Below are 115,343 nucleotides of genomic sequence, written 5' to 3' on the forward strand. Positions count from 1 at the left end.
CTTTGATGCGCTTCACCACCATATTGGCCCGGCTCAACAACAGCACCTGCATTTCTTTAAGTCGCTCGGTAATGAAGGTCGACGCTCCATAATGGCGACATGCAGGAATGAATCTCTGATCAAGAATGACACTGCCGTCTTCACGGCATTCCAGCACGCGGGCAATCGGTAACACCGTCATGCCGGTCATGTCATCGCCTTCGATCAGCAGTTCGATATTGATTTTCGAAACCTTGGTATCGATGGCACGGCTGGTGGCATCGCACGCGTCGTAGAGGCTGACCGAATCCAACGTATAACGATGACGATCCCCTTTGTCTCCATATTCAGGCTCACCCTGAACGGAAATCGGTAGCGCCAGATAAATACGTTTGTCTACCGTGGTTGAAGGCACATCCAACAACACTTCTCTTGAACACTGAAAATAGCCACCGTCCGGAAACAAACCACTGCAGCTCTTCACAGCAATCTTGCCTATTTTTAACCGCTCCAAATCAATTTGTAGCTCAGTCAAACCAACACTGCGGCCTGCACCAGCCGCAGACGTGTACTTACTGATGTAATCGTGAAAATAACGGTCTTGTTGTTGGAAATGTTGAGGGGCGATAAACATCCCCTCACTCCAAACGATTTTATGCTCAAGTTCCAAAGGCTTCCTCTCTTGTCTCTTCCCGACGTTGTCCTGATTAATCGTCCGTTGCTTCGGTAATCGAAACCGATAAGCCACTTACCCGAATAACCAATTGCGCCTCATTGTCTTGAGGTAACTTAATGACATCTTTTGATTTGGCGTTGTCGTAATTCGCAAACTCTGCAAACACCGCGAGATATTGCGACTGGCGATGAATGTCTAGCGTCAGCGTATGCTGTTCTCCCGGTACCAAAGGCTGGACGTTATGGAGGTCCACCAACGACCCGCCCAACACCTCAATGTCGTTTCGGTACAAATCGATGAATCCGGACTTTTGGAAGGTTCCCGATTCCGATAGTTGGTACACCCGCAATACAATCGGATGCGATTTATTGCCACCGTAAGGATTCACTTCATCCCCCACGGAAATAATCACCTGATGAGAAACAATCAACGGAATCGGCTCATTCGAAGAGCACCCCAACAGAGCCATCATTACCGCGACCAACGCCACCTGAAACGCAGACTTAACGGCGTTTTTGGTGGTTTGCAAGTTCAATGACGCCTTCACGATTGCTGATCCTTCTCCCGCAACTCTTCCACAAACATGGCCAGGAACTGCCTGCGGAAATCCCCCTGCTTCAACTTGCGGTTAAATTGCTTGCGATATAAATCCCAGTACTTTTTATCTTTGGAACCCCAACCCGATAGATAATCATCAAACTCTTCTTCCAGCGTTTGTGGCGTCAGCGTTTCTAAAAAACGATCCAGGGTAACTTGCAGGCACGCCATCAGCTTTTCACGCCCCAGATGCTCTCGTCTGGCAGGCTTTTGTTGTTCCACCAGTTTGGTCAGTAACTTGAGGTTTTCCTGAAACATTTGATGTTCTCTCGAACGAAGCGATGGTGAAGTTTCACGCGCCAGTGACTGGGCTTCCAACACAGGAATGTCCAAGTCGTCATCCTCTGTTTGTGGCCGTTTGGCAGTAGGTTCTCTTAACGTTATTTCCTCTTCGGAAAACGGGTCGTCCCCGAACGGATCATCGGACTGAACGTGCTCCACCGAAAATTCACTGATCGGAGCTTCATCCATGTGCCCAGTTTCGCTGACAATGGTTTCTTCTTGGCCGAACGGCGACATAAAATCATCCTGATCTACAAGGTTATGCTTAAACGGCGACTCTAATGGCCCCCCTGATAGAGCTGCGGGTTTGGCTTCAACCGGGGCTTTCGCAGATGCAGGTTTCGATAGCGCCGAATTCAGGTCACTCACCAACAACACGTAGCCCCCCAGTTTAATCACGTCGCCATCAAAGAGAGCGATACGCTTGCCTTTGGTCAAAGGCTGTACATTGACGGTCAAGCCATTGGCACTACGGTTAATCAGTTCATAACCGCCAGAGCCATCGGCGCAGGGCACGATTTCAGCGTGAACCCGCGACAGAAAGCGATTAAAGTCTGGCAACACCAAGGTACAATCAAACGCGCGTCCGATGGTGCCCCCTGCACTGGGAAACGCCACCTGACGGGTCAGCACTTGTTCGTTTTCAGGCACTTCAACAAGTTGAATGCTTATGGTCATAATGAACTCTTTTTACAGCGTTCCAGTGCGCTATTAAACGTATTCAGAAACGCTGGATTTTGTTTTAAAAACTGTCTCGAAAAATGGACGCCCAGATCTTTTCTACTGTGGTGAGCACGTCGGAAGTAATCCATCGGAATTCCCAATTTTTTAATGGAGTGCTCAAATACGCCTGTGTACTCAAGTGCCACATCCAGATCGCCTTGCCATAACATCTGCAGCAAGACATCTGCATCACGTGGTTTCTTCACCACGTTGTAGCCATTTTTCTTAAGGTATAGCCATTTCGTACTGTTAAATTTGGCCCCGTAACGCGCCTGATATTTCGCCGACTCGTCTTCAGGGTCGAGATTCACATCCGGTGCAATAAACCAGGTTAGCTCTTCATTAATCACCGGCGTCGACATCACTGCGTACTTGTTACGGGACGCGTTATTCGATCCGGTAAAGAAGGCGTCCATACGATTACTTTCAACCAATAACTGAGCCTTATCCCAACGCGTCATAGTGAACCGATACGGTTGCTGCATACGTTGCAATGCACACTGCACCCGCTCCACCGCAATGCCGCCCATCACACCTTGATTATAGGTTTGATAAGGCGGCCAAAGTTGAGTGGCCAACAACAATCGTTCAGCCCCGAGAACCGTATTGCTGAAAAGAAACAGCAGGCCGGAGAGCACGATCATTATTAGGTTGTTTTCAGCTTTTCTGGTCATGAATACTAAGTTCCCGGAATGACAGATCATTCAATCTCTAACTCACACGCTCCGTTTTGAATGGACGCCGTCACCTTAGTAATCGGCAAACCTTCACTGAGTCGGACGATGCATTGCTCAGCAAGTCTTGGCATTAAGGTGCGATTGATGATTTGCTCAATGGCCCGGCCACCGGTGGTCGGATCGGTATTACAAGCAACGACGTAATCAATCAGCGCCTGATCGTACACAAACCCGGCCTGATACTGCTCTGCCAGTTTTTTACGAATTCGGTTCAAGGATATTTCTGAAATTTTTGCTAATTCTTCGTCGTTCAGCGGGTAATACGGCACGATTGTCGCGCGCCCCAGGAAGGCCGGTTTAAAGAAGGTCTGGAGGTCCGGACGAATGTGCTCCACCAGTTCGCTGTGCTCCGGACGGCTATCGTGTTGATCACCGTGTTGTTCACAATAATCACAAATGGCCTGATCAGCGGCATTGGAGGTCATGATAATAATGGTATTTCTGAAGTCGACGGAGCGGCCTTCACTGTCTTTGATGCTGCCTTTATCAAAAATCTGATAGAACAGATCGTGTACACCTGGATGCGCTTTTTCCATTTCATCCAGCAACAGCACAGAGTAAGGGTTACGGCGGATGGCTTCAGTCAACACGCCCCCTTCACCAAACCCGACATAACCGGCAGGCGAACCGAGCAACATCGAAATTTTGTGCTCTTCTTTAAACTCGGTCATATTGATGACGGTCAGGTTATCACCGCCACCATAGACCAAATCCGCCAAGGCCATCGCGGTTTCGGTTTTACCCACACCACTTGGACCACACATCAAAAAGACACCGACCGGCTTACGGTTATCCGTCAGACCAGCGCGGGAAATCCGGATGCTTTTCGCCAACTCGGAAATAGCAACACTCTGACCAATCACGCGTTCCTGAAGTTTTTGTTCAAGGCTCAACAGCTTGGATACTTCATCACTGACCATGTTGCCTGCCGGAATACCCGTCCAATTCGCAATCACTTCAGCGATGGCTTGCTTATCCACCATCGCCTGCACAAGTGGCGTATCGCCTTGTATGTCTTCAAGCTGCTTCAATAAGTTTTGCAGGGTTTGTTGATCTTCGGCGCTGACATTGCCGGTGCCGTAATCTGCTGAAATCTTACTCTGGGTTTCTTTGATTTGATCCACCAGCTTGATTTCCTCTTCCCAGCGCGCATCCAGTTCTGCTTTTCGCTCAGTTTCCTGCGCTAACAGTTCTTTCAGTTCGGCAATGTCCGGGTCCGCATGGCTGAACTGGGCGTTTTCCTGTTCCAGCGTCGCCAGTTCGTTTTCCAAATAACGGATTTTCTGGCCCAATGCCTCAATGACTTCCGGTTTCGCTCCTTGCGTCAAGGCGATACGGGCACAGGATGTATCCAACAAGCTGATTGCTTTGTCCGGTAATTGACGGCTTGGGAGATAACGAATCGACAACTGAATGGCTGCATCAATGGCATCATCACGAATGTAAACGCCGTGGTGTTCACGTAGAGAAGCCGCGATGCCACGCAACATCTGTGTTGCATCTTCCGGTGTCGGCTCTTCCACTTTGATCACCTGGAAGCGACGAGTCATCGCCGGGTCTTTTTCAAAATACTTTTTGTATTCCGCCCAGGTCGTCGCAGCGATGGAACGAAACTCACCGCGCGCCAACGCCGGTTTAAGCAAGTTTGCAGCATCGTTCTGACCCGCCGTGCCACCGGCACCAATCAGCGTATGCGCCTCATCAATGAACACGATGATCGGGGTCGGTGAGTTTTTAACTTCGTTGATGACGTCTTTTAAGCGGTTTTCAAATTCACCTTTGATGCTCGCGCCCGCTTGCAGTAAGCCAAGATCCAGCGAGTGAATTTCAACGCCCTGCAACACAGAAGGCACTTCATTGGCCACCACGCGTAAGGCCAAACCTTCCACCACGGCGGTTTTACCAACCCCCGGTTCACCCACCAGAATCGGGTTGTTTTGACGTTTACGACACAAGATATCAATGGCTTTACGGATCTCGCCATTACGACCGGAAATAGGGTCGATCTCACCCTGACGGGCTTGTTCGGTAAGGTTAACGGTATATTTCGCCAATGCCTGCCCTGAAGCTGGGCCTCCGGCACTGTCGGTCATCACAGGTGCAGCGCCCGACTGAGTCGCGCCCACTGACCCCAGTTGTTCGATTTGAGCTTTGAGAGATTCAAGAGACACCTCACTCAGAGATTCAAGACTCAACGCTCGCATGCCAAATGCATCCGGCTGAAGCAAGGATAACAACAAGTGCAAACTGACTACCTGACCATGGCCGAAATCCACTGACGCCAGTAACCAACTGTTTTTCATCGCATCCGCTAACGGCCCACTTAACATTGGCTGACCGTTCGCGCCTTTCGGGAGCTTATCCAATACCGTCGTTAATTCAGCTAAGAGTCGCTCTGAATCAATGTGTTGTTGCTCCATGAATCGACTCAAGTGCTTGTCTTGAGAAGCTAAAACCTGAACCAACCAGTGCTCCACCTCAATAGCAGCCACGTTCTGATTCATTGCGGCAGCGGCGGCTTGTTCCAGGGCCTCTTTCAAGCCCATTTCCAATTTACCAACCAAGTTCCCTAACTTCACATTTGCCATGACAGCCTTATCCTATTTCAAAAGAATTTTCTGGTACTCGTCCGGTTTTGCCTGAGGGTCCAAGCAGTTGCTCTCCCCCAAATGCACCGCACTTGCGGCATTGGCAGATAAAACCGGTAAAGAAAGAAATGCCCTTTTTACGTACAAGTAAAACAAGACATCCGCTGACTCGCGTAAATACGCGCGCACCAATGTGTATATTGTTTGAGAGAAATTCTGATCGTTCTTCAACTGAACAAACTCTTCCCGAGAAGAAGGTTCAATCAAAATTTGCAGTTGCTGAAAATTCAAACTGCATTCTTTGCCCAGCAAAAATCCCAAACCTAACTGATTATTTTGTGCCTGCGACACGCCAATACGGGTGAATGAGGAAGCCGTTAAGCGCTGCTTCCGCTCCGGTGTCACTTCAATATGAATCTTGTACGGGAAGTACTCACTCAACAGCTGGCGAAGACTGCTGATACTCCGGACTTTAAGCCCCATCAGCACACTGAAACGTAACAGCCCGGTACGATCTCCAGCCATGGATGGCAACGCAGACAATTGCGTCAGGCAGTGATTGCTTGTGACATTGTTCTGAGCGCGGGCACCTTTTTGGGCCTGTCGGGTTTGTTGCTCCTCTCGTATCAACAAGGATTCGTTCACTCGGGATCGATGCACTATCTGGTAATAGCGATGATTAAAGATATCCAGAAAATCATGCAGACCGGATTCTTCATCGTGCAAACTGGTCAGCAGCTCTTCGTAGAGATAATCCGGTAAGACACCTCTGGCTCCGGAGAGCGCTTCCATACATAGGGTGATTTTATTGACCGTGCCCAAGGCTTCGAAAGCCATGACCTGGTCATCACCACCATGAGGCATGGCATCCGCAGTCCACTGAATGTCACCGGTGCGTCCCATGGCTTGCAGCAAGCGAACCACTTGTTGAAATTCGAACCGTTCAGGTTGTTGAATAAGTTGCTTAACAACGGTCTGTTTGCGTTGCTTTTGAAGCGCTAGGGACATAACTGACTCCCATGCACTCTAGGAAAAACAATCTTCGAATCATCACTGCCAAAACAGTGAATGCTGACCTGGATGAAACGATCAAAACTGCAAAATTGCTGATATAAACAATTCAGAACCTGAGCAAATATGGCTATCTGGCCATTCAGTAAATTCGCATCCAGGGTAATCACCACTTCCGTTCCGGAAGCAAAGATATTGTGGCCACACACCTGCATGGCCGCGACCTGAGGTAAATAAGCAACACTGCGAATGGCGTCCGCTTGTCGACAGCTTTCGCTCGGGCAACACAGGGTCAATACCTCTTTCAATGCTTGAGTTGGGTTATCTGTATGCAACAGTGAATGGAAGTTGGTGTTCAATAATGAAATAAACCGCCAACCCAAAGTCTCATCCAAGACCGGATAAACCGGTGCCGACGGTGTGGTTAACAAGGTAACCGAACCTGGCAGATCAACCCTCGCCAAACATTCGGCTTCCGTACCTGTAGTCAACAAACAAGGCGCCGTCCCGTTACAGCACAGCAGGTCTAATGCCAGTACTAACGCTTCTTCTGTGAGGTTATTGGCCTGAATCCCACCAATGGACAAGTCCATGCACAGCTTGCCCAGCTCATTCCAATGCTGGTTCGCCTGCCAGTTCAAAGGACTTGAGGATTGCCCTGCGGTTAAGTATCGCTCACCGTAAAGCGGCTGAATAAAACGGCTGCCATCCGATCGAACTTCCTGCACCTTTTTAACGGACACCACGTCAACGTCTGTGTCGCTGGAAGAATCCGCCACCACAGGCACTGACAACTTAGTGAAGTCGTAGCTCATCGGTTCGCCTACTTGCTCGAACAGATTCACAGCGGGGACGGTATATAAGCGGAAAACATGGGTATCAAATAAGCGAAGAAATTCAATCGGAAGCTGCTTCACGAACAGACTGATCACCACACTGTTGGTGCGGTACTTACCAATTTCTTTACCGAGTTCTTTAATTCGAAAATAGGCACCCTTATCCGAATACGTGAAGTAGTCACGAAGCGCATCAAAGCCTTCAAATTGATTACCGTAACGCGGTAACCACTGAAATTCAGGGTCACTGACACGAGACTGTAAGCGATCGGTATCAATGACGGTGAAGTTGGTAAAATCACTGTTAGAGACAGTGATCGACGCCGTATCCTGCAATAACAACTCGATCAAGGTAGAGGCATTTTGCTCAAAGCCATTTACATAAAAGTCGAAATCATTAAATGAAATCTGATCAAAGCGGGCATCCGGGTCACAACAGCTCAGTGTCAAATGAATCACCGCATCGGTAATTTCAACGCCTTCCGGCAAAATAAAAGTAAATGGTGCGACATCGCAGTCCACTGCTGATAGCACGAAAGGATGGATTTCCAAATCCGCAACAGTAGTAAAAACGCATTCCTGTTGATCCCCCGAAGACACAAGGAATTGATTGCCTTTCGGCAAGGTGAGGCTTTTTTGAAGCTGCTCAGGATCGGGGGCCAAGGTTAAGCTGGTGTGACTGGGCAAAATCTGGGTATAGCCTGGGTACAAAATGGTTAACAGGCTTTCGACAATTTCAGGAAACTGTTCATCCAGACGTAGCTCGGTTTTAGCGGTTAACAACGCCATGCCATCCAGCAAACGGGTTATGTTCGGATCTTCCGCGTTATTGTGTTTGCCCTGAAGTTTCGCTGCCTGCTCCGGATGCCTCTGGGCAAACCCGGTTAATGCCTTTCGAATGTACGCCAATTCACGCTCGTAATAGCGCATTAATGTCTCAGCCAAAGTCTTGCTCCTCCATACTGATTTGCTGATGAGCAAGGCTTAATCTCGATTCAAAAGACAACTCCCTCTCTTTCTCGTTTTCTATTCGCTCGTCGTTCAATCGCACAGACAGCGAAAAATCAATGGCATTACTTTCGTCATCTCGTTCAAACACTTCGGTAACCACTTCTGACAATCGGGGTTCGAAGGTTTTAATCCAGTTTTCCACTTGATTGGCAAACTGATCCTTATCCATTTGGCTGCTGATGGTTTGTATATTTTCAATGCCAAATCGAAAGCTCGATGTGCCGCATTCCACCAATTTAGGCGACAACGCCACCAGCGGAGCTTCGGTTTCAAGTAAACGGGTTAGGTGATAACGGACTGACTCAATCAACTCTTGTCGAGGATCGTCATAGGTCTTTTTTGCCAGGAAGGCGCGCCAGAAAATCATATCAACTCGCCTTCCCTAAATCGGTGCTCAATACAATTTCTCCCGCAAAATGGTCGAACTGATATTGAGGCTGCAAAACCACTTCACTGGTAAACACACCCAGCTCACCAACCACCTCTTTCACTTCAACAGAGGCTTTACGCAATGGAAACTTCGACAAGATTTGATCATCGTCGCCGACGACATTACCGGCATAATTATCGAGCCATTGATTCAGGAACAGCTCACACTCACTGGCGGTACTGAAGTTGCCAATCATGCTGCGGATTTGCACTTTCAAATAGTGCGCGATACGACACGCCAATAAGGTGGTCTGCAATTGCGCGATCACTTTATCGTCGTCACTCTGACCGGAACGCCATATCGAATTGTTATTGGTAAAGTAATACTTATCCGTCAATGCACTCTTCGACAAAGGAATGAACCCTTGCTTGGCATAAAAGGTGGATAAGTTGCCGAATAACCGAACTTCCGAATCCGGTGACACCAAATGCAGATGACCTGATCTGGCTCGCGCCAAACTGGTGGGTGGTAAATTAATCACCGCACCCTGATACAAGTCCTGCCAACGGGATTTTAAAAAGCCGAACCAACATAAGCGGTTGAATTCACGAATCACAATGGAGGCAAAGGCAAACGCCGCATTGCCCCACAGACCGTCGGGCGCCTGAGACGGAGTCACATTCTCTTCATTAAATAAGAAGCCAATCCGGCAATCCTGATACGGCGCTCTTAATTTCACTCTTGGCATAGCCAAGCCAATGTAGCGCGCTTCAGGATGCTTTCTTAAACGTTGCCAACCCTGGTAGTCCGGCCCGTCCAAAATCTTTTCAACACGTTTGATGTCCGATAGCCAATCTGCACCGGGTTCGCCAAAAAATTCAGCCGCCGGAGCCATCACAAACGGACACAAACACAACTTCCCTAAACTGCCCACCAACTCCAAAGTAAACAGATCATCAAATTCATCGTCATAGCCCATATCGACCGAAACATAATGGTCGATCACGATTAACCCGAACGGTAAGCCACCCTGAGTATTCAATTCTTTATTGCCGATGAAGTTATAGAGTGTGCTGCGATTAATGGTGTTGGCATTATTCAAATCCCTGGAAATCTCAGCCCAGGAAACATCCAACAGCTTCACCAATATCCGTCGGTAATTGACCGGCAAGCTGACCAGCGAGTGCAAGTTCCGCCAACGGGCTTCCAACCGACCGAATTCTTCGTTCTGAATAATTGCAGAAAGCTGTTTGGATAATTGTCGATCAAGCTGTGCAATGCTTCGAATAACAAAGCTTCGAAACGCATCGACGCTTTCTAAAGCGCTTGGGTCCAACTGACGCAATAATTCAAGCGCTTGACGTAAGGTCGTTTCACCGCCTTGCTCCAGCGTTAGATCATTGAATTCTTGCTGCCAGTTTTCACCAAACATAGTTCACCAAATGACCGGCTGAGACCGGTCAATCTCCCTTTAGACCTTACATTAACCAGGTATCTTCGCGACCATTCGGACCGATGTGGTTAACTCTTCCATTTGCAACCAAGGACGTAAGTGCGCAATGGCAGAATAAGCACCCGGTTTACCTGGCTGCTCGACCACACTGATTACGGATTCCGCCAACGGGGTTTTAGAACGTTCTTCGTTACCAATCGCCCCTGAGTTGGTGTATTGATCAATCCAGGCTTGCAGTTCGCGCTGAATGTCTGGCGCTTCCAGGTTAGAACCCAGTTTGTCGCGGCCCATCACTTTCAGATAATGTGCGATTCGGCTACTGGCCATGATGTACGGTAAACGCGCTGAAATGGCGGCATTACTGGTGGCATCCGGGTCAGTAAAGGTTTTTGGTTTTTGAGTGGTTTGACTGCCAATAAACACCGCATAGTTGGTGTTTTTGTAATGCACCAGAGGTAAGAAGCCGAGATCGCTCAGTTCTTTTTCTCGTTCATCAGTCAGGTTCACTTCGGTCGGACATTGCTGTTGAATGTCACCCGCATCCGACAGATAGGTCAGGTTAGGTAGCGCTTCCACCTTACCGCCGTTGTCCATGCCTCGAATGGCGGTACACCAGCCAAACTGGGTGTACGCCTGGGTCATTTTCAGACCCAATTCGTAAGCGGCATTGGAGAACACCAACTCACTGTTGTCTTTTGGTTTCGGATTACCCGCGCTGTCGACCGAAAGCTCTTCGAAATCAAACGCATTGGTGCCCAGACCATTTGCCCCATACGGAAGACGCGCTAAGGTTTTTGGCAGCGTCAGCGTAACGTAACGGGCTTCATCACTTTCACGGAATGCATTCCAGGCCGCATAGCTTGGCGAGTCAAAACCAGCCGCCACGGGCTTGCCTTCATCAAAGGTTTCGAACGAGTCAAACTCAAACATTTCAGGACCGGCTGCCGCAATAAATGGCGCATGGCTGGCCGCAGCGGTTTCACCCATATAGCGCAAGAGCGCAACGTCTTCGTCTCTCTGGGTGAAATTATAATCACCCAACAGTAGGCCATACGGTTCACCACCGGCAGTGCCGTATTCTTTTTGATACAAGGCATCAAACAATGGGCTGCGATCTACCGCTGGAGCGTCTTCAAATTGTTCAAGTAACTCTTCTTTATTGAAGTCCACCAACTTAATTTTCAGGCTCGGACCGATTTCACTCTCTTTTACCAGCTTTTGCAGGCCACGCCATGACCCTTCAAGGGTTTTAAAATCATCTTTCTGGATAATCGCCGAGAGCTGTTTAGACATCTGCTTATCAATCTCAGCAATGGCGTTTTCGATGGTCTTGGTCAGGTTTTTGTCCCAAACTACGGTGCCTTTCAGCGCCTGCTCTGCCAACACTGAAAACAGTTCTTTGGTGGTGTCTGCCGGGGTTTGAGTCGTGGCTTCAATGGCTCGATCCAGAAAGCTTAACGTGCCTTCTTCCGTTGCTACCGCCGCTTCTTGATTCTCTTCAGTACTCATTACTCACCCCCCTCCGTGTTCAGACCTAACTCACCCGACAATGCATTAATGGTGTCCGCACTTTGCAGCACTTCTTTCAATAGTTTCTCCAAATCCCTGGAGCGATCCGCCTTGGATAACAAGGTCTTTAACTGAGAGCGGGTATCCGCCAGTTTTTGCAACGCATCCACTTTGCTGACGATGGCATCCGGCTCGAAATCTTTCATCGATTTAAAATCCAGATTTACTTCAATTTCGCTGTTGTCATCACTCAGAGTGTTTTCAACTTTCAGTTTGAGTTCAGGCCCAACTCGCTTCATGACCGTATCAAAGTTATCTTTATCCACCGAGTAGAACTGGCGATCTTCCAGCTCTTCTCGGTCTTCTTTATGAGCCGAATAGTCACCCATAACGCCAACAACAAACGGCAGTTCTTTGGTTTCTACGGCGCCATTAGTTTCAACGTCATACGTGATACTAACGCGGTTTTTACTTACCCTTTTATGCTGTGCATTAAGAGCCATATTCCCTTCTCCTTATTAACCTTCAGAAACTCACTGAGCCTGGTGATTACTTAGCTTTAGACTCTAGTTTGGCTGCGAGCGTGTCATATTTAATGGTGTCGCCCTTCTCAATCTTGCCGCCATCGCCTTCATAGTAGTAAGTGATGCTCAGATTGGTGTAAGTCAAACTGAAGTCTTCTTGTGGGGTATCACCGCCAGAACAACTCACGTCGTAAGTCGACATACGTGCCTTCTCAAGTGTCAGAATCATGTATGGGTCAACGCCGTTACCTTCACGTGAAGGCTTGGTTAATAGCACTTCAATTTTTTGACCGTCTGTTCCCGGTGAAAATAAGAAGGTTGTTAAATGCGGGCTGGCACCGTCTGACGAGCGAGAGATGCTTACTTCCCCTAATGCCACCATGCCTTTGTCAGCATTGTTTGCATTACCTACATCGACACTCACACCACGGACTGCCCCCCAGGAAACCGTATCGATTGCAAAAAAGCCTTTCTTGCCGCCAATGTCACCAATCGTGGCAGCGCCTTTGATTGAGTCCTTTCCGTCAATGCGCATAAAAATAGAAGCCATGTTTTTCTCCAAATATTTATAAGAATTTCTACTGCTGTGTTAAAAGACACTTACTCACTTACACTCAAAGCCCTATTGCTTCGATGTAAGAAACTACCATTCGAAATTCGAAATATTGCCTTCGGATTCCGAAGAACTGCTTGAATCATTCGTTGTTGTATTCGTTGTTATATTTGTTGCTGTATTCGCTTCGGACGCAGTATTTTGAGGCTCTGCGCTAGCAACCGGTGTAGCGTTAGGAGCCGAGTAATCTGCTGTCTGAGCGCTGACCATTACTTTAGGAATGTCGGTCTTATCGGTACTTTCCAGCCCTGCCAGATTGGTGATTCGTCCCATCACCGCATCGTTATCACCGACCAACTCTTGCAACAGCGCAGGTAACGGCATGTATCCCCAACGAATCGCTCGCTCAATGAGCATGTACACCGGGCTGTGCGGTTCGGTTTTTAGGAAATAGTCTGCGACTTTACGTAATTCATTGAAGGCATGATCCCGGCTGATGATTTCGCCGTTCGTGACAACGCTAACCACCTTGTTGGAGGACGCAGGTTGAGCAGAATCCTGGGTTACCACATCACCGGACGGGATTTCATCATGTTGTGGTTCTTCCGAAGCAGGCTGTGCCTTATCCAGTGGCCAAGGGTTGAGTTGATCGCCCACCAGGTATTTGATGGCATTGATTAGGCTCTCGACGTTTTTCTTGGCAAAGCGGAAACTTAGCCCTTGGGAACCAATCTTCTGGCATTCTTCGGCAATAAAGCGCTCGATGCTTTCGAGGTGCTGAAGTATGTCACCCAAGGCAACCACTGTTTCAGTAACGGTCTGACGGTCTGATGCTAATGCTTTAGCGGCTTCGACCTTTAACTCGGCTAGCTGACCGCTTCGTTCAGCATGGGCGTAACGGGCAAAATCAATGTCCCCGATCAGGCTCTGCAGTTGCAGAGGCATATACAGTAAGCCGCTGTTTTCAGTCTCACCGACCAACTGAAGCAGAGGCTTGATACGAAATTCTGCAATTTCCTTTGCCCGACCGGCCTCGTCTTCCGATTTAAGTTTCTTCTCCGGAAGGATTGGCTGAAGATCAGACCAGTAGCTTTGAACAACCTGGGCAAATACGTCCAACGCTTTTGCAGTATTCACCATCGGTACGTTGGTGAACATTTGAGCGGTAATAAACCAACAAAACACTTCAACGTCTTTTGACGTAGCACTGAGAATTTGATCGCACTGGGAAGCCAATTCGCGCCAGTTATCCGAGTTCTGCGTTAATAACTCTTCATCGGCGGTAGCATCCGGTGTTTCAAGTAATTGGCGAAATGACGATTGCGCCATATTGAAGTGATTTCTCAGACCCCGGTACACCGTCCGGTTGTCTTTCAAATACTCACCACAAGTACTCTCATCAGAAATAGGAGATATCAAATGTTCCAATTAACTCGTCCTAATTATTTATTGTTGTTTCCCTAAAGCCGAGCCGTAATCTGCCCAACTTAAAATGAATCAATTGAGTAATTCAGCTTAGACCAGATTCCTACATCGGCAACAAAGTAATTTGAGACAATGCATACACTTTTAAGCTTGTGTTTTTACGGCTTTGTACTACGTCGATTCATTTAGATTAGAAGTGAAATGTGCAAGAAATAGGTAAGGAATGTGGTAACAATAGAGAAGCGTATGAAAATGGGGAGTTACAACCCTGTTTTTGGAAAATCGGAAGAAAATTATTGGGTTAGATAAGCTAAGAAGGGGGGAAAGTGGCTTAAAGACAGGCTATCCGTAGAATGTTTCAGTTCTTGGAAACCAATAACTGTTTAGTCTTCTTTCAAAAAATAAATTAACCAATTGATGCCCAAATTGTGTCAAATACCTCCGAGTTTTTTTCGACCAAAAACCTTAGTTGATCATTAAAATACTTATGAGCAAAAGCAGCATCATCACATTCATGAAAATAGTGATCCACAAGGTAGCCGAATTTCACTTCTGGAATATTGATATCAAGTCCCATACATTCGGTAGAAACCCAAAGAATGAAGTTTAATCGATCCTCTTCTACATCCAGATTCAAGTTAGTGGCTCGAAGGGCAAATTCTTCAATAAAGGTAAACTTACGAGCTGCAGGAAAGTCATAACTAGGCAATCGACAACAATACCCCGGCCCATATAGTGATAAGAGTGAAATGTAATCGAATGATTCTGTCCCGTTTAATAATTGTTCATCACCCCATGAATTAACTTCATTTTCAGTCATAAGCCCTAACTTATATAGAGCCATAACGGTTGGAATTTTCGACATATTATTTTTCACTAAATAGCGTCTATGAACATATAGATTGAGTACATACAGAAAAGCGCCTGTTTAGGCGCTTCAATCAAAACTCAAGAGAAATTAAAAAACAAAACTGCGTTTTTCCGGTGACAAGGCATCGTAACCGCGATTCCACTGTTTCTTACCGGCGTCACTTTGGCTGTAGAAGCCATCCAATAAACGTTGCTTATCTTCGTGAGTAAGATTAGTACTGACACGGGACGTTAAGCTCTCCAAGGCACTGGAACGCGCTTTCCCCGTCAACCCGGTGAGTAACTTAAACACCTGATCACGATTTAAATTTCGCGGCAAATAGAAGGACAACATCTGAATCGCTTCGGCTTTGCGATCCTGAGCGTAATCGGTTTGATCGTAGTAACCTGAAACCAATGACAAAGCGCCTTCAAAGGCCATCGGGTATTCGGCTCCCGCCAACAGATGCTGTAAGATTTTGTTCCGTTTCTCGTTCACCGATGATACCAATAGCGCCTTGATATCCGCCGTAGACAGATCACGAGGACGGAAACGTACCAAATGACCGGCCGCTTCTGCACGAACATCCCAGTTCCATTTGTCGTCAGAGAAACCTTCGCCCACCAGCTTCATATAGGTCGGCTTATCCAAAGGCATGGGCAAAAATTTACGAACGGCAAGAATAGCGTCGGCACGCTTATCATTATCAAGGCGATATACGCCATCCAGTTTCAGGAAGCTGTGAGCTTGAATCCCGACCGGTTGATTACCTTCTTGATAAAGTGCTGTTGTGCCAGGGCAGTCCTGACTCACTACAGGAGTTACCACAGGAGTTACTACAGGGGCTGGGGATGGCGCCGGACAATCACTCTGATTAGAAGACCCCTGCTGCAATTGAGCAATGCGCTGATCTTTCAGTTTCAGGTTATCTTTGAGGGTGTTATTCAGTTCGGTGGTTTTATCTAACTGATTTTTGAAATCATTACAGACCAACAGATATTGATCCGTCTTATTACGAAGCTCGGTTAACTCATCACTCAGTTGTTGATTCTCCTGCGCTAATTGCGCTTGAGCACGAGACACGCCTTTAGCTTGTTTGTCTTGTTTACGCAGCTCAGAGAGCTTACCTTGGAGGTTAGCCAACTGATTTTCCAGCAACTCGCTACGTTGTTGCAGTTGTTGGTTCTGTTCCGTCAGAGCCTGTTGTTTTTGAATACTGCAACTGACCGAGTTATCCAGTTCAGAAAAATTGTTGTCATAACGATTGGTGTCGAACTTATCGCTGGCAATTAGCGTCTGAGAAGCAAACGCCAAAGAGATAGCAGCAGCTATCGAAGAAAGCTTAAACATTGCTGGTTCCTTTGCATGATCAGTTGATCAACATTTCCGTGATGGAACCATAGCATAGCGAATGGTGGCTTCCTATCGTTGAACCAGCTCACAGACTCAAGTGTTCCAAAATAGGTCATTTATTAATAGATAACACCTATAGCTTTAGTTAATTATTGTTATTTCTAACTATCTCCGTTTCTCGTTAGGCTACTCAATAAATTAACAACGTAGGCCCAATCAGATTCAAGGAGAACAAAATATGGACATTCAAACGATCACAGAAGACTACATCAGCACCTTGGAGCTACCTACTCCGGAACAGAGTCTGGATTACTTAAATCAGCTACAGAATCAGCACATTGCCAAGTTTGGCTTCAACAGCCTTGCAGTAGTGTTAGGCAATGACATAGGTATAGAGAGCAACGACGTTTTCGACAAGATTGTTACTCAAGGCCTAGGCGGTTACTGCTTTGAACACAATAAACTGGTCTACGACGTTTTAACTCACCTTGGCTTTGAAACACGTATCTTGATGGGCCGGGTAATCTACAACAATCTCGATGCCGAGCCACCTAGAACACACCGCATTACCCTAGTGACCTTGAATGGTGAGGATTACATCGTCGACTGCGGTTTTGGACACTATGGCGCTTGGTTTCCGGTAAAAGTCAGTGCAGAACCGCAACAACAATTGGGCGACACCTACCGCATCATTCAACACCAGGATGGCCGTTACTTATATCAACTGATTAAAGACGGTGAATTCTTCACCCTGTACACCTTTGATTTTAACCAGTACAACGAAGCCGACTGCTTAACCGGTAACTTTTATTCTTACAAACACCCTAACGCCGGGTTTGTAAATAATCTGGTGGCCTGCCGAAAAGAAAACGGCACCATTTGGTCATTAAGAAACGATCAGCTGTTTGTGATCGAACAAGGACAAACCCGGATCACCAAGATTGATACACCGGAGTTATTGCAGACGTTATTAAAAGAACTGTTCACCTTAACCATTGATGAACAACAAGCGGAATACTTGTTTGAGCGGTTTCTATCCAACAAGTAATTGACTCAAGAGGTCCATCACACAAACTCGGAAAGTCGCAACGCAAGCTATAAAAAAGCCGTTCAGACACACCTTTATCGATATCTGAACGGCTTCTTTAAATGTGTGCCATTGGCAGCATTACATCGACAGTTACTGCACTAATTACAGAACCATCTACAGCACTAGTTACAGCACCATTTACAACACTATCTATAAGCTACAAGACCATTGCCGCTACCCAACCAGCCACTAACAACGGCAAGTTGAAGTGAAGGAAGGTAGGAATCACGGTATCACGCATGTGGTTGTGTTGACCGTCTGCGTTCAAACCAGCGGTTGGCCCCAATGTCGAATCGGATGCAGGCGAACCGGCATCTCCCAACGCACCAGCCGTACCGATCAAGGCCACAATCGCCATCGGGCTGAAGCCCATCTGAATGCACAAAGGCACGTAGATGGCGGCAATGATCGGAATGGTCGAGAAGGAAGAACCGATACCCATGGTTAACAGCAAGCCGACCAGCAAAAGTAAAAACGCCGTTAACGCCTGATTATTATCCAACCAACCTGTGGCGCCGGTCACCATGGCATCGATATGACCGGTCGCTTTAAGCACTTCAGAGAAGCCCGAGGCCGCGATCATGATAAAGCCAATAGACGCCATCATCTTGATGCCATCCACCAACACACCTTCGGATTCATTCCAGCGAACCACGCCCGTCACCGAAAACACAATGAAACCAGCCATCGCCCCCAGCACCATTGAGTCCAGCCACAACTGAACCACAAACGCCGCTACAATCGCCAACGACGCCACCAACAAGGATTTAGTATCGTATTGGCGGTCGGTGTGTTCGGTCTTCTCGATCACCTCTAAATCATACACACGCTTACCACGATAGCTGATGAAGATTGCCAGCAACAAACCAAACAACATGCCTAATGCAGGAATCGCCATCGCCTTCACAACAGACACACCCTCAACATTCAAACCACCATCGGCCACTTTAGCCAACAAAATGTCATTCAGATAAATGCTGCCGAAACCAACCGGTAAGAACATATAAGTCGTCACTAAACCAAAGGTCAGCACACAGGCCACTAAACGACGGTCCAACTGAAGCTTCGACATCACTAACAACAAAGGTGGAATCAGAATCGGAATAAACGCGATGTGAATCGGAATCAGGTTTTGTGAACACACCGCCGCAATCAACAGCATGGCCAGTAAACCATTTTTCAGCCAGATCACTTGTGTTCCTGAAACGTCCTTATTCATACGTTTAAGAATCGCATCTGCTAACAAGTGCGGCAGTCCGGACAGGGAAATGGCCACCGCAAAGCCGCCCAGCAAGGCATAGCTCAAAGCAATATTAGCACCGCCACCTATGCCGGTATTAAATGCTTCCAGAGTGGTATTGATATCCAAACCACCGACCCAGCCACCGACAAAGGCAGCAATGATCATCGACAACATCACGTGCATACGAGCCAGGCTTAACACCAGCATCAATAGCACAGCAACTACGACTGCATTCATTTGTTCATCCCGAAATTTTGTTGAGGTTTTCGTTGAGACTGAAGATCCGAATCAATTACTGACCGGATGGAAAGCGCGGCACAATAGCACAGAAGACTTCGAATTTCTTGACCATTGATCAATTAAAGTCCAAACAGATTGATCCATTGGTCAGGGTTTACCAAACGACATACAAATCTCATTGATCTGTTACTCAGTAAGCCATAGGATGCCCGTTTTCAACCTGGATCAGTACTTAAATGAATCGAGCTGTTTTATCCTCATCCAAAACACCTTTGATCGCCTTGGTGTTAGCCATGTTTATCTGGGCCAGCTCCTTCATTGCATTGAAGATCAGTTTTGAAGTCTTACACCCATCTCAGGTGTTATTTGGCCGAATGTTGGTAGCCAGCCTGTTCTTTCTGGCATTGCTGCGCTGGATGAAGTCTATTCAATATCAGGCCGGTGACTGGAAGTTCATCTTAGCCATGGTGGTGATGGAACCGTGCCTGTATTTCATCTTTGAATCCATCGCCCTGCAAAACACCACTGCTTCTCAAGCCGGCGTGGTGACTTCGCTATTACCTCTGTTAACGGCCATTGGAGCCGTATTGGCACTGAAAGAACAAATGAATCGCACCATGTGGTTTGGTTTCCTGATGGCAATGATCGGCGCGATTATCTTGAGTCTGGGCAGTGAAAGTACCGAGTCGGCACCGAACCCGATTCTGGGTAACTTCTTCGAGTTTCTTGCGATGGTTTGTGCAGCGGGCTATACCCTGATCGTCAAGCACCTGATCACCCGTTACTCCGCCCTCTTCCTAACCGCTTTACAAGCCTGGAGTGGCGTCCTGTTCTTCGTCGGCCCGGCCTTCTACTTCCCTATGCCTGAAGAGGTTGGTTTAGTTGCTATCGGCTCCATCCTCTACTTAGGTGTGTTTGTATCCCTCGGCGCTTATGGCCTGTATAACTACGCGATGGCTCACGTACCGGCAACCCAAGCCTCCGCCTTTGTAAACCTGATTCCAGTGTTTACCGTGTTAATTGCCTTTGTGGTACTGGATGAGCGCTTTAATCTGTATCAACTGATGGCGTGCGGGTTGGTGATTGTCGGGTTGGTGATTAATCGGCGAGCTGGGTAGATTCAGTATTTATCCAGATATAAAAAAAGAGAGCCGATAGGCTCTCTTTTCCGTAGAAGAGAGGGTGTTGTTAAAACCTTAAAGCTCTACTCAACGGTCACTGACTTAGCCAAGTTACGAGGCTGATCCACATCCGTACCTTTCAGAACCGCCACATGATACGACAGTAGCTGCAATGGAATTGTGAATACAATCGGCTCAAGGATCGAATGCATTTCATTCAAGGTAATGGTGTGGTCATCCGAATAGTGACCGACAGTTTTATCGTCTGCTACAACAAATAACTGACCGCCACGGGCACGTACTTCTTCAAGGTTAGAACGTAGCTTATCTAACAGCTCATTGTTTGGCGCTACGGTAACTACCGGCATATCTGCATCCACAAGCGCCAATGGGCCGTGTTTCAGTTCACCCGCAGGATAGGCTTCGGCATGAATGTAAGAGATTTCTTTCAGCTTTAACGCACCCTCCAAAGCCACCGGGTACATGATGCCACGACCTAGGAACAACGCATTGTGCTTATCAGCAAACTGCTCTGACACCTTCTGAATCGCTTCATCTAATTCTAAGGAGTCCGCTAATAATTGAGGCAACTTGTGCAACTGACGAATCAATTCTGCTTCGGCTGTTTCCGCCAAGCCGTTACGACGAGCTAAAGCAATGGTGATAAGAAGCAACGAGACCAACTGGGTAGTGAACGCTTTGGTTGACGCCACGCCAATCTCAGGGCCTGCATTGGTTAGAATACACAGGTCAGATTCTCGAACCAACGAGCTGCCAGGTACGTTACAAACCACCAAGCTGCCCATCAGGTTACGCTTCTTCGCTTCTTTCAGAGCAGCGAGAGTATCAGCGGTTTCACCCGACTGGGAAATGGTGATGAAGAGTGTGCCATCCACCAATACCGTTTTACGATAGCGATATTCGCTCGCTACTTCGATATTACACGGAATTCCGGCAAGTTCTTCGATCCAGTATTTGGCCACCAATCCAGAATGGTAACTGGTGCCACACGCGACAATTTGAACCGCTTTGGTTTGATCAAAGAGCTCGGCAGCTTTTGGTCCAAACGCTTGTTCTAAGAGCTTATCCTGGCTGATACGGCCTTCAAGGGTGTGCTTAACAACCTCAGGTTGCTCGTAAATTTCTTTGAGCATGTAATGGCGGTATTCACCTTTACTGGCCGAGTCGACACCGTGCTCAAATTTAGTCACAGGGTATTCAACGGCTTCACCTTCACTGTTGAATACAGACACGCCGTCTAGAGTCAGTTCAGCAACATCACCATCTTCTAGGTAAATAAAGCGATCAGTGACTTGAAGCAGTGCCAGAGCGTCGGAAGCGATAAAGTTTTCACCCGAACCAATACCAATAACGAGCGGACTTCCCAGACGGGCACAAATCAAACGTTCAGGGTTCGAAAGCTCAATCACTCCAAGAGCATAAGCGCCTTCAAACTGAGCCACCGCCGCTTGTACTGCGTTCATCAGGCTTAAACCAGAGGTAACCAGGCTATTTAACAAGTGAGCAACTACTTCGGTATCCGTGTCCGAGGTAAACTCATAGCCTTTGGCTTTCAATTCTTCCCGGATGATTTCATAGTTCTCGATGATGCCGTTATGGACAATCGCCAATTTAGGACCATCATTCTCAGAAAAGGAAATGTGCGGATGAGCGTTACGCTCTGTCGGCTTACCGTGTGTGGCCCAGCGAGTATGAGCAATGCCAAGCTTACCATCGAGTTTTCCGGCCTGAACAAGCTCTTGAGCTGCCGCTTCTAAATCAGCCACCTTACCTGCGGCACGTACACGTGTAATTTGGTCACCTTGATGAAGTGCGATACCCGCACTGTCATAGCCTCGATACTCCAGGCGCTTCAAACCTTCGATTAAAATGTCCTTTACCGGACGCTGAGCAATTGCCCCAACAATACCACACATAACCTATTCCACTTTGATCCTTACAAGCGATGTATCAAACAACCAACCTTAGGATTGTTTGGTTGGACGCTTCCATGTCGATATATTCTTCTGACGTCCACGAGCGATGGCTAACTCACCCTCACCCACTTCTTTGGTGATCACAGATCCAGCCCCTGTTGTACCCAGTTTGCCCACCTTTACAGGGGCAACTAAACAGGTATTTGAACCAATGAACACACCGTCTTCAATTTCAGTCTTAAACTTATTCACACCATCGTAGTTACAGGTAATAGTGCCTGCACCAATATTCACACCTGAGCCAATTTCGGCATCCCCTACATACGACAGGTGATTCACCTTACTGCCTTCACCGATATTGGCTTTTTTGGTCTCAACAAAGTTGCCAATCTTCGCTTTAGCAGCAAGCTTAGTGCCTGGTCTTAATCGCGCAAACGGACCAATATCACAAGATTCTCCAACCTCAGATTCATCGATCATCGAGTTCGCTTTGATGTGCGTTCCTTTACGGATAATCGAGTCTTTAATGATGCAATTGGATTCAATAATGACATCGTTTTCAATGACGACGTTCCCTTCCAAAATCACATTCACATCAATGGTGACATCGGTACCACACTGAACATTGCCACGAATATCGATACGGGCAGGATCCATCAGGGTCACACCATTAATGAGTAACTCTTCGGCCTGCACTTGTTGATAAATACGTTCCAATGCCGCTAATTGAACCCGACTGTTTACCCCTTCCACTTCCCAAGCATAATCAGGTTGAGTCGCAGAAACGCGTTTCCCATCAGAAACGGCCATCTCTACCAGATCAGTTAAATAATACTCTTGTTGAGCATTATCATTCGAAAGCTTGGGTAACCATTCAGCTAACAGTTCGGTCTTAACCGCCATGATCCCGGTATTGATCTCAGTGATGGTATGTTGCTCCGGCGTTGCATCCTTGTGCTCAACAATCGCCTGAACCAAACCGTCATCTGAGCGAACTATACGGCCATAACCAGTTGGATCATCCATATCTAATGTCAGGAGCACCAGATCTTTGTCCTGCACTTCCTGCATCAGTTTCGCCAGCGTTTCTTTACGTGTCAGCGGAACATCCCCATAAAGGATCAAAGTAACGCCTGATTGACCTTCCAGCCCCGGCAACGCTTGTTGTACTGCATGGCCTGTACCTAACTGTTCTTCCTGAAGATACCAACGCAGATCATCGCCTTTGAGCGACGTTTGCACTTTCTCTGCACCGTGACCAATAACCACGTGCACAGCACCTTGATTAGAAGCGGCCTGATCCAGAGATTGAGCGGTATTGATGACACGCTGAGCCATAGGCAGGCCCGCAATAGGATGAAGAACTTTCGGCAAGGAGGATTTCATCCGGCTTCCCTGACCGGCTGCCAAAACAACGACATTTAGACTCATGTGAATAGATCCAATCTATAGCTGAGGGTTATCTCAATTTTGTAATCGCATCATTATACATAGTTGTGACTGAAGCGCACGATCACAAACCACAAGCCGATAAAATCCAGGCATAAAAAAAGGCGACCGAAGTCACCTTTTTATGCGTCTGCCCGGTACTAGTGACCGCCACCAACCTTCTTACGAAGTTCGGAGATGGTACGAAGCATAGCCGTAGCTTCAGCAAGTTTTGTCGCAGCAACTGAGTATTCGAAGTCATCACCTCGATTCTCAAGTTCACCTTGAGCCTGTGCGCGAGCTTCTTCTGCAGCTTGAGCATCCAATTCTTCACCACGTACCGCTGTGTCAGCCAATACGTTGATCAGATTAGGTTGTACTTCCATAAAGCCGCCAGAAACGAAGAATACTTCTTCTTCACCGTTCTGTTTAATAACACGAACAGGACCAGGCTTTAACTCAGTCAGCAAAGGGGCGTGACCTGGGGCAATACCCAAGTCACCCATTTTACCGGCTGCAACCACTAACTCCACCAAGCCGGAGAACATAGTCTCTTCGGCGCTGACGATATCGCAGTGTACGGTGATAGCCATGTTAGTTGCCTCTCTTACCGGTTACTTAGATAGTCTTTGCTTTTTCAACTGCTTCTTCGATTGCGCCTACCATGTAGAATGCCTGCTCAGGCATTGAATCGTAGTCACCAGCCAAGATGCCTTTGAAGCCACTGATAGTGTCTTTCAAAGAAACGTATTTACCAGGAGCACCGGTGAATACCTCAGCAACGAAGAACGGTTGAGATAGGAAACGCTGGATCTTACGAGCACGAGATACAGTTTGCTTATCTTCTTCAGACAGCTCATCCATACCAAGGATCGCAATGATGTCTTTCAATTCTTTATAACGCTGAAGAACTGTCTGAACACCACGAGCAATTTCATAATGCTCTTGACCAACAACTAGCGGGTCCAACTGACGAGAAGTTGAATCTAGAGGGTCAATCGCAGGGTAAATACCAAGCTCAGCAATTTGACGAGAAAGTACAACTGTCGCGTCCAAGTGAGCAAAGGTGGTAGCAGGTGACGGGTCAGTCAAGTCATCCGCAGGTACGTATACTGCCTGGATAGAAGTAATAGAACCTTCTTTCGTAGACGTAATACGCTCCTGAAGTACACCCATCTCTTCTGCAAGAGTTGGCTGATAACCTACCGCTGATGGCATACGACCTAGAAGTGCAGATACCTCAGTACCAGCAAGAGTGTAACGATAGATGTTGTCAACGAACAATAGTACGTCACGACCTTCGTCACGGAACTTCTCAGCCATAGTTAGACCAGTCAAAGCAACACGTAGACGGTTACCTGGTGGCTCATTCATCTGACCGTATACAAGCGCTACCTTATCGATAACGTTTGAGTCAGTCATTTCGTGGTAGAAGTCGTTACCCTCACGAGTACGCTCACCAACACCAGCAAATACTGAGTAACCTGAGTGCTCGATCGCGATGTTACGGATCAGCTCCATCATGTTTACAGTTTTACCTACACCAGCACCACCGAACAGACCAACTTTACCACCCTTAGCGAATGGGCAAACCAAGTCAATTACTTTAATACCAGTTTCAAGTAGCTCGTTAGAAGCTGCTTGCTCTTCATAAGAAGGCGCTTTACGGTGAATAGCTGAACGCTCTTTCTCACCGATTGGACCTTTCTCATCGATTGGGTCACCTAGAACGTCCATGATACGACCAAGGGTTTCAACACCCACAGGTACTTCAATTGGAGCTCCAGTGTTTTCAACTTCTAGACCACGAGATAGACCTTCGGTTGAACCCATTGCAATGGTACGAACGATGCCGTCGCCCAATTGCTGCTGAACTTCAAGCGTAGTTTCTTTGCCTACAACTTTCAGCGCGTCGTACACTCTAGGTACATTGTCGCGTGGAAATTCCACGTCGATGACGGCGCCGATAATCTGTACGATACGTCCGCTCATATTGGTTCCTCATTAACCAAATATATTCGTTTACAATCGCCAAGCGTATGAATGATCACCTCGATCATTATACCGCTGCAGCACCACCCACAATTTCTGAAAGCTCTTGGGTAATAGCCGCTTGACGTGCTTTGTTATAAAGAAGCTCAAGCTCCTTAATAAACTGACCTGCGTTGTCGGTTGCGTTTTTCATTGACATCATACGAGCAGCTTGCTCACTCGCATTGTTCTCAACAACAGCCTGGTACACCTGAGACTCAACAAAGCGCTGAAGTAACTTCTCTAGAAGTTCTTTTGCTTCAGGCTCATAAATATAATCCCAGTTGTGAGCACGTTCAGTTGTTTCTTCTGCCTTAGGCAAAGGAAGCAACTGAGAAACCGTTGGCTTCTGAGTCATACTGTTCACAAAGGTGTTGAATGACACATAAAGACGGTCAATTTCGCCAGCTGCATACGCATCCAGCATAACCTTAACGGCACCAACCAATTGATCAATGGATGGAGTATCACCCAATTGATTAACAGAGCCGTCAATCTTTACGCCCAAACCACGGAAAAAACTTTGTGCTTTTGTACCAATAGTACAAAGGCTCACTTCCGCGCCTTGGTCAACCCACTGTTTCATATCGTTGGTCACTTTACGAAACAGGTTAGAGTTTAAGCCACCACACAAACCACGATCAGAACTGACAATAATATAGCCAACTCGCTTGACCTCACGCTCTTGCATAAAAGCGTGCTTGTACTCTGGACTGGATTCCGCAACGTGACCAATCACTGAACGCATACGGTCAGCGAAAGGACGACTGGAAGCCATTCTGTCCTGAGCTTTACGCATTTTACTAGTCGCAACCATCTGCATTGCGTTAGTAATTTTCTGCGTGCTCTTAACACTACCTATTTGCGTGCGAATCTCTTTTCCGATTGCCATGATGTCACTGCCTTTTAACGTTGATCCAGGCTACTTCTGGATAACTTTTAGCTCACCGCTGCTTCTTTAATCAGAGCCCGGTGAGCTCAAAAATTACCAAGTTTGAGTAGCTTTGAACTTCTCGATAGCTTCTTTCAGACCAGCAGCGATGTCATTGTTGTAATCGCCTTTCTCATTGATCTGAGCCATCAAAGTTGCGTGTTCTGCATTTACGTAGCTCAATAGAGCCGCTTCAAATGCTACAACTTTAGGAACTTCAACGTCTTCGAGGTAACCCTCGTTAGCAGCGAATAGGCTCACAGCCATTTCCGCAACGCTTAGTGGAGCGTATTGTTTCTGCTTCATAAGCTCTGTAACACGCTGACCGTGCTCAAGCTGCTTACGAGTCGCTTCGTCAAGGTCAGATGCGAACTGAGCAAACGCTGCCAATTCACGATACTGAGCCAATGCTAGACGAACACCACCACCTAGTTTCTTAATTACTTTAGTCTGAGCCGCACCACCTACACGTGATACAGAAAGACCGGCGTTGATCGCTGGACGGATACCTGAGTTGAACAGGTTAGTTTCCAGGAAGATCTGACCGTCAGTAATAGAAATTACGTTAGTAGGTACGAACGCAGATACGTCACCACCTTGGGTTTCAATGATCGGCAATGCCGTCAATGAACCAGTTTGACCTTTTACTTCACCGTTAGTGAATTTTTCTACGTAGTCCGCGTTTACACGAGACGCACGCTCAAGTAGACGAGAGTGAAGGTAGAAAACGTCACCTGGGTATGCTTCACGACCTGGTGGACGACGAAGAAGTAGAGAGATCTGACGATATGCCCAAGCTTGCTTGGTCAAGTCATCATAAACGATCAAACCGTCTTCACCACGGTCACGGAAGTATTCACCCATTGCACAACCAGCGTATGGAGCAAGGAACTGCATAGATGCTGGATCAGATGCAGAAGCTACAACGATGATGGTGTGATCCATCGCACCGTGCTCTTCCAGCTTACGTACAACGTTAGCGATAGAAGATTGCTTCTGACCTACGGCAACGTAGATACACTTAACGCCAGTACCTTTCTGGTTGATGATAGCGTCAATTGCGATCGCAGTTTTACCAGTCTGACGGTCACCAATGATCAACTCACGCTGACCACGACCAACTGGAACCATTGCGTCGATTGACTTAAGACCTGTTTGAACAGGCTCATCAACAGACTGACGAGCAATAACACCAGGAGCTACTTTCTCTACTGGAGCCATTACTGCATTTTCGATAGGACCTTTACCGTCCAATGGGTTACCAAGTGCGTCAACAACGCGACCTAGTAGACCTTCACCTGTTGGTACTTCAAGAATACGGCCAGTACATTTTGCTTTCTGACCTTCTTGTAGACCTAGGTAGTCACCCAATACGATAGCACCTACAGAATCACGCTCTAAGTTAAGAGCCATACCGTAGACACCACCGTCAAACTCAATCATTTCACCGTACATCACGTCCGCTAGACCGTGAATACGTACGATACCGTCAGATACGCTGACGATTGTGCCCTCATTACGGGCTTCAGAAGAAACATCCAAACTTTCGATGCGCTTCTTGATAATATCGCTGATCTCTGATGGATTCAGTTGCTGCATGCTTTTATCCTCAATGCTCAAAGGCAACTTAGGAATTGATCGCTTCGGCCAACTTCTTGAGTCGTCCAGCCACTGAGCCGTCAATCACCATATCGCCGGAACGAACGACAACACCGCCAATTAATGACTTATCTGTTTGACCAGATACATTAACTTCACGATTGAACTTCTGGCTCAATGCTTGTGCCAGTTTCTGTTGTTCGTCGTCCGCCAGATCAAATGCAGACGTAATGTCTACATCAATGGACTGTTCTTGATCGGCTTTCAATTTATCAAACAAAGCTGAAATGTCTGGCAATAGCGCCAAACGCTGATTCGATGACAATACAGACAGGAAGTTCTTCAACCCGTCTGTCATTTTGTCACCGCAAATATCAATAATCAGATTTGCTTTCTCGTCGGCAGTCAGTTGTGGCGCCGTTAAAACGCGTACTGCGTCTTCGTCTGCTACAACCTGAGCACTCATGCCCAGGCCTGCTGACCACTGATCCAGTTGGCTGTTCTCAAGAGCAAACTTAAAAGCTGCTTTTGCGTACGGCCGCGCTAGTGTGGTTAATTCAGCCATTGACCAACCTCTGCTTATAGCTCCGACGCAAGTTTGTCGAGCAGCTCTTTATGTGCACTTTCATCAACAGTGCGCTCAAGAATCTGTGCTGCACCGGCTACTGCCAACGCGGCTACTTGTGAACGTAGTGCTTCTTTCGCACGGTTCACTTCCTGCTCAATCTCAGCTTGTGCACCCGCTTTAATACGGTCGCCTTCTGCGTGAGCAGCTTCTTTTGCTTCGTCGATGATTTGATTTGCACGCTTGTTGGCTTGCTCGATTAGTTGCGCAGCTTCTTCTTTGCTTTCACGTAACTGTTGCCCTGCTTTTTCTTGAGCAAGCTCCAGATCACGTTCAGCACGATTTGCTGCATCCAAACCATCGGCAATTTTTTTCTGACGCTCTTGAAGGGCAGCCATCAAAGGTGGCCACACATACTTCATGCAGAACCAGACAAAAACCGCAAACGCGATAGTTTGGCCAATCAGTGTCAAGTTAATGTTCACGCCAACACCCCTAATACAGTGAATTTATTTTCGGTAACCAAAAATTTCGGGTAAACCAAAAATTAATTAAGCTACTGCGAAGATTAGGTACATTGCGATACCAACACCGATCATAGGAACCGCGTCCAATAGACCAGCCATTAGGAACATCTTACCTTGAAGCATTGGAGCCAACTCAGGTTGACGCGCAGTACCTTCTAGTAGACGACCGCCTAGCAAACCAAAACCGATAGCAGTACCTAGTGCACCTAGACCGATCAACAATGCGCTTGCGATATAGATCAAACCTGCATCCATTTTCTTCTCCTAAATTTAAAGGTTAGTTAAGTTAAAGTTTAAGGTTTTTAATTAATGGTCTTCATGCGCCTGGCTTAGATACACCACGGTTAGAACCATGAAGATGTAAGCCTGAAGCGTGATAACCAGAATATGGAAAATTGCCCATCCCAATTGCAATACACCACCAAGTGCACCCAGAGCCCAGCCAGCGCTGTACAGAAGTGCAATCAAGATGAAGATCATTTCACCAGCGTACATGTTTCCGAACAAACGTAGGCCAAGTGAAATAGGTTTTGCAATTAGGTTTACAAGCTCAAGCACCAAGTTGAATGGAATCATAGCTGGGTGATTGAATGGGTGTAGGCCAAGCTCTTTAGAGAAGCCACTAATCCCTTTAATTTTGATGCTGTAGTAGATGATCAGTGCGAAGATACCCAGTGCCATGCCCAATGTAATGTTCGGGTCAGTGGTCGGTACAACCTTCATGAAGTGGATACCCAACATCGTGCTCACGTGTGGAATCCAGTCAACAGGGATCAAATCCATTAAGTTCATTAGGAAAACCCAGGTGAAGATCGTCAAAGACAAAGGTGCGATCAATGGGTTACGACCGTGGAAAGATCCTTTTACTGTGTCATCGATGAATTCAAGAACCATCTCAGCAAAGTTTTGGAAGCCCGTAGGAATACCAGTAGATGCTTTTTTAGCAACACTACGGAACATGAAAAGGAAAAGAACACCCAGCGTCAATGTCCAAAACATGGAATCAACGTGGATCGCCCAAAAGCCCATATCGGAAGCTTCTTGAGCAGTGTGAGCAAAGCCCCAAGTACCATCTGCTTTTTGACCATAAGTCAGGTTCTGCAAGTGGTGTCGGATATACTCGGTAGAGGTTAATGCGTCTCCGGCCATAGTTTCTCTCAACGTCCTAAAGGTTAGTAGTTATCAAAACTTTACATATAACGGCGCCAGGATGTTGCACATCATGGCTGCCAAAAAGGTTAAAAACACGGCAATTAAGTCAGCTTGCGGAAAACTCTTAAACAGCAAACCAAATAATGAAGCGGATAATACCATCTTCCATGTTTCACCTTTGTAAAAAGACCTGACGGCTTCTGCCGTTTGACTGGCACCAGTATATTGCCAGGCCTTTCTTACAAAATACGCATTAGGAATCGTATAAATCATGCCGCCAAACAATGCAGATAATGCGGCAGTTTCGTGTTTTAAAACCAAAAATAAACCTGCCATCAAGCAGGTTACAACACATTGAACAAAGACAATTCTCACCACTTTCGGGGTTGGAATGGTTGACTGCATACTGCCTAAATCCTCTACCAAACCAATAAATTCTTCATTCTTAAACACGAAAACAGGTGACCGATTCCAGGACCCCTGATTTTGGGTTCGCAAAGTATATTGATATTGCTATGCGGGTTCAACAACTGTGGGAAAAAATGTAGCAGAAATTTGTACATTAAATATACAAACACTAGATGTAGGGAGTAAACGGTCGTTTACCCCACTAATCCTAAGACATTAAACGAAAAAAATGTCTCGATTTAATCAAAATAGATTACTTTAAGTGACTTAAAATGCCATCCAGTTCATCCAGATTTGAATAACTGATGGTCAATTTTCCTTTGCCCTTGTCACTGTGACTGATTTTTACTGGCGATCCTAATCGTTTAGCCAAGGTTTCTTCAAGACGGGTAATATCAGGATCAACCCGTTTAGTGGATTCAGGTTTGACGGATTCACCACTTAACAGTTTTTTAACCAAGGCTTCGGTTTGTCGAACAGTTAAGCTGTCAGCAACCACTTTGCGTGCTAATTCAATTTGTTGCTGTGATTCTAAAGACAATAAAGCCCGTGCATGACCCATATCGAGATCACCGCGCTCCAATAATGTTTTGACTTCGTCTTCGAGATTCATCAAACGCAGGATATTAGTCACCGCCGTGCGTGATTTGCCAACAGCATCTGCAACTTCTTGCTGAGTCAATTCAAACTCTTCTTGCAAACGAGACAAGGCACGCGCTTCTTCAATCGGATTTAAATCTTCACGCTGAATATTTTCAATCAAGGCCATCGCAATGGCGGCTTCATCCGCCACTTCACGAATGATCGCAGGCACTTTATCCAATCCAGCCATTTGGGCCGCACGCCAGCGACGTTCACCAGCAATAATTTCATAGCCATTGGCTTTGATCGGACGAATAACAATCGGTTGCATCACACCTTGTGCTTTGATGGATGCGGACAACTCTTCTAACGAGGCGGGATCAATGTCCATTCGAGGCTGATATTTACCGCGCTGAATAAACTCCACCGGTACTTGGGTTAAGGTTCCGTCCTTAGAAAGAGAAGACTGAGAAGATTCTTCCGTAGCGACGTTGGATTTAGACGCGGATGCGCCCAATAACGCATCCAGTCCTCGACCTAAACCACGTTTTTTAGTTGCCATTGTTAAACTCTATACCTTTGCTTGCTTCTGTCCCTGATCCCTGTCCGCCGTTAAGTTATGCAGGAATCAGGGCGTCTCGTTCTTCTTTGGTTTTTCGATTGATCTCACCGGCCAGCGCCAAATAGGATTTGGCACCTTTAGAGTGGCGGTCATACATGATGACAGGCAAACCATGACTCGGCGCTTCGGCCAAACGAACGTTTCGGGGTATAACCGTGGTATACACCTTGTCGCCAAAAAATTCATTTAGCTGTTCGGAAACGTCTCTGGTAAGGCTGCTGCGTGGATCAAACATGGTTCGAATGATGCCTTCCACTTTTAATGCAGGATTCACTCGTTCAGAAATCTGTTGGATGGTACTCATCAAAGCACTCAACCCTTCCAATGCATAATATTCACACTGCATCGGAATCACCACACCACTGGCTGCAGTTAACGCATTCACCGTTAGCATGTTTAATGAAGGTGGGCAGTCGATCAAAATGTAATCGTACAATTCCCTGACGTCGTTCAAGGTATTGCGAAGACGTAACTCTTTAAAATCACTGTCTAATAACTCGACTTCCGCTGCGGTTAAATCACCGTTGGCAGGAATTAAGTCATAACCGGCCGGCGTTTGCTTCTGAATGATATCGTAGATATGTGCATTTCCCACAAGCAGGTCATACACCGACAACTCCAAACTGTGTTTATCGACACCACTGCCCATCGTGGCATTGCCTTGAGGGTCTAAATCAATAACCAGCACTTTACGCTTAGTTGCTGTTAATGACGCGCCCAAGTTGACACAGGTAGTGGTTTTTCCCACCCCACCTTTCTGGTTTGTCACCGCAATAATTTTTGCCACAGTCAGATTCCTTAAACGAGGGTTCTCATTGCATCCAAGTCAGAGCAAGTTATGTTAGGAACAGCATTCTCTATGCCAACGAATCCAGAATCGAGGATACGTTCTACGGCCGATTAGTGTTGATCGGAAAGAATGATCAAGTGACGCTCAGCGTTCAGATTTGGGACGGTTAATGGAATAATTTGCTCCACCTTTGCCCATTCCGGCAATTCTGCCATCTCATCTTCCGGAACGACGCCTTTCATTGCAATAAAATGGCCGTCGTTAGCGAGCGTTTCACGAGCCAGTGTAACCATATCTGATAAGGAAGCAAAGGCTCTTGAAGTGACGATTTGGAATCTTTTATCTGTTTTCTGATCAGCGATGGCTTGTTCTACCCGACCATGAATCACTGTGACATTATCCAGCCCCAAACTCACTTTTGCCTGAGTTAAAAAACGGGTCTTTTTGCCATTGCTGTCCAACAGCGTAATATCCAGCTCAGGTCGGGTGATGGCCAATGGAATGCCAGGTAACCCTGGTCCGGTGCCAACGTCCAATAACGGACTGCGATTGATATGAGGAACAATCGCCAAACTATCGAGCAAGTGTTTTACCACCATCTCTTCCGGATCACGAATGGCGGTCAGATTATACGCTTTGTTCCATTTCACCAGCAGATCGATGTAATCCGCCAGTTTTTGTACTTGCTCAGCACTCAACTCCAATGCCAAACGTTCAATGCCTGTCTTCAGTTTTTGTAACAACTGCGATTCCATGAAATACCGATTCCAAATACCTAAATTGACTTACGCGCTTTGCTTTACAACGAGATCACGTTTCTTCAAATACACCAACAACAAGGATATCGCCGCCGGAGTTACCCCGGAAATTCGAGACGCTTGAGCCAAAGTAGCCGGGCGAAGCGCCTGAAGCTTGGCTTTAATTTCGTTGGACAATCCCGAGATGCCTTCGTAATCGAAATCATCAGGTAGTTTGGTATTCTCATTCTTACGAAGACGTTCAATCTCTTCCTGCTGACGCGCGATGTAACCTTCGTATTTAATCTGAATCTCCACTTGTTCCGCTACTTGTGGATCATCCGTTACCGGCTCGCCTTTCAAATCAGCGGCATCACTGTAAGTAACTTCCGGGCGCTTGACCAAATCCATCAAGGAATACTCACGAGACAACGGATTTTTCAATTTTGGATTGATACGATCCGCTTCTGGGGTATCAGGCAATACCCAGGTGGATGCCAAACGCTGGTTTTCTTTTTCGATGTTTTCACGCTTCTCACTGAACACCGCCCAACGGTGATCATCCACTAAGCCCAATTTACGTCCTTCTTCGGTAAGACGAAGATCCGCATTATCTTCGCGCAATACCAGACGATATTCTGCGCGGCTGGTAAACATACGATAAGGCTCTTTGGTGCCTAAGGTGATCAGATCATCCACCAACACGCCAATATACGCTTGATCACGGCGTGGACTCCAGGCTTCTTTCTGCTGAGCACGCAATGATGCGTTTGCGCCCGCCAACAACCCTTGAGCCGCCGCTTCTTCATATCCGGTGGTACCGTTAATCTGGCCCGCAAAGAACAAACCATTGATGTGTTTGGTCTCTAAAGACGCTTTCAAATCCTGCGGATTAAAATAATCATACTCAATAGCGTACCCAGGACGAACGATGTGTGCGTTTTCAAAGCCTTTGATGGAATGAATCATTTGAATTTGAACATCAAACGGCAAACTGGTGGAGATACCATTAGGGTACAGTTCGTTGGTCGTTAATCCTTCCGGTTCAACAAACACCTGATGCTGATCACGATCCGCAAAGCGAACTACTTTGTCTTCAATGGACGGACAGTAACGTGGTCCGACGCCTTCGATCACACCTGCGTACATAGGTGAACGGTCCAAACCACCACGAATAATGTCGTGGGTTTTTTCATTGGTGTAGGTGCTGTAACAGCAAATCTGTTGTGGATGCTGATCAACCGATCCTAAGTACGACATTACCGGTGTCGGAGTATCCCCCCATTGTTCGGTCATCACACTGAAATCAACCGTTCTACGATCAATACGTGCCGGTGTACCGGTTTTTAAACGATCGACGCGGAACGGTAATTCACGCAAACGTTTTGCTAACGCGATGGAAGGCGCATCACCTGCCCGTCCACCTGGGTGATTATCCAAACCAATATGGATTACTCCCCCAAGGAAGGTTCCCGTGGTGAGTACCACCGATGGCGCGAAGAATCGTACGCCCATGTTGGTCACCACACCTTCGACGGTCTCTCCGTTAACAATCAGATCATCGGCTGACTGTTGAAAAATTTGAAGATTTTCCTGGTTTTCCAGAATAGAACGGATGGCAGCTTTATACAGTTGACGATCGGCTTGTGCACGTGTGGCACGAACCGCAGGTCCTTTACGAGAATTTAATACCCGAAATTGGATACCACCCAAATCAGTGGCTACAGCCATTGCCCCGCCTAAGGCATCCACTTCTTTCACTAAGTGACTTTTACCGATACCGCCAATAGCTGGGTTACATGACATTTGTCCTAAGGTTTCAACATTATGAGTCAACAATAAAGTTTTACTGCCCATACGAGCGGCTGCTAATGCAGCTTCAGTACCAGCATGACCACCACCAACAACGATGACATCAAAACGTTCTGGAAAATCCACGTAACTTACCTCAGGAACACTTGCGGGTATAAAAGACCAAGTTATTTAGTCAATTATGATTTGAAAAGTTGGCGCATTATATAGCAAGGTTAATAAATGACCAATTTAATTTATGTGATCTTAGAAAGAATTAAGATACCTATATTTCTTCTTTTATATATAAGTGTTTTATATATATTGTTTTTTAGTTGATATTTGTTATTTATTAAGGGCCTGTTTTCTGTTGATAAGTCACTTAAGCTACTAATATTAATAGAAATTATTGTTTTATAACTAGGCTTAAAAGCTCATCATAAGCAGTGCAAAGCTATGGTATAAGTCAATGAATAACTCTAGGCTTATGCACATTACTGACTTTTCCACAAATCATCCCCTGTTCTGTGAATAACTTGTCCTGCTCTCTGCAAAGAGGTTGTTAACATTCATCAGATTCTTCAAGAATCGTCCTTAGCTTGTGCATAAAATCACATGTATAGTTCAGTCAACTTTAAAATAATTGTCTAATGTGTTGAATTATAAAGGGAATGATAAAATATATTTTTGTGGATAAAAGTATGAATAACTTAATAGCACACAAGAATGGAAGGCAGGCAGCAAAAAAGCTGCCTGAACTGAGAAAAGATTATTTACCGATGCAGAAACTGCTGAAGATGCGGCCGAGAAGATCATCGGGTGTGAATTCCCCGGTAATTTCTGATAAATGATTTTGTGCATCTTTAAGATCTTCGGCGAGTAACTCCCCTGCTCCCATCATAATGAGCTGATCTAACCCTTTCTCAATGGCGCTCGCAGCACGTTCGAGCGCATCCAAATGACGGCGACGAGCGATGAAGCCCCCTTCGGTGGTTGTCTGGAAGCCCATACTTTGCTTCAGGTGATCCCGTAACAAGTCGATGCCTTGTTGCTGCTTTGCGGACAACCGAATGACGGTTTGCTGTTGCGTATTTTGGGTTAATTCGGAAGCCTCTCCGGATTGATCTATCTTGTTACGGATGATGGTAATGGGGATTCGGGTGGGTAGTTGATGCACTAATTCCGGCCAAATCGTTTCCGGGTCATCGGATTCGGTTTCAGTACTGTCGACCATCAGCAAGATGCGATCCGCTTTTTCAATTTCTTGCCAGGCGCGTTGAATACCAATTTGCTCCACTTCATCCGGGCTTTCGCGCAGACCGGCGGTATCTATAATGTGTAGAGGCATACCGTCGATGTGGATATGTTCCCGTAAAACGTCGCGAGTGGTACCTGCGATGGAGGTGACAATTGCGCTGTCTTTACCGGATAGGGCATTTAATAACGAAGATTTGCCGGCATTCGGTCGTCCGGCAATGACTACTGTCATGCCTTCACGCATTAACGCACCTTGATTTGCTTCGGCCTGGACATCCCATAAGCTTTGCTGAATGTCTCGTAAGTCACCTTCCACTTTTCCGTCGGCCAGAAAATCAATTTCCTCTTCCGGGAAATCAATGGCGGCTTCCACATAGATACGTAGTTGAATTAACGATTCCACCAATCCATTGACGCGTTTAGAAAATTCACCCTGCAGTGATCGTAACGCACACTTCGCCGCTTGTTCGGAGGCGGAGTCAATCAGGTCCGCAATGGCCTCGGCCTGGGTTAAGTCCATCTTGTCGTTGAGGAAGGCTCGCTCAGAAAACTCGCCAGGATTGGCCATGCGCACACCGCTATTCACTATGGTGGATAGCAACATGTCCAAAATGACAGGGCCGCCGTGTCCTTGCAATTCCAGAACGTCTTCTCCGGTAAAGGAATTCGGGCCAGGAAAGAATAAAGCGATACCCTCATCGATCTGTTGACCTTCAATACTATAGAAAGGGCCGTAATGGGCGTATCTCGGTTTGAGCTCTTTCTGGGTCAATTGTTCTGAAAGGGCTTTGGCTTTCGGGCCTGAAATACGGATGATGCCGACGCCTCCTCGACCGGGGGCGGTGGCTTGTGCGGCGATGGTGTCTTCAGTGTAGAGTTTGGACATTGGTATGGTATCTTCGGATAGAGTCTTTAATGGTAGGTATTCTATATCATTTTTGATGGGACAATAAAAAAGGCTCCCGAAGGAGCCTTTTCAGCGGTTAATCCAATTAACCGGCAATTTGTTTGTTGATGTACCACTGTTGGGCAATCGACAAGATGTTGTTCACCAACCAGTACAATACCAAACCAGCCGGGAAGAACATGAAGAAGAAGGTGAACATGATCGGCATCATCTTCATTACTTTCGCCTGAGTTGGGTCTGGCGGTGTTGGGTTCAGTGATGTTTGAATGAACATGGTCACACCCATCAGGATTGGTAGGATGAAGAACGGATCTTTCACAGACAAGTCCATAATCCACAACATGAATGGCGCCTGACGGATCTCTACACTCTCCAGCAATACCCAGTACAAGGCAATAAATACCGGCATTTGAACCAGAATAGGTAAACAGCCACCCAGTGGATTGATCTTTTCTTTCTGGTACAGCGACATCATTTCCTGAGACATCTTCTGACGATCATCGCCATAACGCTCTTTCAGTTCTTGCAGCTTAGGAGCTACACGGCGCATGTTGGCCATTGAACGATAAGATGCAGCGGATAGCGGGAAGAACGCGGCCTTAATTACGATGGTTACCAGAATAATTGCCAAGCCCCAGTTTTGAACCAAACCGTGGAAGATATTCAATAGCCAGAACAAAGGTTGAGCCACGAACCACAACCAACCGTAATCTACGGTTAGTTCGAGGCCATCGGAAATTTCACCTAAACGATCCTGAATTTTAGGGCCGGCATAGAATTGCAGACCAACCGTTTCACTCGCGCCAGGTGCAACACTGAAACGGTTACCCGTCATGCCAATGATGTAAAGCCCCTGATTCTTAAGAACACGAGTTTGATAGGTGTATTCTTCTTTTGAAACCGGCACCCAAGCACTTACGAAGTAGTGTTGAAGCATGCCTAACCAGCCGCCTGGGATCTTATCTTTGAAGTTGCCTTCATCCATGTCATCAAACGAAATTTTGGTATATGGCTGATCTTTGGTATAAAGCGCCGCACCTAGATAAGCTTGCATACCCATTGAGGTTCCCTTGCTTGGGTCCGGGCTTTTATCACGCTTGATCTGTGCAAAGACGTTAGCATTCCATTCAGTGTCGGTTTGGTTATCCACAATGTGTTCAACCTGAACCAAGTATTCACCACGGGTGAAGATATAACGCTTGGTGATCGAAATATTGTCTTTGGAATAGGTCAAATCAACACTCAGCGTGTCTTCGCCGTCTGCCAGACGGTATTCGTTCTCAGCCGTTTGGTAGACAGGACGGGTTTTGGATGACTTATCCGGACCATCTTTACCAATCAAACCGGATTGAGCGGTATAAGTACGAACGGCCGTTTGTTCCATCAGTCTCAGCGGTGTGTCTTTTTGCTCAAGAGATACAGGATATTGCGGAAGTTGAACTTCAATGATATCGCCGCCCTGAGTATCAATCAGTATTTCCTGAGTGTCGGTGACAACTCGAATCACACGGCTGGTGCGTTCTTTGGTTTCATTGAGTGGCGTTGCTTCTGGTTCTTCAACCACTGTTGGCACATCACTGTTGTGTTCTGTTACCGTATCTTCTGCTGGTAAGGCTGTTGAGGTATCTGCAACCACCGCAGATGAGGAAACTTGCTGGGTTTGAGCAGGTTGTCCATAGTCTTCATTCCACTGGAGAACCAGCATATACGAGACAATGGCTAAACCCAGAACCAATGCGATTCTTTGAAAATCCATAATGTAGGCCAAACTTCTGTTGTCTATGAGTTCGTGAAAGCAGTTGGACACTCTTTAGTAGTTACAAACAACTTAGTAATACAAACAGTGCAATCGCTTTCGATGAAAAGCGCACATTTTATTCATTTGTCACACGAAGAGCCAGAAATAAGGTAAGAAATCCGGAGATTGGCTAAAAATTAATCGTGTTTGTCTGATTTCAGCGCTTTCTTGTGTTGCTCTGACAGCTTATGCCAAGCGTAGTTACAGAATTTGGTGATGGCGAGATTTTCTTTGGTACCTAATCCAGGACGAGCAATAAAGACGATGTCGACGCTAGGTAATTTGTGTTGATTGAGGCGGTAGTTGTCTCGCATAACACGTTTAATGCGATTTCGATCAACTGCAAGTTTGACTTTCTTTTTGGCGATGACAAAGCCAAGTCGAGGATGAGAGAGAGAATTTGGAGTGGCGATGAAAACGCCGAGGGGACCAGAAACTTTGAACTGAGAGTGGCTAAAGACCTGGTTATAGTCCCTTCCGGTTAAGAGTCTTAACTGTTTGGGATAACTATAACCAGACATGTAAGCAAAAACTGTAATTAAACAGTTAGAGACTTACGACCTTTAGCGCGACGAGCTGCAAGGACTTTACGGCCGTTTGCAGTTGCCATACGTGCACGGAAACCGTGGGTACGCTTACGCTTTAGTACTGATGGTTGAAAAGTTCTTTTCATAGCTAGCTACCTATTTAAGGCAAATTTAATGTATACATTTCAAATTTGAGGGCGTGAATTCTAGAGAAAACTGAACAAAGAGGCAAGTAGGGATTAAAAAATATTCAATATCTCTGATAAAAAGTCTTCAAAGGCATCGAATCAGGACTGAATTAATGCGTAGGTTCCCTCTAGACGACAGCCCGGCCCTTTGTCTGTTTTTACTTCAATTTCAACGGTTAAGCGCGCTTTGCCCTTTTCTTTATACGTCTCGATAAACTGATTGAACTGAGCTTGGTCCATTTTTGCTTGAGCGACCAAATCGGTTGCTACCGGCTTTTGGTAGACAATGTGCGCTTCTGCAATCACTAGATCGCCTTGCGGTAACCACTGATCGCTGACCTGAGTATGGATTAAACTCCAGCCGGTCAGTAACGCCAAGGAAGATAAACTGCCGCCAAATGCGGTACCGTGCATATTACTGTTATTACTTAACGGGGCTTTCAGGGTAAGTGAGTGCTTACCTATGTCAATCACTTCGACGCCCATTGCCTTGGCAAGAGGAATGTTGTCGTAAAGGTATTCTTTGATTTTTTCTTTATTCATGTGTACCTGCCTTTAGTGTGTTGGCAAGTATATCGATAACTGAGGCAATAACGAAATGATGCTGCTCAGGATATGTAATTTTTAATCCGGAGAGGTCACCGTTGCCATCACTATGCCCATTTCAACCCACAGTGTTACTTGATAGCCGTTGAGGTAGTGAGTGATGGCTTGCTCGCCTTTTTCTATGTCTGGTAAGCCACTGAAGGTTTCCGGACTGTAAGCCGTTTGATACAGGGTGGTGACTTCATCCTGTTGATTTTTATAACGAATTTGTACCGCATTGAGACTGCCGATGGAGCAATATCGGCCACCGATTAATTGGCCGTTCGGAGTAAAATAATGAGAAAGATACGGACGGAAATCGAGCATGGAAAAATACTTTACCAGCTCTTCGAAGCGATCGGTTTTAATTTCCAGCGGTTTCAGTTTTCGATGATTGAAGATGATTTCTTCTGCGATATCACGTACCAAATCATTGGTGTTATACACAGAAGCAACTTCGGAAGTGTGTTGTTCAAGGGTTTGTAACTGTTTTTGGTATTGGTATTTCGAGAGCAAATGACCGCTGACGAAGCCGATAATCAGAGTGCCAAACAAGGCCGCTGCTAACCCAAATGCACGCTTTTTACCCTGATCATCGGAGCGCTGGGAGGACTTATCCACCGGTTGTTCCGGTTGATAACTGCGCTGGAGATGATTCAAACCTGATCGCTGCTCTTCGCTTAACTGGGTTTGTTGGTAGTGGGCTTTAAGAGCCTCTTTTAGCGTCTTTTTTTCGGTCATGTAAATTATCTGATATTAAACAAACTCGCTTGTGTCGCTGAATTTCTGGCGGCAAATTGATCGGCTTTCTTGCGGATGCGATGCAGTTTAGAAAGCAATGTGCCTCTTGGCTTTCCGGTCACGTCCGACAGTTCCTGAACGGTGTAGCCTTCAACCGCCCAATAATAAAGTAATTCATTTTCTTCCGCATTGAGAAGCGCTGTAAAGGCAGACACTTCTTGTTCATTAATTAATATGTCGTCCAGACATAGGGTGTCCATTCCGACCAGGTTATCCACAACTGAGGTATTTTGCTCTTCATCATTGGAACTCTTGGCATGGGTGACATCTTCGAAGGCAACTTCTTTTTGATGTGCCGACGATTTTAAGTGATCAATAAACGCATTCTTTATGGATCGCTTGAGATAGGCCATTACTTCTTGCTTGGGCGAATTCATACGTAGATAGCGCTCCACACAAGTGTAAACCAAATCGTACGCATCATCGGTGTTGCGAGTGAGTGAATAAGCGTATTGAAACAGTTTATTCAGTTGTTGTTCATTAAACATCAGAGATCCCCTCCCAGGTGTCTATGCTTATTTGTCATGGTGTTTTTATTAAGCATGTAACTGAGAGTTCGGAGATGTTATTCAGTTCCCTAATGCGTTAGACGAATGACGAAAGGCTTTGATTGCAGCCTGTTAAGCCTGAGAGGGGATGCCAACCCAAAAGGGTTGGCAACTTAAAAAGATTAGTCTTGTTTGGAGAGGAAACTTGCAATGGCTTTATCTAAGCTCATCAGTCCTTGCTCGATGTCTTCATCCGGGATGATTAACGACGGGGCCAGACGCATAACGTTAGGGCCTGCAACCAGAACCATCAGGTTTTGCGACAAGGCTTCGGTTAATAAATCTTTGGCTTTGCCATGATAGGCTTCTTTCAGTTCACAGCCAATCAACAAGCCTGAACCGCGAATATCAGAGAAGATTTTATGGCGCTCATTGATTCGATCTAAACCGTCCATGAACTTACGATGCTTGGTTTTGACGTTATCCAACAGCTGACGATCAGAAATAATGTCGACCACAACTTCTGCGACCGCACAGCCTAATGGGTTACCGCCATAGGTGCTGCCGTGAGTACCGACCACCAAGGATTTGGCGATTTCGGTAGTGGTTAACATCGCGCCAATCGGGAAACCGCCACCAATGCCTTTGGCTGTGGTCAGAATGTCAGGAATCACATCGACGTTCTGATAGGCGTATAACTCACCGGTACGACCTGCGCCGGTTTGAATTTCATCAAAGATCAATAACGCATTGTGCTTATCACACAATTCACGCAAACCTTTTAGGAAATCTTTCGACGCGGATTTAACACCGCCCTCTCCTTGAATCGGTTCGATGATCACAGCACAGGTTTTCTCTGAAATCAGAGCTTCCACTGAGGCCAGATCGTTATACACCGCGTGGTCGATATCGCCAGGTAATGGTCCAAAGCCATCCGAATACTTAGCTTGGCCGCCGGCAGATACAGTAAACAAGGTTCGTCCGTGGAATGAGTTCTCGAACGAAATGATTTGTGTTTTCTCCGGGCCAAAGTGGTCGTAGGCGTATTTACGCGCCAGCTTTAATGCCGCTTCGTTGGCTTCTGCTCCGGAGTTGGCGAAGAATACTTTTTCTGCAAAGGTTAATTCGGTGAGCTTTTGGGCTAATCTCAATGCAGGTTGGTTGGTCAAGACATTACTGACGTGCCAAAGATTTTCCGCTTGCTGTTGCAGTCGTTGAACTAACTTAGGATGACAATGGCCCAGACACGAGACGGCAATTCCACCGGCTAAGTCAATGTATTCATTGTTGTTTTCGTCCCAGATTCGGCTGCCTTTTCCTCGTACAGGAATGATTGGAAGCGGAGAATAGTTAGGAACCATGACATCGTCAAATGTCGATCTGTTCGTCATCTTATACAGACCTCAATAATCAAAACGTTAGTTAATGGATGACTGTTTGGGAGTGTTGCTTACCGACGGTGAGATCCGGTTTTCAGGGAGTATCATTGAGATTGATGCCTGGAATCGGAGAGGATGGAAAAGATACCCCATGTTGGTACATGGTGGTGGTTGGATACGCACAATAATCGGCTGAGTACCATCCTCCTGGTCGGTGATTACTGCTTAGTCCCACGCCGCCGTAGGGGGCTGCCCCACTCACGCCAGTAATCGGTTGGTTCCAGTTAACTACACCCGATTGGATTGTGCAATCAAATTCATCAAATTGCGCTTGATTATCACTAATTAAGCCTGAGGTCAGGATGTACTTACTTTGGTTAGCAAGTTCAATGGCTTGCTCGAAGTGTTGATAGCGATGAATTTGAAGAATCGGACCAAAGATTTCTTCATCAAAGGGCTCTTTTAAGGTACTGATATCGAGCAGACCGGGGCTCATAAATGCGCTTTTTTCATCGGCCTGATGAGCACTGAGCAAGACATTGGCACCTTTGGACAGTAACAGTTGTTGTTGCTTGAGTATCTGTTTGACGGAAGCAAGATTAATGACCGGCCCCATCAACGGCGCAGGTTGTTCGTCATAATGGCCAATCATCAGCAGGTGACACTGCTCGATTAATTGTTCCACCATCTGATCACCCAATGCCGAATCAGGTAAATAGAGACGCCGGGCATTGGAACAGCGTTGGCCCGATGAGATAAAACTGGAATGTAAAATGTGGTAGAGAGCCGCCTTCAGGTTGGAAACATCTCCAATGATCAGCGGGTTGTTGGCGCTCATATTGAGACACACCAGTTTGTCGGGGGTCATTGCCAGGGTTTGATTTATCTCGATACCTACCGATGTCGTGCCCGTAAAGAGAACGCCGTTTATATCCGGGTGCTGTACCAACGCCTGCCCTACTTTTTTGTCTCCCTGAAGAAGATTTAAGACACCATCCGGCAGTCCAGTGCTTTGCCACAGTTGTGCTAATAAATCAGAGACTTTCGGCGTTCGTTCACTGCCTTTAAATACAATGCAATTGCCCGCCAGTAAGGCTGGAATAATGTAACCGGTGGCAATGGACGCAGGAAAAGAAAATGAGGTGATTACAGCCAACGCGCCATGTGGGCGATGTCTCAGTTGTAGATGCCCTCCGGATGTCGCCATGACCCGCTCACCGGTACGTTGAAGATAGGCTTCGAAGGCCAGTTCTGCCTTGTTTTCAACGGCCTGAACTTCCAGTTGTGCTTCCCAATACGGTCGTCCGGTGTCATGACAGATGGCTTCAATTAAGGCAGATTTGTGTTGTTTTACGGCTTGTTCGAAACGGTGTAAATAGGTCAGACGATCGGTGATATTTAGTTTACGCCAGGGTTCAAATGCATTGCGGGCAGCCTGTATCGCCTGATCTACCTGGTTTGTGTTGGCACTGAGTCCTTCCCAAATAATGTTTTGGGAAGCGGGTTCGCGGGAGACGATGGACTCCCCCAAACCTACTTGCCATTGCCCATTGATCAATAAATCGTGACAGGCTTTCATGGTGCACCTAGGTTAATACATCTGCATCTTTTGCATAGAGACTAGCAACTGTAACAGTCTGCTGCTCAAGTTTGAGCTGCTCAATAACATCGGATGGGAGGTGAATTTGGTTGTCTTCTATCTGGTAGTTGAACGTGAGTTTGCATCTGAAATTTTCACGCGCTTGATTGCACAGTAATAACGGTGGTTGCTCGGAAGGCAAATTCTCTGCTTCCTTGGCAACGGCAGTAAGGTTTTTTGCCTGTTTAATCAATCTCAGATCATCGACGTAGGCTTCCACAACCGGGCCGCCATCGAAAATCGCCACATAGTTTTCATAACGTAAGCCCTCTTGTTTAAGCATTTCCAGAGCGGGCTGGGTATTGGGGTGGACTTTGCCGATACAGTTTCTTGCCGACTCACTCAGTAAGTGGCTGTAGACCGGATATTTAGGCATTAACTCGGCAATGATAGAGCGCTGACCCCGACCGGTGAGGAAGTCGATGCGTTCAAACTCCATATTGAAAAATTTCTTACCGAGGTCGTCCCAAAATGGCGAATGGCCTTGTTCGTCATTGAAACCACGCATTTCGGCAAAGAGTTTCTGACCAAACAATTCCCGAAACTGACGAATGAACAGGAATCGACAGCGACTCAACAGCGGTCCGTTTTTATTCGCTCGTGCATCGGGGTGAACCAACAGTGAACAGAGTTCGGAATAGCCGATCTGATCGTTGGTAAGAAATAAGGTGGGGGTGTTGGTGTAAATGTCGATGTCCCGACATGCATGCACCATCTGACTGACCCGATAAGTGTACCAAGGTTCATCCCAACCGATGGAGGCTTCAATACCACACACTCCGAGCGCACGATCCTGATCATCGGCCAAGACAAAAATATAGCTGGCTTGGTGTTGGGGAATCTTTTGTTGAAAGGATTGCACGGCGCGATCAATTTTTTGTGCCAAGAAATCCCGATCCGCCGGAAGACTGTTCATTCCAACGCCTGCTGCAATGGCCAGATCATAGAGGGCATCTATGTCTTTGTGAGCAATGGGGCGAACGATCATAGTGCGTCCTCCCCTACGTGTGCTGGAACCGTACGAATCCATTCTTGTGGAGTAATGTTCAATACGTCGTCAATGGATTCGAGGCTCCATTCGTTTTCAAAATTACTGTAGATAGCCATTGGGTGATGTTTTTGGGTGTTCATTAGAATACAAGGCTGGGGACTCGGTTGAAGCTGCTCCAGACGAAGGCGTGCATTTTCATTGAAGGTATGACCTGAGTTATTGGTGCAGATCAAACACGGACCGCCATCGAAAATGTCCAGATGTTGAGAGGGGGAAAAACCTTCTCTCAAGAAAATTTGGTAATAATCCAGTAGATCTTGCTGAGGTTCTCCCAAGGTCGCCTGGGTGGTGTTGGACAGTAAGTTTTTATACAGCGGATGATTCGGCATCAGTTGTGCAATCAGTGCCTTGTCTTCGATGCTGGCATGATAACAGGCTTCTTCCAGAGTCATTTGAAAAAAATGTTGACCCAGATCCCGCCATAACGGGGATTGATCCCGCTCGTCTTTAAAGCCCGGAAATTCAATTAATAACGATGGGCAAAACAGTTCGGTATGTTCTGCCATATATAGCAGCGCCCCTTGCACCAACAAGCTAATGGCTTTGCTGTTTCTGTGTTCTGATGCAATGGTCATCGCGTGCAGCTGTGATAAGCCGGCCAACTCGTGCGATTGATACAACACCGGAATGTCTTGTTTAACTTTCAAGCGATAACTGGCGTTGATCAGTGTTTCTTGGCGATAGCTGTAAAACGGTTCTTTTTGGCCGGTGTAAGGTTCAATGGCAATGGTGCCAATCACGGACGGTGTTTGATCCGGATGGTTTGTGTAGCACAGTACCCATAAATAGTTGGACGCAAGTTCTTCTTTTCGAAGGCTTTGAATCGATGATGAGGCGCTGTTGTGAGGTTGTCTGAAGGCTTCTTCGCTCTGTTGAATCATTAAACGAAGGTGATGCGCTTCTTTGGGTAAACTGGCCTGTCGCTTACCTTGATTACAGGCCAACACCAGGATGGCGTCTAAATCCGATTGTTTCGCAGGTCTAAGAGAATACATCTATCAGTCTCTATGTCTGTTTGTCTTGTGAATATAGAGTGTAGTTCAGATGAGTGGTCATACGAAAGGCTTGACTGGAATTCTGTTTATATGTTTGTTGGTAATCTTGTGGATAACATATGGATAACATGTTCTTAATAAGTTGCTAACTATGATAACTGTATGAAAAATAATAATAAAATATTTATATTGTAGTTTTTCGTAATGAAAAATAATTGTGGATATCCGTGTTGGTAGAGCGGATTTTTGTTGTCTCTGGGCTATAGTTTTAGGTACAATTTCGCGGCTGTATTGATCCTGGAGTTTGTTGTGTCTGTTGAGCTATGGAAGCACTGTTTAGGCTGCCTTGAGAATGAACTGCCTTCTCAACAATTTAATACCTGGTTACGACCACTAGAGGTCGAAGGCGATGAAAAAGAACTGATTATCATTGCCCCGAACCGATTTATTCGGGATTGGGTGTCTGATAAGTTTTTGAGTCGCATCAGTGGTCTGATGATGGAGTTTTCAAACTCGGCACCTCCACGTCTGACGTTTGAGGTTCGCCAGGGTGGACGAGCAAACTTTGGAATGGCACGCCCTACTCGCGGCGCGCCACAGAATCGTTTTACACAACCAGCCATGTCCAACGCCAATGCAGCACCAGCGATGGATCACGAGCCGAACTTCACTCCGCCTCAAGGAATGTACGCGAGTCAGCGGACACCAAATTGGTCTTCTGACGTTCAAGAGCATGCTCAACATAATGAGGGATCGTCGGACTCGGATATCAGTGTTGAATCGGCTATGCAAAACCTGGCGTCGTCAGAACCTCAGGAATTTTCTGGCTCTCAATACGAAGACAACAGATCACACTACTCATCGCACTCTTCCAATACTCAGGCAATGCCTGCGTACGCCTCGGTGCTTGAGAACACCTCGGCGATCGTTCATTCCTCCGGTCAAAGTTTTGGGGCCAGCTCGTATTCGAATTCAAATCCGAATGCGATGATGCAGAATCCGATGTCTGCAGCGAGAGAGTCCAATGCGGCAATTAAATCGCAAGCGTATGAAACCAATCTCGATCGTAATCTAACCTTTGAAACCTTTGTTGAAGGTAAATCGAATCAGTTGGCGTTGGCTGCATCGCTACAAGTAGCGGAAAGCCCGGGCGGAAGCAACAACCCCCTCTTTCTGTACGGTGGCGTAGGGTTGGGTAAAACCCATTTGATGCAAGCCATCGGGAATTACATGCTGCAAAAGAATCCGAACGCGCGGATTCTGTATTTGCGATCTGAACAGTTTGTAGCTGACATGGTGCGTGCGTTGCAGCTAAACGCGATCACCGAATTCAAGCGCTATTACCGTCAGGTGGATGCGTTACTAATTGATGATATCCAATTTTTCTCGGGCAAAGAGCGTTCTCAGGAAGAATTCTTCCATACCTTCAGTGCTCTGCTGGAAGCGGGTCAACAAGTGATCATGACCTCTGATCGTTTCCCGAAAGAGATCGACGGCGTGGATGATCGTCTGCGTTCTCGTTTTGGCTGGGGTCTGACATTTGCCGTTGAGCCGCCAGAACTCGAAACGCGTGTGGCGATTCTGAAGAAAAAAGCGGAAGAACAACGGGTTGATCTGAAAGATGAATCGGCCTTCTTTATTGCCCGACGAATTCGTTCCAACGTTCGTGAGCTGGAAGGCGCGCTTAAACGAGTGATTGCGAATGCTCACTTTACCGGCAGCGAAATTACGCCTGACTTTATTAAAGAGTCATTGAAAGATTTGCTGGCGCTTCAGGATAAACAGGTCAGCATTGATAATATTCAGAAGACTGTGGCGGATTATTTCGATATTCGTCAAAAAGATATTAATTCCAAACGACGCACGCGTTCCATTGCGCGGCCACGTCAGATCGCAATGACCCTTGCAAAAGAGCTTACCAATCACAGCTTGCCTGAAATTGGTGAAGCTTTTGGTGGGCGAGATCACACTACCGTGTTGCATGCGTGTCGTAAGATTAACCAACTCAAAGCCTCTGATGCCGACATGGCTGATGACTACGGTAAGTTAATCCGAATGTTGACGTCGTAATTGCTCGTCACTTTCAAATGTGATTTGTGTTCAAACAAGATCGTTTTAAAACCGATTGTGATGTTAAAAGCTTATTGGGCGGATCATCTATACTTCTGATGATTGGCGTAATGCGACTTAATCCGTTTCAATAAGATGCATCGGTCTGTGTTTTAGTGAATAATAGAAACCATATTTTTTAGATAAAAAGAGAGCGGGAGCTAATGAAATTTACGATTTCCAGGGAAGCTCTATTACGTCCCCTTCAGTTAGTTGCAGGGGTAGTTGAGCGAAGACATACACTGCCTATTTTGTCGAACATCTTGATGGTCTTAGAAGATGGCCAATTAAAGATGACAGGAACGGACCTAGAAGTGGAATTAGTGGGTGCCTTAACACTAGAGGAAGCTGGTGAGTCTGGTCAGATTACGGTTCCTGCTCGTAAGCTACTGGATATCTGTAAGTCGCTACCCGACCAATCTGTGATTGAGTTTTCAACGGACGGTGCCAAAGCTCAGGTAAAAGCTGGGCGCAGCCGTTTTGTTTTGGCAACTTTGCCCGCAGATGATTTTCCGAATGTAGAGGAAAGCCAGGCGGATTTGAACTTCACCATGAAAGCGGAAGATCTTAAAAGTCAGTTTGATCAAACCAGCTTTGCTATGGCCCAGCAAGATGTTCGTTATTACCTAAACGGCATGCTGTTGGAAGTCTCTCAAGGTGTGGTTCGCACGGTAGCAACGGACGGTCACCGTTTGGCGATGTCTGACAGCACTGCCGATGTTGCTTGTGAAAAGAAACAGGTTATTGTCCCTCGTAAAGGGGTAATCGAACTGCAGCGCTTGCTGGGTGAAAGTGATGATCTGATTTCTGTGACGGTGGGAACTAACCACATTCGCATTGGTGCCGGTGACTACTTATTTACCTCTAAATTGGTGGAAGGTAAATTCCCTGATTATGAGCGTGTTGTTCCTAAAGGTGGCGACAAGACCTTGTGCGGATCACGACAAGAACTGCGTCAGGTATTCCAGCGTACAGCGATTCTATCCAATGAAAAGTATCGTGGTGTTCGTTTGATTGCTGAAGACGGATCGTTACAAGTTATTGCGAATAATCCGGAACAAGAGCAAGCGGAAGAAACCGTTAGCGTTGACTTTGAAGGTGAGCGTTTAGAGATTGGTTTCAACGTGACTTATCTTTTGGATGTGTTGAATGCCTTATCGGGTGAGCAAATCAAAATGACCTTATCCAATCCAAACAGCAGTGCTTTGGTTGAGGACTTTGATGGTGGTAGTTCGGTGTACGTTGTTATGCCGATGAAACTGTAATTAGTTCCACATATTCGAAGTTGAAAAGGCCGGGGATTTCCCCGGTTTTTTTATGTCCAGAAAACAGTGCTTTTAACTCTCTCGAAATACCACCCCAATGGGTAGGGTTCAATCTACCTTGCTTCTTGCCCCGTCGGTCAGAAATGACCTGTTTATTAGTCACTATCTTTCTATAATTTATAGGATGGTAAGAGAAAGTGTCATTGCTCAATATTGAATGCTGCTTTCATTCTTACTCTACGTTTAAGTAGTAGAACAAAGAACCTCGCAACAAAAATAATTACTGAGGACACAAATATGAATGCTATGACTCAATGGGCAGCTCGCTTTGCGGTTGCTATTTCTCTCTCTATTATCAGTACAACAGCATCGGCTTGGTGTTGGTTTTTTTGTAGTGATGACAGCGACTACGCTAAAACCAGATACCCTATCGTATTAGTTCACGGTATGTTGGGGTTCGATAGTGTTTTGGGTATGGATTACTTTTATGGCGTGGAATCTGCGCTTGAAGACAAAGGTGCACGTGTTTATCCCGTTCAGGTAACTGCGTTGGATTCATCGGAAGCGCGTGGTGAAGAGTTGCTTGCTCAGGTTCAGCAGATCCTTGCTGTAACAGGTGCCAGCAAAGTGAACTTGATTGGTCACAGTCACGGTGGTCCTACTGCGCGTTATGTGGCTTCGGTTCGCCCAGATTTAGTTGCATCTGTTACCAGTGTCGGTAGTCCGCATAAAGGGTCTGATGTTGCTGATCTTGTACAAGACATTTCTGACGGTAGTCAGGTAGTAACGGTTGCAGTAAGTGCTGTGGTAAATGGCTTGGGCAGCTTGATCAACTTGTTATCCAATAACCCAACGGATAACGGTCAGGATTCTTTGGCAACTCTAGAATCGCTTAACTCTGAAGGGGCTGCGGCGTTTAATGCTCAATATCCGGAAGGTATTCCTTCGAGCTATTGTGGTGAGGGTGACTACGTAGCATCAAACGGTGTGCGTTATTACTCATGGAGTGGTACATCGCCTTACACGAACGTATTCGATCCAGCAGACCCATTCCTGTTATTGGCTTCAGGTGCATTTGCACTTAAGTCAGGTGAAGCGAACGATGGTCTTGTGGGTCGTTGCAGTTCTCACTTGGGTGACGTGATTCGTGATAACTACTCAATGAACCATTTGGATGAAATTAATGGGTTTGTGGGTATCCATCACTTGTTTGAAACAGACCCTGTGACTGTTTACGAGCAGCAAGCGAACCGTCTAAAGAATGCTGGTCTGTAAGCTTGGTTCGTTGTTATACAGATTGATTACATAAGAGAGTAAGAAGCAATCTTCTCTTGCCCTCTTCCGATGTTCGATCAATCCAAAAGAAAATCCCTATATCAGTGAAATGGTGTAGGGATTTTTTTTGCCCATTGGTAAAATGGTTGTCACTTTATATAGGATGAAAGGACACCCCACTCTATGCTAATTACTCAACTTAAGATTGATGGATTACGCAATCTTAGTGGCTGCTCTGTGACCTTTGATCCCGTTAAAAAAGTCTCTCTATTTATAGGTAATAATGGTGCAGGAAAGACCAGTGTTTTAGAGGCTATTCATTGTTTGGCTACAGGCAATAGCTTCAGATCAACGTCCATAAAGCATCTTGTTACTCAATCACAACCTGCCTATACGATCTTTTCTAAATCCAGTTTGGCTTCTTCAGAAACCGACTTCTCTATTGGGGTGACTAAAAATACCGATGGTAAAAGTGAGGCTCGGTTGAATGGCGAGAAAATTAAATCACAAGAAACCATTAGTTCTTTGTTGCCGGTGATTGTGCTTGAACCTGGCTCGTTTGATCTGGTGATCGGTAGCCCTGAGTACCGTCGTCGTTTCATGGACTGGGGAGTGTTTCACGTGAAACATGAGTTTTGGTCCATTGCTGCTCGATTCAAAAAAGCTGCCAAACAACGTAATTCCCTGCTCCGTTCTCAATCAAACCTGACACTGATTCGCTCCTTTACTCGTCAGTTGGTCGACTTTGCTGAACAGATGTCGATGGCGCGTTTGGAATACTTCAATGAATTAAAGTCAGAATTTGAACGGGTTGTAGCGCAATTAACTGATTTAGAAAATGTTGAGATGAGATATAATAGGGGTTGGTCAAAAGAATTAGATTACGCTGATTACCTGGACGCCAACTTAGAAAAAGACAGAGAAGCTGGTTATACCCGTTATGGTCCACATCGGGCTGATTTGGTGATACGAGTGAATGGTCTTCCGGTTAAGGAAGTACTCTCTCGTGGTCAATTGAAGCTGCTGGTCTGTGCTTTGGTATTGGCACAATGCCGACTTTTTGAACGGCATGGAAACAACGAAACACTGCTGTTACTTGATGATTTGCCTTCCGAATTGGATGAGGAACATCGAAATAAGGTCCTACAAGAACTTATAGCCATGGGGCGTCAGGTTTTTATGACCTCCGTAGATGTGAACGGTTTTAGCAAAGAGATTCTGGATCAAACGCAAGTGTTTCACGTGAAACAAGGGAAGATAACAGCAAGCACGCATTAATGTGCTAAGAGGAATGTTATGTCAGAACAAGAATATGATTCGTCCAGTATTAAGGTCTTAAAAGGTCTAGATGCTGTAAGAAAAAGACCGGGTATGTACATTGGTGATACTGATGATGGTACGGGTCTACACCACATGGTGTTTGAGGTGGTGGATAACTCCATCGATGAAGCGTTAGCAGGTCACTGTAGTGACATCAAAGTGATGATCCACCCTGACGAGTCGATCAGTGTATCTGACGATGGCCGTGGAATTCCTGTCAATATCCATGAAGAGGAAGGTGTATCAGCGGCTGAAGTTATTCTTACCGTACTGCACGCCGGTGGTAAGTTTGATGATAACTCCTATAAAGTTTCTGGTGGTCTTCACGGTGTAGGTGTTTCTGTTGTAAACGCCCTATCTGAAAAACTAAAACTGACTATCCGTCGTCAAGGTAAAATTTGGGAACAAGAATACGTTCACGGTGTACCAAAAGAGCCTCTTAAAGCGGTAGGTGACTCTGAGGTGACGGGGACTGAAATTCATTTTAAACCGTCTGCTGAGACCTTTACCGGTATCGAATTCAGCTATGATCACTTGGCGAAGCGTCTTCGTGAACTGGCCTTCTTGAACTCTGGCGTGGGTATCATTCTTAAAGACTTGCGTACCGGTAAGGAAGAAGTCTTTAAATACGATGGTGGTTTGGAAGCTTTCGTTAATTATTTGAATACCAATAAGACAACCATCAACTCCGTATTCCACTTCAACAATGAGCGTGAAGATGGGATCTCGGTGGAAGTTGCGTTGCAGTGGAATGATAGCTTCTCCGAAAACATCTTCTGTTTTACCAACAACATCCCTCAACGTGATGGTGGTACTCACTTGGCTGGTTTCCGTGCAGCATTGACGCGAACCTTGAACCAGTACATTGAGAAAGAGCAACTACAGAAGAAGCAGAAAGTAGCGACCACTGGTGATGATGCTCGTGAAGGTTTGACTGCGATTATTTCTGTTAAAGTGCCCGATCCTAAGTTCTCTTCTCAGACAAAAGATAAGCTGGTGTCTTCGGAAGTGAAGACTGCGGTTGAGCAGGAAATGGGTGCCAAGCTGGTTGAATTCCTGGAAGAGAATCCGAACGAAGCTAAGCAAGTCGTACAGAAGATGGTAGACGCAGCAAGAGCCCGTGAAGCGGCTCGTAAAGCCCGTGAAATGACGCGTCGTAAAGGAGCGCTGGACATTGCCGGTTTGCCAGGTAAGTTGGCCGACTGTCAGGAGAAGGACCCTGCCCTTTCTGAAATCTACCTGGTGGAGGGTGACTCTGCAGGTGGTTCTGCCAAGCAAGGACGTGACCGTCGAACGCAAGCGATTCTGCCTTTGAAAGGTAAGATTCTGAACGTTGAAAAAGCACGCTTTGATAAGATGCTGTCGTCGGCGGAAGTTGGAACTCTGATCACGGCGTTGGGTTGTGGTATTGGCCCTGAAGAGTTTGATGCGGATAAGCTGCGTTATCATCGTATCATTATCATGACCGATGCCGACGTGGATGGCTCGCACATCCGTACCCTATTATTGACCTTCTTCTTCCGGCAAACACGTGAGTTGTTGGAACGAGGTCACATCTATATTGCGCAGCCTCCACTGTATAAAGTGAAGAAAGGTAAGCAAGAACAGTACATCGACAGTGAAAAAGATTTGGAAAATTTCCTTGTTCAAATCGCACTGGATAACTCTTCTTTGCATATCAACCAGGATGCACCTGGTATCAAAGGTGAAGCTTTACAATCCATCGTTGATAAATATCGTGCAGTGATGAATACCATTGACCGCCTGGATCGAGTTTATCCTAAGAAGATGATGGAAGAGTTGATCTATCGTCCGACGGTTTCGGTAGAGAATCTAAAAGACGAAGCCTTCATGAGCAACTGGATTGATATGTTCAAGGCGAAACTGGATTCAGAAAAACGCAGTGGTACCTTGTATGAAATCAATATGCATAAAGATTCTGAGCGTGGCTTGTTCCTTCCTCAGTTGGCGGTGACGGAGCACGGACTCACCTCAAACTATGTGATTAGCCATGAGTTCTTTGAATCTCCAGAGTATGAAGCCATTGTTGAGTTGGGCAATCATATCGCTTCCCTACTTGAAGAGGGTGCGTTTGTGCAGCGTGGTGAGCGTACACAAGAAGTGACCAGCTTCAAAGAAGCACTGGAGTGGTTAATGAAAGAAGCACGTAAAGGCTTCAATATTCAGCGCTATAAAGGGCTGGGTGAGATGAACCCTGATCAGTTGTGGGAAACCACGATGGACCCGGATTCTCGTCGTATGCTTCAGGTGAAAGTAGAAGATGCGATTGCTGCGGATCAGATGTTCACTACCCTGATGGGTGATGATGTTGAGCCGCGCCGTGAGTTCATTGAGCGTAACGCACTGAATGTATCGAATCTGGATTTCTAGTTATTTAGGAATGCCCAGATAGATATAAAAAAGGCCGGTATTGTTACCGGCCTTTTTACGTTTTACTTTCGCGCTTTCTTTATGAGTTTATCGCTCGTCTTAACCTGTGATCGACGGATGTTCAAACGTCGAAGATACCTGCTCTACCCCTTCAATGGCTTGAAGTGAGCGTTCTGTCCAAGCCCTAACCTCATCAGTGAGTTGTTCTGCTGTTTTCCCTTCACTGCTAATGGGTTGGCCTATGTGTACTTGAATGGTGCCTGGGTACTTGATGAACTCTTTGTTGATGTAGAAGTGCCCTGAGTTATGAGCAATAGGAAGTACAGGGACACCTGCGTTAATGGCTAGAGCAGCACCACTTCGGGCATAGCGTCCTAGCTTTTTAGGTGGGTTACGAGTGCCTTCAGGGAAGATAAGTACCCAGATTCCCGAGTTCAGGTACTGACTGCCCTGCTCCAACACTTGGGCGCGTGCGTTCTGTTTGTCCCCACGATTAATCGCAATGGGTTTGAGTAAAGAATAGGCCCAACCAAAAAATGGAATCCATAACAGCTCTCGCTTGATAACTTGAGTTTGAGGTGTACAGATCGATTGTAAAAAGAAGGTTTCCCAGGAGCTTTGATGGTTGCTGCTGATTAAGCAGGGTTGATCAGGAATATTATGCTTGCCTGTAATTTCATAGCGAACACCGCAAATAACTTTCAGTAACCAGATAAAGCTGGAAGTCCATGTGGTGATGATGAATCGATAGCGCAGTTCATAGGGTAAAAACAGGCCGATGATAATTCCCAGAGTATTCTGGGCGATCGAGAAGAAAAAGATGATGATATAGAAAATGATCGATCGGATCAGTGCTAACAACATAATGGCAAGGAACCTATAAAATGAATGCTCGTATTATCACTCAAAACAAGTTTTGTATTAATTAGCTTTTGTTAACAGTTGGGGGTGATTACTGTTACAAAGTAGTTTGAGTGGGTGCTGATCAGCGTTCTAGGGAGCGTGATAGTTTCTTATTAGAGGCGGGATTATAGCCGGAAAAATTAGAGTAGTTTATCAATAAAAAAGGACGAATGAGATTTCATTCGTCCTTCTATCGGTTTTCCATAGAGAGAAGGAAAACCCCTTTCGAGCTTGTGAGATGTTATGCCTGAAGCAAAGAAATATCCGCTACTTCAAGGAATAGGTTGCGAAGCTGAGACAACAAGGCCAAACGATTGTTACGAACCGCTTCGTCTTCTGCCATCACCATCACTTGATCAAAGAACTGATCCACTGGCTCACGTAGCTCTGCCAATGTTTGCATGGCTTGCTCATAATTAGACTCAGCAAATACCGGTGCCAGAGTTGAAGACACAGATGCCACCTTCTCTGCCAGTTGCTTCTCAGTCTCTTCCCGAAGCAAAGCATTATCTACCGTTAGCGGAATTGCCTGCTCAGCTTTCGCCAAGATGTTGGATACGCGCTTGTTCGCAGCGGCCAATGCTTGTGCTGCATCCAGCTTGTAGAAAGCGAACACGGCATGTACACGGTTGTTGATGTCCAATGGCTTGGTGATACCACGAGCACGAACAGCCTGGAATACTTCCGCCGGAATGTTTTCGTCCTGATACCAGGCGCTGAAACGATCCAACATATATTCAACCAAGGTAGCTTTGGTGTTTTCTTTCAACGCAACCGGCCATTCGTTGTCGATCGCCCAGTCGATTAACTCACCCAAGTCGAGGTCAATTTTCTTCTCAACCAAGATGCGTAACACGCCCAGAGATGCACGACGTAATGCGAACGGGTCTTTGGTGCCTGTTGGTATCTGGCCCAGGCCAAACAGGCCAACAAGGCTGTCCAGGCGGTCTGCAAGTGCGATAGCTGTACCTGTGTCCGTGGCTGGTAGTTGGTCACCTGCAAAGGCTGGCATATATTGCTCAACCATCGCTGCACAGACATCGGCATGTTCGCCGTCGTTTTGCGCGTAGTATTGACCTGCAAGCCCTTGAAGGTCGGTGAACTCATACACCATTTGAGTAACCAGATCCGTTTTACACAGCTTGGCTGCACGTTCTGCTAACGCCGTGTCACTGCCTGTTGCAGAGGCAATTTTGCTTGCCAAAGAGGCAATACGAGTTGATTTGTCAGCAATACTTCCAAGTTTGTGTACCCAGACAACCGACTTCAGTTTATCAAAGCGGCTTTCGAGTGATTGCTTACGATCGGTGTCCCAGAAGAAGGCCGCATCGGCAAGACGAGGGCGAATTACTTTTTCGTTACCCGCGATCACTTGCGCCGGATCTTTACTTTCGATGTTCGCAATAGTGATGAAGTTAGGCTTCAACTTGCCATTGGCATCGACAACGTGGAAGTATTTTTGATGCTCTTTCATGGAAGAAACCAATGCTTCTGATGGAACATCCAGGAAGCGTTCTTCAAAGTTACCCGCCAGAGCCACAGGCCATTCGTTCAGGGCCGTAACTTCGTCGAGTAAGTCTTCGTCGATAACAGCTTCGCCGCCTAGCTTCTTACCTTCGGCAGTCACCTGCTCTTTGATCAGTTGCTGACGTTCTTCAAAGCTGGCCATCACATAAGCGCCACGTAGCGCTTCTTCGTACGTGGTTGGAGATTCGATATGAATCTCTTCCGGCGCATGGAAGCGGTGACCGCGCGAGGTATTTCCGGCTTTCAGACCCAGAACTTCGCCATCAATGATGTCATTACCGAACAGCATCACTAACCAGTGCACAGGACGTACGAATTCAGTACGGCTTGCACCCCAGCGCATGCGCTTAGGAATCGGTAATTTGTCGAGACTGGTTTGAACAATTGCCGGAAGCAATGCAGTTGTTTCCTGGCCTTTGATGCTCAGTTCGATCATCAATTTGCCATTGTCGCCGGTTTTGATTTCGGACACATCCGCACCAGAGCGCTTGGCAAAGCCTTCGGCGGCTTTGGTTGGATTACCGTTTTCATCAAAGCCAATATTCGCCGGTGGACCATAAACGACTTCGTCTTTGTCTTCCTGTTTTTCAGGAAGGTCTGAAATACGAACGGCCAAGCGACGAGGAGCTGCAAACAATTCGATCTTTGAGCCTTTAAGGTTCGCTTCAGCAAGACCCTGTTCAATGCCATCTGCAAACGCCTGACTAAGACGCTTAAGTGCTTTCGGTGGTAATTCTTCGGTGCCTAGCTCAACTAGGAAATCACGTGTTGCCATTAGTTTTTCTCCTGTTGAGCTTCTTCTTTCGCTTTTGCCGCTTGATACTTTGAAAGCACTTCGTCACGAATGCCTTCTTCAGCTAATGGGAAGCCAAGCTCTGCACGACTATTAAAGTAGGCTTCTGCCACGGATCGAGCCAGCGTACGAACGCGAAGAATATAACCTTGACGTTCCGTTACAGAGATCGCGCCACGAGCATCCAACATGTTGAAGGTGTGAGAGGCTTTCAATACTTGTTCGTAAGCTGGAAGCGCAAGACCGGCCTCAATCAAACGAGCACAGTCTTTTTCGTGTTGATCGAAGGCTTTAAACATGAAGTCAGTATCGGCGTATTCAAAGTTATAGGCTGACATTTCCACTTCGTTTTGATGGAAGACATCGCCGTAAGTCACTTTTGAACCGTCTGGACCATAACACCAAACCAGGTCGAAGATGCTGTCAACGCCTTGCAGGTACATCGCAATACGCTCGAGACCATAGGTGATTTCACCGGTAACCGGATAACATTCCAAGCCACCCACTTGCTGGAAGTAAGTGAACTGAGTTACTTCCATGCCGTTCAACCAAACTTCCCAACCTAAGCCCCAAGCACCCAATGTTGGAGATTCCCAGTTATCTTCCACAAAACGAATGTCGTGGATACTTGGGTCAATGCCCATCATACGAAGGGAATCCAAATAGAGTTCTTGAATATTGCTTGGAGACGGCTTCATCACTACCTGAAACTGGTAGTAGTGTTGAAGACGGTTCGGGTTTTCACCATAACGGCCATCGGTCGGACGACGACATGGTTGGACGTAGGCTGAATTCCACTTTTCCGGGCCAATGGCTCGTAGGAAGGTTGCTGTGTGGAACGTACCCGCTCCAACTTCCATGTCGATAGGCTGGTTAATAACGCAGCCCTGTTGTGACCAGAAATTTTGTAGAGCGGCGATTAAGCCCTGGAAAGTTAATACATCTGGTTCTTGATACGCTGGTTTGGTCACAGAAGACCCCTTAACTGTTCGATCTTTATTATTTCTCCGCAAGTATATGGGGCAGATATGTCATAACGTCGAGTGAGGCGTAGTCACTGATTTCGCCCTGATTTTTATGAAAGATCAGGATGGGTCGCTGCCGGATTCGTTGCGGGAATTGGTTGTTCGCTATACGAATTAAATAAACGAACAATGATAAAGACAAAGCCCCCATCCTTGCAATGGAGAAGCCTGGGTTTATTAAGAAATTCGGGGGGTTCTGTCGAAAATAGTCCTCATAATCATATTAGGTAGCGAATATAAGTAACTTAAAACCCTATCCCTAATCCAATAAGATACTTGTAGTCATGTTGAGAGTCTTGATAGATACCTACTTTAGCGCTAATGAATAAGGCGGAAAGGATGGTTTCTATGCCAACTTGGCTTTCATTTCCTAGCTCTGCGTAGCTGATGCCTGCTCGAAGGTTTCCACCGTATGGCATGTAACCTAATCCCAAAGAAACTTTATGACCTTCTTGACCGAGTTCAAGATCACTGTAGAGGTAAGATAGATGACTAAATACTTCTGGATTTTTAGAATCGGCAACGATTTGTTTTGTGTGCCTTTGATAAAGCGCTAGTCCGATTTTTCCATTGAGGTGGTTTAAATTATCGTAATAAACACCACCCACAGGCATCAGCCCACTATCAGCATGCAAGTTAGGGGTAAAAGAAAGTGCTATTAAACAGGCCGTCAGTATACGTCGTGTCAGTGTATTGATTACGGATAAACGCATTGAGAGCCTTGAATCTATCTTTCCCAAAAGTCAGGAATAAATAACACCAGTACGGTAAAGATTTCCAAACGACCCAGTAGCATGGCGGCGCTTAAAATCCACTTGGCGGCATCGTTAATTTCTCCGTAATTGGCTGCCACTTCGCCTAGGCCAGGACCGAGGTTGTTGATACAGGCGCCAACGGCTGACCAGGCGGTCACCATGTCTAAACCTGTCATCAATAGCATGATTTGCAAGCCAATGAAGGTAATGATGTACACAGAGAAGAAACCCCAAACAGCTTCAATCACGCGATCAGGAACCGGTTTGCGACCAATTTTAATCGGGATAACGGCACTTGGGTGCAGTAGACGACGAATTTCTCGTAAACCTTGTTTAATGACCAGTAGGATACGAATTACTTTCATCCCGCCGCCGGTTGATCCGGCGCAGCCACCCATGAATGCCATGGAAAATAGAAGGAAAGGAAGGTAACTCGGCCAGTTGGAAAAATCATCAATACCAAATCCAGTGGTCGTTGCGACAGAAACCACTTCAAACAAAGCTCTGCTCCAGGCAACACTTTCAGGATAGGCTCTGGTGGCTGCCAGTGTTAAGCCGGTGACCAAGACAGCGCCAAATAGAATGGCTAAAAAGAAACGGGTTTCAGGGTCTTTCCAGTAATAAATAAGGGTATTTCTGCGCCAGGAGAGGAAGTGCAAACTAAAGTTAATAGCGGATACGATCATGAAGAAGACGCAGATTAGCTCGATGGCCTGACTGTCAAAATACCCGATACTCGCATCATGGGTTGAGAAGCCGCCAATCGCGACAGTAGCAAAGCTGTGACAGATCGCGTCAAACGCGCTCATTCCTGCCAGCCAATAGCCCACAGCACAACTGATTGTCAGTGACAGGTAGATATACCATAACGCCTTTGCGGTTTCGGTAATGCGAGGAGTTAGCTTGGAATCCTTCATTGGTCCCGGCGTTTCTGCTCGGTATAACTGCATTCCCCCGATGCCCAGCATAGGCAGGATAGCAACGGCCAATACAATGATACCCATACCGCCCAGCCATTGCAGTTGTTGGCGATAAAATAAGATGGAATGAGGAAGGTCATCAAGGCCAACAATCACTGTGGCCCCTGTTGTGGTTAGACCTGACAGGGATTCGAAAAAGGCATCGGTAAATGAAAGACCGGGGTGGTCAGACAGCATCAGTGGGAAGGCCCCGAACAGCGCCAGTACCAACCAGAACATCAGGGTCACCATGAATCCGTCGCGCACGGACAGTTCTTTGCGATGACGACGCGCAGGATACCAGAGCATAAATCCGGCAATGACGTTAATGCCAAAGGCGATTCCGAAGGATTTCACTCCACCGTCGCCATAGATCAAAGCTACTAAAATGGGGGGCAGCATCGCTAAGCTGAAGATCATCAACAAGATGCCTAAGATTCGCGAAGTCAGCACTAAATGCATAAGTCAGCCTGTGTCTCTTTGTGTTAACGATCTGCTTAGAAGAACATGAACGAAGGTTGGAATAAGCGCTCGACTTCCGGCACTTTTCGTTTATCCACCAGGAACAAGATTACGTGATCGTTTTGTTCGATGACGGTATCGTGGTGGGCGATGATCACTTCTTCATCCCGAACGATGGCGCCGATGGTTGTCCCTTCGGGCAGTTTGATGTCTTCGATGGCGCGGCCGACTACTCTGGAAGAGCGTTTATCGCCATGTGCGATCGCTTCAATCGCCTCTGCTGCACCTCTTCGTAGTGAGTGAGCACTTACTACGTCACCTCGTCGGATTTTACTGAGAACACTGCCGATGGTGCTGTTCTGAGGCGATATCGCTACATCAATGGCACCGCCTTGTACCAGATCAACATAAGCCGGATTGTTGATCAAGGCCATGACTTTTCGGGCGCCAAGACGTTTGGCTAATAAGCATGACATGATGTTGGCTTCGTCTTCATTGGTCAGAGCACAGAACACATCCGTTTCTTCGATATTCTCTTCAAGAAGGAGTTCTTGGTTGGAGGCATCGCCGTGTAAAACAATGGTTTTGTGCAGCGTGTTGGAGAGGTATTCACAACGATCGTAATTACGTTCGATTAATCGGACCCGATACATGTTCTCGATGTCTTTCGCGAGTCGTTCTCCGATGTTACCACCTCCGGCGATGGTAATGCGCTTGTAGGAACCTTCCAGTTCCCGCATTTCACTCATCACATCCCGAATGTGTGAACGGGCTGCAATAAAGAAGATTTCATCGTCTTCCTGGATGATGGTGTCGCCATGCGGAATGATCGGACTGTCTTTTCGGAAAATCGCGGCCACTCGGGTGTCGATGTTGGGCATGTGCTCACGAATGTCTTTCAATTCATGCCCTACCAATGGGCCACCCTTACGGGTTTTGACGGCCACGAGCTGAACTTTCTTATCCGCAAAATCAAGCACCTGAAGTGCGTCCGGGTATTGCAGTAGTCGCTTGACGTGGTTGGTCACCGCTTTTTCAGGACTGATCATGTGATCCACAGGGAAGGCTTCTTTCTTAAACAGCGCTTCCTTGAGGTTGGTGTAGTTGGAGGATCGTACGCGGGCAATTTTGTTGGGGGTTCTGAATAAGGAGTAGGCTACCTGACAGGCCACCATATTGATCTCATCAGAGTTGGTGACGGCAATCAGCATATCCGCATCTTCGGCACCGGCTTGTTTTAATACATTGGGGTGACACCCCATACCCTGAGTGGTGCTGATATCCAGCTTGGATTGAAGATCTTTTAACCGACCCGCGTCGAGATCGACAACGGTAATATCCTTATCTTCACTGGCCAAGGTGGCTGCAAGTGTGCCACCAACCTGACCGGCTCCCAAAATGATGATTTTCATAGGGGTGAATGCCCGGGCTATTAAATTCTTTGTACTGGCTTGGTCTTTCTACACTGTATGATCCAAGCGGCATAAGGGCAAACATTTTACTCAGATTGTTTTCAAAAGAAACAAGGAGATTAGAGGAAACACTCTATTTTCGGCGTCTTGCTGATACTGCTCAGGGTAATGGATACCCTGAGCGATTAGTCTTTGACCAGTTTTGCGTAATAGAAGCCATCGTGGCCGGCGGTTGTTTCGGAGTGTTGTTCCGGTAGAAACTGCCAACCGTGTTCTTGAGCAAAGCCGATAGGAAGCTGTAATGGAACGGATGTGGCATCGTTAGATTGTTTCAGAAAGCGATCAATGACCTGTTCATTCTCCGTCGGTAGAATCGAGCAGGTGGCGTACAGCAAGGTACCGCCTTTTTTGAGTAACGGCCACAAGGCAAGCAATAACTGCAGTTGGGTATCCGCCAGTGCGTTGATGTCTTCCGGTCGGCGAAGGTATTTGATGTCCGGGTGACGTCGAACCACCCCGGTCGCCGAACAAGGAGCGTCCAGCAGGATACGATCAAACGGTTGACCATCCCACCAGGATTCGGTTTGACTGACGTCCCCTGCAATCAATTCGGCGGAAAGGTTCAATCGGCTTAAGTTCTGTTCGACTCGCTTGAGACGGTCTGCTTCCAAATCAATGGCCACCATAGAAGCAAGTTCGGGTTCGGCTTCCAACATTGCACAGGTTTTCCCGCCTGGAGCACAACAGGCATCAAGTACTCGCTGGTTTGATTCAAGCTCGATCAATTGGCTGGCAAATTGGGCTGCGCTGTCTTGAACTGAGAAGGTACCGTCGTCAAATCCGGGCAATTGCGTGATATCCACCGCCTGATTAAGGGTAATGAAGCCGGTCTGGTCAGATCGTTGAAATTCAATGCCGGTTTGAGTGAGTTGATCCGCGTACTCTTCGATAGACGATTTCAGGGGATTCACTCGTAGGGTCACTGCAGGCTGACTGTTACTGGCTTGGTAAACGGCCTCTTTTTGTTCCGGCCAGAATTTTTTTACCCGCTTTGCCAACCAGCCAGGAAACGCACTGTGGAAACAAATGTCGTTATCCAGCGTTTCAAAGATCTTTGCCTGATCCCGTTGATAGTTGCGTAGGACACCGTTAACCAGTGCTTTCGCCCAGGATTTTTTGAGGCTTAACGTTGCGTCTACCGTGTTGTTAATGGCGGCATGATCTGCCGTACGCATGAAATCCAGTTGATAGAGCCCCAACAGAATCAACGCATAGACGTCTTTATCTTTTTCTTTCAGCGGCTTATCTAACAGCTGTTGTGCAATTCTTTCTAAGCGGGGTCCTTGGCGGAAGGTACCCAAGATCAGTTGATGCGCTAAACCTCGTTCCGATGGATCCAGATTGGATAACATAGGTTCCAGCGTCTGGGAGAGGCTGCCCTGCCCTTTCAGGATCGGAGCAATCAGTAGAGCACATTTCGCGAGTAAAGCGTGTTTCATGTCGGCAGGCTCAGGATCAATTAAGCAAACGTGTTTTTCTGGGCGAATAAGTCTTTATTGCCATTCAGGATTTGTTCTGCCGTCATGGCTTTCTTACCTGGCAACTGCAATTTCTCAAGACATACAACGCCGTCTCCGGTCGCCACATATATGCCTTGCTTATCACTTCCGATTACTGTGCCCGCCTCAGCTGAAGTGGTTTGATCCGAGACAGAGGCTTGATGAATGCGAATGTTCTGCTCGTCCATAAAGGTATAAGCGGAAGGCCAAGGAAACAGCCCCCGGACTTTACGAGCGATGTTCTCGGCAGTGTCGCTCCAATCGATCTTACCTTCTTCTTTGGTGAGCTTGTGTGCGTAATTCGCTTGAGCGTCCTCTTGAGGCTCAGCTGTCAAAGCCCCTTCCTTTAGCTGCGCTACAGCGTCCACAAGTAAACTTCCACCTTGTTGTGCGAGCTTGTCATGCAGGCTGGCGCTGGTGTCGGTGTCGAGAATGTCCGTGTAGGCTTTGGCCAACATGTCGCCTGTGTCCAAGCCTACGTCCATTTGCATAATGGTAATGCCGGTTTGCTGATCACCCGCCAAAAGAGCCCGATGAATCGGTGCAGCACCACGCCAACGAGGAAGAATGGATGCGTGAACATTAATGCAACCCAGCCTTGGAGTGTCCAATACCGCTTTCGGAAGAATCAAACCATAGGCGGCAACCACCATTAGATCTGCGTCTAACGCAGCTAACTCGGCTCGATCTGCTTCGTCTTTGAAGTTCAATGGCTGGTATACCGGAATGTCTGCTTCCAATGCCACTTCTTTAACCGGGCTTGGTTTTAACTTATGACCTCGTCCTGCGGGACGATCGGGCTGAGTATAAACCGCAATGACCTCATCCGGGCCTTCCAATAAGGCTTTTAATGATTCAGCCGCAAATTCTGGTGTGCCGGCAAAAATGATTTTTAATGGCTGAGCAGACATGAGATTCCTAAGCGAAGAGTTGATGTTGAATGAATAAACCCTGAAATAAATAAAGCCAAAGAGACTCTTTGGCCAGATTTATCGCGTTCAATGCTGAAACAAGTTAAGAGATTACGCTTTTTTTGCTTGGCGCTTATGCTCTTTTTCCAACTTGCTTTTAATGCGGTTACGCTTCAGTGGAGACAAATAGTCTACGAACAGCTTGCCGTTGAGATGATCCATTTCATGTTGGATACACACCGCCAGTAAACCGGTGGCTTCCATTTCAAAAGGCTCGCCATCGCGACCAATCGCATTGACACGAACGTGTGCAGTACGGGTCACCTCCTCATAGAAACCGGGGACAGATAAGCAGCCCTCCTGCATGGTTTCAGGGTCGCCATTCAACACCTCAACCGATGGATTAATAAAAACCAGCGGTTCATTTTTCTCTTCTGACACATCTATGACTACAATTTGTTTGTGCACATCGACTTGCGTTGCTGCCAAGCCAATGCCTGGTGCGTCGTACATGGTCTCAAACATATCATCGATGATCTGACGGATTTCATCGTTTACATCGTCCACTGGTGTGGCGATGGTGCGTAATCTTTTATCTGGGAATTCTAAAATTGTGAGCTTTGACATAACTAGATTTTAAATTAGGTAGTAAATCTGTAGATTTGGCTGCTAATATTAAGCAATGCCGTAATCTTTCGCGCTATCTGGTTTGGATTAGAAGCTATTTTAGCAAGAACTCTAACAAAAAGCGCTGGTGGCAAAGTATTCATTTGTATGAATCTCATCCACTCGACAACAATAAGGACAATTGAAATGCGAAACAGGCTTCTCACTGTTGCCCTTGGGTGTTTTATTAGCCTATTTGCAATGGCAGCGGATCTGGCTGCGCAAAACCCTTTAAAAGAAGGTCACCCTGATAAATACATAGTGATCAAAGGGGATACACTCTGGGGAATCTCAGAGAAGTTTCTGGACAGCCCCTGGTTGTGGCCTGAGATTTGGCATGTAAACCCTCAAATTGAAAACCCTCACCTGATTTTTCCGGGTGACACTATCGGGCTTGTGTACATAGATGGCAAAACCAAGTTAACGGTATTGCGTCGTGGTGCTCAGGGTCGAACCGTCAAACTAACGCCAACTGCTCGCATTACACCGATTGATACGGCCATTCCTTCCATCCCGATGGATGCGATTGATAGCTTTATCAAGAACAACCGTATTGTCGATGAAAAGCAGCTGTTAAAAGCGCCTTATGTGATTTCAGGTGAAGAAGGTCAGTTGATTGGTGGTAAAGACGATCGTGTTTATGCACGTGGTGTCTTTAATGAGAAACCGTTGAAGCGTTATGGCATCTATCGCGGCGGTCAGCAGTATGTTGATCCGGTTACCAAAGAATTGTTGGGTTATGAAGCGCTCGATATTGGTTCAGCGAAAGTAACTGCCCAAAATAATGATGTTTTGACGCTGTTGTTAACAGATACCAATCAGGACATCCGCATCGGTGACCGCTTGTTGGAAGCTGAAGAAACCAAATTGGAAACGGTTTTCCATCCAAGCAGTCCGGAACAGGAAATTCGTGGTCACATTATCGCTGTTCCAGGTGGTGTTAGTCAGATTGGTCAGTTTGACGTAGTAGTGATCAACAAAGGTGAGCGTGAAAAAATTAAGCCAGGTAACGTGCTAGCGATTTATCGTAAAGGTGCCTTGGTGAAAGATCCGTTTGCTAAGGAAACTGTCGAACTGCCTGCGGAACGTGCAGGTCTGCTGATGATCTTCCGTGTGTTCGATAAAGTAAGTTATGGCTTGGTGCTTCGTTCTAAGCGCGTGCTTTCATTGCTGGATGAAGTGCGTAATCCGTAAGGTCTGATTGATAAGAGATCAGCCGATCAGGACATAAGCTGAACAGCGATCATTCCTAGGAATGACTTTCATAAAAAAACCGAGGATTAACGTCCTCGGTTTTTTTATACCATAAAGAAATTGCTTAGTCTGGAGGATTCACTATCGACTAGCCTAGTTATGGAATGTGGTCGCGCCTATGGATCAAAACCCTCTGCACCCTGAACTTTCTCTAGAGGCTCTTTCCCAAGAGACGGTTTCTCAAGGCTCTGCTTCACAACGTGCTGTTTCTCCAAGTACTATCTCTCAACGAACTTTGGACTGGCTAACGCTGAGCTTAATTCCAGGGCTGTCCAGCCGGACGCTGATTAAATTACGGCAGGTTTATGCTGAGCCTGGCCAGCTCATCTCGGTGATTCGGGACGGTGAGTGGCGGCACCTGCCCTTCCAAAAAGCCGCTAAAGATTGGCTGACGACTCATAGTTCACGTCTGGGTCAGGTGTTTGAGGATCAAATTGAGAAAACCTTAGTCTGGTTAGAAAGTGGAGGCTTCCTACTGGATTGGCAAAGTCCGGAATACCCTTCGATGTTGCAGGAAATCTATGATCCGCCGGTGCTTTTGTATGGATTAGGGCAACCTCATTGTTTACAAGAACACCAGTCATTAGCGATGGTTGGTAGTCGCAAGGCCACTCGATACGGTATTGAACTGGCCAATGAATTTGCCTATCAGTTGGGGCACTTAGGGTGGCAGGTGGTTTCTGGTTTGGCTTTGGGGATTGACGGTGCCGCGCATCAGGGCGCATTACAGGCAGTTCAGGAAGGTGCCTGCGTCTCAACCGTGGCTGTGGTGGCTACTGGCTTGGATCAAACCTACCCTGCCAGCCATCGGCAATTAAAGGAGCAGATCATCGAAAGTGGCTGTGTGATCAGTGAGTATCCGCTGGGCACCCTGCCAAAAGCGAACTTCTTTCCTCGTCGGAATCGGATTATCAGCGGCTTGTGTCATGGCGTGTTGGTGGTTGAAGCCAGTGAAAAGAGTGGTTCTTTGGTGTCGGCCCGATGTGCTCTGGAGCAAAACCGTGATGTATTTGCGATTCCTGGTGCATTAAATAACCCTCAGGCGGTGGGATGTCATAGCCTTATTCAACAAGGCGCAAAGCTGGTGACCTGTGTTGAAGATATTTTGGAAGAATACACAACGACCTCTACTCCTCAGTCTCCAAAAGCTGCTGTAAATCTGAAGAAGGCAATCCCGAAGGTAGCTCAGGGCGTCGTTTCTTCTCAGCCGGATCTGTTGGACGATCGCTCTCAGAGTGCGGCTCACAATCCTTTACCTTCGGATTCTCTGGAGTCTCAGGACCCCGTCCTGGCGGCCATCGGGAATCACATCGCCACAGCGGATGAATTGATCATCAGAACCGGGTTAACCTGGCCCGAGCTAAGTCAGAAACTGTTAACGCTTGAGTTGGCGGGATTGATTCTTTCAACTCAGGGTGGTTATTCGTTGAAAACCAACTAATTTTTTTATGTAGGCTTGCAGCTTGCTTCTGGTCATCGGACAATGCGATCCCGATTAATAAGCGTCAGAACCAAGGTTCTGGCGAATGTGTTGGCTTCTTTAACTTCTCGGTGAGAAAGACGTTATGTATGTATCTCCTGTTCATTTGGGACTGGCTGCAAGAGCCATTGAGAATGGTGGTGTGATTGCCTATCCAACCGAAGCGGTCTGGGGGCTTGGATGTGATCCCTGGAACGATCAGGCTGTGCTGAAGGTACTGCAAATGAAACAGCGGCCTTGGCAGAAGGGACTGATTTTGGTGGCGTCCGATATGATGCAGGTCGCGCCACTGTTGGATCATCTGACCAAAACACAGTTGTCCAAGTTAGAGATGAGTTGGCCGGGGCCTGTCACCTGGGTATTGCCTGATCCTGAAGGCTGGGTTCCTGAGTGGAGTCGTGGTGAGCATGCTTCGGTGGCAATTCGGGTATCGGCACATCCTTTAATTCAACAGCTGTGTGCTCGCATCGGCCGACCTATTATTTCGACCTCTGCTAACCTGGCTGGTCGGGAGCCTGCAAGAACCAAACAGCAGTTAGACGCTCGTCTATACCATTATCTGGATTATGTGATGCCCGGTGAAACGCAGGGGTTGTCGCAACCGTCGGTGATTCGGGATGTGTTAACCGATCAAGTGTACCGGGCTTAATTCAGGACACTGTTCGCTCAGTATCTTCTCTAGACTAAGCATCCGAACACCGAGGATGCTTTTACAACGCGGTTCTGCAGAGTTCTTTTTCTGCGAGGGTTTGCGTACACTAGTTTCAATTTTAATAAATAGACCACCTTTGGGAGTACAACATGACCGATATGGTATCGCGTGTTAAAGAGTTCTTGCTGGATCTACAGGATCGCATCTGTGCTGGATTGGAAGCAGAAGATGGGCAAGCAAAGTTTCAGGAGGAAACCTGGACTCGTGAACAAGGTGGTGGCGGTCGTACTCGGGTTATTGCGGATGGCGCGGTCATCGAGAAAGGCGGCGTAAACTTTTCTCATGTCTTTGGCACTCAGTTGCCAGCGTCGGCTACTGCAAATCGTCCTGAATTGGCAGGCCGCAGTTTTCAGGCGTTGGGTGTGTCATTGGTTATTCATCCGAACAACCCGTATGTACCTACCTCTCACGCCAATGTCCGTTTTTTCATTGCTGAAAAAGAAGGTGAAGAACCGGTCTGGTGGTTTGGCGGAGGTTATGATCTGACGCCGTATTACGGAAATAAAGAGGACTGCCAGTTCTGGCATCAAACGGCTAAAGACGCGTGTGCGTCTTTCGGAGACGAGGTCTATCCAAAATACAAGAAATGGTGCGATGAGTACTTCTATCTGAAGCACCGTGATGAGCCGCGTGGTGTCGGTGGCTTGTTCTTCGATGACCTGAATGAATGGGGCTTCGATAAGAGCTTTGCGTTCATGCAGGCTGTGGGCAACAGCTACATAGAAGCGTACCGTCCTATCGTTGCGCGACGTAAAGACACGCCTTACGGAGAGCGCCAACGTAAGTTCCAATGCTATCGTCGTGGCCGTTACGTGGAGTTCAATCTGGTTTATGACCGAGGCACTATCTTTGGATTGCAGACCGGTGGCCGTACTGAATCCATTTTGATGTCTTTGCCACCCATCGTACATTGGGATTACAACTGGCAGCCGGAATCCGGTACGGAAGAAGCCGAATTGTACGAGGTGTATTTGAAAGATCAGGACTGGGTTTAGATTCCCAAGCGCGAGTAAGGCAGTTGAATGAGTAATAAAGACGTATACGCAGTGATCGGTTCACCGATCAAGCACAGTAAATCGCCCTGGATTCACACCCTGTTTGCCGAAGTGACTCAGGAACCGGTGGAATATAAAGCGGTGTTGGGAAATGAGCAGGACTTTGCCGGATCGGTGGATGCGTTCAGAGCCGAAGGTGGCTTAGGTTTGAACGTAACGGTTCCGTTCAAGCAAGATGCGTTCAATTACGCGACGGAACATTCAGAGCGTGCTAAACGAGCTGGTGCGGTGAATACCCTGGTGTTCCGTGAGGATGGCAGCGTGCTTGCCGACAATACCGATGGAGTTGGTATTGTTCGGGACATTACCAAAAACCACGGCTTTAATATTCAAGGCCAGCGGGTTTTGATCCTGGGGGCCGGAGGTGCGGTACGAGGCATTCTCGAACCTTTGCTGAGTGAACAGCCTTCAGCAGTGGTGATTGCTAACCGAACTGTCAGTAAGGCAGAGGAACTGGCTCAGGACTTCGCTGACTTGGGCTCCGTATCGGCCTGTGGTTTTGTGGATGTTGAAGGTGCGTTTGATTTAATCATCAATGGCACATCCGCCAGCTTGTCCGGTGAACTGCCTCCGGTACCTGAAACCGTGATTCAATCGTCTACCGTATGTTACGACATGATGTACGGCGCCGAGATGACGGTGTTTAATCAGTGGGCGCAAAAACAAGGCGCCAGTCAGGTAATTGATGGTTTGGGGATGTTGGTTGAGCAAGCCGCTGAGTCTTTCTTTATCTGGCGAGGTGTTCGCCCTGACACCACGCCAGTGTTAACGGCGTTAAGAGACAGCCTGAAACAGGGTTGATTGTTTTTAACGCAGGTTCTCTGGCTAACGTATGTTTTCAATAAGAAATGTCTGCCGTTAGCCGGATACACTGAGGAATTAGTCACCTTGATTTGATGAGCCAAGACGGCACTTCTACACTGAAAGAATGTCTTGTGCTTGTAACATTAAATCAATGCGTGAGTGAGCTCAGAGTGGACCTCAAAGCCCATCAGGAAATCGTCCTTCAGCTACTTTTAGCGATTCTTATTTTGGCTTGTTCACGCGCTGGCTTTGCTGAGCCTTTCCTTATTGTCGGTACGCCGGAAGAACCTTTTAAAATGGAGACCTCCGAGAGCATACAGGGCATTGATGTCGATGTGATATCTGAGGTCATGGCGCAACTCGGTGTCGAGTATGACATTCAATTAATTGCCTCCGGTGCCCGAATTATTCGTGAAGCCCAGCAAGGACGAATTGATATGGTACTGAGCTTTTCGTTCAAAGAACCTCGTACTGACTATCTGGTCTATCCCGAGCAGTCTTATAAAGACGTTTCCTGGAACTTCTTCTATCACGAAGACAACTTCGGGCGCTTTCATTACGATCAATTAAGTGATTTGAAGGGGCTTAAGGTGGGCGCTGTGAATGCCTGGGCCTACACCCCGGAATTTTGGCACGCACCCTTCAAGATTGAAGAAGTCAGTAAACACACCTTGTTGTTAGATATGCTATTACATAAGCGGATAGATCTGGCCCCAATGAATCTGGTCGAAACCCGCTATCGCCTCAAACAGCGAGGTTTATCCAACACCTTGCTTTATTTGCCAACTCCGTTGATCAGTCGGCCGTATTTCAATGCGTTTGTGAAATTTTCCAAACACCCCATGATGAAACGTGTTCAGGCTGGGTACGATCAGATCATTCGTCAAATGCGTGAGGATGGTCGAATCAACGAGATTTATTCAGCCTATTTGGGTGAGGTGCCGACGCGAGAGTAGCTCTGAGTTACGACTTTTTGATTGGCTTTAACAAAACTTTCACAAAACCTTCTTATTCTGCGCGCTGACTGACATTCAGACTTTGGACTGATTCTTTCGGTGGTTGCAGTTTTTTGGATACCTCATCAGAGGTATCGGGAAAGAATCAGCGGTAGTTCAATAGCATTCTGTTTGTCGAATTCTGGGAACCATGATTGTTTTGAGGCATTCGATGAGAAACATCCAATCACTTTCGTTAACTCACTTTATCATCTGGACATCCACCGCTTGTGTTTGGGTGCTTTGCCAGATTGCCTTGTTGCTAACCAGTACCAATGTAAATGCACAGCAAGCCTTGCTGGCCTCTGTCTCTCAGTTGGACTTACACCAGTTGCCTGATAACACCGAAACCTGGATTCACATGCAGGGCTCCAACACGGTGGGTGAACGCTTAACCCCGTCCATTGCGGTGGATTTTATGCGTTCTAAAGGCATTGAAAATATCTCCATCACCACAGGTCGTGATCAATACGACAAATACATCAAAGGCGTCAATCCTCAGACGGGGAACTATGTTCAGATTCGTATTGAGTCCTATGGTTCGAGCACCGGCTTCAAAGGGTTGATGAAGGGTACCGCAGACGTTGGTGCATCGTCCCGTCCAATTAAAATGAAAGAAGTCGATAAGCTGAAAAAACTCGGCAACATGCTTTCGAAAGAAGCGGAGCACGTCATTGGCATCGATGGTTTGGCGATCATTGTTCATCCTTCGAATCCCATTAATTCATTGACGGTGGAACAGATTGCACAGTTGTTCAGCGGAGAAATTACCGATTGGTCTGACGTTGGCGGAACCCCGGGCCCAGTAACCATTCATGCCCGTGATAATGAATCGGGAACATGGGATACCTTCAAAAACCTGGTTTTGGCAAAGAAACACAAATTGAGTGCTGACGCAAAACGTTATGTATCGAACGATGAGCTGTCCAGACAAGTCTCTCAAGACCCAACAGCCATCGGCTTTTCCGGATTGAGTTCTGTGGCGAAGAGCAAGCTATTGGCGGTTGCGGATGGTGAAGGGTCGCCAGCTATGTACCCTACCCGGCTGACAGTGGGAACGGAGGATTATCCGTTAGCGCGTCGTTTGTTCTTATATACACCTCCGGCGACAATCAAGCCGATCGTGAATGAATTCCTGCAATTTGCGTTGGGTGAACAAGGACAGTCGCTGGTGGATGAAATTGGTTACGTGTCACTGAATGTTCAGCAACACCAGTTGAATGTGGCGGATGATTTACCTGATTACTATCGCAAAGCGGTGGACGGGGCGGATCGTTTATCGATGAATTTCCGTTTCAAGCACGGCAAGGCGCAATTGGATAACAAAGCTTATGCAGACATTCAGCGCTTGGTGGATTTCATGACCGAGGAAGAACACAAGAACCGAAGTGTGGTTTTGGTGGGCGCATCTGATCCGCGTTTGAAGAATGAATATGCGGTGTTGCTGTCCAAGCTCAGAGCCAAGGTCGTACGCCGTGAGTTGATCAAGCAAGGCATTCCTCGCAGTCGTATTTTGACAGTAGCCAATGGTGCTTTGATGCAAGTAGCAGGCAATGAGTCGTTAACGCAACGGATCAAAAACCGTCGTGTTGAAGTGTGGTTACAGTAAGCCCTCTAGGCAAAAACAGACGTCTTACAAAACGCACCTTCGGGTGCGTTTTGTCGTTCAGAGGTATTTTAATTTAGAGGTGATGCATTATGAGCATTTTTCATAAAAAGCGTTTTCCATGAAGAACATTTTCTATGAAGGACGTTTTCTATGAAGAACGTACGTTAGCTCTCTTCCAAATACTCGTTTTTCAGTTTCACGTAATTACCGGCGGTGTATTTTAAATAGTGAAATTCACTGTCTTTCAGTGGCCTGACTGTTTTTGCCGGGCGACCCATGTAGAGATAACCCGATTCCAGCACCTTTCCTCCGGGCACCAGACTGCCCGCACCGATAATGACATCGTCTTCGACCACGGTGCCATCCATAATCACTGAATCCATACCCACCAAAATACGGTTTCCGAGCGTACAGCCATGCAGTAAAACTCGATGCCCCAGGGTTACATCATCACCGATGTTCAGTGGGTGCCCGTCGGGGTTGTAATCACTGGCGTGGGTAATATGCAGTACTGAGGCATCCTGTATGCTGGTGCGGTTACCTATAGTGATAGCGTGCATATCGCCACGAATAACGGCTGTCGGCCAGACCGAACAATCATCGCCCAGAGTGACATTGCCAATGACCTGAGCACTTGGATCAATCCAGCATTTGGAGCCAAATTTAGGTGTCCAGGTTTTGAAAGAGCGAATGTTGTTTACTGTGGTAACAAGAAAATCCGTTGTCATGAGTCACCGCTTGCGACAGTCATCGTCGTCAGATTTAGGAATTAAATACACCAAGAACAAATACACCATCATACTGGCGATGAAGGCAACCAGTAAGAAAACGGAGAACTGCCGCTTAGTTTCGGAAAAGTCGGCTTGGTCTATCACCTGAGCCAATGAGTAATTGGTATTGGGAATTGGGCCAAAGAATACGGTTTGAGTATTACCGTCTATGCGTATGGTTTGCTGGCCGGTTTTCCCTGCCACCATGTTTCTGCCGAGGCTTTTTAACTCATCCCCCTGTTCCGCCAGGATATTGTGGAGGGTGACAGAGGCCTCATTGATTTTGTTCTTAACGATATTTCCCTGCTTATCCCTGATTACCTGAATGACTTTGTCTGGATTCCAGTGATACCAATAATTTCCATCCTTGGACACCAGCATGAAGCGCGAGGGTGATTTAGGATAGTTGGTTTGGATTTTATCAATCAGCTCAGTGATCTTTTCCCAGGAAATACTGCCGGCAATCAGTCCGACCACTTCCCCCTGGCGATGAATACTGGAGGTGACCAATACTTGTTTTATCCCGGTTGTGTAGGAAATCATCGGATTCGACACATAATCGACTTGTTGATGTTGGGTATTATGACCAACGGTGATGCGCCAATAGTCCCGTTGAGCAATGCTTTTCAGTTCGGCATCCGGGGAGGTGTCATCAAAGCTGCTCAAGTCTTCCAGGAAAGGGTTGCCCGTGGCCGTGGTGTAGTAATGGCTGGACGGCAGGCCCAAAACAAATTTCTCAAAATCCTTATGTTCGCTGGTTAACCTTGATGCTAACAAAGGCTCTATTTCGGGCCAGTGCATACTCTGTAACGTCGGAAGATCGGCCAGTAACCGAACTTCTGATTTTCTGGATTGAATAAAGCTGGCGATTTCTGTGGAAGCGGAATGAAGACGATCCTGATATTTGAGAATTTGTTGTTCGTCCAGAATAGGCAAAAGCAAAGAACGAATCATAAGCAGCCCTGCTGCGACCGCTGCAAGGTGAGCAAGAATGAACCGGGTGGGCTTTGTTCGTTTGGGTTTGGACATGACACTGTGGCGCTTTGTGATCATTATTATTTAGAGTGTAGCAATTTTAGTGCTGCTTATCGGCGTATGGGTTTGAAGCATGAGCAGATTTTTGGGGCCCGAGCCGTTCAATGGTTTGATTAATGGATCGCTTAATCTCTACGATTTCCTGAGGGCCATCAAGGGGAATCGGGGTAAACTGCTCATCCTCTGACTTTTCTTCCAGTGTTTTACTGAGTTGCATTAGAGGTTTGGACAGTTTCTCTGTTAACCACAGCACCAAGGTTACAATGATCAGTAAGGTGATGATGGTAAGAACAAGGAAAATCATTTGGAGGGTGTCTGAGGAAGAGGTAACTGCCGACTTATCCACGTAGGCCGCGATAGAGTAACCGGCATTCTTGATCGGAGCATAGAAGAGATAACCGTCCATATTTAAATGTTCATCTTTGATGTAGTCAGAGCCAGAGACCCCAGCGACCATCTTATTGCCGATGTTACTGAGCTGAACATTCGGCTCTTTAAGGATGTTTCGGATCGTTGTACTGTGCTCGCCAATGTCATCCTTGATCAGTTTACCTTCTTGGATATCTAGGCGAATGATTCTGTCCGGGTCCCAGTGATACCAATAGATGCCGTTACGGGCAATCATCATGAAACGGGTGTGGGATGGAAATTCATCGAGGATCTGATTCTTGGTGTCAGCGACTAAATTGTTGATGGTATCCCAAGGGAGCGCTCCACCAATCAGTCCAACCAACTCTTGCTTTTCATTTAAAATGGAGGAGGCAACCACCACCTGCTTTACACCTGTGGTGTAAGAAATCATCGGATTGGACACATAGGTCACGTCTTGTTTTTGTTTATTTTTCCCTATGGTTTGTTTCCAGTAATCCCGTTTTCTGATGTGTTTTAGCCGCGCATTGGGCGAGGCATCGTCAAAGGTTCGTAATCCCTGTTGATGAGGGTTTCCTCCCGAGGTGTTATAGAAGTAGCCTTCCGGCGTTCCTATGATAAATTTCTCATAAATTTGATTTTGGTGGCTGAGTTTATCCATCAAGAACGGACGCATTTTTGCGAAGTCCATTGAGCGAACGTCTTTCTGTTCAGAATAGAGAGTAATTTCCGCCATCCGGGTGGTAAAGAAACGGTTAATGGACTCAGCGCCTTTTTCAATTGTGGCAACCATCGCACGTCGTTTTAACGAGTGGGTTTCCTCTGCGCCTTGATATAACGCGATCGACATCACCAGAATTAAGGGGATGAGTGATGTGGCTAAAAAGCTGAACAGTAGTTGAGAGCGGATTGTCATTATGATTATAGTGCTAGTGAAAAAGAAACTTTCAGATCTAGTATAGACTCAAACAGGCTATACATTGCCAAATTAAAGCGAAAGTCTCTATTGAAATGCGAACAGTTTGATACCATCTAATGTTTTAGATTCTTTCATCTGGGTCACGCTGTGCCGGGGTATCCACACTTCCAGCATATTGTTTCTAGGTTATAAGCAAGTTAACACGAGCAGGTTATAAATAAAGTTATGTCGAATCCAACGAATCCGTTATTACAAAACCCTGAACTGCCTCAATTTTCGGAAATCAAACCGGCGCACGTACAACCGGCCATTCAACAGCTGATTGAAACCAATGAAAAGAACATCGATGACTTGCTTCAACAGCTGGCTGATGTGACCTGGGACAGCCTGATTGCGACCTCGGATGAGTGGGATGACGTTCTGAGCAAAGCCTGGTCGCCAGTGAGCCACATGAACTCGGTGGTGAACAGCGATGAATTGCGTGATGCCTACAATGCCTGCTTACCGTTATTGTCTGAGTACTCTACCAAGTTAGGCCAGAACCAGACGTTGTTCCAGGCCTACAAAGCGTTATCCGAAAGTGAGCAATTTGCATCGCTGGATACCGCCCAAAAACAAGTGGTGAGCAATGCCTTACGGGATTTCCACCTGTCGGGTGTGGATCTGCCAGAAGAGAAGAAACAACGCTTTTCCGAATTGAAAAAGCAACTGTCTGAACTGACCAGTAAGTTCTCTGAAAACGTGCTGGATGCCACCCATGCCTGGTCTAAGTTAATTTCAGACGTATCTGAGTTGGCGGGCGTACCTGAGTCGGCCTTGGGGTTGATGAAGCAACAAGCGGAGCAAGCGGGCGAAGAAGGTTACCGTCTGACCTTAGACATCCCGGTCTATCTTCCGGTGATGACCTATTGTGAAAATCAGGCGTTGCGGAAAGAAATGTACACCGCCTATGCCACCAAAGCTTCCGATCAAGGGCCGAACGCGGGTGAGTACGACAATACCAGCATCATGTATGACGTTCTGAAATGTCGTAAAGAACTGGCTCAGTTGTTGGGCTTTAACAGCTACGCGGAGCGCTCATTAGCCACCAAGATGGCGGAAAACACCGATCAGGTGGTGGAATTCCTGTTTGATCTGGCTGAGAAGTCCAAACCGGTTGCTGAAAAAGAATTGGAAGAATTGAAGACCTTCGCCAAAGAGAACTTCGGTGTTGAAGAGATGAACCCTTGGGATGTGGGCTTCTATGGCGAGAAACTGAAGCATGCGCGCTACGAAATCAGTCAGGAGCAATTACGTCCGTACTTCCCGTTCCCGAAAGTAGTCTCTGGCATGTTTGAACTGGTTCAGCGCTTGTATGGCATTACCGTTGTTGAAATCACTGAGTTTGATCGCTGGCACGACCAGGTTCACTTCTATGAAATTCAAAAAGAAGGCGAGGCCATCGCGCGTTTCTATCTGGACCCTTACGCCCGTGCGAAAAAACGCGGTGGCGCCTGGATGGATGAATGTCGTGTTCGCCGCCTGCGTCAGGACGGTTCTCTGCAACTGCCGGTGGCTTATCTGGTGTGTAACTTCACACCGCCCGTGGGCGATCAACCCGCGTTGTTGACACACGATGAGGTCACCACCCTCTTCCACGAATTCGGTCACGGCCTGCATCATATGCTGACTCAGATTAATTACTCTGCGGTATCAGGCATTAATGGTGTCGCTTGGGATGCGGTGGAGCTGCCATCTCAATTCATGGAGAACTTCTGCTGGGAAGAAGAAGTGCTGGACTTTATCTCCGGGCATTTTGAAACGGGTGAACCGCTGCCGAAGTCTTTACTCGAAAAAATGTTAGCGGCGAAGAACTTCCAGTCAGGCATGCAGATGGTACGTCAGTTGGAGTTCAGCCTGTTCGATTTCATTCTGCACCGTGACTTCGATGAGAACACCGACATTCTTAACATCTTGAATGAGGTGCGTGAGAAGGTTGCAGTGATTGTCCCGCCGGAATGGCATCGTTTCCCGCACAGTTTCAGCCATATTTTTGCGGGTGGCTATGCGGCCGGTTACTACAGCTACAAGTGGGCAGAAGTGTTGTCAGCCGATGCCTTCAGTCGATTTGAAGAGGAAGGACTGTTCAATGCGGAAGTCGGTCATTCGTTCTTGAATAACATCCTTGAGAAAGGCGGATCGAGCGAGCCGATGGCGTTGTTTGTGGCCTTCCGTGGTCGTAAGCCAACGGTGGATGCGTTATTACGTCACTCAGGGATCACGGCTTAATCCAGAGAGTTGATCTTAAAAGGCGATGGTTAACCATCGCCTTTTTTGTGGCTTCCAGGATCGTGTTTCCAAACATGGTATAATGATCGACGCTTGCTTATGTCGAATTCCTTGGGGTTCGTTACACTGATAGTAGAGTGTCCTTGAAATTAATTAGAGAGAATTATGAAGAAGCGCTTTATCGCCGGTGCGGTTTGTCCTCGCTGTAGTGAAATGGACAAAATTGTGATGTTCACCAACGATGAGGGTGTTCAGAGCAAAGAATGTGTGGCCTGTGGTTTCTCGGAAACCATGAAGGATCTGGAGCAGCAACAAGAGCTGGCGACGCGCGTGACGCCGGAGCAAGAAGCGGTACGTGACGAAGAAGTTCAGGTATTGCAGTTCCATTCCAATCCCCAGTCCAAACATTAATTCCTTCCGAGACGGCAAGGTCGCTTTTGACATTGACCTTGTCGGTTCTCACATCACGTCTGCCTACCAACTTGTTTTACTCTGTTTCCATCACTTAGGAGATGGTTATGAAACAAGAGATTCTAGGCAAGCAAGTACATTATGTGGTTCAAGGATCGGGCGATCCGATGTTGTTCATTCATGGCAACCCTGACACCTCGCATATGTGGCATCGACTCATTAATGAATTGAAGGGTGAGTTTCGTTGTATTGCGCCGGATCTTCCGGGCTATGGTGAGTCTGATGTGCTGGATGGCTTTGATTACTCTCTGGAACAGCAAGCCGAGTACATTGAACGCTTTGTAGCGTCGTTGGAGTTGGATCAGAAAGTCCACCTGGTGGTGCATGATGTTGGCGGATTCTTTGGGTTGGCTTGGGCCGTTACTTATCCGGAACGCATTCGCTCGATTACGGTATTCAATACGGCGTTCACTCCTCAGTACCGCTGGCATAAGCTGGGACGGGTTTGGCGTACTCCGTTGTTGGGTGAGTTCAGCCTAAAGGCGATGAGCAAAGGGGCGTTTATTGCCAGTATTCGTGGCGCTGCACCCAAGTATCCGAAAGAAGACATCATTGCCAGTTTCGATCAATTAACCAAACGTACACACAAGAGTTTGCTGAAACTCTATCGTGCGATGTCGCCTCGTAAATTCAAAGGCTGGGATCAACGACTGCAAGCGCTCAGTCAGCGAGTGCCGGTGCAGGTGTTGTGGGGAGGCAATGACCCTTACATCAAACGTTTCATTGCTCATACCTTTGGGACAAACCAGGTACATTTTTTTGAAGAGAACAGTCATTGGTTACCTGCTGAGCAGCCTGTGCAATCAGCACAATTGATTCGTCGCTTCGTTGCTGACCTTTCTGTTGCTGAACCGTTCGTTGCAGATCAGCAAACTAATGCCTCTGCTTCAGAACCAGCGGCGGTGCTTTGAGTAGTGGCCACTGATCAACCCCATGCCTAAGCTGCGGCTAAACATGAACAGCATCATGCCAAGCCATAATCCGTGGTTGGCCTGTTCAACAGGGAGATCTGCGTAATCAATGATGATCAGCATGGGGATAAACACACCGCAAGTGCTGATCAGCATGACATTTTGCATTGCTCGCACTTTGGTGGCGCCGATAAAAACGCCATCAAAGGTATAGCACCAGGTGCCAATCAACGGCATAAACACCAGCCAGAGTAAGTAATCATGAGCAAGCGTCTGAATGGCTTCAAGGTCGGTCAGCAGGTGTATTAATGCGTCTCCGCCGACACCAAAGGCCATGAATAGAAGTATCGCGGAGGCGCCCGACCACAACAGACTTACTTTAATCACCTTCATGACATAAGGGTGATCCCGTTTGCCACAGGCCTCCCCAACCAATGCTTCGGCACCGTGGGCAAAGCCATCCAGAGCGCTGGAGATCAGTAACAGGAAGGTCAGTAGCACCGCATTAGCGGCGAGGTATGTTTCGCCAAGACGCGCGCCTTGAGACGTAAACAGGGCAAAGGTCAGCAACAGTGTGCCGGTACGCACGAAGATATACCGATTCACCTGGATCATTTCTTTGATTACGATCCAGTTCGGCAGCCAGCCGGAAAGCAAGGGGAATTCCGAAGAATAGCGATTTAGTATAAAGCCCAGCCCAATAGACACTGAGCTGACGTCTGCAGCCAAGGTGGCAATGGCGACACCTTCCACGCCCATTCCCAAATACAACACCAACACTAAATCGAGCAGAATGTTGATTAGGTTAGCTGAGATCAGCATCACCAGCGGCACCTTGGTATTCTGGCGACCGACAAACCAGCCAATGATGCCGTAATTGAGTAACACGAAAGGTGCTCCCAGAATACGCCAATCGGCGTACAGCATGGCGTGGTTAACGACCTGTTGTTGATCTTGTTGCAACGCTTGCGATAAGTGAACGTCGGCGGTGGCTTGTCCGCTCAGCAGTTCCAGGCCAAAGGGAATCCACAGCGACTGTAGCAGAATTAATAATGCACCGGTGGCGATGGCAAACCATGACGAAGATAACAGTAGCTGCAGGATTCTGATCGTGTTCCTCTGCCCTACCGCTTGAGCGGTCATGCCACAGGTGCCCATTCTCAGGAAGCCAAACAACCAGAACACCGAGGTAAACAAGGTGGAGCTTAATGCCACCCCTGCCAGATAGCTGGCGTTGTCGAGATGACCGAGCACAGCGGTATCGACCAGTCCAAGCAGTGGCACCGTGATGTTGCTGAGCATCATCGGCCACGCCAGCTGCCATAATCGGTGATGGAGGGTATGCACGATCGGTTCTACTGCTCCCGAACCACTCGGACCAGACTGTGCGTGATCAAAAACATCAGTCCGGCACTGGTCACAATGGCCGGTCCCGCTGGCAGATCCATATACCAGGAACCTGCTAAGCCGGCGCCAATCGCTAACATGCCAAACAAGGTCGCAAACACCGCCATCTGTTCTGGTGTGTCACTTAATACCCGGGCGATGGCAGGAGGAATGATCAACAGCGAGGTGATCAACAGGATACCGACGATCTTCATTGCCAGGGCAATCACTACGGCAATCATCACCATCAGAATCCATTGCAGCCATTGCACCCGATAGCCTTCGGCAGCCGCCAGTTCGGGTTGCAGGGTAATGGAGAGCAGCCCTTGCCAGAGTCGCACTAATAAGCTGATGATCACCACGGAAAGCCCGAGAATCCAATAGAGATCCATCAGTTCGATAGACAATAAATCACCAAACAAATAGGCCATCAGGTCGATCCGGACATCGTCCAGCAAGGCCGTTACGATCAAGCCCAGCGATAAGGTAGTGTGGGACATAATCCCCAATAAGGTATCCATCGCAATGGTGCGGCTGTGCAGAATCACTAAAGAGGTGGCCAATAGGACACAGCCCGCAGTAACTGCCAACATCAGATTAATTTCGAGCAGCAGACCCATGGCAATCCCCAATAACGCGGAATGTGCCAAGGTATCACCAAAGTACGCCATTTTTCGCCAAACCACGAAACAGCCTAACGGCCCCGTCATCAAGGCAATGCCCAAGCCGCCCAGTAACGCCAATATCATAAACTCAGGCATGGTTGTGTGTTTCTCCGGAAGCAGGTGTCGAGGATTGATGCGCCTTGGAATGGCCGTTTAAACAATCCCCGTGCAAATCGTGTTTGTGATCATGGTGATGGGTGTAATGAGCCAGTGCCGGATGCAAACGTTGTTCGCCAAAGATAGAAATGTATTCATCGCTTTTGGTGACTTCATCCGGGTGGCCCGAACAACAGATGTGGTGATTCAGGCAGAGCACCTGATCGGTGGACGACATCACCAGATGCAGGTCATGGGAGACCATAAACACCCCACAGCCGTATTCGTCGCGAATGGATCGGATAAGATCATAGAGTTCGGCCTGACCGTTGATATCAACGCCCTGGGCCGGCTCATCCAGAATCAGTAAATCCGGCCGATTCAGCATCGCACGGGCTAACAAAACCCGTTGCTGTTCACCGCCGGAAATGGTTTGCAGCGGTGCCGATTGAATGTTGGCAACGCCCACGCGCTGAAGCGCCTGTTCGCGTTGTTCTCGGCTGGTTTTAGGCCCCAACGCGAGAAAACGGTCCACCGTCATGGGCAGGCTTTGTTCGACGTGCATCTTTTGCGGCATGTAGCCGATTTTCAAACCCGGTTGCAGTGACACACGCCCTTTCTGGTATTTCTGTAATCCCAGAATGCAACGAATCAGTGATGATTTTCCTGCGCCATTTGGACCAATCAGCGTGACGATTTGCCCGGCTTCGATCTCAAAATTAATGCTGTCGAGAATGGAACGCTTCTGAATTCGTAATGACAGACCGGATACGGAGAGCAGGCTCATGACTGATGCTCCTCTTCAGTGGATTCACGGCCAGCGGACTGACAGCGCGCATTTTCGGATTGGCACTGAGGACACAGACCATAAATCTCGGTGACGTAGCGTTTCATGCGGAATTTATGATGATCCGAGACGTCTTTAATAACTCGAACGATCTCATCGTTGTCCACTTCTTCCGCCTGTTCGCATTGTTCGCAAATGATGAAGGTGCCCGTGTGGTGTTCTCCCGGCTGGCAGCAACCAATAAAGGCGTTCAGTGAATTAATGCGATGAATTAAGCCTTGTTCCAGTAAAAAGTCCAAGGTTCTATAGACTGTAGGTGGCGTGGCCGAGAAGTCACCGTCTTTGATGAGATCGAGCAATTGGTAGGCCGTGATGGGTTTATGGCTTTGCCAAATCAGCGAGAATACTTGCTCTCGTAATTTGGTGAAGCGAACGCCTTCTTTGTCGCAAAGTTCACGGGCCTGAGACACTGCGGATGATTGGCACTGTTGATGATTATGATGTGAAAACGCCTTTTCCATCTTTCTTCAGCCATGTAAAAAAGTGATAATGTAATACTATAACATTTTAGTTGCGGAATTGAGAGTGTCGAATGCATACGCTGGGGTTTTTAAACGCTATCCGAATCAGGTTACATATCCTGGTTGTTGTCATGATGAGTGTGTTGGCTCAAACCTCGGTGGCGGGTCTGTTCTCTGAGGAGACGGAACCTACGGAGGATCACAAGTTGACGTTGGTGGCCTCTATTCCGCCATTGAAAATGCTGCTCGATGATCTGGTGGGTGATAAGGCCACCATTGAGCTGATCAGTCAGAATGGCTCGCCTCACCATAAGGTAATGCGCCCATCGGATGTGGCTAAGCTGAACTCTGCCGATATGATTGTGTGGGTTGGGCCGGAGCTTGAGCAATACCTGGTTCGATTTGTCGGTCGTTATGCAGGCAAAACCTTGTCGATGATTGAAACGGCGTCGGATGAAGCGCTTCATCACTTTGACAATGTGCACCATTCGGAACATGTCCATCAACATCATGATCACGACCAGCATTCCACGTTAGATCCTCATCTTTGGTTAAATCCGTTGGCGGTGAAAGAAACGGGCAAGGCGATCATTGAACGGATCAGTCAATTGGATGCGGCCAATGCGTCGTTCTATCAGACGCGTTATCAGGCTTTGGTTGACGCCATTGATACGTCTATTGTGGTGTGGCAAAAGCAACTGATGCCGTTAAAGGGCAAAGCGTATTTTGTTTATCATGATGCCTATGGCTACTTGGAAAGCACCTTGGGTATTGAGAGTTTGGCGGTATTGACGGTGAACCCAGGCGTAAAACCGAGTGCTAAGAAATTGGGGCAATTGGCTCAACAACTGAAGGGTGTTGAGGCTGCTTGTGTGTTCTACGAGCCTGAGTTTCAACAAATTCGCTTGGACCGTGTTACGGATGCCCGGCTTGAGTATTACTTGCTAAATCCATTGGGCGTTGTCGGAGAACAGTCAGCATCCGGTCGATTGCATTACATCGAGTTTATGGCTCGTCTGGTCGATGGCTTTGGCGAATGTCTGTCTCGTCTTCCATAATTTTCTACACTTATACTATGAATTGTAGACGGACTATGAGTTGTAGACGGACTATGAGCTATAAGTGGATTATGGGCGGTAAGTGGATATTGAATAGGTTGGGAATAAAACATGTGGATGAGTCGTAGGTTACCACTGGGTCGTGTTCTGGCCACCTTAATGCTGAGTTTGAGTCTGGTGTCGGGTGTTTGGGCCCTGCCAAAAGAGATTGAACTGGATCGCTTAATGCTCGGCGTGGAAACGGCCATCTCCGAGCAGCAGTGGGACAAAGCCAATGCCCGCTTGATTGCTGCCCAAGCGTTGGATGATGAGATGCCCGCCGTGTTTTATTTCTATCGCGGACAAGTGTCCTCGCAGCTCGGTGAATATGCAGAAGCGAAGCAAGCGTTAGAACGGTATTTGGAGCGGGAAGGCAAAGACGGTAGCCATTACCGTGCGAGCTTAATGTTGCTTAATCAGCTGGAAGAGAAAGAGCAAAAACAAGCTCAGGAACAAATTCGAAGTGCTTCAGCTACTCAGCTGGTCTTACAGGACGCGGCGCATACCGATTACATTGAACAACTTAAGACCCTGTATCTGGTAGAGTCGCCACAGGAAGCGCTTGAATTGCACATCAATACCCTGCTTTCCAATCACAGATACATTCCTGGTCGCTATCGCAGCGATCGGAAATGGATGGGCAGCCTTTATCAGATTCAGACCCACAGAGGCGAGATCGCGGTGCTGGAAAAACGTGCCAACCCGAAAGGGGGTTACAGCCTGAATCAGAGTCAGGTGTCCATCTATGGGGTGAACCCTTATGTTGGTGTGAGCTGTGACAGTGTCGGTGATCAGTGCTGGATTAAACACCCTGAGACCGGAAAGCAGTGGTTAGAGCTGGAAGCCAATTCCAAAGCGGCGGAAAGCATTGCGGAAGCCTTTTCTCATTTATTACGTCAAATGCAAGGCGGCTGATCTTTTTGGTGCAGTCGCTCTATCTCAGCTTATTTCTCACCCTCTAGTTGCAGACGTTTCTCTTCTCTGACGGCGCTTTTGTAAGGCGTTGTCAGTACTCTCTGTAAGACATTGACCTTTCTTGGTTTTAGTCAAGAAAACTTCATATTTCCTACCTATATTGTGGCTGTCTAAAGATTAACCACATCGGTGCATAAACGGTTAGCCTTGTTCAAAATGAGTTCGTTTTTTGATCAGTCAGAGAAGCGGAAAAACGAGCAAATTTTACCCAATTTATTGAAAATCAAAGGGAAAATATTTTTGGGTACGGCTGATGCGTAGGTAACGATGTCAAAATTCTTAATATCTCAGGAGATACAATCATGATGGATGAAAGCAGCTTTGTTGTTTGCCTAGCCTCAACTGAAACCGAACGCGAAAGCATGCGTGCCTTAAAAGACTACTTTGAAGGTATGTATTTCGCTAACTAAAAACGGATCGTTCTAGACACGGAACTTTGAGCATGAATGCTCACTTTTAGATTCCACGCTATACAACCCACTCGCCGTCACCTGTTGACGGCTTTTTTACGCCTAATTGCTGTCAATATCGCCCTCTGAGGCACGTTAGCTTTTGATTTATATCACTTAGCCTGCCATTATTCCGTGCTTAGATAGCCTGGTCGAATAAGAGGTTGAACGATAATGGTAGGCAGTGCACAGCAAACGAATCATTTCGATGTATTGATTGTTGGGGGAGGAATGGTTGGCAGTGCCATCGCTTGTCGATTGGGGCAAGTCGGCATGAAAGTCGCTGTTTTTGATCGTTCGAATCCGAACGAATTTTCTCAGGAGCAAACCCCTGACCTGAGAGTGTCTGCATTGAGCCCTGCTTCCATCGAGTTACTGCAAAAAGTGAAGGCGTGGCAGAACATTGAAGCCATGCGTTATGCGCCCTATCAACGTATGGCGGTTTGGGAAAAGCTAAGTAACCCAATCACAGGTAAAGAGATCCCGACCCGTTTGAACCGCACCGAGTTTGATGCTCAGGAATTAAATGAGCCAATGTTGGGTGTGATCGTCGAAAACCGTATTACTCAGCTAGCCCTGCATCAGCAAATGGCGGAACTGGATAGCGTTGAATTAATTGTGCCTGCGGACGTAGCGTCCATAGAGATTGATGATCAGGTGCGTATTGAACTGGCTGATGGTCAGGTATTCACCGGTGAATTGCTGGTGGGTGCGGATGGCGCCAACTCCATGGTCAAACAATGGGCGGGGATAGGTACCGAAGCCAAGCCGTACGAACAGCACGCGATGGTGATTACGGTGAAATATCAAGGTCGTCAGGAAGACATTACCTGGCAGGGTTTCACTTCAACCGGGCCGGAAGCGTTTCTGCCGTTACCGGACATTAACGGTGAACATTATGGCTCTCTGGTATGGTACAACCTGCCGGAAAACATCGAGTCGCTGATGACGCTGAACGATGAGCCGTTCAAAAACAAGCTACAACGTAGTTTCCCGGATGATTTACCGGAAGTGACTGAGGTTCTGGAGCGAGGCAGCTTCCCGCTGATCCGACGCCATGCCGAGCGTTACTGTCAAAACCGTTTGGTGTTGGCGGGTGATGCAGCACATACCATTAACCCGTTGGCCGGACAAGGCGTTAACCTGGGCTTTCAGGATGTGAATACCTTAACGTCGATCATTATTGAAGCGCGTGATAAAGGTCAGGCCTATTGGGGTGCTGAGGTACTGCAACAGTATGAGCGTGTTCGTCGTCCGCAAAATGCCATGATGATGCGGATTATGGATCTCTTCTATCACACCTTCAGTAACGACATCGTGCCTGTGAAGATGGCAAGAAACCTTGGATTAAGCGTTGCCGGTCGGTTTGTGTTTGGTCAGAAAATGGTGATGAAATACGCCATGGGCTTGGTGAATGTCTGGCCTGAAACCTTACCTAAGGTTCCGTTAGTTACCGATTTACTTCCGACCTCGTTACCTACACCCGAGGATGTTAAAGCGAAATTGTCGAGCATCCCTTCCCCTAAAGCCTTATGGGATCAGTTACGTCGTTCTTAAGATTTTTATTTCTAATATTTATATTTTTAAGAACGTATCGTCACAAACCGATGTTCCGCCCTTCTCTTAACAGGGTCGGTGCATCGGTTTCTACTCTTATTTCAGTTTCTACTCTCACTTCATTTTTCCTGCTTGTTGTCTTTATGATAACCGCTGTCATTATGACATCTCTGATATGTAGTCATTAAGACATTGTCTTTTATTAAAATCCAATAAAAACAATAGGATAGAGTTTGGCACAACTCTTGGAATAGTTCGTTGTCTCGATTTCGTAGGAGGGAATTAGACAATGAACAAAACTACTCTTCTTTCTTTAGTCATTCTTTATGGCGCAGCAACCGTCGGTTATGCCGACGAAGTGGTTGGTCGGGCACCTGATAATCTGGTGGGTCAAACGCTGGGTGGCTGGTCTGGTTTTTTAGTCGGCGGCGCAATGGCTGGCCCCATCGGAGCGCTGGCGGGTGGGTTGAGTTTTGCCTGGATTGGCGGTGAGGTTCAAGCTGAAACCGGGCTTAGCGCACAAGCCTATCAAGTTAAAGACACGCAAGGTGAGGTCTCAGTGGTTCGCTCTCCGAATCGCCAATGGCAGACCGGCGATCACGTGCTGGTCAAAGGACGTCGTTTATACCCTGTGTCAGATTCATCACTCACAAGCCGTTCATTGTGATCTCTTTTTAACTTGCTAGCTCGGAATTTTTTAATGATTACACAACAACAAAGAACCCTAATAGATCAGACTCTGCCAGCGGTGGAAGCGAATGCCTTAAAGATTACCTCAACCTTTTATCCTTTGATGTTTGGTCGTTATCCACAGGTATTAAATTACTTTAACCAAGCCAATCAGGCGCGAGGCACTCAGCGTCATGCATTGGCGAATGCGGTCGTTACTTACGCTAAGCATTTGGATGCACTGGACAAATTGGGCGAACGTGTAAGTTTGATTGCTCATAAACATTGTTCATTGGGGATTAAGCCTGAACATTACCCGATCGTCGGGGAATGTTTATTGGCGGCCATTGCTGAGGTACTGGGCGATGCAGTGAATGATGACATTCTTAATGCGTGGGGGGCAGCTTATCAGCAGCTTGCTAATATCCTGATTGATGTGGAGCGAGACATTTATCAGCGACAACACCAACGGACGGGTGGCTGGGAAGGTTTTGAAGGCTTTACCGTCATCGGAAAAGTCGCAGAAAGTGAGGTCATCACCTCATTAGTGTTGCAAGCCAAGGATCAACGCATCATTGATTTTGAGCCGGGCCAATACATCACGCTGCTAAAAGCTTTTGATGGTTTGGAGCATAGACGCAATTACAGCCTTTCAGACAAACCGGGTAAAACCACTCTGCGAATCAGCGTAAAACGTGAAACGGACGGCGTCTGGTCCAACCACTTGCATGATGAGGTATCCGTGGGGGATGTGCTTCAAATCTCGGCCCCTTACGGTGATTTCGTGCTCAGAGACAGTCACAAGCCGATGGTGCTGGTCACTGCCGGAGTCGGGATTACTCCGGCCATTTCGATGTTGGCGGCGGCGATTTCCAGTCATCAGGTAGCAGGTCGGGATATTCACTTTATTCATTGTGCCCGAAACGGGGCTCATCATGCGTTTGACGATTATGTTCAACAGGTGGAAGAGATGTATCCCGAGGTGACGAAGACCTTTATTTACAGTGATCCCACCGATGAAGACATCAGGGGTGAACAAGGCTCTGCCGATGCGTTTGGGTTGCTGAACGAATCACACCTGCAACAACATCTGGGCTCTGAGCGAGATGTGGAATGCTATGTGTTAGGTCCCAAACCTTTTATGCACTGCGTTTTGGGTATGGCATCAAGACTTGGAATTCCTGACTCGCAAGTGCACTACGAGTTCTTTGGACCATTGGAAGAAATTCAGCCAGTGAGTTCAGGAAGTGATCAGCGCGCCGAGTTATCGGTGGCCTGATGTGTTTTCATTGGGAGAGACGCAGAGACCATTCTGCTCTCTCCCTCTGATTTATCGATATTGAGTCTATCTTCCTATTGAAGAATGAATGCATTACGCGAACTCAAACGACCTACATAATGTGAGAGAGACTAGGCATGAACTATGAGACTTTGTTGAGGTGTTCGAATCGAATGATGGTGATTTCGTTGGTGTTGTTTTTGGGGTCGTTATTCTGCGCCTTTGTTTTACCCCTACCGTCGTTTGCGCTTACTATTGTGGCTCATCTATCTAATATTGTATTAGCAACCCTTTTCAAATTTAGTTACATCGCACGACTGATTGCCCAGAAAGAGCTGGGTTTGACATTGCGATGAATAAGGAATCTTAGTGACGGCTTCTTTGTATCAGGTCTTGGCTGAAATTCTTGGTGATTTATCCAAGCATATGAGCAGCGATAAGCGCTATCAAAAACTCTTGAAAGCCTGGTTAGAGCTGGTGCCAAGTGACGCCTGTGCGTTATTAAAGTTGGAGGGTGAGAAGCTCATCCCCTGTGCGGTAAAGGGGTTTGGACAGGATTTGATCGGCCGCCAGTTTCGGGTGTCTGAACATCCGAGATTAGCAACGATACTGCATAGCCGTCAGTATGTGCGTTTTGATCTGAATTCGGATTTACCCGACCCTTACGATGGTTTGATTCCTACCGACGATGGTTTGCTGCACGTTCACGATTGCATGGGCGCATCTTTATACATCGATGATCAGCCGTGGGGAGTGATTACACTGGATGCCTTGATTCCCGGCACCTTTGATCAAGTGGACCCGATGTTGTTACACACCTTGGTGCGTATTACCGAAGCGGCGATCAAGACGGCCGATCTGATCGAGAGTCTGGAGCGGAAAGCCGAACATCAAACGCAAGTGGTTCGGGCCATTTCGGATCAACATCATGAGCATCAAATGATTGGTCGTAGCCCGGCGTTTGTTCAACTTCAGCAGGATATTAAAACCGTTGCTGAGTCCGATCTGACGGTATTGATTACTGGCGCTACCGGAGTTGGCAAAGAGTTGGTGGCTCAGAGCATTCATCATCAGTCGTCACGTCATCAACAGGCAATGGTGGCAGTGAACTGTGCGGCCTTACCGGAGCATCTGGTCGAGAGTGAGTTGTTTGGTCATGTCTCGGGCGCGTTTTCCGGCGCCTCCAAGAACCGCAGTGGTAAGTTTGAGTTGGCCGATGGTGGGACGCTCTTTTTGGATGAAGTGGGTGAGTTACCTTTGGCAGTTCAGGCGAAACTGTTAAGGGCCATTCAGCAAGGTGAAATTCAGCGCGTCGGGGCCGATCAGACCTTCAAAGTGGATGTTCGTATTGTTGCTGCGACCAATCGGGACTTATCTGTGGAAGTGGCAGAAGGTCGATTTCGGGCAGACTTGTTTCATCGGTTAAGCATCTATCCCATTGCGGTGCCGAATCTGGCGGATCGACGAGAGGATATTGGACCGCTGGCCGGGTATTTTCTCAGCCAGTTTCAACGCAAGTTGGGGAACATTACCTTGGCGTTGAATGCTCAGGCAGAACACGCTCTGTACCAATATCAATGGCCGGGTAATATTCGTGAGTTAGAGCATTTGTTGCATCGGGCATCGTTAAAAGCCTTTTCTAATCGAGCCCAGGCGGAGCGTATTGTTGAGATTGAACTGAAACATTTGGATCTGGATGTGACGGAGGTGCCTGTATCCATGCCTTCCTCTGCCGTTGATGAAGCACTTCCACAAGAGATTTTGCCGCTGAAAGATTGGGTGGATGTGTCACAGCGCCAATACATTACTCAGTTGTTGACTCGGTTTGGGGGTAATAAATCAAAAACCGCCCAAGCGCTGGGCGTTGATCGGGGAAATTTTCATCGGTTGTTAAAGCGTTTAGGCCTGAGCTGAGAGGGACTTATTCAGAGGTTCCCTAGGGCTTCAGTTATGTTGAGCATAGAAGTCAGCCTGAACCGCTTCCATCTCTGTTGAGTCTCGTACTTCTGCCAAGGTTTCCCAAAGTAATTCTACAAAGTCAGGATGTGACCGAACCAGCTTAAAGGAGAGCATTAGGTAATAGGGCTTGCTGGATATAGGGATCGGATATTTCTCGATGGCGTCGGCAAGTTCTGGATTTTGTTTGAGGATTTGATCCGCCCGATCTGTTTGTAAGGCTGTTCCTGCCACTCTTGCTTCTTTCACTTTAATCAGATTCGCCATGGGCCCCTGAAACTCTACCACCGGAATGCCCAGTGCAGTGAGCCGGTCGCCAATTGAAAAGCCGTTCTGGATGGAAATTTCACCGGTTAAATTAATAAAGGTTTCACCATTCCATCCCAGGTCTGAATTTTTGGGAATATACAGAGAATAGCCGGAGGTGTGAATTCGTCGGTTGGCGTCGAGATTACCTTTCAGGGTTACCGGAAATCGCCCCATGTGTAGTCGCTCTTGCTTATAGCTGGCAGCAAATGCGCCGTCTACTTTGCTGAGTTCCAGATGGTGAAGGCAGCGCTTCCAGGGCAAGGCAATGTAGTCGATATCAATGTTCAGTTTTTGACTGACCTGCGTTAACAGTTCTATGTCCAGGCCCTGGGATTCACCGTCAACGGTCATTACCCAGGGAAATGCCTGTTCGTTTTCATGACAGAAGAGCAGTTGTGATGGGCTTTGAATATGCTCATCAGCGATCACGGACGAAGGGCATGTCAGAGTGACCATGAGCATAAGAGAAAGGCTGCTCCAAATGCGCTGTTTCATAACCCGTCGATGATCCTGAGATGGATGGAATAACGAAGTGTTAATTAACCTATACCTGAATGATAAACGTCTGAATAACCAGCTTCTGATGATCAGGTACCTGAATATCAAGTATAGGTAATGCGCTGACTTTGGATGGCCGTTGGTCGAAATTCTGTATTTCAGGCTGGCGACGGAAGCTTTGTCTTTTGAGGGAAAATCAGGGTTTTGATTGAGAACCGTTTCTTGATTGGGAACAGTGCTCTGACGAGGGAGCACTGTTCAGATGGGAGAATTGTACGAAATAGGGTTCTTGCTTAGAGCAGATCTCCGTTTCGATCTACGGCATTCAGTTGGTTACCATCCGGGCCTGTATCTGAGGTATCCGGAATCCAAGGGTCCAGGCAGTCACGGTCTTCTACACAAGGGTCGGTCAGTGCTTCTAAAAACGCCACCAGTTGATTGACCTCTGTGCCGTTCAAACGAGGGTTTTGAGGGAAACGGGTGTCGTTGTTGATCCGATCCTGAGCCAACTTGTTAAGAGCCAGCTGCGAGTTGGCTTCCGCGTTAGGATAGAGCGATGAGCAGTTCGCGATATCTTCAAATTGTTCCAGTTGGCACCAACCGCCGTCATCAAAGAAATCATTTACCCGTCGTTGAGGGTTGGTGTAGTGACGAACCACATCTTCCAGCGTCTGATAGGCTCCAACGTGTCCATAAGGCGCAGTCGTAGCGACATTGAGTAAGGACGGCGTTCTGAAACGATAGCGGTCAGCTGTGTTTCCGGTTTCTCGTTCCCGACCAAAGTCATCGTCGTTACCGTCGCCTTTTCCTGGGCCAAAGTGTGGGAAGGCGACCGTATGATGTTGTCCGTCGGAGAAGAGTTCGCCGTTATGGCAGGCTGCACAGCCTGCGCCGCCGTCGGTAACGCGAGTGAAGAAAAGAAGGGCCCCGGCTTTTTGATCTTCGGTTAATGCCGTAGTGTCACCATCCAGATAGTTTCGCCAAGGGTTGTTCATGAACACCATAGAACGTTCGTATTCGCCAATGGCTTCAGCAATGTTATCGAAAGTGACCAAGCTGGATGCATCTGTGGTGACACCGAAGGCGGTTTGAAATTCGGTCAGCCATTCGTTGGTGGTCAGTTCACCGGCTCCTTCGTCGTAGTCACCAATGCGAGCAGCTAAGTGAGTACGGATGGTGTCGTTATCACTGCCGTTTTCAAAGTCATCGGTTTTCATTTCTTCTGAGGACGTCACCGGGAAACGAGCCTGTGCCGCTACCAGATTATCTCCTGCATTGGTGTCAGCGACGCCAAAGTCGCTGTCGGGGGTGCGAATACCTGAAACCGCGCCGTTTGTATTGGCTTCTTTGCCCAGGCTCTCAACACGGGAATCCCAAAACAGCCCGGTATCCCAAAAGCCGATGTTATAGACGGTTGGCGCGTTTCTTGGCACTAATGGCAGGCCGTCTTGATGTGTTCTTCCCTGCCCTAATTGATCGGGAGTGACGGCTTCTACGCCAATGGGTAACGACAAATCATCCCCGCCACCAAGTACCGGGTGGTGACAGGTCACACAAGCACTGTCAAATCCACCGCCCAGGCTTTTGCTGTAAAACAGCTTCATGCCTAACTGCGCCATGGGTGACTCGATGTCCGGTAAGTCACGTGCATCCACTGAACTTCGATCGAGATTGTTGGTTTCGATTAAGGCAATCAGCGCTTCGTCATTTGCTGTTAATTCGATGGTGGCGCTGTCGTCGTCCGAGGCTGTAGAAGTTTCTTCGCTGGCAGTAGAGCTGTCTGAACTGCTTCCGCCACCACCGCCACAGGCAGTCAGCAGTGCGAATGAAGAAATCAGTAATGGCCAGGTAACGAAACTACGAATAGAAAAGGCGTGAGAAGACAAGCCCTGAGAGTTTTGGTTACCTATCGCGAGTGTCGGTTTGTTTATTATTCTGTTCATGGGATTTCCCCTAATCAAGCTAAGCGGTTTTGGCTTTCGATGTGAATAACTCTAAGAGGAGAAGGTGCATAAAAGCGGAAGGAATTAAGGAAACAACAAGGAAGATTTGTTGGTATTTTGTACAAAATAATTCTAAAAGTGCTTGCATTAGTGTTTTGAACGGTGTTCAATTGCTTTTAATTTAACAGTGTTCAATTGAGGTCAAAAAGACAATGGCAAGACGATTTGATCACAGCAGTGAAGAAATCTGCACGATGGCACTGCACTGGGTTAGACAGTATTTGGAAGAGGACACAGCTGAGAATCTGAGCTTACGCAAGATTGCAAAAGGCATAGGCTATTCACCGGGCACTCTGATTAATCTGTTTGGCAGTTACAGTTATTTGTTATTACGAGTAAATGCCGATACGTTAGATAAAATGTCGGTGGAAATGACGGCAGGCTTGGCTGAGATATCTGATCCGCAGGCACAACTAGAGTTCATGGCGTTAAGTTATTTGAACTATGCAATGGCTCATCCACAGCGTTGGCGATTGGTGTTTGAGTTAAGGTTGGCATCGGATGAAGATATTCCGGATTGGCAGCAACAACGTATTGATGCGTTATTAACACGGTTGAAAGCGATACTTTCTGAGTTGAATCCTGATGCAGCGGATTCAGCTCTGGAACAAACGGCACGGGTGATTTGGGCGGGTGTACATGGCATCAGCTTTTTAGCGGTGGAAGATAAACTTTTCTCCCCGAGTCATCTTAATAATTCTGAAATGATTTCCGCCTTAATTAGACATTATCTAACGGGCTGGATTTCGAATACTCTGGCGCAATAAGGAGCATATTATGAAGGAACATGATCAGTCTCACGAGACTCAGGAGCACGGGCAATTTGCGCTGTTAAAGACACGACGCTTTTTACCCTATTTTCTCACTCAGGCGTTGGGTGCGTTTAACGATAATGTGTATAAGTTTGCTCTTATACAAATAGTGACGTTCGGGCTATTCAGTTCTGTTGCTGATATAGACAAGAACTTTATTACTAATCTGGCAGCAGGTTTATTTATCCTTCCATTCTTTATCTTTTCTCCATTAGCCGGGCAGTTTGCGGATAAATACGAAAAGTCCCAGCTCATTCGTAAGATCAAGCTGTTTGAAATCGGCGTGATGGGCCTAGCCTGCTTCGCCATTTGGCAGGAATCCATTGCTGCTATGATCCTGCTGCTTTTCGCAATGGGGACTCAGTCGGCTTTCTTTGGACCTGTGAAGTTTTCCATTTTGCCTCAGAATTTGAATAAAGAAGAACTGGTGGGAGGTAATGCCTTGGTCGAGACCGGTACTTTTCTTGCCATATTATTAGGGACTATTGTTGCTGGTTATCTAGCTAGTGCAACTGATGTAAAAGTTACCCTTCCAATTGCGGTTGTTGTATTTGCAGTGTTGGGATACTTGGTATGTCGTAGCATTCCTAAAGCAGAAGCCCCTTCCCCTGAATTAAAAATTAACTGGAATCCTGTAACAGAGTTGTCGGGTGTTTGGAAACGTACCTTGAAAAATAGACCCGTGTATTTGTCGATTATGGCAATTAGTTGGTTCTGGTTTATTGGTTCAAGTTATTTGACCCAATTTTCTAGCTTTACGAAAGATGTATTAAACGGGAATCCCGAAGTATCAACACTCTTATTGACCTTATTTTCCATTGGCATAGCACTTGGCTCACTATTGTGTGAACGTTTATCGGGCCGGAAAATTGAGCTGGGTATTGTACCGATTGGTTCGATTGGAATGAGTGTCTTTGGTATTGACTTATTTTTCGCAGTACCGGATGTTACAGCAGAGAACATCGGCGCGGTAGCCTTTATTCAAAACCCTGAAAACTGGCGTTTGATGATTGATTTATTGCTGATTGCTATGTTTGCCGGTTTGTATATTGTTCCTCTTAATGCGTTGATTCAGCAGCGTTCTAACGAGAAAGAGCGAGCTCAGGTGATTGCTGCTAGCAATATAATTGGCGCGTTATTTATGTTTGTTAGTGCTGGTATTGCGATGTTCTTTTTATCGGTACTAGAACTGTCTATCCCGGAATACTTCTGTGTCTTAGCGATTATGAACCTGGTCGTCGCGGGTTATATTTACGCGCAAGTGCCGGAGTTTGTGTTGCGCTTCTGCATCTGGATTCTGTCTCATACTATGTACCGTGTCAGCCATAAAAATCTCGAGAATCTTCCCGATGAAGGTGCTGCTGTCATCGTAGCGAACCACGTCAGCTTTGTGGATGCACTATTGATTGCCGGTGCTTGTCGTCGTCCTCTGCGCTTTGTGATGGATAAGCCTATCTATGAAAGCAAAGGCTTAAATTGGTTCTTTAAATTAGCGAAGACGATTCCTATTACCTCTGAGCGCCGTGATCCGGCAGCGTATCAATCGGCGATGGATCAGGTCAGTCAGGCGTTGGCAGAGGGTGAAGTGGTGTGTATTTTCCCTGAAGGTCGTTTAACACGCGATGGTGAAATCGATACCTTCCGAAGAGGAATTGAATTGATTCTTGAACGCAACCCGGTGCCTGTACTTCCTGTGGCTTTACGTGGACTTTGGGGCTCATTCTTCAGTCATGGTAACGGTGCTGCACTCAAGAGTCGTCCTAAGCGTTTCTGGTCTAAGGTGGATATCTGGGCTGGTGATCTGTTGACTGCGGATCAGGTATCGGCACCACTGCTGGAAAGCAAGGTGAAGGACTTGCGTGGTGATCTTGCTTAGAGACGTTGAATCGTCGTTCGTCTGATCGATAACGATCAGGCGAACTGACCTAAGTGCATTTGAAGTGCTTGATACAGCGATTCCACTTTAAAGGGCTTGGATATAAAGCCGACCATACCCACCTCAAAGCAGGATTGCTGACTTTCAATGGTGCTGTTAGCGGTTAACGCGATGATTGGCATGGTATGCCCTAATGCTCGAATTTCCTGTGTTGCTTGCAGCCCGTCTTTTTCAGGCATTTGTAAATCCATCAGAATCAGGTCAAAGTGATCAATAGCCACCGCTTTGACCGCTTCATCTCCGTTACTGGCAAGCGTCACTTGCAGACCCAGTTTCTTCAGCATCGCGTTGGCAATTTTCTGATTCACCGGATTATCTTCAACCAATAGCACTTTTCCCTTCAGCAACATTGGTTCTTGAACCAAATCTTCTGAGATTTGATAAGTCTCACCTGCTCGTGCCGGAATGTAAGGGATGGATAATGTGAAGGTGCTGCCTTGAGCGACCTGACTTTTCACTGTTAGTTCGCCACCCAGGACTTCCGCCAGTTTCTTACTGATAGCCAGCCCAAGCCCGGACCCTCCAAAACGTCGGCTGATGGAAGAGTCTTCCTGGCCAAAGGGGTGGAAAATGGCTTCGTGTTTATCTTCCGCAATTCCAATGCCTGTATCTGTAACCGCTATGATCAGGTTGTCGTTGGTGACTTTTAACGTGACTGAGACACTGCCTTCTTGTGTAAATTTGATGGCGTTACTGATCAGATTTAACAGCACTTGTCGAAGCTTGTTTGGGTCGCCGAGGACCACAAGTGTCAGTGGTTCATTCTCATCTACTTGGTGTTCAACGTTAAAGGTAAGAGTAAGCTGTTTATTCTTTGCTTGAGCGTTATAAATAGACGTAACCGAGCGAACCAGGCTCACAACATCGAACGGAACTTGCTCTACCACATGGCGTTCTGATTCCATGCGACTGTAATCTAATACGTCGTTAATTTGGGCTAGCAGCGCTTCTGATGACTGCTCCAGAGTCTTCATTAAGTCTTTGCATTCGCTGATGTCTTCAGAGGTTCGCATGAGTTGAATACTGCCAATGATGCCATTCAGTGGCGTACGAATTTCATGACTCATATTGGCAAGGAACAAACTTTTCGCTTCACTGGCCTTTTCCGCCGTAATACGTAAACGCTTACTGCGCTGAAACTCTCGGTACAGCACCCAGGTCAGGACGAAAATCACCAGTCCCAGTGAGAGAATTAAAATACGGGTGAGGTAATAAGTGTCCAGTACCTGCTGAGATACTTCATGAAAGTTTTGATAACTGCGTTGAAAGATCTCTCTGATTCTGTGTTTGTACTCATCTGCCCAAGCAAGGTTTACCGAATGAAATTGAGCGGCATAGGCCGGTGTCATTTGATAGAGCTCATCTTCATGAGAAGAGAGGTAAGACTGAATGTTTCTCAGATAGCGGTAAGACGTTTGATCGTACCTTTTCAACTCCTGGCCGGCTACCCCGCCCACCAAAATATCGGTTCGGTTCCAGAGTAATTCCAATTTAAATATAACTTTGGCTCGGTTCTCGTCCGTTGATTGATATACGTACTCAATCAAGGCGCTGTTTAACCGTTCTATTTCCAGCTGGAATTGAGATAAATGCCAAGGCCGGTTGTCGTTCACCTGATCTGAATATTGATGTACTTCATTGGAGATACGAATAAAGATGACAGATAACCAAAGGGTTACTGTAAACAGGATAAAAAACCAAAAGTTAATGAAATTAAAGCGCTTCATTCGTAATCAAATTCTGAGTTGAAATGGATGAGACTAATGAAACGATAGCTCAGTTAATTGCCAAATTGACCAATCCTGATATTTCCGTTCGATCAAATGGGGGTGATCACTCCAAGGGAAAATGATCCAAAAGGGCCCTTTATTTCGAACTTTCATCGGCTCGCCATTAACATGTGACACTATGAAGGCGCCTGCTGCTAGAGCTTGGTTTAAGTTAATCTCAACCTCATAGTCATTCAGTGCTTTGGCATAAGCTTTGGTTGCATGAATATCAAAATGTTTCATGAGCGAGGCGATACTGATACCTGAAAATACCTGAGGTTTGTCGGTCCACGGCGTGATAGTTGTCAGTGTATCGTGTGTAAGATCTTTCAGTTGTGCCTGGGAGAGGACATGACTCTCATTCTCATAATTAACGGTAAGCTCATAACCATAACTCACCATACTGATGAGGGAAAAAACGACGATGCTACTTATAAAACGAAGTGTTTGTTGAATCACCGTAATCCCCTATTGAATAAATGATGTCAGGACGAGTTACTAACCGGCCTGCTTTGGCAGGCGATTTTAATAAGGTTTTATTAGATGAGTATATAGAAAATTGAGCGCTTGGTTGAATTTCTTATGTTATTCAGCTGAAAGGCAATCCAAAATCAGTTTGCGGAACCAACGTTGTTCACTGGGTTTGTGTTGCCGTTGATGCCATATGATTTTATAGCTGAAAGACGGTGCATCCAGCTCGCTAGGGATATCTAATGGAACCACTCCGAAGCGATTAAAGACCTCTTCGTTGTAGCCTCGCCCACCTAGCATGATGTGATCGGTATGTTGAAGTGTCAGAAAGGCACTGTTGAGGTTATGAGTTTCAAACACAATATTACGTTGACGGCCAAGGCGCTCAAGGGCTTCTCTGTCCTTATGTTGTGTGTCATTAAACTCGGAAACAACCATCTTTATGAAAGGATAAGAAAGATATTCGTCCAGAGTAATCTTGTCTTTCTTTGTTAGTGGGTGACCTTTTCTAACCAAAATGCAGGGGTTGATCCGAGCAAAAACATGCTCATAGAAGTTTGCGCGCTCGACATCAACGATGTTCACCGCCAAATCCAATTGACCTACGCTGAGTTCATCCATGCTGTCTTTGGTCCAGGGAACCACCTGAACTTTTACATTGGGTGCGGTGCGATTAAGAATGCTCATTAATTGTGGGCAAATGCGCGCAGCGAGGTTGTCCATCAGGGAGATCCGAAAGGTTCGGTCACATCGTTGGGGGTCAAATTCCGGTGGATCAAGTAATTGTTTCAGTTGCTCCAGGGTATCGTAGAGTGATTCTCTGAGACTTAAGGCCCGTTCGGTGGCTTGGATGCCATGGGGGGTGCGAAAGAACAGCTCTTCACCAAACATGTCTTTGAGTCGTGCCATCATCTTACTCATGGCGGACTGAGTAACATACATACGCTCAGCTGCACGAGAGACATTTTCCTCTTCTAGCAACACTTGGAATGCCACTAACAGTTTGATGTCGTATCGAGCCAGTTCTTCCAGTTTCATGATGATAGTTACGTGTATGATGATAGTTACGTGTATGAAGAGAGATTCATTAATTTAGAATAAGTTGGCGCAGTTTGACAGACCTGTGATGCGAATCAGCTTCGTTGTTCTGATCCATCAAAGGCTGCGCCTGATCTTGCTAGTCGTTGAGGATAATGAACTCAAACCCTTATGGCCGTGTTTCTAAACAACGTAATTCTATATCACACTCTACTGGTGACGGAGCCGCTTTCCAACGGGTTACGAAAGCGTTGGCCATTTGAGGGTCTTTAATCAACAAATTCCTGATATATTTTATTGTCGATTTATTATCTACAAAGATTATATCTTCATCGATGTCGGTATAGGCTAATAAAGTAATTGTGTCTTCATTAGGGAAGGCTTCAGATAGTTTGTTGGGTAGATGGATCGTCAGTGTGTCAGCTTTGTCATCGTGCGTTTCGATTTCCCATGTAGCTAAGATAGGGTCATAGCCTTCAGGTGTTAAGGTTACGGTGTTTTCGGAAAACTCCATCCGGGTAAAAATCTGAATTGGTACGTTGATGTTTCGTTTACTTTGAATATCCCGTAAGTGATACCAGGTGTGACCGCTAAATAGTTCTGCGGTTAAGTCCATTCCGTAAGTATCGTTTGGAATCTCTACTGGGAGGTAAGCGTAAGGCTGATCTCGTTCATCAAATGCCAAGATTAAGTTGTCAGATTGATAAAACACCTCATGGTAATACTCATCGCCAAATAGTAGTCGATTATCGTTAAACTCATAAGGTGATGGCGCACGCAGAATACCGCTGACTTTACCGTCTTCAAAGATGATCTCTTCGTTTATCTCAGAGTCTTCCGATACCCGGTTAAGCGCATCCAGTCTCCAGTCTCTCCGGGCAAACAAGGCTTCAATGGAGTTATCTACCGAGCTTACGGTTGCCCCGGTTTCCGATAAGTTAAAGCGAATTGTATCGAGATCCGTGTTCAGGTTCTGCTGATTGGTAAGCTCTGTTTTAAAACTATTCACCAGGTTGTTAAAGCTTGCTGTATCCAACTCATCCAACTGAGATACGATACTGCGAGCAAATAAATGTGCCTGACGTGCTTCATCGGCAAGCGCCGCATCTGTCTTTAAATCAACGTAGTTGGCTGACACAACTGCTTCTCGTACACCCAATAACGCGGCTAAGTCTGCCATGGTCATGTTCAGTTGTTTTGCCAGTGTGGTAAAGGGTGTTACTACATCAGAACCTGCTTCGGCGATGAGTTCATAAGAGCTGCTGATCATGCCAATCTGGTCGGCATCATTCGTTTCACCAGCAATAATACGGGCAATAATCGGGTAGTCGGCATCCTCGTCCGAAATGGTGATCTTACCCTCGGCATCGGTTGCGTCAGCTAGTGTTTCGCCTGTATCACAGGTGGAGTTACGGTTGCGATCGATACAGATTTGGGCGTTTTCCAGGTAGCCGTCAATTACGGTTACTTCGCTGCCTGAGGGGGCTGGTGGCGTTGGAGTACCGCCATCGTTGCTTGAGCCGCCACCTCCGCCGCCACCACATCCGGCCAGAGCCAGAGCTGACGTTAAAGCGAGGGTTTTAAAAGGGGCGGTGATAGGGAATAAATAGGCTTTCACTGGACGTAATCCTTGTCATAAATGGAATTAGTTTATTCCTGAGCGTTATATGGATTGTCATCCTCATTGAACGCTGTAGTCAGGTCAATGCACAAATAAGAATAATAATTATTCAGTTGATTAACGGATGTAGGACTTATTGATCAATTGATCAAAAAGGATAGAGAGCTTAGATCGAAGAAAGTTCAAAAAGCGCCTCCGAGACAAGGAAGCAGCGTCTCGGAAGCAAAGGGTGATGTCAGAAAGGCATCGTTCAAAAAGAGCTAGATTAAAAAGGACTGGATCAAAAAGGTCGTATTAAAAGAATAATCACGAAAGGATTAGAATTTGTAGTTTACCGACATCGAAGCCGCGACAGCGCTGTTATCGTAGTCACCTGCCGGGCTGGATAATAAACCTTCGTGCTGTTCAATCTTGGCATTGCCGAGGTCGGCGTATTCAATGCCGAACGCTAACTCGGTTTGCTCATTGGCTTGATAAACTGCGCCTAAGGTATAGCGTTTGATGTCGTCCAATGGCAGATCCGCTGTTCTGTCTTCTGTTTCTACAGGGCTTTCATCATAAGAGAAACCGGCTTGTAGAGTGACGTTCTGCGTGAGCTGATAATGACCGCCGATGGCATAGCGGTTAGCATCTTGCCAGTTACGTTCAATCGGAATATCCAAGCCACCGCCTAGGTCTGCATTGATGGTGGTGGTTTCGAAATTGCTGTAGAAGGTTCGGCCAATATCCCATAACACCGCCGTCTTATCGGTCAGTTGATGGTAGCCACTGACCATCACACTCGCAGGATTTTCCCAATTCAGTCGAGTGGTTGCGCTGCTGTCCATCAGTTGTGTTCCGTTAAAGTTGGCAGTGATATCGGCATCGCCTTTTAGGTCCGTCTCGACTTCAGAGCGATACACTACGCCAACTCGATGCTGTTGGTTGAATTCCCAAAGCGCGCCTGCTGTCCAGCCGTACTCAATGCCATCGGCATCCAGTGCTAAATCCGCATCTACCGTTGGGTCGGGTAATGGTCCTGGCATGTTTTGGGTGAAGCTTGGCGAAAGTTCCTGCTCGGCCATCGTGTAGTTAATATTAATGCCTCCTCCAAGCGACAGGTGATCATTTACCCGGAAGGAGATAGTCGGTTGTGCCTGAATGGTCTGAACGCTGGCAGAGGTGACGGCGTTACTGCCGGTCCATTGGCTACCGTAGTCAATTTCACTGCCAAACGGAGCCAATACCGAAAAGCCAAGCTTTACGTCGTCACTTAAGCTGTGAACGTAAGCAAAGGATGGAATCAACAAGGTGCTGCCGGAATCGCCGCCGCTGTCCTGAGTTGGATCATCGGCTTCAAACTGGAGATCTGTGTCGGCGACAATCGCTCCAAAACCGATCTGATTACCTTCAACCAGAGACATAGTGGCGGGGTTAGCCCAGCTGGAGCCTGCTCCATTGCCTTCGGCGGCATGACCTGCACCGGCGGTGCCAAAATTCGATGAACCCGGCATGAGCTGCAAACCCACGGCGTGGGCATTTGAGATCAATAAAGGACTGCTGACAGTGAGAACGGCCAACGCAGTAAGAGGGTTTCTCGTGTGTCTTTGCTCAAGTGGATGGTTCTGATTTTTTTCAAACGTTTGATGTGTTCTCTTCTGTCGCATGATATCACCCTTGTTTTTAATATCTTTTGGGGCAATGTAGCGACTCAGAGAAAGTAAAAATAATGAATGACGAGATTAGTCGGTATTCCTGTAGGGAATGATCAATCGTGAAAGATTGCTGGTTTGGAATTTTTCTGAGGTGTTTGATGAAGAATGTTCTTTTCTATCAAGTGTTTAACCCAGTTGTTCTAGTAGAGCGAGTAGCTGTGCTTTCATTTGGTTGGGATCTTTGGATGAGGTCGTGTCCTGGTCTTTCTGACTCTGAAATGTTCTGGCGGTATCAATACGGCTCAACCACCATCGCATGGCAGAGGTCTGCTGCATGATAGGTAAGGCAGCGTGTTCTTGTTCAGACAAGGGACGCACACTTTGATAGCCGTCGAGCATGGCTTGGTAGCGATCTTTGATGATGCGGTGTGTCTGATTCAGCGTCCAATCGTTCAAAGTAATGGCCAAATCATAAACGGCGTAATCGTAACTTGCATTGAATAGGTCGATAATTGCTGTGATCTTGCTGTTATCTACCAAAACATTGTCGTGAAATAAATCTCCATGAACGGATGTCTTGGGTAACCCATTGATAGCCGCTTGGTAACGCTGGATGCAGTCTTTAATAAGTGACTTGTCTTCCTCACTCAATTCATTGAACTGTTCAACGCTGGTCTGCCAAAAGACCAAGCCTTTGGGGCAGTCGTGTTGTTGAGGATAGCTTTCTCCCGCCAGGTGAAATTTCGCTAATTGCTCACCGCATTGGAAACACAATTCAGGCGTTAGTTCATTGGGGGTACGACCGGGTAATTTTGGAAAGACGGCACCCGGTTTGTTGTGAAGCGTGATGAGCCGGGTGTTTTGTTTGGTGAGCAACGGGTCAGGAACAGGTACACCCTGTTGATACAGGTGATCGTACAATTCGAGGTAATAAGGCAATGCTTGTGGTTGGGTATATTCAAAGAGAGTGAACACCCACTCACTCTGTATCCCTTGCTTATCGGTATTAAAAAAGTAAGTGGTATTTTCGATGCCGTCTGCGACTCCTTTAAAGGAGATCAACTTTCCAAGCTCGTAGAGCTCACATATCTGATCAAAATCTTGTTGGGAAAGTTGGGTATAAACAGACATAACTCACTACTCTGTATGAATAAACAAAACGCAAAAAGGGCAAACCAGTTTTACTACAGGGTTACCACTCAAGGAGTTTCCAGGTCGGTAACAGAAGTTGAGATTCATCGGCGCGAATCATCTGACCGTTATCTGAAGGAATTAAATAATAGGTCGGTGCGTTCTTTGGTTCGACCTTGATTTCCACTAGCACGCCATTCACATAGTATTCGGAAATTTTCTTGTCATCGGATTGTTTGATGATGACTTCCGGCTCGGAAATATCCGTCCCGCTCTCAGCAAAAGAGAGTGGCGTAACGATGAATGCCAATGACATCGCAATTATTTGAATCCATCCTTTAATTCTGAGTGAAGTCTGTAGACGCATGGTCTATCCCTCGTGTGTCTGCTACTATTTTGTGCTTTTAATGATACGGTTCCTGCATCCGATGATACGGCCCTCATTGGCCGGTGTACACCGAATTCCCTCTGATACCTACGGATATTTCTTTAGTATGACTGATCAAAGCCCTGCTCCTTTAATTTTAGTTGATGGTTCATCGTATTTGTTCCGGGCTTTCCATGGATTGCCTCCTTTAACCAATAAAGAAGGGCATCCAACAGGCGCGATTAAAGGCGTGATCAGCATGTTGCGCCGGATGATGGCTGATTTTCCGGACAGCCATATGGCGGTGATTTTCGATGCCAAGGGCAAAACCTTCCGTAATGATATGTATGAGGAGTACAAAGCCAATCGCCCGCCAATGCCGGATGATCTTCGGGTTCAGATCCAGCCTATTCATGAAATGATTCGCGCCATGGGAATTCCCCTGTTGGTGGTGGAAGGTGTTGAGGCTGATGACGTAATCGGCACTTTGTGTCATCAGGCGACCGAGCAAGGCGTCGATACTATTGTTTCAACCGGTGATAAGGACATGGCTCAGCTTGTCAGTGAGCATGTCTCGTTGGTGAATACCATGACCAACACCACCATGAATCGTGAAGGCGTTATTGAAAAGTTTGGGCTGGCGCCGGAACAGATCATCGATTATCTGGCCTTAATGGGCGATAAAGTGGATAACATTCCGGGGGTTCCAGGCTGTGGTCCCAAGACCGCCGTAAAATGGTTGGCTGAATACCAAACGTTAGAAAACCTCACTGAAAATGCGGAACAAATTAAAGGCAAAATCGGTGAAAAGTTACGCGCTAATCTTGAACAACTGCCATTGTCGAAAGCGCTGGCAACGATTAAGTGTGATGTGGAATTAGAGCAAGGACCGAAGGAATTAGTGCTCGGTGAGGTTGATGATGCCGCCTTGCTTGGCTTCTTCAATACCTTTGGCTTCAAAAGCTGGGCGGAAGAGCTAACGAACAAAGGCGTTGAAATGTCTGAAGTAGCTGCGACCAGTGGCAGTGCTTCTGAGAACACCGAGTCTGTTGATGTTGTGATTCCACACGTGGCGGACACCGAATATTTGACTTTACTAGATGCCGATGCCCTTAAAACCTGGGTCAGTCTATCTTCGACCAAACCGATTTATGCGCTCTATCCTGTGGTGTCGAACGATCATTATAAGGCAGCTCGACTGATCGGGATGGCGTTATCTGTGGAGCCTGGTAAAGCGGTGTATGTGCCTTTGGCCCATGACTATGTCGGAGCGCCTGAGCAGTTAAGCCCAGAGGTGGCACTGGAGTTACTCCAACCCTTATTAACAGGTGAAGCGATCAATCAGGTGGGTCATAACACCAAGAAAGTAGCGCATTTATTAGCGAATTATGATCAAACTCTGGTGGGCCAAATTCACGATGTGATGCTGCAGTCTTACGTGTTGAACTCGGTAGAGAGTAAGCACGAGCTGACGGAGATTGCTTCATTGCATTTGAATGAAACGCTAAAGAATGATGAAGCCATTTTAGGTAAAGGCAAGAAGCGTTTAGAGGCAAGCCAACTGGAAACGGATGCGATGGCTGAGTTTGCCTGCGCTCAAGTGGATATGATCCTTCGCAGTTATCTGGTGTTGTCCGCTAAGTTAAAGCAGGAAGCTCAACTGGACTGGGTTTATCAGTGGATCGAACGCAAGCTTTCGCCAGTGTTGACCGATGTGGAAGCCAATGGCGTGCAGTTGGATCAGGCCGAGTTGCATAAGCAGAGTCAGTACTTGACCGAAACCCTGGCGACTATTGAAGAAGAGGCATACGGGTTAGCGGGCGAAGCGTTCAATATGAACTCACCTAAGCAGATCGGTGAAATCTTGTATGAGAAACTCGAACTGCCAGTGAAAAAGAAAACACCTAAAGGTGCGCCATCGACGGCGGAACCGGTACTGCAAGAGTTGGCTCAGGAATTCCCGTTACCAAAATTGATCCTTGAACATCGTAGTTTGGCGAAACTTAAATCCACCTATACCGATGCCCTTCCTGAGTTGGTGCGGCCAGAGACTGGTCGTTTGCACACCACTTATCAACAAGCGGTGGCGGCTACTGGGCGTCTGTCTTCCACCGAACCGAATCTACAGAATATTCCAATTCGTACCGAGGAAGGCCGAAAAGTACGAAAAGCCTTTGTGGCTCGACCTGGCTATAAAGTGTTGGCGGCGGATTATTCTCAGGTAGAACTGCGAATCATGGCGCACTTATCGGGTGATGAAGGCTTGGTGAATGCCTTTAAACACGACTTGGATGTGCACCGTGCCACGGCTGCGGAAGTCTTTCATGAGTCCCTGGAAGACGTAACTTCGGATCAACGTCGTAAAGCGAAAGCCATCAACTTTGGGTTGATTTATGGCATGTCGGCCTTTGGCTTGGCACAACAGTTGGACATTGCTCGTGGTGAAGCGGCGGAATACGTCAAACGCTATTTTGAAAAGTATCCCGGCGTGAAAGAGTACATGGATCAAACACGAGGTGAAGCCGAAGACAAAGGCTATGTAGAGACCTTGTTTGGTCGCCGTTTGTATTTACCGGGCATTCGCTCTTCCAATCAAATGGTAAAACAGGGGGCTTTGCGTACGGCGATTAATGCGCCGATGCAGGGAACGGCGGCCGATGTGATTAAGATGGCGATGATCGATGTTCACAACTGGCTAAGAGAAGCCAAGGTCGATGCCAAACTGGTGATGCAGGTGCACGATGAATTGGTGCTGGAAGTGGCTGAGTCGGATGTGGATTTGGTGACCGAAGGCGTTCGTTTCCGCATGGAGAATGCGGCGTCATTGGCTGTGCCGTTGCTGGTGGATGTGGGTGTCGGTGACTCCTGGGATGAAGCCCATTAGTACTTAGTGCGAAGCTACTGCGCTTGGCTATACGTTGTTAAAAGTCAGCTTAAAATACTCATTTACTCTATGTAGACTCCGTTTTTTCGCTGACTTTTGCCTAGTCTAGCCTACGCTCATGACGCTTCTTGTGATTGTTGAACTGGCGTTTTGTGCTCAATCGGATGCTTATTTAGTATTTAAACAGGCGTTTTAATTTAATGAGGGAAAAGTTTGAACTAATAGGGGGCTCGACCTTCTAACTTTATAGCTCACATTGAATCTGAGTGATTCTGAAGAACAGTCAAGCATTTAGAGTCGCAGCGAAGTAAGTGTGTAGTGTTTTCCTCGTTATTCTCTGTTTTCAGGTAGTTGCCCCGATCCTTTCGGGGCTTTTTTTGCCTGAAATATTCGGGTTATTCTGCGTCGTCGAGCAACTCTTCAATCAACTCATCGGCATCGTCTTGGGTCAGCCACTCCGTTAAACGTTGCTTTAATTGATCGAGCCCTTCTCGCTTTAACGCTGAGAAAGTTTGGACTGAGACTTCCCCTCCGAAATCTTTAAGAGCGCGCTTTACGTCCAGCATGGTGTTTTTGGCAGGGCCTTTTTTCAGCTTGTCCGACTTGGTTAGCAGGACATGCAAAGGCATTTGGCTATCTTCTGCCCATTTGATCATCATTCGGTCGAATTCTTGTAACGGATGACGAATGTCGCTCACCAATACTAACCCTTTCAGGGATTGGCGCTCTTCGAGATATTTGGCAAGGTGCTTTTGCCATTCCAGCTTTTGCTCGATTGGAACCTTTGCAAACCCGTAGCCAGGAAGGTCGACCAAACGTGTTTCTTCTTCTCCCAACGTAAAAAAGTTAATTAACTGGGTGCGTCCCGGGGTTTTACTGGTACGCGCCAATTTCTTTTGCTGGGTCAATGTATTGATCGCACTGGATTTCCCCGCATTGGATCGACCGGCGAAAGCTACCTCGGCACCCGTGTCAGGAGGACACTGCTTGAGTGTTGGTGCACTCGTAAGAAATTGAGCTGCGTTGAATTTGATGGTCGGGCGATCAGACATAGATGTTCATCCAAAGATAATTTTGGGTGCATGATACTCGCATTAAAGAGAGGTTTCAGCAGTTGTTCTTATTTCCTTTGGTTAAAATCTAAACTACTAACGTATGTATTGGCTAAGTACGGATCGGAATAACCATTTGGAAGTTGAGATAGATAGTATATAATACCCGCACTTTTTTGGCGGGGTCTTGGCTATAGCCCAGACTCGAATGAAATATAACGATGAGGAGAGCGGAAACGCATTTTTGCGTAAAAACCGTTCACACGTTAGAGACAATAAACGGGTCTTAACAATGAAAAAAATCATTCTGACTGCTCTAATTGCAATGGGTGTTGTTAGCTATGGTCACGCGGCTGGTAATGCAGACGCGGGTAAAGCAAAGGTCGCTGTATGTGGTGCATGTCACGGTGCTGACGGTAATAGCGCTGCTCCAAACTTCCCGAAATTGGCTGGTCAGGGTGAAAAATACCTGTTGAAACAGTTAACTAACATCAAGAACGGTGAGCGTACTGTTCTAGAGATGACGGGCCTTTTGAGCGGTTTCAATGATCAGGATCTTGCGGATATCGCAGCTTACTTTGCTTCTCAAAACGGCACTGTAGGTTATGCAGATAAAGAAAAAGCTGCGATGGGTGAGCAAATCTACCGTGCAGGTATTGCAGACCGTGGTATCGCTGCATGTGCAGGTTGTCACTCTCCAACGGGTAAAGGTAATGCGCCGGCAGGTTTCCCGAAATTGGGTGGTCAGCACGCACCGTACACTGTTAAGCAGTTGAAAGATTTCCGCGATTCTAAGCGTGCCAATGATCCAAATGGCATGATGCGTGAGAACGTTTACACCATGCGTGACGACGAAATCGAAGCTGTTTCACAGTACATTCAGGGTCTTCACTAAGTTTAGTACCTGAATTCGCTTGATTTGAGTCAATAAAAGCTCAGATTCCTGAACCCCTTTTTTAAGGCAGTAAGGAACCAAATTTCAAGCAACGGATCTGAGAAAGGGGAGTCTTTGACTCCCCTTTTCTTTTGTCTGGATAACCGCTACATTGATCCTTCCGAACTGCTGGCCTATAGGTTTGTTTCCAGGGCAGGATTATATCAACGAATAGGAGTACCGAATGAAAGCCTTGATCACCTCTCTGATTACCGCGACGATGTTGTTGATGTCGCAACTTGTGACTGCTGAAAACTACATTGCTGGAAAAGATTATCAGGAAGTACCTTACGCTGTACCCACTCGCGATGAGAATAAAATCGAGGTGATTGAACTATTCTGGTATGGCTGTGGCCATTGCTTCAAGTTTGAGCCAATGGTGAACGCCTGGGCCAAAACTGTGGCGGATGATGTGGACTTCTATCAGCAGCCAGGTGATTTCGGTGGTTGGGCGCCTGAATCTCAGCTTCATTACACGATGGAAGCGCTGGGTGTTCTCGACAAAGGCCGTGAGTTGGTATTTAACGAATACCATGTTGTTCGTAACAAATTAAGAAGTGATGAGAAGCGTATTGCCTTCTTCAAAATGCTGGGAGTCTCTGCGGAAGACTATACTAAAGCATGGGAATCGTTCTCTGTGAAAAGTAAGGTCAATATGGCTCAGGCTCGTACCCGTAGCTATCGTGCAACCGGTGTACCGGCAATGGTGGTGAATGGTAAATATCGCATTGATACGCGTTCAGCCGGTAGTTTTGAGCGTATGTTGAAAGTGGTTGAGTTCTTGATCGAAAAAGAGCGTGCTGCTAAATAATTTGTGATCAGATCATGGCCTCCTGTATTGGTTATGCAGGAGGTTATAAGGAAAGGGACAGTCATGCTTGAGAAGGTCAGAAAACGGGTTGGGCAGCTCAAAGAAGCCGTTGATGAAATCCGTTCTTTGTCGGTCTATAAAGACGTAGCTGGCGCTCAGGTGGACTATCCTGTTCAAAAATACTTACCTGTCATCGAGGACGATGGTCTCGAACATTTACGATTGATTTCATTCAATATTCAGGTGGGTAATTCTGTTGGTCGCTATCTTCATTATCTGACCCGAAGCTGGCAGCACCTTCTCCCCTATTCCAATCGAATTGATAACATGGATCGCATCGCCGATGTGTTGTCTCATTTCGACATCGTGGCCCTGCAGGAAGCCGATGGCGGCAGCTTGCGAAGCGGCTTTGTCAATCAAGTGAAGTATCTCGCGGATCGCGGTCAGTTCAGCTTCTGGCATCAACAGCTCAATCGTAATTTCGGTATGTTAGCGCAACACGGAAATGGCGTGCTGAGCCGGATCGTTCCTCAGTCTGTAGATAACCATGTTTTACCCTCTTTGATTCCGGGACGGGGCGCGATGTTCATTGAATATCAAACCAATACCAAAGAGCCGTTGCTAGTGGTGATGATGCATCTCTCGTTGTCACAACGAGCGCAAATGAATCAGTTAGCGTATGTTCAGGAACGAGTGCAGGAGCATGAACATGTGGTGGTGATGGGGGATCTTAACTGTCACGCCGAGCGTCTGGTGGAAGAGTCACCACTGAAAGACAGTAATCTGGTGCTGGCGACTGACGGTATCAGTACTTTCCCTAGCTGGGCGCCTCAAAAGGGGTTGGACCACATTCTGATCAGTCCTAGTCTCAGAACTCACGCCATCGATGTGTTGGATCATCCTATCTCGGATCACCTGCCGGTGGCGATTGATGTTAGTTTGCCACAGGGAGTCAAACTGCTTGATCGAGGCTCGATGGTTAACTGAGACTCCATTTTTTCTATCAGGAAAAGCTCAGTCGACTCTTTAACTCTGCAAGTATCCGATTAGAGACTCTTGGCTGGTCAGTTTTTGTGGTTGATTAAGTCTTGTTGTTAGTACCTTCTGGTTGTTAGTACCTTCTGGTTGTTAGTACCTTCTGGTTGAGTAAGTAATCAGGCCAGTTGCTGATGCTGACTCAGTAGTGCAATCGGGAATTCACAGCTGAATTTACTGCCATACCCCAGGCGACTTTCAATACCTAAATGACCGTTGTGACGGATGATAATGTGCTTGGTGATTGCCAGCCCCAGTCCGGTACCGCCGGTATCTGATTTACGGCTTTCATCCACGCGATAAAAGCGTTCGGTCAAATGTGGAATGTGTTTCTGATCGATACCCGGACCATTATCAATGACTTCAATATGAATGCTGGTCCGATCAAGATAGCCTTTGATTTCAATGCGACCGCCACTTTGAGTGTATTTGACAGCATTGATGATCAGATTGCTGAAGGCGCTACGTAGTTCATCATAGCTGCCACTCATTTCAATCTCATTCTCACAGTTCAGAATGATCTGATGTTCACCATTGCTGTAAGTTCTCGCCTCTGCTGCAATGTTTTCCAGTAGATAGTTGAGGTTGACCGGTTGCTCTTCGAGGTTAATCTCGGTGGTCTCTAGTCGGGTCAGAATCAACAGGTCCTGTACCAGATCCTGCATACGTGTCGCTTGGGTCTGCATTTGATGAAAAATACGTAACCAGCGGTCGTTGTCGTCCGAGTAGTCGATGAGCGTCTCTAAGTAGCCGATCAGCACGGTTAGTGGCGTTTTCAGCTCATGACTTACATTGGCAATGAAGTCCTTACGCATGCGCTCTAAGTGCTCAATATGGGTAATGTCCCTGGCGGTGATCAAACGATCATCATTACCAAAGGGGGTTACCGAGATTTCCAACACCATGTTCGGATTGATCGGGCTGTTGATCACTAAAGGGGTGGCGTAATCTTCACTTTCAAAGTACTCAACGAAGTCCGGATCACGAATCAGATTGGTAATCTGTTGTCCGCCATCGTCGGGAGAGCGAAAGCCGAGTAATGATTCCGTGGAGCGGTTCCACCATTCCAGGGTGCCATCGTATTCCGCCATGATCACGGCGTCCTGAAGTGCCGCAGTGGACTGCTGAATACGATCGATGATGGTTTGCAGACGTCGCTTGCCGGATTGGTGTTCTTTTTCTTGGCGATAAATGGAGTCAAATAACTTACCCCATAAGCCTTCACTCAGGGGAAGTTTGTCGAGTTCCTGGTGTTGTAACCACGACTCCAAGCGAGACATTTGGCGCACGTTCCAAAGAACATACGCGGTGAGGCCAACAATAAGGCCAATCAGGGCATGGTCAAAGAAAAAACCAATGAACGTTGTAGCAAGAACTAACAACGTGACACGCTGCAATTCAATATACCAATTACTTAACACCAATTGTCCCCAACGACTACATATAGAGATAAGGGCAAACGATGTCAGTGGTTTACCCCGGAGGTAAGTAGCAGCTTAAACTATGCTGCCTTTGTCGAAAAGCGATACCCTGTTCCTCGAACTGTTTGAATCAGTCCATCATGACCTGTGACAGTGAGTGCTTTGCGTAGTCGACGAATGTGGACATCTACCGTACGTTCTTCCACATACACGTTACCTCCCCAGACGTGATCCAGCAGTTGGCTGCGAGAATAGGCACGTTCCTGGTGGGTCATAAAGAATTGCAATAGACGAAATTCGGTTGGCCCCATCTCAATGGAATCACCATGTGCAAGCACTCTGTGTGACACCGGGTCCAGTTCCAGACCATTAACGCTGACTGTTTCGTCCATGCCTTGTGGCGTGGTTCTGCGAAGCACCGCTTTAAGGCGTGCTACCAATTCACGAGGTGAAAAGGGTTTGGTGATGTAGTCATCCGCACCCGCTTCAAGACCTTGGATTTTGTTGTCTTCCTCACTTTTGGCCGTCAACATGATAATCGGCACATCTGTTGTGAGTTCGTCTTTCTTCAGGCGTCGCGCAAATTCAATTCCAGAAACGCCTGGCAACATCCAATCCAAAAGAATCAAATCTGGTTGTTGATCCACAATAAGAGAATGCGCTACCTGGGTATTTTCTGCTTCCAAGCAGTCATAACCAGCCATTTCGAGAGCAACCATGATCATTTCTCTGATCGGTGCCTCGTCATCAACAATTAGAACTTTTTTTCCCGCCATCACTTTTGCCTGTGTAGGGTTATGGTTATTCAAGAACAAATTTATAAGACAAGCGTATTAGAAGACAGTTTTGTTACAGAAGTATGACATTGTTTGGGTGCTTTGCACAAAATAGCGCCTACTAATTCGTACATTTCATGAAAAAGTAGGGCTTAAGATACGTTTGTGAGGACGGATTGCTTATTAGCGCAGGGCGTAATCCATCAAGATGCCGACAAATATACAGGCACCAACCCAGTGATTGTTCAGGAAGGCTTTAAAGCACATATCCCGGTCTCTGTGTTGGGTTAGGGTGTACTGGTAGACAAAGAGTCCTGCGGCCGCGATGAGTCCTAAATAAAAGCAGATACCGGCAGACAGCTGATTGGCTGCCAAGAGCATTGTGCAGAGTGCTTGAACCTGAAGGCTGACAATCGCAATGTTGTCCATTTCTCCGAATAAAATCGCGGTAGATTTAATCCCGATTTTAAGATCGTCATCGCGATCTACCATGGCGTATTGGGTGTCGTAGGCAATCGTCCATAATAGCGTAGC

Annotated in this window: 100 protein-coding genes (2 of these 100 only partly in view); 29 read left to right on the forward strand and 71 right to left on the reverse strand. The window is 46.9% G+C overall.

All coding sequences use genetic code 11. The annotated features are described in order from the left end of the window. The 15 genes from tssK to QQL66_RS17035 all read right to left on the reverse strand — a co-directional run. A protein-coding gene (gene tssK, locus QQL66_RS16965; RefSeq protein WP_431356921.1) for a type VI secretion system baseplate subunit TssK crosses the window boundary here: on the reverse strand, positions 1-727 show its 5' portion. Its footprint begins 677 nt before the window's first position; 727 of the gene's 1,404 nt are visible here — the first part of the coding sequence; it begins with the start codon at positions 725-727; its stop codon lies off the left edge, out of view. Continuing rightward, a complete protein-coding gene (tssJ, locus tag QQL66_RS16970; RefSeq protein ID WP_284383041.1) occupies positions 687-1,202 on the reverse strand; it encodes a type VI secretion system lipoprotein TssJ in 516 nt (171 codons plus the stop codon). The genes tssK and tssJ overlap by 41 nt, the downstream gene beginning before the upstream one ends. Further along, positions 1,199-2,212, reverse strand: coding sequence for a type VI secretion system-associated FHA domain protein (locus QQL66_RS16975; protein WP_284383042.1), 1,014 nt, complete (start codon positions 2,210-2,212; stop codon positions 1,199-1,201). The genes tssJ and QQL66_RS16975 overlap by 4 nt, the downstream gene beginning before the upstream one ends. Continuing rightward, the gene (locus QQL66_RS16980; RefSeq protein WP_284383043.1) at positions 2,209-2,931 is read right to left on the reverse strand and encodes a substrate-binding periplasmic protein; all 723 of its coding nucleotides are present in this window, start codon (positions 2,929-2,931) and stop codon (positions 2,209-2,211) included. The genes QQL66_RS16975 and QQL66_RS16980 overlap by 4 nt, the downstream gene beginning before the upstream one ends. 26 nt (positions 2,932-2,957) lie before the next feature. Beyond that, positions 2,958-5,582, reverse strand: coding sequence for a type VI secretion system ATPase TssH (gene tssH, locus QQL66_RS16985; protein WP_284383044.1), 2,625 nt, complete (start codon positions 5,580-5,582; stop codon positions 2,958-2,960). A 12-nt stretch (positions 5,583-5,594) separates the two neighbouring features. Next, on the reverse strand, positions 5,595-6,590 hold the full coding sequence (locus tag QQL66_RS16990) for a type VI secretion system baseplate subunit TssG (RefSeq protein ID WP_284383046.1): 996 nt from the start codon (positions 6,588-6,590) through the stop codon (positions 5,595-5,597). Further along, positions 6,581-8,374, reverse strand: coding sequence for a type VI secretion system baseplate subunit TssF (gene tssF, locus QQL66_RS16995; RefSeq protein WP_284383047.1), 1,794 nt, complete (start codon positions 8,372-8,374; stop codon positions 6,581-6,583). Before tssF ends, QQL66_RS16990 begins: the two co-directional genes overlap by 10 nt. Then, a complete protein-coding gene (gene tssE / locus QQL66_RS17000) occupies positions 8,367-8,807 on the reverse strand; it encodes a type VI secretion system baseplate subunit TssE (protein ID WP_284383049.1) in 441 nt (146 codons plus the stop codon). Before tssE ends, tssF begins: the two co-directional genes overlap by 8 nt. Position 8,808: 1 nt before the next feature. Then, positions 8,809-10,242 (reverse strand): type VI secretion system contractile sheath domain-containing protein, encoded by a 1,434-nt coding sequence (locus QQL66_RS17005; RefSeq protein ID WP_284383050.1) that lies wholly within the window; start codon positions 10,240-10,242, stop codon positions 8,809-8,811. A gap of 51 nt (positions 10,243-10,293) precedes the next feature. Then, positions 10,294-11,772 (reverse strand): type VI secretion system contractile sheath large subunit, encoded by a 1,479-nt coding sequence (tssC, locus tag QQL66_RS17010; protein ID WP_284383051.1) that lies wholly within the window; start codon positions 11,770-11,772, stop codon positions 10,294-10,296. Beyond that, positions 11,772-12,275 (reverse strand): type VI secretion system contractile sheath small subunit, encoded by a 504-nt coding sequence (gene tssB / locus QQL66_RS17015; protein ID WP_284383052.1) that lies wholly within the window; start codon positions 12,273-12,275, stop codon positions 11,772-11,774. Before tssB ends, tssC begins: the two co-directional genes overlap by 1 nt. 46 nt (positions 12,276-12,321) lie before the next feature. After that, a complete protein-coding gene (locus QQL66_RS17020) occupies positions 12,322-12,846 on the reverse strand; it encodes a type VI secretion system tube protein Hcp (RefSeq protein WP_284383053.1) in 525 nt (174 codons plus the stop codon). Between the two features lie 93 nt (positions 12,847-12,939). Next, positions 12,940-14,277, reverse strand: a complete 1,338-nt coding sequence (locus QQL66_RS17025; protein WP_284383054.1) for a type VI secretion system protein TssA — start codon at positions 14,275-14,277, stop codon at positions 12,940-12,942. A gap of 403 nt (positions 14,278-14,680) precedes the next feature. Continuing rightward, positions 14,681-15,139 (reverse strand): hypothetical protein, encoded by a 459-nt coding sequence (locus QQL66_RS17030; protein WP_284383055.1) that lies wholly within the window; start codon positions 15,137-15,139, stop codon positions 14,681-14,683. A 93-nt stretch (positions 15,140-15,232) separates the two neighbouring features. Beyond that, entirely contained in the window at positions 15,233-16,474 is a 1,242-nt protein-coding gene (locus QQL66_RS17035) for a hypothetical protein (RefSeq protein WP_284383056.1), read from the reverse strand. Between the two features lie 241 nt (positions 16,475-16,715). On the opposite strand from QQL66_RS17035, the gene QQL66_RS17040 reads away from it, so the two are divergent. After that, the gene (locus QQL66_RS17040; protein WP_284383058.1) at positions 16,716-17,525 is read left to right on the forward strand and encodes an arylamine N-acetyltransferase family protein; all 810 of its coding nucleotides are present in this window, start codon (positions 16,716-16,718) and stop codon (positions 17,523-17,525) included. Between the two features lie 199 nt (positions 17,526-17,724). On the opposite strand, the gene QQL66_RS17045 is transcribed toward QQL66_RS17040, so the two are convergent. Next, positions 17,725-19,047, reverse strand: coding sequence for a Na+/H+ antiporter family protein (locus QQL66_RS17045; protein WP_284383059.1), 1,323 nt, complete (start codon positions 19,045-19,047; stop codon positions 17,725-17,727). Positions 19,048-19,286: 239 nt separating this feature from the next. Between QQL66_RS17045 and QQL66_RS17050 the strand changes: the two genes are divergently transcribed. Then, positions 19,287-20,168, forward strand: a complete 882-nt coding sequence (locus QQL66_RS17050) for a DMT family transporter (protein ID WP_284383060.1) — start codon at positions 19,287-19,289, stop codon at positions 20,166-20,168. Positions 20,169-20,254: 86 nt separating this feature from the next. On the opposite strand, the gene glmS is transcribed toward QQL66_RS17050, so the two are convergent. The 26 genes from glmS to QQL66_RS17180 form a co-directional block, all read right to left on the reverse strand. Beyond that, positions 20,255-22,108 (reverse strand): glutamine--fructose-6-phosphate transaminase (isomerizing), encoded by a 1,854-nt coding sequence (gene glmS / locus QQL66_RS17055; protein ID WP_284383061.1) that lies wholly within the window; start codon positions 22,106-22,108, stop codon positions 20,255-20,257. A gap of 48 nt (positions 22,109-22,156) precedes the next feature. Continuing rightward, the gene (glmU, locus tag QQL66_RS17060) at positions 22,157-23,539 is read right to left on the reverse strand and encodes a bifunctional UDP-N-acetylglucosamine diphosphorylase/glucosamine-1-phosphate N-acetyltransferase GlmU (RefSeq protein ID WP_284383062.1); all 1,383 of its coding nucleotides are present in this window, start codon (positions 23,537-23,539) and stop codon (positions 22,157-22,159) included. A gap of 158 nt (positions 23,540-23,697) precedes the next feature. Next, complete coding sequence (locus tag QQL66_RS17065; protein ID WP_284383063.1) at positions 23,698-24,129, reverse strand: F0F1 ATP synthase subunit epsilon; 432 nt, start codon at positions 24,127-24,129, stop codon at positions 23,698-23,700. A gap of 25 nt (positions 24,130-24,154) precedes the next feature. Beyond that, positions 24,155-25,528: a F0F1 ATP synthase subunit beta gene (gene atpD / locus QQL66_RS17070; protein WP_284383064.1), complete on the reverse strand. Its 1,374-nt coding sequence runs from the start codon at positions 25,526-25,528 to the stop codon at positions 24,155-24,157. A gap of 67 nt (positions 25,529-25,595) precedes the next feature. Next, positions 25,596-26,459, reverse strand: a complete 864-nt coding sequence (gene atpG / locus QQL66_RS17075) for a F0F1 ATP synthase subunit gamma (RefSeq protein WP_284383065.1) — start codon at positions 26,457-26,459, stop codon at positions 25,596-25,598. A 93-nt stretch (positions 26,460-26,552) separates the two neighbouring features. Further along, complete coding sequence (atpA, locus tag QQL66_RS17080; protein WP_284383067.1) at positions 26,553-28,097, reverse strand: F0F1 ATP synthase subunit alpha; 1,545 nt, start codon at positions 28,095-28,097, stop codon at positions 26,553-26,555. Positions 28,098-28,125: 28 nt separating this feature from the next. Beyond that, the gene (locus QQL66_RS17085) at positions 28,126-28,662 is read right to left on the reverse strand and encodes a F0F1 ATP synthase subunit delta (RefSeq protein ID WP_284383069.1); all 537 of its coding nucleotides are present in this window, start codon (positions 28,660-28,662) and stop codon (positions 28,126-28,128) included. 14 nt (positions 28,663-28,676) lie between these two features. Then, positions 28,677-29,147: a F0F1 ATP synthase subunit B gene (locus QQL66_RS17090; RefSeq protein WP_284383070.1), complete on the reverse strand. Its 471-nt coding sequence runs from the start codon at positions 29,145-29,147 to the stop codon at positions 28,677-28,679. A 66-nt stretch (positions 29,148-29,213) separates the two neighbouring features. Further along, entirely contained in the window at positions 29,214-29,444 is a 231-nt protein-coding gene (gene atpE / locus QQL66_RS17095) for a F0F1 ATP synthase subunit C (protein WP_284383072.1), read from the reverse strand. Positions 29,445-29,495: 51 nt separating this feature from the next. After that, positions 29,496-30,338, reverse strand: coding sequence for a F0F1 ATP synthase subunit A (gene atpB / locus QQL66_RS17100; protein ID WP_284383073.1), 843 nt, complete (start codon positions 30,336-30,338; stop codon positions 29,496-29,498). Between the two features lie 33 nt (positions 30,339-30,371). Continuing rightward, complete coding sequence (locus QQL66_RS17105) at positions 30,372-30,746, reverse strand: ATP synthase subunit I (RefSeq protein ID WP_284383075.1); 375 nt, start codon at positions 30,744-30,746, stop codon at positions 30,372-30,374. A gap of 256 nt (positions 30,747-31,002) precedes the next feature. Then, positions 31,003-31,893 carry a ParB/RepB/Spo0J family partition protein gene (locus QQL66_RS17110; protein WP_284383076.1) on the reverse strand — a complete coding sequence of 297 codons (891 nt, stop codon included), beginning with the start codon at positions 31,891-31,893 and terminating at the stop codon, positions 31,003-31,005. A 55-nt stretch (positions 31,894-31,948) separates the two neighbouring features. After that, positions 31,949-32,740, reverse strand: a complete 792-nt coding sequence (locus tag QQL66_RS17115) for a ParA family protein (RefSeq protein ID WP_284383077.1) — start codon at positions 32,738-32,740, stop codon at positions 31,949-31,951. 113 nt (positions 32,741-32,853) lie between these two features. Next, entirely contained in the window at positions 32,854-33,498 is a 645-nt protein-coding gene (gene rsmG, locus QQL66_RS17120) for a 16S rRNA (guanine(527)-N(7))-methyltransferase RsmG (RefSeq protein WP_284383078.1), read from the reverse strand. Positions 33,499-33,528: 30 nt separating this feature from the next. Then, positions 33,529-35,418 (reverse strand): tRNA uridine-5-carboxymethylaminomethyl(34) synthesis enzyme MnmG, encoded by a 1,890-nt coding sequence (mnmG, locus tag QQL66_RS17125; RefSeq protein ID WP_284383079.1) that lies wholly within the window; start codon positions 35,416-35,418, stop codon positions 33,529-33,531. Positions 35,419-36,040: 622 nt separating this feature from the next. Then, entirely contained in the window at positions 36,041-37,414 is a 1,374-nt protein-coding gene (mnmE, locus tag QQL66_RS17130) for a tRNA uridine-5-carboxymethylaminomethyl(34) synthesis GTPase MnmE (protein ID WP_284383080.1), read from the reverse strand. A 106-nt stretch (positions 37,415-37,520) separates the two neighbouring features. After that, complete coding sequence (yidC, locus tag QQL66_RS17135; RefSeq protein ID WP_284383081.1) at positions 37,521-39,191, reverse strand: membrane protein insertase YidC; 1,671 nt, start codon at positions 39,189-39,191, stop codon at positions 37,521-37,523. 179 nt (positions 39,192-39,370) lie between these two features. Further along, the gene (gene rnpA / locus QQL66_RS17140) at positions 39,371-39,754 is read right to left on the reverse strand and encodes a ribonuclease P protein component (RefSeq protein ID WP_284383082.1); all 384 of its coding nucleotides are present in this window, start codon (positions 39,752-39,754) and stop codon (positions 39,371-39,373) included. Between the two features lie 17 nt (positions 39,755-39,771). Next, a complete protein-coding gene (gene rpmH, locus QQL66_RS17145) occupies positions 39,772-39,906 on the reverse strand; it encodes a 50S ribosomal protein L34 (protein WP_284383084.1) in 135 nt (44 codons plus the stop codon). 141 nt (positions 39,907-40,047) lie between these two features. Further along, positions 40,048-40,491 carry a YiiD C-terminal domain-containing protein gene (locus tag QQL66_RS17150; RefSeq protein ID WP_284383086.1) on the reverse strand — a complete coding sequence of 148 codons (444 nt, stop codon included), beginning with the start codon at positions 40,489-40,491 and terminating at the stop codon, positions 40,048-40,050. 81 nt (positions 40,492-40,572) lie between these two features. After that, positions 40,573-41,274: a hypothetical protein gene (locus QQL66_RS17155; RefSeq protein ID WP_284383088.1), complete on the reverse strand. Its 702-nt coding sequence runs from the start codon at positions 41,272-41,274 to the stop codon at positions 40,573-40,575. A gap of 5 nt (positions 41,275-41,279) precedes the next feature. After that, a complete protein-coding gene (locus QQL66_RS17160) occupies positions 41,280-41,822 on the reverse strand; it encodes an RNA polymerase sigma factor (protein ID WP_284383089.1) in 543 nt (180 codons plus the stop codon). A 182-nt stretch (positions 41,823-42,004) separates the two neighbouring features. Beyond that, positions 42,005-43,213: an aspartate aminotransferase family protein gene (locus QQL66_RS17165; RefSeq protein WP_284383090.1), complete on the reverse strand. Its 1,209-nt coding sequence runs from the start codon at positions 43,211-43,213 to the stop codon at positions 42,005-42,007. Between the two features lie 82 nt (positions 43,214-43,295). Then, a complete protein-coding gene (locus QQL66_RS17170) occupies positions 43,296-44,780 on the reverse strand; it encodes a succinylglutamate-semialdehyde dehydrogenase (RefSeq protein ID WP_284383091.1) in 1,485 nt (494 codons plus the stop codon). A 7-nt stretch (positions 44,781-44,787) separates the two neighbouring features. Next, positions 44,788-45,828, reverse strand: a complete 1,041-nt coding sequence (gene astA, locus QQL66_RS17175; protein WP_284383092.1) for an arginine N-succinyltransferase — start codon at positions 45,826-45,828, stop codon at positions 44,788-44,790. Beyond that, positions 45,825-46,886, reverse strand: coding sequence for an arginine N-succinyltransferase (locus tag QQL66_RS17180; protein ID WP_284383093.1), 1,062 nt, complete (start codon positions 46,884-46,886; stop codon positions 45,825-45,827). The genes astA and QQL66_RS17180 overlap by 4 nt, the downstream gene beginning before the upstream one ends. A 309-nt stretch (positions 46,887-47,195) precedes the next feature. On the opposite strand from QQL66_RS17180, the gene dnaA reads away from it, so the two are divergent. The 5 genes from dnaA to gyrB all read left to right on the forward strand — a co-directional run bounded on the left by dnaA (position 47,196) and on the right by gyrB (position 55,246). After that, positions 47,196-48,956: a chromosomal replication initiator protein DnaA gene (dnaA, locus tag QQL66_RS17185; RefSeq protein ID WP_284383094.1), complete on the forward strand. Its 1,761-nt coding sequence runs from the start codon at positions 47,196-47,198 to the stop codon at positions 48,954-48,956. 203 nt (positions 48,957-49,159) lie between these two features. Beyond that, positions 49,160-50,260 carry a DNA polymerase III subunit beta gene (gene dnaN / locus QQL66_RS17190; RefSeq protein ID WP_284383095.1) on the forward strand — a complete coding sequence of 367 codons (1,101 nt, stop codon included), beginning with the start codon at positions 49,160-49,162 and terminating at the stop codon, positions 50,258-50,260. A gap of 297 nt (positions 50,261-50,557) precedes the next feature. Continuing rightward, a complete protein-coding gene (locus tag QQL66_RS17195; protein WP_284383096.1) occupies positions 50,558-51,535 on the forward strand; it encodes an esterase/lipase family protein in 978 nt (325 codons plus the stop codon). 183 nt (positions 51,536-51,718) lie between these two features. Then, positions 51,719-52,813 (forward strand): DNA replication/repair protein RecF, encoded by a 1,095-nt coding sequence (gene recF, locus QQL66_RS17200; RefSeq protein WP_284383097.1) that lies wholly within the window; start codon positions 51,719-51,721, stop codon positions 52,811-52,813. Between the two features lie 18 nt (positions 52,814-52,831). Continuing rightward, entirely contained in the window at positions 52,832-55,246 is a 2,415-nt protein-coding gene (gene gyrB / locus QQL66_RS17205; RefSeq protein WP_284383098.1) for a DNA topoisomerase (ATP-hydrolyzing) subunit B, read from the forward strand. A 99-nt stretch (positions 55,247-55,345) separates the two neighbouring features. On the opposite strand, the gene QQL66_RS17210 is transcribed toward gyrB, so the two are convergent. The 9 genes from QQL66_RS17210 to def all read right to left on the reverse strand — a co-directional run bounded on the left by QQL66_RS17210 (position 55,346) and on the right by def (position 66,179). Beyond that, a complete protein-coding gene (locus tag QQL66_RS17210) occupies positions 55,346-56,110 on the reverse strand; it encodes a lysophospholipid acyltransferase family protein (RefSeq protein ID WP_284383099.1) in 765 nt (254 codons plus the stop codon). A gap of 280 nt (positions 56,111-56,390) precedes the next feature. Continuing rightward, positions 56,391-58,451 carry a glycine--tRNA ligase subunit beta gene (gene glyS, locus QQL66_RS17215; RefSeq protein WP_284383100.1) on the reverse strand — a complete coding sequence of 687 codons (2,061 nt, stop codon included), beginning with the start codon at positions 58,449-58,451 and terminating at the stop codon, positions 56,391-56,393. Continuing rightward, the gene (gene glyQ, locus QQL66_RS17220) at positions 58,451-59,440 is read right to left on the reverse strand and encodes a glycine--tRNA ligase subunit alpha (RefSeq protein ID WP_284383101.1); all 990 of its coding nucleotides are present in this window, start codon (positions 59,438-59,440) and stop codon (positions 58,451-58,453) included. The genes glyS and glyQ overlap by 1 nt, the downstream gene beginning before the upstream one ends. 299 nt (positions 59,441-59,739) lie before the next feature. Further along, the gene (locus QQL66_RS17225; protein WP_284383102.1) at positions 59,740-60,207 is read right to left on the reverse strand and encodes a hypothetical protein; all 468 of its coding nucleotides are present in this window, start codon (positions 60,205-60,207) and stop codon (positions 59,740-59,742) included. 14 nt (positions 60,208-60,221) lie between these two features. Then, entirely contained in the window at positions 60,222-61,670 is a 1,449-nt protein-coding gene (locus QQL66_RS17230) for a TrkH family potassium uptake protein (RefSeq protein WP_284383103.1), read from the reverse strand. Between the two features lie 35 nt (positions 61,671-61,705). Continuing rightward, positions 61,706-63,082 carry a Trk system potassium transporter TrkA gene (gene trkA, locus QQL66_RS17235; RefSeq protein WP_284383104.1) on the reverse strand — a complete coding sequence of 459 codons (1,377 nt, stop codon included), beginning with the start codon at positions 63,080-63,082 and terminating at the stop codon, positions 61,706-61,708. A 185-nt stretch (positions 63,083-63,267) separates the two neighbouring features. Then, positions 63,268-64,581, reverse strand: a complete 1,314-nt coding sequence (gene rsmB / locus QQL66_RS17240) for a 16S rRNA (cytosine(967)-C(5))-methyltransferase RsmB (RefSeq protein ID WP_284383105.1) — start codon at positions 64,579-64,581, stop codon at positions 63,268-63,270. 20 nt (positions 64,582-64,601) lie between these two features. Next, positions 64,602-65,552: a methionyl-tRNA formyltransferase gene (gene fmt / locus QQL66_RS17245; protein WP_284383106.1), complete on the reverse strand. Its 951-nt coding sequence runs from the start codon at positions 65,550-65,552 to the stop codon at positions 64,602-64,604. 111 nt (positions 65,553-65,663) lie between these two features. Beyond that, the gene (gene def, locus QQL66_RS17250; RefSeq protein ID WP_284383107.1) at positions 65,664-66,179 is read right to left on the reverse strand and encodes a peptide deformylase; all 516 of its coding nucleotides are present in this window, start codon (positions 66,177-66,179) and stop codon (positions 65,664-65,666) included. A 186-nt stretch (positions 66,180-66,365) separates the two neighbouring features. On the opposite strand from def, the gene QQL66_RS17255 reads away from it, so the two are divergent. From QQL66_RS17255 to QQL66_RS17285, 7 genes are all read left to right on the forward strand, one after another. After that, the gene (locus QQL66_RS17255; RefSeq protein ID WP_284383108.1) at positions 66,366-67,412 is read left to right on the forward strand and encodes a LysM peptidoglycan-binding domain-containing protein; all 1,047 of its coding nucleotides are present in this window, start codon (positions 66,366-66,368) and stop codon (positions 67,410-67,412) included. Between the two features lie 178 nt (positions 67,413-67,590). Beyond that, complete coding sequence (gene dprA / locus QQL66_RS17260; RefSeq protein ID WP_284383109.1) at positions 67,591-68,913, forward strand: DNA-processing protein DprA; 1,323 nt, start codon at positions 67,591-67,593, stop codon at positions 68,911-68,913. A 124-nt stretch (positions 68,914-69,037) separates the two neighbouring features. Beyond that, the gene (gene tsaC, locus QQL66_RS17265; protein WP_284383110.1) at positions 69,038-69,601 is read left to right on the forward strand and encodes an L-threonylcarbamoyladenylate synthase type 1 TsaC; all 564 of its coding nucleotides are present in this window, start codon (positions 69,038-69,040) and stop codon (positions 69,599-69,601) included. Positions 69,602-69,753: 152 nt separating this feature from the next. Next, complete coding sequence (gene hemF, locus QQL66_RS17270; protein WP_284383111.1) at positions 69,754-70,659, forward strand: oxygen-dependent coproporphyrinogen oxidase; 906 nt, start codon at positions 69,754-69,756, stop codon at positions 70,657-70,659. Positions 70,660-70,686: 27 nt separating this feature from the next. After that, entirely contained in the window at positions 70,687-71,520 is an 834-nt protein-coding gene (gene aroE / locus QQL66_RS17275; RefSeq protein ID WP_284383113.1) for a shikimate dehydrogenase, read from the forward strand. A gap of 134 nt (positions 71,521-71,654) precedes the next feature. After that, positions 71,655-72,479, forward strand: a complete 825-nt coding sequence (locus QQL66_RS17280; RefSeq protein WP_284383114.1) for a substrate-binding periplasmic protein — start codon at positions 71,655-71,657, stop codon at positions 72,477-72,479. A gap of 211 nt (positions 72,480-72,690) precedes the next feature. Further along, on the forward strand, positions 72,691-74,127 hold the full coding sequence (locus QQL66_RS17285; RefSeq protein WP_284383115.1) for a substrate-binding domain-containing protein: 1,437 nt from the start codon (positions 72,691-72,693) through the stop codon (positions 74,125-74,127). A 164-nt stretch (positions 74,128-74,291) separates the two neighbouring features. Here QQL66_RS17285 and QQL66_RS17290 read toward each other — a convergent pair whose 3' ends face one another. From QQL66_RS17290 to QQL66_RS17300, 3 genes are read right to left on the reverse strand one after another with little or no spacing between them, the layout of a single operon-like run. Further along, entirely contained in the window at positions 74,292-74,855 is a 564-nt protein-coding gene (locus tag QQL66_RS17290) for a gamma carbonic anhydrase family protein (protein ID WP_284383116.1), read from the reverse strand. A 3-nt stretch (positions 74,856-74,858) separates the two neighbouring features. Then, positions 74,859-75,926 (reverse strand): cache domain-containing protein, encoded by a 1,068-nt coding sequence (locus QQL66_RS17295; protein WP_284383117.1) that lies wholly within the window; start codon positions 75,924-75,926, stop codon positions 74,859-74,861. Positions 75,927-75,972: 46 nt separating this feature from the next. After that, the gene (locus QQL66_RS17300; RefSeq protein ID WP_284383119.1) at positions 75,973-77,217 is read right to left on the reverse strand and encodes a cache domain-containing protein; all 1,245 of its coding nucleotides are present in this window, start codon (positions 77,215-77,217) and stop codon (positions 75,973-75,975) included. Positions 77,218-77,445: 228 nt separating this feature from the next. Between QQL66_RS17300 and prlC the strand changes: the two genes are divergently transcribed. The 3 genes from prlC (at position 77,446) to QQL66_RS17315 (ending at position 80,870) form a co-directional block, all read left to right on the forward strand. Then, positions 77,446-79,488, forward strand: a complete 2,043-nt coding sequence (gene prlC / locus QQL66_RS17305; protein ID WP_284383121.1) for an oligopeptidase A — start codon at positions 77,446-77,448, stop codon at positions 79,486-79,488. A 165-nt stretch (positions 79,489-79,653) separates the two neighbouring features. After that, a complete protein-coding gene (locus tag QQL66_RS17310; RefSeq protein WP_284383122.1) occupies positions 79,654-79,899 on the forward strand; it encodes a YheV family putative zinc ribbon protein in 246 nt (81 codons plus the stop codon). A 107-nt stretch (positions 79,900-80,006) separates the two neighbouring features. Continuing rightward, positions 80,007-80,870: an alpha/beta fold hydrolase gene (locus QQL66_RS17315; protein WP_284383123.1), complete on the forward strand. Its 864-nt coding sequence runs from the start codon at positions 80,007-80,009 to the stop codon at positions 80,868-80,870. On the opposite strand, the gene QQL66_RS17320 is transcribed toward QQL66_RS17315, so the two are convergent. The 4 genes from QQL66_RS17320 to QQL66_RS17335 all read right to left on the reverse strand — a co-directional run bounded on the left by QQL66_RS17320 (position 80,847) and on the right by QQL66_RS17335 (position 84,325). Further along, positions 80,847-82,154, reverse strand: a complete 1,308-nt coding sequence (locus QQL66_RS17320) for an MATE family efflux transporter (RefSeq protein WP_431356923.1) — start codon at positions 82,152-82,154, stop codon at positions 80,847-80,849. The genes QQL66_RS17315 and QQL66_RS17320 overlap by 24 nt on opposite strands. 71 nt (positions 82,155-82,225) lie before the next feature. Next, the gene (locus tag QQL66_RS17325; RefSeq protein ID WP_284383124.1) at positions 82,226-83,017 is read right to left on the reverse strand and encodes a metal ABC transporter permease; all 792 of its coding nucleotides are present in this window, start codon (positions 83,015-83,017) and stop codon (positions 82,226-82,228) included. Next, positions 83,010-83,804, reverse strand: coding sequence for a zinc ABC transporter ATP-binding protein ZnuC (gene znuC / locus QQL66_RS17330; protein ID WP_284383125.1), 795 nt, complete (start codon positions 83,802-83,804; stop codon positions 83,010-83,012). The genes QQL66_RS17325 and znuC overlap by 8 nt, the downstream gene beginning before the upstream one ends. After that, positions 83,801-84,325 (reverse strand): Fur family transcriptional regulator, encoded by a 525-nt coding sequence (locus QQL66_RS17335; RefSeq protein ID WP_284383126.1) that lies wholly within the window; start codon positions 84,323-84,325, stop codon positions 83,801-83,803. The genes znuC and QQL66_RS17335 overlap by 4 nt, the downstream gene beginning before the upstream one ends. 131 nt (positions 84,326-84,456) lie before the next feature. Between QQL66_RS17335 and QQL66_RS17340 the strand changes: the two genes are divergently transcribed. The 6 genes from QQL66_RS17340 to norR all read left to right on the forward strand — a co-directional run bounded on the left by QQL66_RS17340 (position 84,457) and on the right by norR (position 92,265). Further along, positions 84,457-85,383, forward strand: a complete 927-nt coding sequence (locus QQL66_RS17340; protein ID WP_284383129.1) for a metal ABC transporter solute-binding protein, Zn/Mn family — start codon at positions 84,457-84,459, stop codon at positions 85,381-85,383. A 117-nt stretch (positions 85,384-85,500) separates the two neighbouring features. After that, complete coding sequence (locus QQL66_RS17345; protein ID WP_284383130.1) at positions 85,501-86,337, forward strand: tetratricopeptide repeat protein; 837 nt, start codon at positions 85,501-85,503, stop codon at positions 86,335-86,337. 683 nt (positions 86,338-87,020) lie between these two features. Further along, positions 87,021-88,403, forward strand: a complete 1,383-nt coding sequence (locus tag QQL66_RS17350; RefSeq protein ID WP_284383132.1) for an FAD-dependent monooxygenase — start codon at positions 87,021-87,023, stop codon at positions 88,401-88,403. 289 nt (positions 88,404-88,692) lie between these two features. Further along, positions 88,693-89,070, forward strand: a complete 378-nt coding sequence (locus QQL66_RS17355; RefSeq protein ID WP_284383133.1) for a hypothetical protein — start codon at positions 88,693-88,695, stop codon at positions 89,068-89,070. 33 nt (positions 89,071-89,103) lie between these two features. After that, complete coding sequence (hmpA, locus tag QQL66_RS17360; RefSeq protein WP_284383135.1) at positions 89,104-90,351, forward strand: NO-inducible flavohemoprotein; 1,248 nt, start codon at positions 89,104-89,106, stop codon at positions 90,349-90,351. 369 nt (positions 90,352-90,720) lie between these two features. Next, positions 90,721-92,265: a nitric oxide reductase transcriptional regulator NorR gene (gene norR, locus QQL66_RS17365; RefSeq protein WP_284383136.1), complete on the forward strand. Its 1,545-nt coding sequence runs from the start codon at positions 90,721-90,723 to the stop codon at positions 92,263-92,265. Between the two features lie 30 nt (positions 92,266-92,295). Here the strand turns inward: norR and QQL66_RS17370 are convergent, their stop codons facing one another. Beyond that, entirely contained in the window at positions 92,296-93,111 is an 816-nt protein-coding gene (locus tag QQL66_RS17370; protein ID WP_284383139.1) for a substrate-binding periplasmic protein, read from the reverse strand. Between the two features lie 296 nt (positions 93,112-93,407). Further along, on the reverse strand, positions 93,408-95,057 hold the full coding sequence (locus QQL66_RS17375) for a cytochrome-c peroxidase (RefSeq protein ID WP_284383140.1): 1,650 nt from the start codon (positions 95,055-95,057) through the stop codon (positions 93,408-93,410). Between the two features lie 212 nt (positions 95,058-95,269). Here QQL66_RS17375 and QQL66_RS17380 point away from each other — a divergent pair, with 212 nt between their 5' ends. Next, entirely contained in the window at positions 95,270-95,884 is a 615-nt protein-coding gene (locus QQL66_RS17380; RefSeq protein ID WP_284383142.1) for a TetR/AcrR family transcriptional regulator, read from the forward strand. 10 nt (positions 95,885-95,894) lie between these two features. Further along, complete coding sequence (locus tag QQL66_RS17385) at positions 95,895-97,805, forward strand: MFS transporter (RefSeq protein ID WP_284383144.1); 1,911 nt, start codon at positions 95,895-95,897, stop codon at positions 97,803-97,805. 35 nt (positions 97,806-97,840) lie between these two features. On the opposite strand, the gene QQL66_RS17390 is transcribed toward QQL66_RS17385, so the two are convergent. From QQL66_RS17390 to QQL66_RS17420, 7 genes are all read right to left on the reverse strand, one after another. Next, positions 97,841-99,592, reverse strand: a complete 1,752-nt coding sequence (locus tag QQL66_RS17390) for an ATP-binding protein (RefSeq protein WP_284383145.1) — start codon at positions 99,590-99,592, stop codon at positions 97,841-97,843. A gap of 33 nt (positions 99,593-99,625) precedes the next feature. Beyond that, complete coding sequence (locus QQL66_RS17395; RefSeq protein WP_284383146.1) at positions 99,626-100,093, reverse strand: putative pterin-binding protein; 468 nt, start codon at positions 100,091-100,093, stop codon at positions 99,626-99,628. Positions 100,094-100,219: 126 nt separating this feature from the next. Further along, a complete protein-coding gene (locus QQL66_RS17400; RefSeq protein ID WP_284383148.1) occupies positions 100,220-101,143 on the reverse strand; it encodes a LysR family transcriptional regulator in 924 nt (307 codons plus the stop codon). 169 nt (positions 101,144-101,312) lie between these two features. Next, positions 101,313-102,761, reverse strand: coding sequence for a hypothetical protein (locus tag QQL66_RS17405; protein ID WP_284383149.1), 1,449 nt, complete (start codon positions 102,759-102,761; stop codon positions 101,313-101,315). A 320-nt stretch (positions 102,762-103,081) separates the two neighbouring features. Continuing rightward, on the reverse strand, positions 103,082-104,410 hold the full coding sequence (locus QQL66_RS17410) for an OmpP1/FadL family transporter (protein ID WP_284383151.1): 1,329 nt from the start codon (positions 104,408-104,410) through the stop codon (positions 103,082-103,084). A gap of 174 nt (positions 104,411-104,584) precedes the next feature. Beyond that, on the reverse strand, positions 104,585-105,529 hold the full coding sequence (locus tag QQL66_RS17415) for a homoserine kinase (RefSeq protein ID WP_284383152.1): 945 nt from the start codon (positions 105,527-105,529) through the stop codon (positions 104,585-104,587). Positions 105,530-105,590: 61 nt separating this feature from the next. Continuing rightward, positions 105,591-105,896 (reverse strand): DUF2782 domain-containing protein, encoded by a 306-nt coding sequence (locus QQL66_RS17420; protein WP_284383153.1) that lies wholly within the window; start codon positions 105,894-105,896, stop codon positions 105,591-105,593. A 127-nt stretch (positions 105,897-106,023) separates the two neighbouring features. On the opposite strand from QQL66_RS17420, the gene polA reads away from it, so the two are divergent. Beyond that, entirely contained in the window at positions 106,024-108,780 is a 2,757-nt protein-coding gene (gene polA / locus QQL66_RS17425) for a DNA polymerase I (protein WP_284383155.1), read from the forward strand. A gap of 395 nt (positions 108,781-109,175) precedes the next feature. Here polA and yihA read toward each other — a convergent pair whose 3' ends face one another. Further along, positions 109,176-109,832 (reverse strand): ribosome biogenesis GTP-binding protein YihA/YsxC, encoded by a 657-nt coding sequence (gene yihA / locus QQL66_RS17430; RefSeq protein WP_284383156.1) that lies wholly within the window; start codon positions 109,830-109,832, stop codon positions 109,176-109,178. A 292-nt stretch (positions 109,833-110,124) separates the two neighbouring features. Here yihA and QQL66_RS17435 point away from each other — a divergent pair, with 292 nt between their 5' ends. The 3 genes from QQL66_RS17435 to QQL66_RS17445 all read left to right on the forward strand — a co-directional run bounded on the left by QQL66_RS17435 (position 110,125) and on the right by QQL66_RS17445 (position 112,564). Continuing rightward, a complete protein-coding gene (locus tag QQL66_RS17435; RefSeq protein ID WP_284383157.1) occupies positions 110,125-110,727 on the forward strand; it encodes a c-type cytochrome in 603 nt (200 codons plus the stop codon). 223 nt (positions 110,728-110,950) lie between these two features. Further along, positions 110,951-111,577, forward strand: coding sequence for a thiol:disulfide interchange protein DsbA/DsbL (locus tag QQL66_RS17440; RefSeq protein ID WP_284383158.1), 627 nt, complete (start codon positions 110,951-110,953; stop codon positions 111,575-111,577). A gap of 63 nt (positions 111,578-111,640) precedes the next feature. Next, entirely contained in the window at positions 111,641-112,564 is a 924-nt protein-coding gene (locus QQL66_RS17445; protein ID WP_284383159.1) for an endonuclease/exonuclease/phosphatase family protein, read from the forward strand. A gap of 167 nt (positions 112,565-112,731) precedes the next feature. On the opposite strand, the gene phoR is transcribed toward QQL66_RS17445, so the two are convergent. The 3 genes from phoR to ubiA all read right to left on the reverse strand — a co-directional run. Continuing rightward, positions 112,732-114,033: a phosphate regulon sensor histidine kinase PhoR gene (gene phoR / locus QQL66_RS17450; RefSeq protein ID WP_284383160.1), complete on the reverse strand. Its 1,302-nt coding sequence runs from the start codon at positions 114,031-114,033 to the stop codon at positions 112,732-112,734. Positions 114,034-114,113: 80 nt separating this feature from the next. After that, positions 114,114-114,809: a phosphate regulon transcriptional regulator PhoB gene (gene phoB / locus QQL66_RS17455; protein ID WP_284383161.1), complete on the reverse strand. Its 696-nt coding sequence runs from the start codon at positions 114,807-114,809 to the stop codon at positions 114,114-114,116. Positions 114,810-114,992: 183 nt separating this feature from the next. Further along, positions 114,993-115,343 carry the 3' portion of a 4-hydroxybenzoate octaprenyltransferase gene (gene ubiA, locus QQL66_RS17460; protein WP_431356924.1) on the reverse strand. The gene runs 531 nt beyond the window's last position, so 351 of the gene's 882 nt are visible here — the last part of the coding sequence; its start codon lies off the right edge, out of view; its stop codon occupies positions 114,993-114,995.

Source organism: Litoribrevibacter albus, assembly GCF_030159995.1.
In the GTDB taxonomy this organism is placed as follows: domain Bacteria; phylum Pseudomonadota; class Gammaproteobacteria; order Pseudomonadales; family Litoribrevibacteraceae; genus Litoribrevibacter; species Litoribrevibacter albus.

What these genes read in the sequence shown, in the direction of transcription:
- QQL66_RS17020 (WP_284383053.1), bottom strand. Translation starts at nt 12,846, where the DNA reads ATGGCTTCTATTTTTATGCGCATTGACGGAAAGGACTCAATCAAAGGC.
- QQL66_RS17295 (WP_284383117.1), bottom strand. Translation starts at nt 75,926, where the DNA reads ATGTCCAAACCCAAACGAACAAAGCCCACCCGGTTCATTCTTGCTCAC.
- hmpA (WP_284383135.1), top strand. Translation starts at nt 89,104, where the DNA reads ATGATTACACAACAACAAAGAACCCTAATAGATCAGACTCTGCCAGCG.
- QQL66_RS17045 (WP_284383059.1), bottom strand. Translation starts at nt 19,047, where the DNA reads ATGAATGCAGTCGTAGTTGCTGTGCTATTGATGCTGGTGTTAAGCCTG.
- tsaC (WP_284383110.1), top strand. Translation starts at nt 69,038, where the DNA reads ATGTATGTATCTCCTGTTCATTTGGGACTGGCTGCAAGAGCCATTGAG.
- QQL66_RS17420 (WP_284383153.1), bottom strand. Translation starts at nt 105,896, where the DNA reads ATGCGTCTACAGACTTCACTCAGAATTAAAGGATGGATTCAAATAATT.
- QQL66_RS17335 (WP_284383126.1), bottom strand. Translation starts at nt 84,325, where the DNA reads ATGGAAAAGGCGTTTTCACATCATAATCATCAACAGTGCCAATCATCC.
- QQL66_RS17340 (WP_284383129.1), top strand. Translation starts at nt 84,457, where the DNA reads ATGATGAGTGTGTTGGCTCAAACCTCGGTGGCGGGTCTGTTCTCTGAG.
- QQL66_RS17165 (WP_284383090.1), bottom strand. Translation starts at nt 43,213, where the DNA reads ATGACGAACAGATCGACATTTGACGATGTCATGGTTCCTAACTATTCT.
- QQL66_RS17155 (WP_284383088.1), bottom strand. Translation starts at nt 41,274, where the DNA reads ATGACCGAAAAAAAGACGCTAAAAGAGGCTCTTAAAGCCCACTACCAA.
- QQL66_RS17210 (WP_284383099.1), bottom strand. Translation starts at nt 56,110, where the DNA reads ATGTTGTTAGCACTGATCCGATCGATCATTTTCTATATCATCATCTTT.
- tssC (WP_284383051.1), bottom strand. Translation starts at nt 11,772, where the DNA reads ATGAGTACTGAAGAGAATCAAGAAGCGGCGGTAGCAACGGAAGAAGGC.
- QQL66_RS17170 (WP_284383091.1), bottom strand. Translation starts at nt 44,780, where the DNA reads ATGAAAGCCTGTCACGATTTATTGATCAATGGGCAATGGCAAGTAGGT.
- glmS (WP_284383061.1), bottom strand. Translation starts at nt 22,108, where the DNA reads ATGTGTGGTATTGTTGGGGCAATTGCTCAGCGTCCGGTAAAGGACATT.
- QQL66_RS17255 (WP_284383108.1), top strand. Translation starts at nt 66,366, where the DNA reads ATGCGAAACAGGCTTCTCACTGTTGCCCTTGGGTGTTTTATTAGCCTA.
- tssE (WP_284383049.1), bottom strand. Translation starts at nt 8,807, where the DNA reads ATGATTTTCTGGCGCGCCTTCCTGGCAAAAAAGACCTATGACGATCCT.
- QQL66_RS17005 (WP_284383050.1), bottom strand. Translation starts at nt 10,242, where the DNA reads ATGTTTGGTGAAAACTGGCAGCAAGAATTCAATGATCTAACGCTGGAG.
- znuC (WP_284383125.1), bottom strand. Translation starts at nt 83,804, where the DNA reads ATGAGCCTGCTCTCCGTATCCGGTCTGTCATTACGAATTCAGAAGCGT.
- fmt (WP_284383106.1), bottom strand. Translation starts at nt 65,552, where the DNA reads ATGTCTGCTCAGCCATTAAAAATCATTTTTGCCGGCACACCAGAATTT.
- QQL66_RS17440 (WP_284383158.1), top strand. Translation starts at nt 110,951, where the DNA reads ATGAAAGCCTTGATCACCTCTCTGATTACCGCGACGATGTTGTTGATG.
- QQL66_RS16980 (WP_284383043.1), bottom strand. Translation starts at nt 2,931, where the DNA reads ATGACCAGAAAAGCTGAAAACAACCTAATAATGATCGTGCTCTCCGGC.
- QQL66_RS17300 (WP_284383119.1), bottom strand. Translation starts at nt 77,217, where the DNA reads ATGACAATCCGCTCTCAACTACTGTTCAGCTTTTTAGCCACATCACTC.
- rnpA (WP_284383082.1), bottom strand. Translation starts at nt 39,754, where the DNA reads ATGTCTGGTTATAGTTATCCCAAACAGTTAAGACTCTTAACCGGAAGG.
- trkA (WP_284383104.1), bottom strand. Translation starts at nt 63,082, where the DNA reads ATGAAAATCATCATTTTGGGAGCCGGTCAGGTTGGTGGCACACTTGCA.
- yihA (WP_284383156.1), bottom strand. Translation starts at nt 109,832, where the DNA reads ATGTCTGATCGCCCGACCATCAAATTCAACGCAGCTCAATTTCTTACG.
- QQL66_RS17290 (WP_284383116.1), bottom strand. Translation starts at nt 74,855, where the DNA reads ATGACAACGGATTTTCTTGTTACCACAGTAAACAACATTCGCTCTTTC.
- QQL66_RS17310 (WP_284383122.1), top strand. Translation starts at nt 79,654, where the DNA reads ATGAAGAAGCGCTTTATCGCCGGTGCGGTTTGTCCTCGCTGTAGTGAA.
- QQL66_RS17195 (WP_284383096.1), top strand. Translation starts at nt 50,558, where the DNA reads ATGAATGCTATGACTCAATGGGCAGCTCGCTTTGCGGTTGCTATTTCT.
- dnaN (WP_284383095.1), top strand. Translation starts at nt 49,160, where the DNA reads ATGAAATTTACGATTTCCAGGGAAGCTCTATTACGTCCCCTTCAGTTA.
- QQL66_RS17030 (WP_284383055.1), bottom strand. Translation starts at nt 15,139, where the DNA reads ATGTCGAAAATTCCAACCGTTATGGCTCTATATAAGTTAGGGCTTATG.
- QQL66_RS17285 (WP_284383115.1), top strand. Translation starts at nt 72,691, where the DNA reads ATGAGAAACATCCAATCACTTTCGTTAACTCACTTTATCATCTGGACA.
- QQL66_RS17380 (WP_284383142.1), top strand. Translation starts at nt 95,270, where the DNA reads ATGGCAAGACGATTTGATCACAGCAGTGAAGAAATCTGCACGATGGCA.
- QQL66_RS17040 (WP_284383058.1), top strand. Translation starts at nt 16,716, where the DNA reads ATGGACATTCAAACGATCACAGAAGACTACATCAGCACCTTGGAGCTA.
- tssB (WP_284383052.1), bottom strand. Translation starts at nt 12,275, where the DNA reads ATGGCTCTTAATGCACAGCATAAAAGGGTAAGTAAAAACCGCGTTAGT.
- QQL66_RS17160 (WP_284383089.1), bottom strand. Translation starts at nt 41,822, where the DNA reads ATGTTTAATGAACAACAACTGAATAAACTGTTTCAATACGCTTATTCA.
- dprA (WP_284383109.1), top strand. Translation starts at nt 67,591, where the DNA reads ATGGATCAAAACCCTCTGCACCCTGAACTTTCTCTAGAGGCTCTTTCC.
- QQL66_RS17385 (WP_284383144.1), top strand. Translation starts at nt 95,895, where the DNA reads ATGAAGGAACATGATCAGTCTCACGAGACTCAGGAGCACGGGCAATTT.
- QQL66_RS17355 (WP_284383133.1), top strand. Translation starts at nt 88,693, where the DNA reads ATGAACAAAACTACTCTTCTTTCTTTAGTCATTCTTTATGGCGCAGCA.
- yidC (WP_284383081.1), bottom strand. Translation starts at nt 39,191, where the DNA reads ATGGATTTTCAAAGAATCGCATTGGTTCTGGGTTTAGCCATTGTCTCG.
- QQL66_RS17350 (WP_284383132.1), top strand. Translation starts at nt 87,021, where the DNA reads ATGGTAGGCAGTGCACAGCAAACGAATCATTTCGATGTATTGATTGTT.
- QQL66_RS17390 (WP_284383145.1), bottom strand. Translation starts at nt 99,592, where the DNA reads ATGAAGCGCTTTAATTTCATTAACTTTTGGTTTTTTATCCTGTTTACA.
- atpA (WP_284383067.1), bottom strand. Translation starts at nt 28,097, where the DNA reads ATGCAGCAACTGAATCCATCAGAGATCAGCGATATTATCAAGAAGCGC.
- QQL66_RS17410 (WP_284383151.1), bottom strand. Translation starts at nt 104,410, where the DNA reads ATGCGACAGAAGAGAACACATCAAACGTTTGAAAAAAATCAGAACCAT.
- atpB (WP_284383073.1), bottom strand. Translation starts at nt 30,338, where the DNA reads ATGGCCGGAGACGCATTAACCTCTACCGAGTATATCCGACACCACTTG.
- mnmE (WP_284383080.1), bottom strand. Translation starts at nt 37,414, where the DNA reads ATGTCCAAACTCTACACTGAAGACACCATCGCCGCACAAGCCACCGCC.
- QQL66_RS17180 (WP_284383093.1), bottom strand. Translation starts at nt 46,886, where the DNA reads ATGTATTCTCTTAGACCTGCGAAACAATCGGATTTAGACGCCATCCTG.
- QQL66_RS17345 (WP_284383130.1), top strand. Translation starts at nt 85,501, where the DNA reads ATGAGTCGTAGGTTACCACTGGGTCGTGTTCTGGCCACCTTAATGCTG.
- def (WP_284383107.1), bottom strand. Translation starts at nt 66,179, where the DNA reads ATGTCAAAGCTCACAATTTTAGAATTCCCAGATAAAAGATTACGCACC.
- hemF (WP_284383111.1), top strand. Translation starts at nt 69,754, where the DNA reads ATGACCGATATGGTATCGCGTGTTAAAGAGTTCTTGCTGGATCTACAG.
- QQL66_RS16990 (WP_284383046.1), bottom strand. Translation starts at nt 6,590, where the DNA reads ATGTCCCTAGCGCTTCAAAAGCAACGCAAACAGACCGTTGTTAAGCAA.
- glmU (WP_284383062.1), bottom strand. Translation starts at nt 23,539, where the DNA reads ATGAGTCTAAATGTCGTTGTTTTGGCAGCCGGTCAGGGAAGCCGGATG.
- QQL66_RS17035 (WP_284383056.1), bottom strand. Translation starts at nt 16,474, where the DNA reads ATGTTTAAGCTTTCTTCGATAGCTGCTGCTATCTCTTTGGCGTTTGCT.
- rpmH (WP_284383084.1), bottom strand. Translation starts at nt 39,906, where the DNA reads ATGAAAAGAACTTTTCAACCATCAGTACTAAAGCGTAAGCGTACCCAC.
- QQL66_RS17065 (WP_284383063.1), bottom strand. Translation starts at nt 24,129, where the DNA reads ATGGCTATCACCGTACACTGCGATATCGTCAGCGCCGAAGAGACTATG.
- rsmB (WP_284383105.1), bottom strand. Translation starts at nt 64,581, where the DNA reads ATGAAACACGCTTTACTCGCGAAATGTGCTCTACTGATTGCTCCGATC.
- QQL66_RS17325 (WP_284383124.1), bottom strand. Translation starts at nt 83,017, where the DNA reads ATGCCTGAGTTTATGATATTGGCGTTACTGGGCGGCTTGGGCATTGCC.
- gyrB (WP_284383098.1), top strand. Translation starts at nt 52,832, where the DNA reads ATGTCAGAACAAGAATATGATTCGTCCAGTATTAAGGTCTTAAAAGGT.
- recF (WP_284383097.1), top strand. Translation starts at nt 51,719, where the DNA reads ATGCTAATTACTCAACTTAAGATTGATGGATTACGCAATCTTAGTGGC.
- atpD (WP_284383064.1), bottom strand. Translation starts at nt 25,528, where the DNA reads ATGAGCGGACGTATCGTACAGATTATCGGCGCCGTCATCGACGTGGAA.
- astA (WP_284383092.1), bottom strand. Translation starts at nt 45,828, where the DNA reads ATGATCGTTCGCCCCATTGCTCACAAAGACATAGATGCCCTCTATGAT.
- QQL66_RS17050 (WP_284383060.1), top strand. Translation starts at nt 19,287, where the DNA reads ATGAATCGAGCTGTTTTATCCTCATCCAAAACACCTTTGATCGCCTTG.
- QQL66_RS17400 (WP_284383148.1), bottom strand. Translation starts at nt 101,143, where the DNA reads ATGAAACTGGAAGAACTGGCTCGATACGACATCAAACTGTTAGTGGCA.
- QQL66_RS17085 (WP_284383069.1), bottom strand. Translation starts at nt 28,662, where the DNA reads ATGGCTGAATTAACCACACTAGCGCGGCCGTACGCAAAAGCAGCTTTT.
- rsmG (WP_284383078.1), bottom strand. Translation starts at nt 33,498, where the DNA reads ATGGAATCGCAGTTGTTACAAAAACTGAAGACAGGCATTGAACGTTTG.
- QQL66_RS17445 (WP_284383159.1), top strand. Translation starts at nt 111,641, where the DNA reads ATGCTTGAGAAGGTCAGAAAACGGGTTGGGCAGCTCAAAGAAGCCGTT.
- QQL66_RS17150 (WP_284383086.1), bottom strand. Translation starts at nt 40,491, where the DNA reads ATGAATAAAGAAAAAATCAAAGAATACCTTTACGACAACATTCCTCTT.
- glyS (WP_284383100.1), bottom strand. Translation starts at nt 58,451, where the DNA reads ATGGCAACACGTGATTTCCTAGTTGAGCTAGGCACCGAAGAATTACCA.
- QQL66_RS17435 (WP_284383157.1), top strand. Translation starts at nt 110,125, where the DNA reads ATGAAAAAAATCATTCTGACTGCTCTAATTGCAATGGGTGTTGTTAGC.
- QQL66_RS16975 (WP_284383042.1), bottom strand. Translation starts at nt 2,212, where the DNA reads ATGACCATAAGCATTCAACTTGTTGAAGTGCCTGAAAACGAACAAGTG.
- QQL66_RS17110 (WP_284383076.1), bottom strand. Translation starts at nt 31,893, where the DNA reads ATGGCAACTAAAAAACGTGGTTTAGGTCGAGGACTGGATGCGTTATTG.
- QQL66_RS17230 (WP_284383103.1), bottom strand. Translation starts at nt 61,670, where the DNA reads ATGCATTTAGTGCTGACTTCGCGAATCTTAGGCATCTTGTTGATGATC.
- QQL66_RS17375 (WP_284383140.1), bottom strand. Translation starts at nt 95,057, where the DNA reads ATGAACAGAATAATAAACAAACCGACACTCGCGATAGGTAACCAAAAC.
- phoB (WP_284383161.1), bottom strand. Translation starts at nt 114,809, where the DNA reads ATGGCGGGAAAAAAAGTTCTAATTGTTGATGACGAGGCACCGATCAGA.
- atpG (WP_284383065.1), bottom strand. Translation starts at nt 26,459, where the DNA reads ATGGCAATCGGAAAAGAGATTCGCACGCAAATAGGTAGTGTTAAGAGC.
- aroE (WP_284383113.1), top strand. Translation starts at nt 70,687, where the DNA reads ATGAGTAATAAAGACGTATACGCAGTGATCGGTTCACCGATCAAGCAC.
- QQL66_RS17225 (WP_284383102.1), bottom strand. Translation starts at nt 60,207, where the DNA reads ATGCGTTTATCCGTAATCAATACACTGACACGACGTATACTGACGGCC.
- QQL66_RS17315 (WP_284383123.1), top strand. Translation starts at nt 80,007, where the DNA reads ATGAAACAAGAGATTCTAGGCAAGCAAGTACATTATGTGGTTCAAGGA.
- prlC (WP_284383121.1), top strand. Translation starts at nt 77,446, where the DNA reads ATGTCGAATCCAACGAATCCGTTATTACAAAACCCTGAACTGCCTCAA.
- QQL66_RS17370 (WP_284383139.1), bottom strand. Translation starts at nt 93,111, where the DNA reads ATGAAACAGCGCATTTGGAGCAGCCTTTCTCTTATGCTCATGGTCACT.
- QQL66_RS17105 (WP_284383075.1), bottom strand. Translation starts at nt 30,746, where the DNA reads ATGCAGTCAACCATTCCAACCCCGAAAGTGGTGAGAATTGTCTTTGTT.
- atpE (WP_284383072.1), bottom strand. Translation starts at nt 29,444, where the DNA reads ATGGATGCAGGTTTGATCTATATCGCAAGCGCATTGTTGATCGGTCTA.
- QQL66_RS17415 (WP_284383152.1), bottom strand. Translation starts at nt 105,529, where the DNA reads ATGTCTGTTTATACCCAACTTTCCCAACAAGATTTTGATCAGATATGT.
- polA (WP_284383155.1), top strand. Translation starts at nt 106,024, where the DNA reads ATGACTGATCAAAGCCCTGCTCCTTTAATTTTAGTTGATGGTTCATCG.
- tssH (WP_284383044.1), bottom strand. Translation starts at nt 5,582, where the DNA reads ATGGCAAATGTGAAGTTAGGGAACTTGGTTGGTAAATTGGAAATGGGC.